This is a genomic window from Shinella yambaruensis (genome assembly GCF_022899355.1).
Lineage (GTDB): Bacteria > Pseudomonadota > Alphaproteobacteria > Rhizobiales > Rhizobiaceae > Shinella > Shinella yambaruensis.
Genome location: NZ_JALJCK010000005.1, coordinates 55,740 through 166,026, shown reverse-complemented (window position 1 = coordinate 166,026; position 110,287 = coordinate 55,740). Strand labels below are relative to the sequence as shown.

Below are 110,287 nucleotides of genomic sequence, written 5' to 3'. Positions count from 1 at the left end.
GTGGCAGTCACCGTGCCGCCCACCGCCCCGCCGAGTTTCATCGGCAGGCGCACCGGCGCGTCGTAGCCGATATAGTGGTTGGTATCATCGCCAAGCCGGCGCGGCGCCGGAAAGCCGATCGAGGTCAGCGTCGCACCGGAGACGGTGATCGACGGCGGAATGCCGCTGCCGCCGGGATCGCGCCAATAGGTCTTCCAGCCCTCGTGCAGGCGGATGTCCAGCATGGCGCGCGCCGCGCCGTCGGCGCCCGCCGGAAGCACCACGAGGCGCACGTCGCCGCCCGGCGTCTCCACCCAGGAGGAGGTTGCCGCCGTGGCGGCGGCGGGAAGGAAAAGCAGCGCGATTGCAGCGGTTTGCAGGCGTTTCATGCGTCAACATCTAGCGCCGGGGCCGTGTGCTTTCCAGCAACAAAAACGCACGGGCCGATCATAAAAGCTTGATCGTCCGGCGGCACACCATACCTTTCTATAGGCTGGCACGTCGCGCCGGCGAAAAGAACGCTTTTCATTTGGCGGCGAATTGATAGGCTACTTGCACTATGGCTATGTCGGTTCTGAAAAACAGGCGAGAACGCGGCTTCCTTGACGGTCAGTTCCTGATCGCCATGCCGGGCATGGCCGATGCCAATTTTGCCCGGACCGTCGTCTATATCTGCGCCCATTCGGAAGACGGGGCCATGGGCTTCGTCATCAACCGCCCGCAGCAGCTGAGCTTCTCCGACGTGCTGCTGCATCTCGATCTCGTCGGCGAGGACGAGGTGATCCGCCTGCCGGGCGCGACGCTGGATTTCCCCATCCGCTGCGGCGGGCCGGTGGAGAGCGGGCGCGGTTTCGTCCTGCATTCGGACGACTACATGTCCGAATCCTCCATTCCCGTCAGCGACGATATCTGCCTCACGGCGACGCTCGACATCGTGCGCGCCATTTCCCGCGGCCGCGGGCCGGAGAAGGGCCTGATGATGCTCGGCTATGCCGGCTGGGGAGCGGGGCAGATCGAGAACGAGATCGGCGCCAACGGCTGGCTGTCCTGCCCCGCGCAGGAGGAGCTGATCTTCGACACCGACCTCGACAGCAAGTACGAGCGTGCGCTCGGCCTGATGGGCATCACGCCCGCCATGCTCTCCGCCGAGGCCGGCCACGCCTGAGCGGCGCGGCAAATTTTCCCCGATGCCGCCGGAACTTGTTGCAGCGCACGCCGTTTATCTGCCGCAGTCAACAACTGCGCCTCTAACAAGGAGTACGATGGTGGGTAGCACGAGCGACAAGATCAAGGGCACGGCGAACGAACTGGCCGGCAAGGCCAAGCAGGCAGCGGGCAAGGCGGCCGACAGCCCGAAGCTGCGCGCCGAGGGCGCCGCCCAGGAAGCCAAGGGCAAGACCCAGAAGGCGGTCGGCAAGGCCAAGGATGCCGTCAAGGGCGCCGTCGATCGCCTCTGATCGATGATGCGGGGCGGCACGCCGTGTCATCCCGCCATTGCGAAGTCGAGATACCCGTATCGCCAATGCCGATGCGGGTATTTTATCGAAAGCACCATCGCCGATCGGGGGGCATCATGAAACTCTTCACCTGCGGCACATGCGGCCAGACCACCCATTTCGACAATCGCGTCTGTGTGCGTTGCGGCTCCACACTCGGTTTTCTTGCCGAAGACATGACGTTGCATGCCCTGGTGCCGGAAGGCGAGGGGCTGTGGAGGATCGCCCCGCGCGAGGGCGTCTATCGTTTCTGCGACAATGCCGCGCACGACGTCTGCAACTGGCTGCTGCCGGCCGACAGCCCGCACGCCTTCTGCGAGGCCTGCCGGCACAATCGCATCGTGCCCACCACGGATCCGAAGGGGCTGGAGCGCTGGCGGCGCATCGGCGCGGCCCAGCGCCATCTCTTCTATTCGATCCTGCGCTGGAAGCTGCCGCGCCCGACCCGCGAGGAGGACCCGGCCGGCGGCCTCGTCTTCGATTTCCTGGCCGACGAACTGGATGCGGACGGCAATGTCGTCCAGGCCGCCATGACCGGCCACGAGGACGGCCTCGTCAGCCTGCGCGCCGCCGAGGCGGACGACGAGGTGCGCGAGGGCGTGCGTGTCTCGATGGACGAACCCTACCGCACGCTGCTCGGCCATTTCCGCCACGAGATCGGCCATTTCTACTGGACCCAGCTCATCCGCGACGAGGCGACGCTGGAGGAGGCCCGCCGCCTCTTCGGCGACGAGCGCGCGGACTATGCCGCCGCCCTCCAGCACAATTACGAGCAAGGCCCGCCCGCCGACTGGCAGCAGCACTTCATCAGCACCTATGCCAGCTGCCATCCGGCCGAGGATTTCGCCGAGTGCTGGGCGCACTTCTTCCACATCGTCGACACGCTGGAAACCGCCCGCGCCTTCGGCCTCAATACCGATCCGAAGGGCCACGAGGAGCTGGAGGCCGAGGTCACCTTCGACCCCTACCGCGCCCCCGATGCCGGCCGCCTCGTCGAGGCTTGGATCCCGCTCAGCGTGGCGATGAACGCCATCCAGCGCTCGATGGGCCAGCCCGACAGCTACCCCTTCGTCCTGCCGCCGCCGGTCGTGGAGAAGCTGGATTTCATCAACGGACTGGTGCGCCGGTCAGCGGGATAGGCTTGCCAGTATAGCCCAATGGGTTATATTGAGGCATGCAGACGGTCGTTGAGCTTCCTACGTTCATCCGGCAGGCGGAAGCGATCTTTTCGCCCGAGGAACGCGCAGCGCTCATCGATTATCTTGCCGCCTATCCTCTGCTCGGTGATGAAATCCCGGGCACGGGCGGCGTGCGTAAGCTGCGCTTTGCGGCGGGCGGCAAGGGCAAGCGCGGTGGAGCGCGGGTGATCTACTACTGGTACAGTGAAGAGGCGCCAATCTACGCGCTGCTTGTCTACGCCAAGAATGTCCGCACCGATCTTTCGCCCGTCGAAAAGAAGACCGTTGCGGCCATCGCCAAGGCGATCAAGCAGCATCAGAGGAGCAAGTGAGATGGCGAAGAAAACTGCATTTGGCAGCGAACTGGCCGAGGCGATGGCCGAGGCACTCGCCCATGCGTCAGGTGCGCCTATCAAAGACACGCATGTCCATGTCGTCGATGCGGACCGCATCGATCCGAAAGCGATTCGTACCCATCTCAACCTGACTCAGGAACAGATGGCGCGTTTCCTCGGCACGAGCGTTTCCGGTTACAGGAAATGGGAGCAGGGGCAGCGGCAGCCGAGCGGCGCCGCCCGCACGCTGCTACGCGTCATGGAGCAGGAGCCCGAGGCCGTGCTTCGCGTTCTTCGCGCGGCGTAAGACCCTAGGCCCGCTTCATCAGCGGAAAGCGTTCCTTCAGCAGCCGCAGCACGGAATCGTAGCCGATCGGCGGGCCGAAGAGATAGCTCTGGCCGAACTCGCAGCCCATATTGCCGAGCTCGATCGCTTCCTCCTCCGACTCGATCCCTTCGGCGACCACCTGCATTTCGAGCTCCCGTGCCATGGAGATGACCGAGCGCAGGAGCACGGTGCGCTTGTCGGAGCCGTCGCGCACCAGCGCCTTGTCGATCTTGATCGTGTCGAAGGGAAAGCGGGTGAGGTAGGAGAGCGAGGAATGGCCCGTGCCGAAATCGTCGAGCGCCAGGCCAAGGCCGACATCCTTCAGCTTGGTGAGGATCAGGCGGGCCTGTTCGGGGTTCTCCATCACGACGGATTCGGTGAGCTCCAGTTTCAGCTTCTGCGGCTCGCAATGCGTCTTGGCGAGCGCGGCGCGCACATCGTTGTAGAGCTCGTTGTTGAGCAGCTGGGCGCTGGACAGGTTCACCGAGACGAAGACGGGCAGGTCGCCGGTCTGGAGCTGCCAGTCCATCAGGTCGCTCGCCGCCTTGTCGAGGGCGAAGAGGCCGAGCTGGTTGATGAGGTCGGAGCTTTCCGCGATCGGGATGAATTCCGTCGGCGAGATGTTGCCGCGCTTGGGGTGATCCCAGCGCATCAGCGCCTCGAAGCCGGCAATCTCGGCATCGGAAAGGCGCACGATCGGCTGGTAGACGAGCGAGAGCTCCTTGCGCTCGATGGCGCGGCGCAGGTCCGTCTCGATCTGCAGGCGGTCCGCGCCGAAGGTGCGGAAGGCGGGGCGGAAGGGCTCTACGCGGTTGCCGCCGCCCTTCTTGGCCCGGTACATGGCCAGTTCCGCATCGTTGAGCAGGCCCGGCGCGTCCTCCTGCTGGTCGACCCAGGAGACGAGGCCGATCGAGGCCGTCAGGATGATCTCGCGGCCGCCGAAATTGATCGGCACCATGATCGCCTTGCTGACGGCGTCGGCGAAATCCGCTACCTTGGCCGGATCGCGCTCGGACATCAGGATCAGGCCGAACTGGTCGCCGGCCAGCCGCGCCAGCGTGTCCTGCGGCTTCAGCAGGCGGCGCAGGCGCCGGGTCAGCGCGATGAGGATGTTGTCGCCGGCGGCAATGCCGAGCGCATCGTTGACCTGCTTGTAGCGGTCGATGTCGATGGTGAGCACCGTCGGGCGCACATTGTCGGAACTTGCCGTCAGCGCGAGGATCGACTGGAGACGGTCGAGGAAGACCTGGCGGTTCGGCAGGCCCGTCAGGTTGTCGTGCAGGGCGTCCTGCAGCAGCCGGTCGACGGAATTCCTCTGCTCGGTGATGTCGATGATCGTGCCGACGCAGCGGATGATCTCGCCATTGGCGCCGAGCACCGGTCGGGCGCGAATCGAGAGCCAATGGTAGTGGCCGTCCTCGGCGCGCACGCGGAACTGATGGTTGAGCCGGCCCTTGCGGTGTTCCAGCAAGACATCCAGCGTCGCGCGGAAACGGTCGCGGTCGTCCGGGTGGAGGCGCGGCAGCCAGTTGCGCGCCGGCCCGTGCATGACGCCGGGCGCAAGGCCGAGCTGGATGGAGATATCGGGAATGGTGACGACGCGGTCGCGGGCCACGTCCCAGTCCCAGACGGTATCGCCGGAGCCGGTCAGCGCGAGCGACTGGCGCTCGAGATCGGAGAACAGGCCCTGGCTATAGGCGCCGCCGGCAAAGGCGTGCTGCATCACCGTGAAGCCGATGAGGAGCACGATCAGCACGAGGCCGCCGCCGAGCGCCGGCTGGATGATGTCGTTGTTGAGCTGGCCCGTCACCGTCAGCCACGCGCCGAACAGCCAGACGAGGATCAGCGCCCAGGCGGGCACCAGAAGGATGGCACGGTCGTAGCGGTTGAAGCCGAGATAGGCGATGAGCACGATGCCGACCGTGCCGGTCAGGGCGAAGGAGAGGCGGGCGATGCCGGCGGCGATCGGCGGATCGTAGATCGCGACGCCGAAGAGCAGGCCGAGGCCGAGGATCCAGGCGAGCGTCGCATAGGAGAGATGCGCATGCCAGCGGTTGAGGTTGAGATAGGTGAAGAGGAAGACGACGAGGCCGGCGGCGAGGAACACCTCCGTGCCGGCGCGCCAGATGCGCTCGTCCCCCGCCGTGATGCTGATGAGCTTCGACAGGAAGCCGAAGTCGACGCAGATATAGCCGAGCACCGCCCAGGCGAGCGCTGCCGTCGCCGGCAGCATGGAGGTGCCCTTCACCACGAAGAGGATGGTGAGGAAGACGGCGAGCAGGCCCGCGATGCCGAGCACGATGCCACGATAGAGCGTGAAGGCGTTGACCGTGTCCTTGTAGGAATCCGGCGCCCAGAGATAGATCTGCGGCAGGTCGGGCGTCGCCAGTTCCGCGACGAAGGTGACGACCGTGCCGGGGTTGAGCGTGATGCGGAAGACGTCCGCCTCGTCGCTCGGCTGCCGGTCGAGCGCAAAGCCTTCGCTCGGGGTGATCGAGAGGATGCGTTTTGCCCCGAGGTCCGGCCAGAAGAGCTTCGATTGCACGAGGCGGAAATGCGGGGCGACGATCAGGCGGTCGATCTGCTCTTCCGAAACGTTGGCGAGCGCGAAGACGGCCCAGTCGCCCTGGTGGTCCTGCGAGGTGGCGCGCACCTCGATGCGGCGCACGATGCCGTCCGTGCCGGGCGCGGTGGAGACCTGGAAGGCCTCGCCCCGGCCCGTATAGATCTCCGTAGTGGCGGTGAGGTCGAGGGCGGTGTCGTCACGGGAGATCTTGACGGGTTCGACGGCGAAGGCACGCCCCGTCATCATGCCGGCGAAGAGCATCGTGGCGAGGAGAATGAGGGCGAGCAACCGGCTGGCATGCAGCGTTTGCGGCACGGATAAAGGCTTCATTGAAACTGCATGGTCCTTAGGTCTGCCCAGTCCTGTCGCGCCCGGGTGTCGCCTACGGCCGCCTGTCGGCCGCCAGAAGCGAGAACATCAGATGGTCGCGCCACTCCCCGTTTATCTTCAGATACTCCCGAAGGTAGCCTTCCTGCCGAAAGCCGGCCTTTTCAAGGAGACGGATGCTTCTCTGATTGTCTGGAATACAGGCTGCCTCGATACGGTGCAACTGAAGGCTCGAAAAGATATAGGGTATGACCAGTTTCAGGGCACCATGCATGTGGCCCTGGCCGGCATGGCGCTCGCCCATCCAGTAGCCGATCATGCAGCATTGCGCGGCCCCGCGCCTGATATAGCCGATGGTCAGCCCACCGAGCAGCGTCTTTTCCTCGCGTGCGAAGACGAAGAGCGGCACGGCCTGGCCGGAGGAAAATTCCTGTTCATTTCTGAGAACGCGGGCGCGGAAGGCGCTTTCCGTCAGTTCGTCGTTGCGCCAGGTCGGCTCCCAGGGCTCGAGGAAGCGGCGGCTTTCCGAGCGGAGCTGATACCATTGCCGGTAGTCCTGGAAGCGGGGCAGGCGCAGGAGGTGCCGATCGTCGGCAAGTTCCACGGTGTCGGACTGCCGGGACAGAAACCGAAAAACCGACCGTGCCATTCGCCCTCCGCGCGCGCCGATCCGTGGCGTGCCTTGTCGGGAAAGACTATGCCGAGAGGCTCGCCGGCGTCAAATGGTCCGGAGGAGGCGGGCCGCCGGAAAACCCTTCCAAAAACAAAACCCGCCTTGCGGCGGGTTGCGTCTTCAAAGCCATGGGCGCTTCACCATCGGTGAGGGCGGGACGACCGGTTCCAGCGCTTTGGTCAAGCGCGCCCTGTCGTCGGGCCCTGGCGCCATGCTCTCTTGCCGGATGGCTCAGCCGAAAACCGTAAGGCCCTTTACGGCGGACTGGATGTTCGAGCGCGAGATGCCGAGGTCCTGCAGGGCGCGGTCGTCGAGGGCGCTGAGTTCACGGACGGCACGGCGGTCGGCGGCGTTCTTCTTGAGCTTTGCGAAGATGTTCATTGGTCAACTCCTTTGTGTTGCCCATGATATAAACAATCCCTTGCCCGGAAAAAATGCATATGCTTGCAGCGTAGGCATGCGTTTATTGCATGGCGACGCAGGCGCCCGTTATTCGAGGTTCTCCTGGGCAAACGCCGGCGCCACATGCAGGTCGGTCGTCTCCAGCCGGCCGGGGCCGAGATTGACGAACGTGTGCGGCACGTTGGCCGGTCCGAAGACGATCTGCCCGGCGTTCGCCTCAATCTGCCGGTCGCCCACCGTGAAGAGCGCGCGGCCCTCGCGCACGATGAAGATCTCGTCATAGGGATGCCGGTGGAGCGGCGGCCCGTTGCCGATCTCGTCCGTCGTGTAGAACATGACGGAGACATCGGTGCCGAAGGCCCGGCCCTCGAACTCGCCCTGCCAGACATCCGGTTTTTCCGCCCATTGGGCGCGCTCGAGCATTGCAGCGACTTTCCGCATGGGGTCCTCCTTCAGTCCGCGGCGGCGAAATGCGCCATCTGGTCGGCATGGGCCTTGGCGAAGGCCGGGCGGGCGGTGGCGCGGGTCATGTAGGTGCGGCAGGCCGGGTGATCCGCCAGCCCGTCGAACCGGTCGACGAGGCGCAGCACGTCCGCCATGGCGATGTCTGCCACGGAGAAGGGCCCGGCCAGCCAGTCCCGCTGCGAAAGGACCGGCTCCATGCGCTGCAGCCGCAGCTTCAGGAAGTCGTCGAGCGGCTTGCGCGACGGCGTGTCGGCGGGAACGTTCGCGAACATCAGGAGGGCCCAGGGCAGGCTTGCCATCTCGACGGAGTTGAGCGCCGCGAACAGCCATGCGATGGTGTCGCTCCGTCCTCGCGGGTCGGCGGGCATCAGGGCCGCGCTCCGTTCGCCGAGATGGAGCAGGATCGCGCCGGTCTCGAAGATCGAGATGTTGCCGTCGACAAGCCACGGCACCTGGCCGAAGGGCTGGTGCGCGAGGTGTCCGGCCTTGCGGTCGCCGAAAGGCACGCTCTCGACGCGGTAGGGCAATCCGGCCTCCTCCAGCGCCCAGCGCACGCGCAGGTCGCGCACCAGGCCGCGTGGCGTCTTGGGCACCCAGTCGAAGGTCGTGACGACGAAGTCGGCCATGGTCCATCTCCCATTCCTGTTTCAGGACAAGGACGGGCGCGCCGCTTTCGTTCCGACAGCGTCGGCGGATTTTTTCCGGCAATGGTTGGAGGAGATGTCCCCTCAGCTCGCCGCGCGGTCGGGAAGGGCCTGCCGCGACAGCGAGCGCGTGATGTCCCCTGCCGGGACCAGGTGCTCCAGCGGGCCGATCGCGGAGATGGTCGGCACCGTGTCGAAGAACAGGCGGCCGGCAAGGTCCGTCAGGCGCTCGATGGTGATGCCAGCAAGGCGCTCCATCAGCTCCTCGTTGGGGATCGGACGGCCGTAGAGCATCATCTGGCGGGCGATCTGGCCGGCGCGGGCGGCCGGGCTTTCCTGGCCCATCAGGAGCTGGGCGCGGATCTGCGCGCGGGCGCGCTCGATTTCCTGCTGCTCGATCGTTTCGGAGGATTTCTTCAATTCGTCGAAGATGACGGGCATCAGCTCGGGCAGGTTCTCGCCGCCGGTCGCGGCGTGGATGCCGAAGATGCCGGTGTCCGAAAAGCCCCAGTGGAAGGCGTAGATCGAATAACACAGGCCCCGGTGCTCGCGCACTTCCTGGAAGAGGCGGGAGGACATGCCGCCGCCGAGGATGTTGGCGAGGATCTGCGAACAGTAGAAGTCGCGCGCGTGATAGGCCTTGCCCTCGAAGCCGAGCAGCACCTGCGCGTCCATCAGGTCACGCGTCTCCCGGATGTCGCCGCCGGTATAGCGGGCCGGCTCGAAGACCGGGGAGACCTTCGGGGCGGTCGGCAGGCTGGAGAAGCGATCCTCGACCTGGCGCACGAATTCCTGATGGTCGACGGCGCCGGCGGCCACGACGAACATGCGGTCCGTCGTATAGTTGCGGTCGAGATAGGAGCGGATCTCGCCGGGCGAGAAGGACAGCACCGATTCCGGCGTGCCGAGGATGGCGCGGCCGATGATCTGGTCGCGATAGGCGACCTCCGAGAACTTGTCGAAGACCACGTCGTCGGGCGTGTCGTTCGCCGCGCCGATCTCCTGCAGGATGACGTGCTGCTCGCGGCGAAGCTCGTCCTCGTCGAAGACGGATTGCGTCAGGATGTCGGCGAGGATGTCGACCGCGAGCGGGACATGGTCCTTCAGCACGCGGGCATAGTAGGAGGTGGTTTCCGTCGAGGTGGCGGCGTTCACCTCGCCGCCGACATTCTCGATCTCCTCGGCGATCTGGCGGGCGGAGCGGCGCTCGGTGCCCTTGAAGGCCATGTGTTCCAGAAGGTGGGCGATGCCGTGCTCGTCCGTGGTTTCGTTGCGTGACCCCGACTTGATCCATACGCCGAGAGCCACGCTCTCGAGATGGGGCATGTTTTCCGTCACCACGGTCAACCCGGACGCAAGCCGGGTGCACTCAACTTTCATCATGCGCACTTTCTGCGTTCCACATTTACGCGTCTCCTTCAAAACCCGCAAATGCTCTCCCTGTGTCCACACAATCCCGAACGCAAACCGCTCCCGGAACCGCTCAGCCCCGGATTCGCGAGTGGTCGCCGATGAAGGCTTCCACGACGTCGAGTTCCGCACTCAGCACGTCGAACCGCTCCTCCCGCTGCATGAGGTCAGCAAGCCACGTCGGAAGCGCCGGGTCAATACCGCATGCCGATTTTACTGCGGCGGGGAATTTCGCCGGATGGGCGGTGGCGAGCGTCACCATCGGCGCACCGGGCTTCTCGTGCTTGGCGGCGACGAAGACGCCGATCGCCGAATGCGGGTCGAGCAGGTAGCCGGTGTCGGCGAGCGTGTCCTTGATGGTCTTGGCGACCTGTTTTTCCGAGGCGCGGCCGGCACGGAACTTCTTGCGGATCACCTTCAGCGCGCTATCCTCGATCTCGAAGGCGTTCGACTGCTTCAGGCTTTCCATCGCGCGGCGCACGGCGCCGGCATCGCGGCCATAGGCCTCGAACAGCAGGCGTTCGAAGTTCGAGGAGATCTGGATGTCCATCGAGGGCGAGGTGGTGGCCTTGACGTCCTTCATCTCGTAGCGGCCGGTCTTCAGCGTGCGGGCGAGGATGTCGTTCTCGTTGGTGGCGATGACGAGCTTGTCGATCGGCAGGCCCATGCGCTTGGCGGCATAGCCGGCGAAGATGTCGCCGAAATTGCCGGTCGGCACGGTGAAGGAGATCTTGCGGTCCGGCCCGCCGAGCGCCACGGCACTGGTGAAGTAATAGACGATCTGGGCCATGATGCGCGCCCAGTTGATCGAGTTGACGCCCGAAAGCTTCATCCGGTCGCGGAACTTCGTGTCGTTGAACATCGCCTTCACGAGGTTCTGGCAGTCGTCGAAATTGCCCTTGACGGCAAGGGCGTGGACGTTCTTTTCCTTGGAGGTCGTCATCTGGCGCTGCTGCACCGGCGAGACCTTGCCTTCCGGGAAGAGGATGAAGATGTCGGTGCGCTCGCGGCCGGCAAAGGCGTCGATCGCCGCCCCGCCGGTATCGCCCGAGGTGGCGCCGACGATGGTGGCGCGCTCGCCGCGGGTCGCCAGCGCATGGTCCATCAGCCGGGCGAGCAGCTGCATCGCCACGTCCTTGAAGGCGAGCGTCGTGCCGTGGAAGAGCTCCAGGACGAAGGAATTCGGCCCGGTCTGCACCAGCGGCGCGATCGCCGGATGGCGGAAGGTCGCATAGGCCTCGTCGATCATCGCGCGGAACTTGTCCGCCGGGATGTCGCCCTCGACGAAGGGCGAGAGCACCGTGAAGGCGATCTCCTCGTAGGACTTGCCGCGCAGCGCCCGGATCTCCTTCTTGGAGAAGGTCGGCCATTCACGCGGCACATAGAGGCCGCCGTCGCGGGCAAGGCCCGCCAGAAGCGCATCGGAGAAGCCGAGGGAAGGGGCCTCGCCCCGCGTCGAAACATAGTCCACGTTCATACGTCCTTGGGAAGGTTGATGATTTCGAGCGACGAAAATCGCAGGAACCGGCTGTCGCTTCGTACCAATGCTCTGTCGCCCCGTCCAGCGAAAGGCCACGGGCCGCCTTGCGGCGGATCGCGGCAATGCCGTTGCGTTTTGCCCGTTCCGGCGCGAAACGGGCCCTGGTGAAATTCTGCGGGCGGGTTCAATCGACAATCGATTTTTAGCCACGTCGCTGCTATAGACCATCGCCTGGGGTCGTGAAAAGGCCCGCAAAAAGAGTTCCGAAAGGCTTGCGCGCCGGGGGCGGGGCCTGATCGCAGGGGTTACAGTATCGTGTTTGGAATGAATATCCGCCGCTTTCTCGGCATATCCCTTCTCGCCGTCGTCGCCGGCTGCAGCCAGACCGACAAGCCGGCCGATCTCGGCGTGACGAGCGACCCGTCCGGCGTGGAGACCGCCGCCCAGCAGCAGACGGGCACCGCCGTCGTGCAGGGCTCGTGCCCGCAGGTCTACCTGCGCGACGGCACGGCCGTGCTGCGCCGCTATGCCAAGGGCGCCAAGGACGATCCGCAGAAGCTGCTCTACCAGGTGACGCTGGCCGACACGACACGCCAATGCGTCCTGAACGAGAGCCAGCTCGTCATGACCGTGGTGGTGCAGGGCCGCGTGGTGACGGGACCGGCCAGCACCGGCGGAACGGTCAATGTGCCGATCCGCGTCGCCGCCACGGACGGCAAGACGACGCTCTATTCCGATCTCGTCCAGTATTCCGTGAACACGGAGGCCGGCCAGTTCATCTTCACCAAGGGCGACGTGGCGCTGCCGGGCGGCTCCGGCGGCTTCACGAGGGTCTATGTCGGCTTCGACGAAGGGCCGTACAACACGAAATGAGGAATTAGGGGGTAGGCAATAGGCCTTAGGGTTGACGGCGCCGTCCGACGCCGAGACCGCAGTCCTACTGCCTACTGCCTACTGCCTACTGCCTCAGACCGCCCCCTGCCATTCCGCCAGCGCCGAGATAACCCCCGGCAGCTCGCTCATGCGCGAGATCACGGTCTCCGCGCCGGCTTCCGTCAGCCGGTCGGCGTGGGAGGGGTAGGTGTGCGAGGCGCCGGTGAAGCCGACGACGCGCATGCCGGCGGCGCGGGCGCCGGCGATGCCGTGCACGGAATCCTCGATGACCAGCGTGTTGGCCGGGTTCGCGCTGAACTGCCCGGCGCCATGCAGGAAGATATCCGGCTTCGGCTTGACGCGATCGGGGCCGAGATCCTTGGCCGAATAGACATAGGGACCGAAGACCTCCCGCAGGCCGACCTTCGAGAGCATCATGTCGAGGCGGTGCGCGGTGGAGTTCGAGCAGATGCAATAGGGCTTGCGGATGCGCGAGAGCATCGGCTTGACGCCCTCGATGACCCGCACCTCCTGGGCAAGGCGGGCATCGAGCAGCTTCTCCGACTTGTCGAGCAGCGAGGCGGAGAGCGGGATGGCGGCCTCGCGCTCGATGGTCAGCAGGATGTTGTGCCAGGTCATGCCGGCAAAGCGCTCGCCCATCTCCTCGACGCCGATCGGATAGCCCGCCTCGGTGAGAAGCCGGGATTCCACCTCGGCCGCGATGATTTCCGAATCGACCAGGACCCCGTCGCAGTCGAAGATGATGAGATCGAAACCGTCCATGACAAACCGTCTTTCAATGGCGCAATTGCCCGCATGGGGCGGGACGCGGCGGGCGTCGGGAATTGCGATGGGATAAGGGGCGGGATCGCCCGTGAAGCCGCGGTCTCCCTACACGAAAGGGCACGCTGCGACAATTGCCGATTCCGGACGTGAGCTATGCGGCGGCTTGTGGGGCAGGGTGGTGTAAGGGCCGCTCATCCCGCTGCCGCGACCTTCTCCCCGCAAGCGGGGCGAAGGCATAAGCCGCTTCGCCTTCCCGCCAATCGGCTGTCTTTGTTTGAGGAAGCCGGCGCCCCAGCCCCTTCTCTCTGCTTGCGGGGAGAAGGTCGCGGCAGCGGGATGAGGGGCAGCGGTCACTCCGGAAAGAGCGCCAGGAACCGCCGCTCGCCCTCGGCGGTGAAGCGGATGGCGCGGCTGTCCTTCTCGCGCTTCGCCCAGCCATCGGCGATGAACCGGGCGAGCAGCGCCTCGCCGAGCGAGCCGGCGAGGTGCGAACGCCGCTCGCTCCAGTCGAGGCAGGTGCGGCAGACGGGGCGGCGCTGGGTCTTCAGTGCGGCAAGGTCGATGCCGATGGCGGCGATGCGCGCCTCGCCGGAAGGCGTCAGCGATGCCTCCCCGCCATCGAGCGCCACGTCGCCGTCGGCCACCAGCCGGTCGAGCATGCGCACGCCGAAATCGCCGGCGAGGTGGTTGTAGCAGACGCGCGCCTTGCGCAGCGCCGGATCCTTCGGGCCGGGACGGCTGCGCATCAGCCCGCGGTTCGCCGCAAAGCCCATGATGTTCTCGAGCAGCAGCCCCACCTCGTCGTCGGCGAGCGCGAAATAACGGTGCCGGCCCTGCTTGCGCTGGGCGATAAGCCCGCCGGCCTCCAGCCGGGAAAGATGGGTGCTGGCGGTCTGCAGCGTGACGCCCGCCGCGCCTGCAAGCTCGCTCGCCGTCAGCGCCTGCCCGCCCATCAGCGCGGTCAGCATGTTGGCGCGGGCGGGATCGCCGATCAGCGCGCCGATCTGGGAAATATCGGGACCTTCTTTCATACTTCGATGGTAGCCGAAGCATTCGCGTTCGGCAATGTGGGAAAAGGGGACATCGCAAGCACGGGCAATTCCGGCAAGGGATTGCGCCAGGACGAGGAGACGACGATGATCACCTGCTTCATCCGCTACCGGATCGACCCGTTCCGCAAGGACGCCTTCGCCGCCTATGCCCGCAACTGGGGCGAGGCGATCCCGCGCTGCGGCGCCGATCTCGTCGGCTATTTCGCCCCGCACGAGGGCGACGCCACCACCGCCTATGGCGTCTACAACATCGAGAGCCTCGCCGCCTATGAGACCTATCGCGCCCGCCTCGCCGCCGACCCGCTCGGCCGGGAGAACTATGACTTCGCCCGCAGCGAGCGCTTCATCCTCATGGAGGACCGGCTGTTCCTGAAGAACGTCTCGCTGCCGCATGCGCCGAAGGTGACGCCATGATCGCCGTCATTTTCGAGGTGGTCCCGGCGCCCGGCCGCATCGACCTCTATCTCGACACCGCCCGGGACCTGCGCCCGCTGCTCGACGATATCGACGGCTTCATCTCGATCGAGCGCTTCCGCAGCCTCACCGATCCGACGCGGCTCCTGTCGCTCTCCTTCTGGCGCGACGAGGCGGCGGTGAAGGCATGGCGGACCAGCGAACGGCACCGCGCCGCCCAGGCCCTCGGCCGCGCCGGCATCCTCGACAGCTACCGGCTGCGCATCGCCGGCGTCGTCAGGGACTACGGCCTCAACGACCGCAACGAGGCGCCGGACGACAGCCAGGCCTTTCATGCGGCGTAAGGCGAGTGGTGCGGACGCAAGCCCAAGACGCGAAACCCGCGCTGCTCGTGGAAAGGGGCAATCGCGTATGAACGATGGAGATTACCCCCCCTCTGCCCTGCCGGGCATCTCCCCCTCAAGGGGGGAGATCGGATGGATCACCGTTTCGCGCATCTCCGGCATTGCCGGTTGAGCAAGGTTTTCGCTTCTCGCCCGATCTCCCCCCTTGAGGGGGAGATGCCCGGCAGGGCAGAAGGGGGGGCTCCGCCATATGCAGGTGGGTGCCGCCGTTCGCCGAAAACGCCATTTCCCAGCCTACTGCACCGTCACTTCCGAGCGCTCCCCGGCCTTCACCGTCGCCTTGGCCTCCTTCGGCGCGACGTCGCCCTCGTATTTCACGTTGACGACATAGTCCCCCGGCGGCAGCGTGTCCTGCCATTCGGCGCCGTAATTGTAGGACATGGATTTGCGGTTGCCCTGGATGTCCTTCGTGGCGCTGAGGATCTCGATGAAGCTCGCCCCGGGCGCGGTGATCGCCAGGACGCCGGCATTGATGTTGACGGTGACTTCCTTCATCTCCCCCGCCTTGATGGTGAAGGGGATCTCGCCCGTCGCCGAGCCGAGTTTGGCCGTCAGCACATGCTCGCCCGGCGGCACGTCCAGCTTCGTGCCGGTGCCGTAATTGTAGGCGATGCTCTTGCGGGTGCCGTCGATGTTCTTGCTGGCGGCGACGACCTCGAAGAAGACGTTGCCGGAATCGACCGCCGTCCCGCCCTCCGCATAGACCGCCTTGTTGAGCACGACGCCCGAACCGATGACGAGGTCGCGCTCGATCGTCTCGCCCGCCTTGACGGCGACCGTCTCCGCGACGATGGACGGGCCGATCTTGCCGGTCAGCTTCAGTTCGCCGGCCGAGGCGTAGAACCTGGCCGTGCCGTAGTAGGTGGTGGAATAGCCGCCGAAGGCGATCTCGACGCCCGCATTGGCATCATCCTCGGCATCCTCGGGCGTGCGCTTGGGATGGATCGTCACATGGCCGGCATCGAAGTTGACGAAGGGTTTGGCGACGGCGCCGTCCTGCACCTCGAAGGGCACTTCCCGCCTGATCGCGCTTTGCAGCGTCGCGACCGCGACATATTGGCCCGGCGGGTAGTTGCCGGAGAACTTGCCCTTGTACTGGCTTTCCAGGGTGTCGCCGGCCGGCTTGCCGCCCGCATCCGCCTTGAAGACCTGCCAGAACACATTGTCGTTGTCGCCGAGCGAGGGGCCGCCTTCGGCAAGGACGCTGTCGAACTCGGTGTTGAACGCGACGGCGGGCTCCGGCTCGGGTTCCGCTTCCGCCACGGCCTCGGCCGGCTTCGACATCGGCGCTTCCGCCACCGTCTCCGTCAGCGCGGCGACGAGCTGGGAAGCATCGGAGGCCTGGAAATACTTGCCGCCGGTGTTTTCGGCAAGGCAGGCGACCTGCCGGCCTTCCTCCTCCGTCAGGCCGAAGCCGACGACATGGGTGGTGAAGTCGACGCCCTTGCTTTCGAGCGCCGAGGCGAGCGCGCAGGGATCGGCCTCGCAGGTCTCCAGCCCGTCCGTCACCAGCACGACGGTCGCCTTGTCCTCGGTATATTTGAGGATGTCGGCCGCCTGCTCGACGGATTGCGTCAGCGGCGTCTTGCCCTTGGGGCTCAGCCCCGAAACGAAGGAGGTGATCGCCTCCCCGGTGCCCGTGCCCGGCGCGACGGCCAGCTCGATGTCGCTGCACGAGCCCTTTTCGCGGTGGCCGTAGACCATCAGGCCGAGTTCGGTGCCTGCGGGCACGGATTTCAGCACCGTGCCCAGCGTCTCGCGGGCGATCTCGATCTTGCTGCGCCCGCCGATCTGGCCCCACATGGAGCCGGACGCGTCGAGCACGATCATCGTCTTGTCGGCGGCAATCGTCTCGGTGGCGGCAAGAAGCCCCGCCAGAAGCATGAAGGCGGCTCTCAAACGCACGTCTTTCCTCCTCGTTTCCCCGCAAACGCCGGCCGTCCACGCCGGCAAGGCTCAGCGATGCTGTTCCATGACGGGCGAGGCGGGGCGTCTATTCGATCTTGCTGACAAGCGTCTCGACCGCGACGCGCAGGGCCGGCAGGTCGCGCACGACGACGGTCCAGATCATGTCGTCGGCAATGCGATGGTATTCGTGGCGCAGGATGTTGCCGATGCCGCGGATGGCGCGCCACGGGATATCGGGCGTATGCTGCAGGAGTTCGTCGGGAATGTGCCGGCTGGCCTCGGAGATGATTTCGATGGCCCGCTGGATCGCCAGCCGCAAGATGGCATCCCTGCCGAGATCCTCTCGCGATTTTCCCGAGAGGGCCGTATCGACCAGGGCGATCGTGTCGAGCATGTCCTGGAGAACCGGTCCGACATCCCGCGTCATCAGAAGATGCGGATCGCCGATTGTTCGATCCCGTCCCTCAGCCGCGGATGCAGGCTGTCGCGCGTCGTGATGTCGACATCACCGCCGAATTCATCCTCCAGCAGCAGCTTGATACGGGCAAGATCGACCAGCGAGAAGGCTTTCCCGCTGTCGTGGTCGATGAACAGGTCGAGATCGCTTGCCGGGCCGGCTTCGTTCCGCGCCACGGAACCAAAGAGATAGAGCGAGGTGGCACCGAGCGCCCGGACGGCATCGGCCTGCTGTTTCAGCCTCGTTATGGTCTCGCTCTTCGTCATTCCGGCATTCTAGAGCAATTCCGGTAAAAGTGCGAAGCGGTTTTGCGTCCGGAATCGCGGCGAAACAAACGCTCCAGCGCAGCTGGCGGAACAACGCCATGTCCAGAAAATTTCCCGAAACCGTTCAACAGGTTCAGCCTTTGGTAACCATCTTCGGTAACCATAAGCGCCAGTTCAGTTCCGAGTCAGCGTATCAGCGAGTATCCCATGCCATCTGTTCTTTCGCTTGCAGACGTCTCCCGTTCGCCCCGCAAGAGCGGCTGGCTCGACACGATCATCCGGGGGGACTGCGTTGCCGCGCTCGAGGCGCTGCCGGACCAGTCCGTCGACGTCATCTTCGCCGATCCGCCCTACAATCTCCAGCTCGGCGGCGCGCTGCATCGTCCGGACCAGAGCCTGGTCGATGCCTGCGACGACGAATGGGACCAGTTCGCCTCCTTCGAGGCCTATGACGCCTTCACCCGTGCCTGGCTGCTCGCCTGCCGCCGCGTGCTGAAGCCGTCGGGGACCATCTGGGTCATCGGCTCCTACCACAACATCTTCCGCGTCGGTGCGACCCTGCAGGATCTCAATTTCTGGATCCTCAACGACATCGTCTGGCGCAAGACGAACCCGATGCCGAACTTCAAGGGCCGCCGCTTCCAGAACGCGCACGAGACGATGATCTGGGCGACGCGCGACCCCAAGGCCAAGGGCTATACCTTCAACTACGACGCCATGAAGGCCGCCAATGACGACGTGCAGATGCGCTCGGACTGGCTGTTCCCGATCTGCAGCGGCGGCGAGCGCCTGAAGGGCGAGGACGGCAAGAAGGTGCATCCGACGCAGAAGCCGGAAGCCTTGCTCGCCCGCATCCTGATGGCCTCCTCCAGGCCCGGCGACGTGGTGCTCGACCCGTTCTTCGGCTCCGGCACGACCGGCGCGGTGGCCAAGCGCCTCGGCCGCCATTTCGTCGGCATCGAGCGCGAGCAGGCCTATATCGATGCCGCACGCGCGCGCATCGAGGCGGTCGAACCGCTCGGCAGCGGAACCCTGTCCGTCATGAGCGGCAAGAAGGCCGAGCCGCGCGTCGCCTTCAACACGCTGATCGAAAGCGGGCTGATCGCCCCCGGCACGGTGCTGACCGATGCCCGCCGCCGCCACAGCGCCATCGTGCGCGCCGACGGCACGCTCGCCTCGGGCAACGACGCCGGCTCCATCCACCGCGTCGGCGCCAGGGTGCAGGGGCTCGATGCCTGCAACGGCTGGACCTTCTGGCACTATGCCGATGGCGCCGAGCTGAAGCCGATCGACGCGCTGCGCGCCGTGGTGCGCGCCGGCATGGCCGGCCTCGAATAAAGCGGCCACCGGTCTTCCGTTCGGAAAATGCGAAAATCGAAGACCGGCAAGCGCCATTACCCGTTTCTCCAGCTGCGGCCTCCGGTGTTCCCTGCACCGGGGGCTGTGGCTTTCGATGGGGAGGGTTTGCCGGCACCGCCTGTCCCGAATTTCCATCCATGCGATTCAGGTGATGTTAACCATCAATGGCTTAGTGTGACCTCGAAAGTACATCAGGCCAAGCAACGGAAATCGTTGCGGAAAGCCGGGGCCGATCAACCGGCCCGGCAGGCAGGATATCGCCTTTCCGGTTTTCGTACCTTCAGTCCCGGAAATGCGAAAACGCCCGGAGCCGCAAGGCTCCGGGCGTTTCGGTTTTCAGGCCCGTTCAGAGCGCGATGCCGTGCGCGGCAAGGTCGGCCTTCAGCTTTTCCGGATCGGTGAACTGCACCGCGTTCCAGCCGGCGAGCCGCGCGCCCTCGACATTGGCCGGGGCGTCGTCGATGAACAGCGTATGGGCCGGCGAGAGGCCGAAATCGCGCGTGTGCTTCTCGTAGATCGCACGGTCCGGCTTGATGAGGCCGATCTCGCCCGAAACCGTCACGCCGCGCGGCATGTCGAGGAAGGGGTAGAGTTTTCGCGCTTCCTTGAAGGTATCGGCGGCGAAGTTGGTCAGCATGGTCACGTCACGGCCGTCGGCGATCAGCGCCTCCATGATCGCGACGCTTTCCACATAGGCATGCGAGACCATCTCGTGCCAGTGCTTGCGGAAGGCGCGGATGTGCTCGGCGCGGTCGGGATGCACGTCGATCAGCAGCGCCTCGGCGTCCTCCCAGGCGCGGCCGCGGTCCTGTTCGAGGTTCCAGTCATGCGTGCAGACATTGGTGAAGAACCAGTTGCGCTCGGCATCGTCGGGAATGAGGCGGGCATAGGGAATGTGCGGATCGTAATGGATCAGCACCCTGCCGATGTCGAAGACGATGTGTCGGATGTCGATGCTGTTCATGCTTTCCTCGCTTGTATGGGCGAATAGCGAATAGGGAGTAGTGAAGAGGGTTTACAGAGAAAGCGCAGGCGATCGCATGCCGCTATTCGCTACTCCCTATTCGCTATTCGCCCAAACGCATCCGGTATGGCCTGCCTTATCGCCTTCTTCATGACGGTCGGCAGCGCCTCGCCGTCGAGCGTCTCCTTCGCCTGCCACCATCCCTCGCCGGCCTGCACATGGCGCGGCACCATGGAGCGGTAGATGGAGAGGCGCAACTCGAAATGCGTGAACACATGGGTGACGGTGCCGCAGGCCTGCCAGTCGGCGGCAAAGGGCGCGGCGGCAGGGCCGGTCTCGCCGTCGATGCGGGCCGTCCAGCCGCTGCCGGGCACCTCGGTCATGCCGCCGAGAAGGCCGGTTTCCCCGCGCTTGCGCAGGAAGATCGCGCCCGTCTCGTCCTCGGCGACGAAGGCGGCGCCGAGCCGCACGGGCTTTTCCTTCTTCGCGGCCTTGCGCGGATAGAGTTCCGGGTCCTCGCGCCCCAGCACGCGACAGGCGGCATTGAGCGGACAGAGCGCGCAGGCCGGCCGGCGCGGCGTGCAGATCGTCGCGCCGAGGTCCATCATCGCTTGGGCGAAATCGCCCGGCCGGTCCGCCGGCGTCATGGCGGCCACCAGCGCCCGCATCTCGGCCTTTGCCGCGGGCAGGGGCGTTTCGATGGCGTGGAGGCGGGAGATGACGCGCTCGACATTGCCGTCCAGCACCGCGCTCCTGCGGTTGAAGGCGATGGCGGCGATCGCCGCGGCGGTATAGTCGCCGATGCCGGGCAGGGCCTTCAGCCCGTCCTCGCTGTCGGGAAACACCCCGCCATGCTCGAAGGCGACGGCTTCGGCGCATTTCTTGAGGTTGCGCGCGCGGGCGTAGTATCCGAGGCCCGCCCAGGACTTCATCACGTCCTCCGTCTCGGCCTTCGCAAGGTCGGTGACCGTCGGCCAGCGGCCGGTGAAGAGGGCGAAATAGGCCTTGACCGCCTGCACCGTCGTCTGCTGCAGCATCACTTCGGAGAGCCAGACGCGGTAGGGATCGGGCCTTTCGCCACGGGCCGCCATCGGCGGGCTCACCCGCCAGGGCAGGTCGCGGTGGTGCCGGTCGTACCAGGCAAGAACGAGATCGGCGGGTGCCGCGATGCGGGGCGCTTGGGTCATGACGTGCCTGAAACGGGGTCGATGCGACCCATGATGCGAACACAGCTCCGGACGCAAAACGCTCGCACACTTTTGCTGGAATTGTTCTATAACTGGCGAAGCAGGCGGCGATCTTCAAGTCGGTTTTTCGCCGGAACAGGAATATTTTCCCGATCGGGAGCGGATACGTGAATACCAGCAAGGCGCCCCGGCGCGGCCAGAGGCGCGGCATCGTCCAGATCAGCGAAGTGGCCAACGACCTCATCGATCCGGTGCTGGCCAAGCGCGCCGGCATCAACACCATGCTGCTCGGCTCGTGGGACGAGATCGCGGGGGCGGAATTTGCCGAATGCACGCGGCCGGAGCGCATCACCTGGCCGCGCCGCGCCTCCGAGATGACGGGCGAGGGCGGCGGCCACCAGCCGGGCGTGCTGACGATCGCCTGCGAGGGTGCCCGCGCGCTCTTCCTCAGCCACCAGCAGGGCGAGATCATCCAGCGCATCAACGGCTTCTTCGGCTTTCCGGCCGTGAGCCAGATGAAGATCGTGCAGAAGCCGGTGAGCCCGCATTCCGGCCGTCGCGCCAAGCCGCGCCCGCTGACCGGCGAGGCCGCCCGCCATCTCGACGACCTCGTCGACGGCATCGAGGGAGACGCGCTGAAGGCGGCGCTGAAACGGCTCGGCACGGCGGTGCTCGGCCGGCGCCGGTAAGGGACGGAAAGCCCCGTCCCCGACCATCGAACGGTCACAATTCTTTGAAGTTACTTGCCTTAACGCCGCTTGTTCCCGCCCCAAAGCAGGTATAACGGGGGTGCCCGGAGCAATTCCGGAAAAAGCGCAAGGAAGCTTTTTCCGGAATTGCGTCAATGGACCCGAGAATTCCCATCCCTTCCGACAGGAGAGACCATGTCCCTTTCCGAAATGAGCCTGATGAAGCGCCTTGCGACCGGCGTTGCCGTTGCGGCGCTCGCCGTGACGCTGGCTGCCTGCTCCGACGAGAAGAAGGAGGAGACCGCCAAGGCTCCCGAAACCAGCCAGAAGACGACGGGCGAAAGCGCAAGCTCGACGCCGGCCACCTCCTCCGGAACGACGACCACCACGACGACCGAGACCGCCCAGGCGCCGGCCGCCGAGGCGAAGTCCGTCGAGGTGCCCACCGCCGACGGCGACGTCGACATGGCGGAGGTGATGAAGGAAGGCGCGCTGCCGGAAATGGCGCTCGGCGAGGCCAATGCCCCGGTCACCATCGTCGAATACATGTCGACGACCTGCCCGCATTGCGCAGCCTTCCACAACAACACCTTCGACGCGATCAAGACCAAGTATGTCGACAGCGGCAAGGTTCGCTTCGTCATGCGCGAGTTCCCGTTCGATCCGCGCGCGGCCGCCGCCTTCATGCTGGCGCGCTGCAAGCCGCAGAATCCGGCCGAGCTTTCGGACGCCTCGCAGTATTTCCCGATGATCTCCATGCTGATGAAGCAGCAGGAAACCTGGGCCGCCGCGCAGGACGGCCGCGAGGCGCTGCTGCAGATGTCGAAACTCGCCGGTTTTACACAGGAGAGCTTCCAGGCCTGCTTGACGAACCAGAAGCTTCTGGATGATGTGAACGCGGTGCGCGAGCGCGGCGCCAAGGAGTTCGGCGTCGCGGCGACGCCGACTTTCCTGATCAACGGCAAGCGCTATTCGGGAGACATGTCGGTTGACACCATGTCGGCCCTCATCGACAGCATGCTCTGATCCTTCGACCGGGTTTGCGGGCGACGGCGGAAGCCGTGTGCCCGCTTTCTGCTTTTTGGCTGATCGGGCTACACTGCCCCTCATCCCCCTGCCGGGACCTTCTCCCCGCAGGCGGGGAGAAGGAGGAAAACGGCGAGCCCATCGTTCCTCGCCCCGCTTGCGGGGAGAGGATGCCGGCAGGCAGGTGAGGGGCATCCTGCACCGCCATGAGTGGGCGTGTGTCGTCCGCAGGGGCGCCGCATGAAGTTCACCAAGCTCCGCCTCCTCGGCTTCAAGTCCTTCGTCGAGCCCACCGAGTTCATCATCGAGCGGGGCCTCACCGGCATTGTCGGGCCGAACGGTTGCGGCAAGTCGAACCTCGTCGAGGCGCTGCGCTGGGTGATGGGGGAGAACTCCTACAAGAACATGCGTGCGTCCGGCATGGACGACGTCATCTTCTCCGGCTCGGGCAACCGCCCGGCGCGCAACACCGCCGAAGTCGGCCTCTATCTCGACAATTCCGACCGCACGGCTCCCGCCGCCTTCAACGATCAGGACGAGATCCAGGTCTCGCGCCGCATCGAGCGCGAGAACGGCTCGATCTACCGCATCAACGGCAAGGAGGCGCGCGCCAAGGACGTGCAGCTCCTCTTTGCCGACGCCTCCACCGGCGCCCGCTCGCCCTCCATGGTCGGGCAGGGCCGCATCGGCGAACTCATCCAGGCAAAGCCGCAGGCCCGCCGCCAGCTGCTCGAAGAGGCGGCCGGCATTTCTGGCCTCCACTCCCGCCGCCACGAGGCGGAACTGCGCCTGCGCGCCGCCGAGACCAATCTCGAACGGCTCGACGACGTCACTTCGCAGCTCGAAAGCCAGATCGAGAGCCTGAAGCGCCAGTCCCGCCAGGCGAACCGCTTCAAGGCGCTCTCCGCGGATATCCGCCGCCACGAGGCGATGCTGCTGCATATTCGCTGGGCGCAGGCCAAGGAGGCCGAGGCCGAGGCCGAAAGCCAGCTCAACCAGGCGACCTCGCTCGTCGCCGAGCGGGCCAACGCCCAGATGCAGGCCGCCAAGGAACAGGCCGTCGCCAGCCTGAAGCTGCCGGAGCTGCGCGAGAACGAGGCGAAGCTCGCCGCCGTGCTGCAGCGCCTGCAGATCGCCCGCGCGCAGCTCGAAGAGGATTCCGCCCGGCTGCTGCGCCGCCGCGACGAGCTCACCCGCCGCCTCGCCCAGCTCGCCGAGGACATCGGTCGCGAAGAGCGGATGGTGGCCGACAATGCGGCCGTGCTGGAGCGCCTGATTGCCGAGGAGGAGGAGATCGGCGAGATTCTCGCCGAGGCGGACGCGCGCGCCGAGACCGCCCGCGAGGCGATGGAGGCCGCCGCCGCGACGCTGGTCCAAAGCGAAGCGGCCCTCGCCGCCGTCACCGCCGAGCGGGCGGAGGCGCAGGCGGTGCGCAACCAGCTCGAAAAGGCGATCCGCGACCTTGCCGAACGCCACCTGCGGCTTGGCCAGCAGCTTGACGCCCAGGCCCGCGAGCTTGCGGAAATGGATACCCGCATCGCCGCGCTGCCCGACCCCGAAGAGCGCCGCGCCGCCGTTTTGTCCGCCGAGGAGGCGCTGGAGGCGGCCGGCGAGATGCTGGTCGCCGTCGAGGAGGCGCTGGAGGAGGCCCGTTTTGCCGAATCCGAGCTGCGCGGCCCGGTCGATACCGCCCGCGCCCGCCTTGCCGGCATCGAGACGGAAGCCCGTACGATCCGGCGCATGCTGGAGGCTGGCGGCACCGGCGGCTCCTTCCCGCCCGTCGTGGAGGACGTCGATGTCGACCGAGGCTATGAGACGGCGCTCGGCGCTGCGCTCGGCGACGACCTCGATTCGCCGGCCGACAGCTCCGCCCCCGTGCACTGGCGCCTGTCCGGCGATGCGTCCGGCGACGCGCCCCTGCCGAAGGGCGTTCCGGCGCTGATCGACCATGTCCGCGCGCCCGCCGTGCTCGCCCGCCGCCTGGCGCAGATCGGCATTGCCGGCAGCGTCGAGGAAGGGTTGTCCCTGCTGCCGCAGCTCAAGGCCGGCCAGCGGCTCGTCACCCGCGAGGGCGCGGTCTTCCGCTGGGACGGCCATGTCACCGGTGCCGATGCGCCGAGCGCCGCCGCGCTCCGCCTCGAACAGAAGAACCGCCTCGCCGAACTCGAGATGGAGCTGGAGGACGCCCGCGCCGCGCTCGGTGATGCGGAAGCCGACCTCGCCCGCGCCGGTGAAGCCATCCGTGCCGAGACACAACGCCAGCAGCAGGCGCGAGAGGCCCAGCGCGCCGCCGCCCGGGCGCTCGCCGAGGCGCGCGAAGGGCTGGAAGCGGCCGAACGGGCCGCCGGCGATCTCATCCGCCGCCGGGCCGTGCTTTCCGAAACCGGCGCGCAGATCGAGGCGCAGGTGGAGGAGGCCGCCGTCTCGCTGGAGGATGCCCGCGCCGCGCTGGAAGAGGCGCCGGACCTTGCCGACCTCGACCTCAGCCTTCGCACCCGCACGATGGACGTCGCGACCGACCGCGCGACGCTGGCCGAGGCGCGCGCCGGCCATGACGGCCTTGCCCGCGAGATGGCCGATCGCCGCCGCCGCCTGATGACGATCCTAGCCGAGCGCGAGACGTGGCGAAGCCGTGCCGCCAATGCCGAGAACCACATCGCCACGCTGCGCGAGCGCGAAGCCGAAGCGCATGAGGAGATGGAGGAGCTGGCCGAGGCGCCGGACGAGATCGAGGACAAGCGCCGCGAGCTCCTGTCCGGCCTCAGCAATGCCGAGGCCGCCCGCCGCGAGGCGGCCGATGCGCTCCAGGAGGCGGAGAACCGCCAGCGCGAGGCCGACCACACCGCCGCGACCGCGCTCTCGCAGCTCGCCGAATCGCGCGAAACGCGGGGGCGGGCGGAAGAGCGCCTCGTCTCGGCGCGCGAACGCCGCATCGAGGGCGAGGCGCGCATCCGCGAGGCGCTGAACTGCGCGCCGCACGAGGCGCTGCGGCTGACCGGCCATCCCGCCGGCAGCCCGCTGCCCGATCCGCGCGAGCGCGAACGCGAGCTCGACCGGCTGAGGATGGAGCGCGAACGGCTCGGCGCCGTGAACCTGCGCGCCGAGGAGGAGCAGCGCGAGCTGACGGAAAAACGCGACGCGCTCGTCGCCGAACGCGAGGATATCATCGAGGCGGTCCGCAAGCTGCGCTCGGCGATCCAGAGCCTCAACCGCGAGGGCCGCGAGCGCCTGCTGGCCGCCTTCGACGTGGTCAACGTGCAGTTCCAGCGCCTGTTCACCCACCTTTTCGGCGGCGGCACGGCGGAGCTTCAGCTGATCGAGAGCGACGATCCGCTGGATGCCGGCCTCGAGATCCTCGCCCGCCCGCCGGGCAAGAAGCCGCAGACCATGACGCTGCTGTCCGGCGGCGAGCAGGCGCTGACGGCCATGGCCCTCATCTTCGCCGTCTTCCTCACCAATCCGGCGCCGATCTGCGTGCTCGACGAGGTGGACGCCCCGCTCGACGACCACAATGTCGAGCGCTACTGCAACCTGATGGACGAGATGGCGGCCTCCACCGAGACCCGCTTCGTCATCATCACGCACAATCCCATTACCATGGCCCGCATGAACCGCCTCTTCGGCGTCACCATGGCCGAACAGGGCGTCTCCCAGCTCGTCTCCGTCGACCTGCAGACCGCCGAGCAACTGCGCGAGGCGTCGTAGCCGTTCCTCTCTTCGCACGGTAGCGTACGGGAACAAATCCCCCTCTCGCGCATTCAACAGCGCCTGCTGTTCCCGCAGGCCTTCGTGCAATTGGGGATCAAACGTGAGCAGAGACGCACTTTACATGATCATCGGCGCCCTCATCGTCGTGGTGGCCGGGTTTTCCTACTATGCCTGGCAGCAGGAGAAGAAACCGGACGGTGTCGAGATCCGCGTGGACGAGCAGGGGCTTTCCATCGAGGGAAACTGAAGCCTGCCGGCGCGCCAGGCCGTGTTCCCGCCAGGGGCACGGCTTTTGTCCGGCTCTCGTAATGTTGCATTGCCGTTGCAAATTTGATGCGTTGCAGCAAAAAACCTGTCGCGCCGCGTTTTCAACAAGATGCAGTTCATGTAGATTGTGAGGACGCATATGGGGAGGCGTGCATGGACAAGTGGGTCTATACCTTTGGGGGAGGCCGCGCCGAAGGCAGCGCGGGCGATCGCAACACGCTCGGCGGCAAGGGCGCGAACCTTGCCGAAATGTGCAATCTCGGCCTGCCGGTGCCGCCCGGGCTCACCATCGTCACCGCCGCCTGCAACCATTACTACGACAACGGCCGCCGGCTGCCGGACGATCTGAAGGATCAGGTCCGCGCCGCGCTTCGCCAGATGGAGGCGATCACCGGCCGCCACTTCGGCGACACGACGAAGCCGCTGCTGCTCTCCGTGCGCTCCGGCGCACGCGCGTCCATGCCCGGCATGATGGACACGGTGCTCAATCTCGGCCTCAACGACCGCACGGTCGAGGCGCTCGGCCACGATGCGGGCGATGCGCGCTTTGCCTGGGACAGCTACCGTCGCTTCATCCAGATGTATGGCGACGTCGTCATGGGCCTCGACCACGAGGTCTTCGAGGAGATCCTGGAGGACGAGAAGGGGCGGCTCGGCCACGAGCAGGACACCGAGCTTTCCGCGGTGGAGTGGCAGCATGTCATCGCCCGCTACAAGCAGACCATCCAGGAAGAGCTGGGCGAGGCCTTCCCGCAGGATCCGGAGGTCCAGCTCTGGGGCGCGATCGGCGCCGTCTTCGCAAGCTGGATGAACGCCCGCGCCGTCACCTACCGCACGCTGCACAACATCCCCGCCGTCTGGGGCACGGCCGTCAACGTCCAGGCCATGGTCTTCGGCAATCTCGGCAATTCCTCCGCTACGGGCGTCGCCTTCACGCGTAATCCCTCGACGGGCGAGAACAAGCTCTACGGCGAGTTCCTCGTCAATGCGCAGGGCGAGGATGTCGTCGCCGGCATCCGCACGCCGCAGAACATCACCGAGGAGGCGCGCATCGCGTCGGGCTCCGACCGGCCGTCGCTGGAAAAGCTGATGCCCGAAGCCTTCGCGGAATTCCGCGGCATCTGCGACCGGCTGGAGCGGCATTACCGCGACATGCAGGACCTCGAATTCACCATCGAGCGCGGCAAGCTCTGGATGCTGCAGACCCGTTCGGGCAAGCGTACCGCCAAGGCCGCGCTGAAGATCGCGGTCGACATGGCGACGGAAGGCCTGATCAGCGAGGGCGAGGCCGTCGCGCGTATCGATCCCGCCTCGCTCGACCAGCTGTTGCACCCGACCATCGATCCGCGCGCGCGCCGCGACGTCATCGGCTCCGGCCTGCCGGCTTCGCCGGGCGCGGCGACGGGCGAGATCGTCTTTACCTCGGAAGACGCGGTGAGGGCGGAGGAGGAGGGGCGCAAGGTCATCCTCGTGCGCATCGAGACGAGCCCGGAGGACATTCACGGCATGCACGCCGCCGAGGGCATCCTCACCACCCGCGGCGGCATGACCAGCCATGCGGCGGTCGTCGCGCGCGGCATGGGCACGCCCTGCGTTTCCGGTGCCGGCACGCTGCGCGTCGACCTGCGCAACGAGCTCCTGGTCGCCCAGGGGCTGACGCTGAAGAAGGGCGACGTCATCACCATCGACGGCTCGTCCGGCCAGGTGCTGAAGGGCGAGATCCCCATGCTCCAGCCCGAGCTGTCGGGCGATTTCGGCCGGATCATGGAATGGGCCGACCGCACGCGGCGCATGAAGGTGCGCACCAATGCCGAGACGCCGGCGGATGCCCGCGCCGCACGCTCCTTCGGCGCGGAGGGCATCGGCCTTTGCCGCACCGAGCACATGTTCTTCGAGGGCAGCCGCATCAATGTGATGCGCGAGATGATCCTCGCCGAGGACGAGGCCGGCCGCCGCGCCTCGCTGGCAAAGCTCCTGCCGATGCAGCGCTCGGACTTCGCCGAACTCTTCGAGATCATGCACGGCCTGCCGGTGACGATTCGCCTGCTCGACCCGCCGCTGCACGAATTTCTGCCGAAGAGCGACGAGGAGATCGCCGAGGTGGCGGCCGCCCTGTTCATCGAGGAGGCCGCGCTGCGCCGGCGCGTCGATACGCTGCACGAGTTCAACCCGATGCTCGGCCACCGCGGCTGCCGCCTCGCCATCTCCTATCCGGAGATTGCCGAGATGCAGGCCCGCGCCATCTTCGAGGCGGCCGTGGAGGCGGCCAGGACGACCGGCGCGGCCGTGGAGCCGGAAATCATGGTGCCGCTCGTCGGCCTCAAGGCGGAGCTCGACTATGTGAAGGCCCGCATCGAGGCCGTCGCCAAGGCGGTGATCGCCGAAAGCGGCGTTGCCATCAACTATCTCGTCGGCACGATGATCGAGCTGCCGCGCGCGGCGCTCCGCGCCCATGTCATCGCCGAATCGGCCGAGTTCTTCTCCTTCGGCACCAACGACCTGACGCAGACGACCTTCGGCATCTCGCGCGACGACGCCTCGGCGTTCCTGTCGACCTATATCCAGAAGGGCATCGTCGAGCAGGACCCGTTCGTCCAGCTTGATTTCGACGGGGTGGGCGAGCTCATCCGCATCGCCGCCGAACGCGGCCGGCGCACGCGGGCCGACCTGAAGCTCGGCATCTGCGGCGAGCACGGCGGCGATCCGGCCTCCATCCGTTTCTGCGAGGAGGCCGGGCTCGACTACGTCTCCTGTTCGCCCTTCCGCGTGCCGATCGCGCGCCTTGCGGCCGCGCAGGCGGCGTTCAGCGGCAAGGCCTGAGACCGCTTAGCTTCAGCGCCGCCGGACGGGCACATAGACATAGGTCGGCCGGTCCCACATCGGCGATTGCAGCCGCGCGGCGCGGAAGTCCGCGCGCCGGTCGAGATCGATGCGCTGCAGGCATTCGGCAAAGGCGTCCGTCCCCATGCGAAAACCGTAGGACCGGCATCGGGCCTCGTCATTGGCGCGCACTTCGGCGGCCGTCTGGCAGCCGGCGAGGAAGAGGGCGGTGGCGGCGAGGGCGGCGAAACGAACAAGCATCTTGGACATGCGGGCTCCGGCGAACTGTTGCGTGCCATGGATAGGCCCGTCGGCGCGCCGCGGCAAGGGCTCCCGGCAATTCCAAACGCCGGAGTGATGCCGCTTCGGCTGGAATGCTCTAAAGCGCGTCGCGATCTTTCAGATTCGCTCCCTGCGCTTTAGCTCTTTGTTTTTCGCATGTCGTTGCCGCAAAACCGCTGCGCACTTTTGTGCGACATGCTCTAGATGCGCTGCAGCACGTCCACGAAGGCGTCGGCGAAGCGCTTGAGGTCCTTCGTCGTCTCGTCGGGATTTTCCACGCGGATGGCCGATCCCTCCGTATCGAGCAGCGCGAAGACCACGGTGAGCGCGCCGTCCTCGCCCTGCGGCACGCGCAGGGCCGCGATGCGCCGGCAATCGTCGGCAAGCCCCGAGGCCGGCAGCTCGAAGAGGAAATCGCCGCCGACACGGTCGGCCGCCATGCGCACGGCATCGGCAAAGCCGGCCTCCTCGCCGGAAAAGCCGTCGAGCGAGAGTTCGAGTTCCAGAAGCTCCAGGGGGAGGGCGGGTTCGCCCGCGGGTGCGGATATAGCGGTGTCGGCGGCCGTCTGCGTCGGCAACATCATCTTGCTCCTTGCTCTACCCCCGTTCGTAAACCGTCGTTAACGAGCGTGGCGAATTTGCGGCACGCAAGGATTTTTACCGCGTGCTGCCTGTTGTCCCCGGCAAGGATGTCGCATGGGCATGGAGGAAAGCCGTGCCGCCGAGGTTTCCGCGGAACCTGAAGCGTGCGCCGCAATGTCTTAAAACGATTCCGGTTTCGGCAAATTTGCAGTAGGAAAAGGACGCGGCAGCGAGCGCCGCGGCGCATCCGGTGAGGCCATGGCAATCACGATCCAGTACGAACGGCCCGTTTCGCATGCGGCGCACTGGGCGCGGCGCCTGGCGCTGTTTTCCTGCCTGCTGTTCCTCACCGCCGTGCTGTCGCATCGCTTCGGCCCGCTCACCACGCCGCATTTCCTGGCGCTGGCGGGTTTTGCCGCGGCCATGGCGGGCATGGCCGTGCTGCTGGCCGCCATCGGCCTTGCGCGGCTCTGGCATGTCGGCGCGCGGGGCGGCAAGGCGGCCTTGACGGCGCTCCTGCTCTGCCTTCTGCCGCTCGGCTTCACCGGTGCCGCCGCCTATGCCTATTTCTACAAGCCGGCGCTCTACGACGTGACGACGGATACGCTTGCCGCCCCGCCCTGGCTTGCCGCGCCGGCCGCCGAGCAGGACTGGCTGCCGCGCATCGGCCCGGTCGGGGCGCGTGACCGGGCGGTGCAGCTTGCGGCCTATCCGGGCCTGTCGGGCCGGCGCTACGACGGCGCGCTCGACCGTGTCTACCAGGGCGTGCGCAAGGTCGCCGCCGCCTACGGCATCACGATCACCGCCGAGGACGGGCTCGACAACATCCTCGCCGACCTCGAAGATCTCGTCGTCGATCCGGCCAAGGTGGCCGAAAGCCAGGAATCGCTCGGCGACGTGCCGGTTCCCGAGGCGCGCCCGCTCGAGACACCGCTCATTCCCCGCATCGGCGGCCCGGGCGACGTGCTCCTGCAGGGCGAATGGCGCTCGCCCGTCTTCGGCTTTCGCTTCGACGTGGTCATCCGCCTGCGCGAGGAGGCGGAGACGACGCTCGTCGACATGCGCGCCGCCTCGCGCTACGGCCCGCACGACCTCGGCTTCGGCGCGGCGCTGGTGGAAGGCTACCTGAAGGCGCTCGACGCGGAACTGCTGGGCATTGCCGGCGACTGACACGGCGCCGGCATCCAGCGTCAGGAATCTCAAAGGCCGGGGGCGGGGAAATAGAGCCCCTTCAGCGCCGGCGGACCGTCCGTCACCACCTCGCCGCGCGCGACGAGGTCCTCCAGATGCGCCAGCACCGAGAGCGCCGCCGCGCCATGCAGGCGCGGGTCCGTCTCGCGGTAGATCACCTTCACCATGTCGGCGATCAGCCGGTCGCCGGCGCGCACGCGCTCGCGCACCGCCCGCTCGCGCATGCGCCGGTGGGTCCTCAGTCCCCGCAGGAACGCCGCCGGCTCGGTCACCGGCCCGCCATGGCCAGGCAGGTAGAGCCGGTCGTCGCGTTCCAGCAGCCGGTCGAGCGAGGCCATGTAGTCCGCCATGGCGCCGTCCGGCGGCGCCACGATGGTGGTCGCCCAGGCCATGACATGGTCGGCGGAAAAGACGATGCCGTCCGGTCCGCCGAGCGCGAAGGCGGCGTGGTTGGCGGTGTGGCCCGGGGTGAGCAGCGCCGTCAGCGCCCAGCCGTCACCCGCCACGCTCTCGCCATGGCCGAGCGCGATGTCCGGCACGAAGTCCACGTCCGCGCTTTCCGCGAAGGGATTGCTTTCGCCGGCATGCAGCGGCCGCGCCGCGCGGTGCGGCCCCTCCGCGACGATGATCGCGCCCGTCTCCGCCTTCAGCCGGCGGGCGAGCGGCGAGTGGTCGCGGTGGGTGTGGCTGACGGCGATATGGGTGACCTCGCGCCCGGCGAGCGCCCGCATCAGCGCCGCAAAATGCGCCTCGTCCTCGGGGCCGGGGTCGATCACCGCCACCGACCGGTCGCCGACGATGTAGCTGTTCGTGCCGTGGAAGGTGAAGGGGCCTGGATTGTTGACGGTGATGCGCTGCACGCGCGGCGCCACCGGCACCGCCTCGCCATGCGCCGGCTTGAATTCGAGGTCGAACTGCGGGGCCTCCCGGCCGGTGTCGCTCCCGGCCGTCACTTGTATTCGATCTCGATGAAGCTCATCGGCGTGTCGCCGCCGTTGACGACATTGTGCGCCACGCCCGCCTCGCGCCGGTAGACGGCGCCCGCCTTGGTGTGCACCCGCCGCTCGCCGGTCTCCTCCTCGATCAGGAAGTCGCAGTCCGTCATCGGCACGACGACATAGCCGAGCCCGTGCACATGATGGCCCGTATCGGCGCCCGGCTCGAAATCCCAGCGCGTCACGCGCACGACGGCATCGTCGAGAAGGACGGTGGGCATTGCCGGCGGGCGGGCGCGGAATTGGGGCATGGCGGCTCCTCACAGGAAAAGGCAGGGCGGGCGAGCCGGCTGCGCCGGACGGCCGCCGAAAGGACGATCGATCGCCCGGACCCTATCGCCGCCATGCGCCCCTGCCAAGCACCAAGCCGCAGATCACGCCTCCTTCGGCAAGGCTGCCCGGAGAATAATCGCCCCGAACCGGAACTTAAGCATTGTCCACGCCGCCCGCCTTTGCTATCAGGCTCCCGCCGTGTTGGGGCGTCGCCAAGCGGTAAGGCACCGGTTTTTGGTACCGGCATTCCCAGGTTCGAATCCTGGCGCCCCAGCCACGGCTGTTTCGGAACCGTCCTTGCGATCTGCCAGCTTCGCTCAGCCAAGCCCGCCGAGCGGGATGATCTCCGCCGCGCCCGGTTGCCAGTCGCTTCCTTCCCAGTCCCCGAGCCAGCGCTCCGCGCGAAGGCCTGCCGCGGTGAGCAGCGCCTCCAGCTCCGCCTTGTCCGGGAAGGCGATGCGGGAGGCGGCGGAGAGGCGTTTGCCGGTGGCGCGGATCTCGTAATGGGTGCCGTAGGTGACGATGCCGGTCGCCGGATCGTGGGCGACGTCGTTCCAGGCGGCGACCGGGCCGAAGCGGGGATGGTCGACGAGGCGCATCGAAGCCTCCGGTCCCCATTCCTCCCATTCCCGGCAGGCGGGGTTGCGGCTGTCGAAGACGAAACGGCCGCCGGGCGCAAGATGCGCGGCAATGGTGGCGAGGGCGGCGGCGCGGTCCTCCCGCGTCAGGAAGACCTGGAAGGCGTGGCCGGTCAGCACGACCAGGTCGAAACGACGGCCGAGCCGCAGCGTGCGGGCATCGCCCTCGATGAAATCGATGCCGCCCGCGCCGGGCTTGCCGCGCGCGATGGCGAGCATGGCCGGGGCCGGATCGACGCCGACGACCGTGCGTCCGCCGGAAAGCGCCACGGCAAGCTCGCCCGTGCCGCAGCCGAGGTCGAGCACGCTCGCCGCCCCCTCGGCAAGCATCCGGCAATAGGCGAAATCCGGCGATCGCTCCCAGCCGTTTTCCAGGTCGTAGAAATCGGCGAGCTCCGGGTCGTGGTAGAGGCGGTCTTCTTCCATGTGTCCTCCCGGAGCAAATCCGGCAAACGTGCGCAGCGGTTCTGCCTGAAAAAGCGAAAATGTTCCAAGAAAAAGGCCGCGTCTTCGCGCGGCCTTGGAAAGGGCGGTCGGGCTGCCCTTTACGAGGCGGCGTCGAGAACCTTCTCGCAATGAGTCGGCCCGCCCTTCGGGTCGACGCGATCGCCGACGGCGCGGATGGTGTTGATCCGGTAGCTTTCGTTCACCGTCAGCTCCACCGTGCAGGACTTGCCCTTCACGAAGCCGCCGCGCCACTTGTAGAGCGTCGTGCCGCCCGCGCCGGCCGTGTCGGAGATCGGCGGGCCATAGGCCGCGAAGAAGCTGCCGGCGGTCTTGCCGTTCCAGCGGGCCTGCAGCGGGTTGGACGCGACGACGGCGGTGGTGCATCCGGCGAGGGCAAGCGCAACGCCTGCCAGAATTGCAATGCGGGAGTTCATGGGTGCCATTTCCTTGGGACTTCGGTGCGGCCGTGAATGTGAGCCTCGCACCGCCATAGCGCAGCACGCCGGAAAGGGGAATCGCCGCCACGCGAACTTTGCCGTCGTCCCCAGCGAAGAGGCGTCAAACGTGCGGATTTGCAACAGTGTGCGCGGCGGTTGAAGGACGGTGGGAGAGGCCGGGCCGCCGCAGCGCCAAGGCCTCTCCGCCTCGTGTCACAGGAGGAAGTCCGCCTTGTCGAGATTGTCGATGTTGAACTTCCGGATGATCAGGACGTCGTTGCCGCCCAGTTCGATATGCACGTCGCTGCCGACCTGCTCGGCCTTGTCCAGCACCTTGTTGACGCTGGAGAACTTGTAGGAGCGCAGGTCGATGTCGTCGACATTGTTCTTGAAGTCGGTGATCGTGTCGCGACCGTAGCCCTTCTTGAAGACGAAGATGTCGGTTCCCTTGCCGCCGGTCAGCGTGTCGTCGCCCTTGCCGCCGTCGAGCTTGTCCTTGCCCGCCGCGCCGTTGAGCTTGTCGTTGCCGCCATTGCCGAACAGGGTGTTCTTGCCTTCGTTGCCGAGGATGTTGTCGTCGCCCGAGCCGCCCTTGGCATTCTCGATGAGCGAGCGCAGGTCGCCGTTGAAGAGCAGCGCGTTGAAGATGTTGCCGCGGGCATAGCCGTCATTCGGCCCGCCGCCGAGAAAGGCAAGCTGGGTCTTGCTGAACATCGAATAGGCGCCCGGCCGCAGGTCGATGTCGAGCCCCGTCTTGTAGGCGCTGAGGTCGTAGGTATCGGTGCCCCCGCCGTCCCAGATCGTGCCGAAGATGCGGTTGCCGCCGGCATCGATGGCGACCTTGCCGTTGACGAAGGTATCGCCGTTGCCCGGCTTCCACTTGTAGACGGTGTTGCCCTTGTTGGTCGTATAGTCCGCGCCGTACATGTACTGCAGCGCGTAGATGTCGGCCATCATGAAGGTCTGCGGCGCGCCGAACTCCTCGTATTTGTAGCCGCTGGCATCGTCGCCGACGAAGGAGTTGTACGTCATGACCGAATATTCGGGACTGTTCCATTCACTCTGGATCGCGCCGAACGTGTCGTTTTCATGCGCGTGCTTGAGGCCGAGCGCATGGCCGAGCTCGTGGATGAGCGTGTGCCAGGCGTAGTTGCCGGCCTTCGGCGTGCGGTAGTCGTTGATCGTGCCGGCATTTTCCGTGCTGAACCAGATGTCGCCGCCGGTGGCGCCGGTGTCCGGATAATAGGCATGGGCGGTGGGGCTGGCGTCGTCCGACTGGGCGAAGCGTAAGGTGGCGGTGCCGTTCGAGCCGGCCGAGAAGTTCAGGTTGGTGAAGCCCTCGACGGAGAAGCCGTCGTTCGCTTTGCCGCCGAAGCTCTTTTCCATGGCGAAGAGCGCGGCGTTCTTCTGCATGGCCGAGACGGCGCCGAAATTGTTGTCGGGCTCGCCCGAATAGGAGTAGCTGCTCGTCGATGTGGGAAAGGCATAGGTGACGCCCGTGCCGTCCCAGGCAAAGCCGCTGAGCACGGAATCGATGAACTGCGATCCCGTCGCCGTGACCGTCTTTGTGGATTTACCCGTACCCGTCATTGCTGCCCCCCTTCGAACAGAGCTCGTACGTTGTTGTCGCCGGGCGGATAGTGTCCCCCGTCCGCACGCCGCCTTGCTGCGCCGGACCGTTTCCGCCGTGGATCGATGGCATCATATGGCAGCAAGACGTTCGCACAAGAAGCCTTATTCATGCGCGAAAGAACAAATTTGGTCGTACTTGTTGTTTTGCCGCCGTGTCGCCTGCGGGTTGCATGGGCGGCGGCGCATCGAGGCGCGTAGGGCATCGTGCGGATCGTCCGTCCGCCGTCGAACCGGCCGAACGACAGCCGCCCCGCAGCGAGGCTTACTTAACGACGGGCCGGTGGAATGCCGTCAATGCGTCGTCGGCACGTCGTCGTCCTCGAGGAACGACCGGATGCCGTCGCGCGCCACCGTCGCGAGGAACTCGTCGAAGGCCTCCCGGTCCGTGGCGAAGGGTTCGTCCCATTCGAAGAGCTCCTCCTTCTCCGTGACGACCTCCAGCTTCCAGTCCTGTTGCGTTCCCGCCGGCCGGAAGATGTCGACAAGGACCGTGATCCCGTCCTCGGTGAACTCGCCGGACAGTTCGGAATGCTCCAGCTTGGGTTTCTTGGCCATGGTGTTCCTCGACGGCGAAAGCAGGCGGCGTGCATGCAGCCGGACCGTTATCCTATCTTCGCGAGGAGCGCAAAGCCGCAACGCGAAGCTGGGGGAGCACGCCTGTCACGCACCATACCGTCGTCGTTTATTCTCGTGGCCGGGCTGCGGAATGCGGAACAGAAACCGGTTTCGGACCTTTCCCTGTGATCAGGGAGGCAAACGATGAAGCACAAACTTCTAGTAAGCGATGCCGGCGAGCGTACCTATATCCTGGTTCTCGACGAAGGCGACGAGGCCTTCCGGTGCATCACCGATTTCGCTGAAAGAGAAAGCCTGACCGCGGCATCGATTACCGCAATCGGCGCGTTTCGCGCCGCAACCATCGCCTTCTTCGAATTCGACACGAAGCACTACCGGAAGATACCCGTGGAGGTGCAGTCGGAGGTCCTCAGCATGCTGGGGGACATAGCGGTGGACGACGAGGGCAAGGCAAGCCTGCATCTCCACGTCGTGCTCGGCTTTCCGGATGGAAGCACGAAGGGCGGCCATCTGGTGGAAGGATACGTCCGGCCCACGCTGGAGGTCATGCTGCGCGAAACGTCGGCCGACCTGCGGCGGCGGACGCGCCCCGATCTCGGCATCGCGCTGATCGACGTCGGTTAGCCCTGGATGTCCTTGCGCCAAAGCGAGACGAGCGGTCCGTCCGAGCCGTAAACCGGGTCGCTTTTCGGGAGTGGCAGGCTCGCTATGATCTTCAGTTCGCCGGGCGTGGCTGCCGTCGTTTCGATATCGGCATGTTGGCCGGGCGGATAGCCGCCGACCACGCGGAAATCGTCACTTCCGGAATTTTGCTTGTGGCCGGTGCCGGCCGGCAGCACAAGGCAGTCGCCCGCGCGAACCTGAAGCGCCCTGCCGTCCGGCCCGCCGATCAGGAGCTCGGCGCTTCCTTTCGCGATGCCGAGCACCTCATGGGCGCCGACGTGGTAATGCTGGTAGGAGAAGACGCCGTTGCGCCAGAGGCCTTGCCAGCCCGCGTCGTAAAACAGCCGCTCGAAGGCACGGGCACGATCCTTCTCGCCTGCCGCCAGCACATCGCGATAGACGAGCACCGGCAGGAACGGATGGTTCGGCACCCATTCGCTGGCGGGGAAGAACAGCATTTCCGGTTGTTTCATCGCCGTCTCACTTGCCTTTCTTCGGTTCCCTGCCGAAATCCTTGCGCAACTCGTCCTTGGCCTTTTCCAGCGTGTCGCGCCGGCGTTTCGAAAGCTGGTCGCCGGCGCGGTTGATATAGAATGTCAGCATGGACATGGCCGAGCGGAAAGGGCTGGATTTGCGCCGGTCGCTTTCCTCCGCCGAATGCTTCAGGGACTGCGCGATCTTTTTTGCGCTGCCCTGCTTGAAGACGCCCTCCTTGAGGTCCATCGCGTCGCTGTTCTCGGTCACGTCCTGCGACCACTTCTTCTGTTTCTTCGCCATGCTCAGCCTCCTTCGCCGGGATAGGGATGGGCTTTGAACAGCCGGGCGGCATGCACCGTGTTGCGGGCGACGAGATCCAGCGTCGAGCGCACGACATCGGGGATGTCCTCCAGATCGACGAAATTGACCGAGCCCATCGCTTCGCCCACCCAGTAGGTCACGGCATTGGCGGGAATGGTGAAGCCGACGTCGTTCAGCGCCTGGAAAAGCTCGGCCGAGACATGATGCGCGCCGTCCTCGTTGCCGACAACGGCGACGGCGGCGACCCGGCCATAGGAAACCATGCGGCCCTTGTCGTCCTTCTCCTCCAGGAAGGCGTCCATCCGCTCCAACGCCCGCTTGCAGACGCTCGACGGCTGGCCCATCCAGATCGGCGTGCCCATGACGAGAATGTCGGCGTCGAGGATCTTGTGGCGGATGCCCGGCCAGTCGTCGCCGTGGCCTTCGTCGGAGGTGACGCCGGGCTTGATATCGAAATCGGCCAGCTGCAGGAAATCCGTGGTGACGCCAAGCGGTTCCATCGCGGCGGCCAGCAGCTTCAGCATGCGGTCGGTGGAGGAGGGGTCCTTGGCGGTCCTTGTCTTGAGCGTGCAGTTGAGCGCCAGCGCTGTCAGGGTCATATTCGCCTCGCTTCATAGGGGTCGAATGCCGAACCGATCCATCCGCCGATTGTTCCGGGAACCGATCCGGCAATCGTGCATTAGAACCTCCAGATACGCGGTTCCGGAGGTTCCCATGGACAACAAGGACAGATTGATCCTGGCGCTGGCGGCGCTGTTGCGCGCCGAGCGCGAGACCCGCGGTGCCCTGATGGACGCGCTGGAGGAAAACTCCATTTCGCGCGAAACGCTGCTCGCCATCCTTTCCGATCCCATCCCCGTCGTCACGCAGGAGGACATCGAGTTCGCCGAGCGCTTCGCCATGTCCAGGCATCTGCCCATCGAGAGGAAACGGTGATGGCGCCGCGCGCCTTCTGGAAGGGCTATCTCAAGCTCTCGCTCGTCACCTGCCCGGTGGCGATGTCGCCGGCGATCTCCCAGGAGGACAAGATCCGCTTCCGCACCCTGAACGGCAAGACCGGCAATCCCGTCGTCAGCCGCTATGTCGATGCGGTGACCGGAAAGGCCGTCGCCGAGGACGACGAGGTGAAAGGCTATCCGCGCGGCGAGGATGATTACGTCATGCTGGAGGATGACGAGATCGAGGCGGTGGCGCTGGAAAGCACGCGCACGATCGACATAGAGACCTTCGTCCCGCGCGAGACGATCGAATGGATCTGGTACGATGCGCCGCATTTCCTGGTGCCCAACGATACGGTGGGCGAGGAGGCGTTTTCCGTCATCCGCGAGGCGATGGCCTCGACCGGCACGGTGGGCATCTCCAGGCTGGTGCTGTATCGACGGGAGCGGGCGGTGATGCTGGAGCCGCGTGGCAGGGGTATCGTGCTCTGGACGCTGCGCTACGGCGACGAGGTGCGTGAGGAGAAGGACTATTTCGGCGGCCTCGGGCGCGCGAAGCCGGACTCCAAGGCCCTGTCTCTTGTAAAGACGCTGATCAAGGAGCGCACCAGGACCTGGAGCCCGAAGATGGCGGACGATCCCGTCCAGGACCGCTTGCTCGACATCATCGCTGCCAAGAAAAAAGGCCGCAAGCGTCCGGTGAAGCAGAAGGCGCCGCCGCCGACGTCGGGCAATGTCATCAACATCATGGATGCCCTGCGCAAGAGCATCAAGGCGGAGGGCAAGGGCAGGTAGTTCAGCCCTTCGCCTTGCCGGTCTTCAACGGTTCCGCAGCCTTCCTGAAATCCGCCCACGGGTCGGCCGCAAGCGCCTGGAGACGCGTCGGCGTGTTCTCCACCGTGAAATAGGCGGGGCCGATATCGGCGCTGAGCTCGCTCCAGGCGAGCGGCATGGAGACGGCGGCGCCGGGACGGGCGCGCGTGGAATAGGGGGCGACCGCCGTCATGCCGCGCTGGTTGCGCAGGTAGTCGATGAGGATCTTTCCCCGGCGCTTCGACTTGGTGATGGTCGAGACATATTTGTCCGGGCTGTCCTTCGCCATGGCGTCTGCGATGCCCTTGCAGAAGGCCTTGACCGCCGGCCAGCGGGCGGACGGCTTGAGCGGGGCGCAGACATGCAGGCCCTTGCCGCCGGAGGTCTTGACGAAGGCGTTGAGCCCGGCGGCTTCGAGGCGCTTGCGCGTTTCCTCGGCGGCATCGATGACCGCCTGCCATGCAACGCCCTCGCCGGGATCGAGGTCCATGATGATGCGGTCCGGACGCTCCCAGTCGGCGAGCGTCGAGCCCCAGGGGTGGATTTCCAGCACGGCGGACTGAACGAGGCCCATCAGTCCGTCGAGATCCTCGATCGCCACATAGGGTTCGTCGTCCTTTTCCGCCGGATCCTGCACTTCGACGATATGGGCGTTGATGCCCTTCCAGGCGTGCTTCTGGAAGAAGGTCTGCCCGTCGATGCCGCTCGGCGCGCGCAGAAGGGCGAGCGGGCGGCCGACGATATGCGGGGCGATATAGCGCCAGACCTCGGTATAGTAGTCCGCCAGCCCTTCCTTGGTGACGCCTTCGCCGGGCCAATAGACCCGGTCGGGATGGGTGAGGCGCACGGTGCGGCGCGGCGGCTTTTCCGCCTTCGGCGCGGCGGATGTCTTGGACTTCGGCATTTCGGCGACGACCTCCCTTGCCGGCTTGTCTTCCCTCAGGCCCCGGAACGAAGCATGACGCAGATGCCCATCGGCCGTCCAGGCGCGGAATTCCACTTCGGCCACCAGGTCCGGCCGCACATAGCGGGCCTGTCGCGCCTCCTCGGCCGTCAGTTTCCGGCCGAAGGGGCTTTCGTCCGTTCGCATGCGCGAGAGGCGTTTGAAGAGATCGGCGGCAACGGGCGTGCTGAAGCCGGTGCCGACCCGGCCGACCGGCTCCAGCTTGCCGTTCTTGTAGACGCCGAGCAGCAATGAGCCGATCGCCTGGCGCGAGACGGTGGAGGGGGCGTAGCCGCCGATGACGAATTCCTGCCGGGCCGAGCATTTCGACTTGATCCAGCCCTTGCTGCGGCCTTCGCGATAGGGGGCGTCGCGCAGCTTGGAGACGACGCCTTCGAGGCTGAGGCGGCAGGCATGGCGCAGCACCAGCGCGCCGTTCTCGTCGAAATGGCCGCTGTAACGCAGGATGCCCCCGGTTTCCGGCACGAGCTTTTCGAGGAGGGCCTTGCGCGCCTCGAGCGGCAGGCGCGTCAGGTCGTAACCGTCGAGATGGAGAAGGTCGAAGACGTAGATGGTGAAGCGGTCGTTCCGGCCCGCGCTGAGATCGGCCTGGAGGGCGGAGAAGTCGGACGCCCCGGCACCCGTCTCGACGACGAGCTCGCCGTCGATCAGCGCCTTGCCGACCGGCAGCGCGGCAAGCGCCGCGACCACCGGCTTGCCGAATTTCTTCGTCCAGTCCAGCCCGCTGCGGGTGAGGAGCTTGACCCGGCCCGCCTCGATGCGCGCCTGGAGCCTGTAGCCGTCGAACTTGATCTCGTGCAGCCAGCGCGCGCCGGGGGGCGGCGCGGCTGCGAGCGTCGCCAGCATCGGCGGCAGGAAATCCGGCAGGCTCGCCTTGCGCGCGCCCTTGAGGCCCGAGGGATCGGGCGCCTCCGTCTCCGGTTCCGCCTTCACGGGGTCGGCCTTCGCCTTCCTTCCGGAAGACTTGCGGATGCGTCCGGTCTTCGAGGACCAGCCCGGTTCCTCCCCCGCGACGTCGGTGATGTCCCGCCCCGTTTTCACCGATTCCGGCCGCTCATCAAGCAGGTCGTCATCGCCGTCGGGCATGGCGAATTCGTCGTCGCCCTTGATCAGCAGCCAGTTCTCGCGCTTCTCGCCGGGCTTGCCGTGCATGCGCACGAGATGCCAGCGGCCGTGCAGCTTCTCGCCGTCGAGGGTGAATTCCAGATGGCCCTTGGCATAGGCTTTCCGCGCGTCGCCGATCGGTGCCCAGGTGCCGCGATCCCAGACGATGACGGTGCCGCCGCCATATTCGCCCTTGGGGATCGTGCCTTCGAAATCGCCATAGGCGAGCGGGTGGTCCTCCACATGCACGGCCAGCCGCTTTTCGCTCGGCACCAGGCTGGGGCCGCGCGTCACCGCCCAGCTCTTGAGCACGCCGTCCATTTCGATGCGGAAATCGTAGTGCAGGCGCGTCGCGTCGTGCTTCTGGATGACGAAACTGTGGCCGCCCTTGCGGGCCTTCCTGCCGCGTGGTTCGGACGTGGTCTTGAAGTCCCGCTTTTGCCGGTAGACGTCCAGCGTCGCCATGATCACCCTGCCTTGCGTCGGCTTGCCGCCGTCTTGCCTGTGGCGGCCTTCTTCCTGCCGCCCTTTGCCGGTTTCTCGTTTTCGCCGGCGCTCCGCCGCAGGGCCTCCATGAGGTCGATGACCTTGCCCTCGGCCTTCGGCGTGACACGTTTGATCTTCCGGCCCTCGATCTTCGCCTTGACCACCTCGGCGAGCGCCGCGTCGTAACGGTCGTCGAAGGTCTTCGGATCGAAGCGGCCGCTCTTCGTCTTGATGATGTGCTCGGCCAGGTCCAGCATCTCGCCCTTGAGCTTGAAGGCGGGGATATCCGAAAAGGCCTCCTCGGCGGAGCGCACTTCGTAGTCGTAGCTCAGCGTCGTCGCGATGAGACCTTCCCCGTGGGGGCGGATGAGGAGGGTACGCACCCGGCGGAACAGCACGGTCTCGGCAAGCGCCGCCACCTTCTTCGTCTTCATGCCCTCGCGGATCAGCGCGAAGGCCTCCTCGCCGTGCCTGTCGGACGGCGCAAGATAATAGGGTTTGTCGAAATAGAGGTCGTCGATGTCGTCGCAGGCGATGAACGCCTCGATCTCCATCGTCTTGTCGCTCTCGGGCACCGCCGAGGCGACTTCCTCGGGATCGAGCGTGATATAGTCGTTCTCGCCCGCCTCGTAGCCCTTCACCTGATCCTCGCGCTCCACCACCTTGCCCGTCTCGCTGTCGACGAATTCCCGGTGCAGCCGGTGGCCGGTCTTGCGGTTCAGCATGTGGAAGGCGATGCGTTCGCTGGTCGAGGCGGCCGTGTAGAGCGCGACCGGGCACACCAGTTCACCCACCTTCAGGAAGCCTTTCCAGTTCGCTCTCGGCGCCACGCCCGTTCTCCCGCTTCAAAGCGGAAGCAATGCCGGCATGCCGCAAATGTTCCCGGCCTCGTGCCGGCGGCATCATGCGGCAATTCCGGCGCGGAACGAAAACGGGGCTTTTCGTGTTCCCGAGGCGTCCGAAACAACGCGAGGACGGTATGGGCAGGCGGCTGAGGATCATGACCTACAATGTGCACAGTTGCTTCGGCACGGACCGGAAGCTCGATCCCGGCCGCATCGCCGCGGTGATCGCCGAATGTGAAGCCGATATCGTCGCGCTGCAGGAGGTGGACGTCGCGCGGGCGCGCAGCGGCGGCATCGACCAGGCGCAGGCCATCGCCAATCACCTCAGCATGGCCTCGCACTTCCATCCGGCGCTGCACCTGGAAGAGGAACGGTACGGCGACGCGCTGCTGACGGCGCTGCCGACGCGCCTCGTCAAGGCCGGCGGGCTTCCCTCGCGCGGCGAGCCGCGGGGTGCGCTGTGGGTGGAGGTGCCTTTCGACGACGTGAAGCTGCAGGTCTTCGTCACCCATCTCGGCCTGTTCGGCGCCGAGCGCGTGCGGCAGACCGAAGCCCTGATCGGGCCAGCTTGGCTCGGTGCGCCGATGCCGGACGATGCGCGCGTCGTCCTTGCCGGCGATCTCAACGCGGTCTCCCGCTCGCCGTCCTATCGCCTGCTCGTCCGCCGCCTCAAGGATGCGCAGGTCGAAGCCGGCGGACGGCTTGCCGCGACCTTTCCCTCCCGCCTGCCGCTGCTGCGCATCGATCACATCTTCATCGGCGAGGGGATCGCCGCCCGCAGGGCCCTCGTGCACGATACGCCGCTCGCCCGCCGGGCGTCCGACCACCTGCCGCTCTGCGCCGACCTGGAGATCGCGTGATGCGGGAAAAGATGCCCTTTATCGCAACGGCGGCATGGTCGATCCCGAAGGCGGTTGCCGACCGGTTTCCCGAAACCGGAAGCGGCCTCGAAAGATATGCCGCCGTCTTCAACGGCGTGGAGGTCAACTCGACCTTCTATCGCCACCACCAGAAGACGACATTCGAACGCTGGGCGAGGTCGGTGCCGGATCATTTCCGTTTCGCGGTGAAGATACCGCGCGAAATCACGCATGGCGCACGCTTGCGGAACGTCGACCAGCTCTTCGAGACGTTCGTCGACGAGGTTTCGGCGCTGGGTGGCAAGCTCGGGCCGCTGCTGTGCCAGCTGCCGCCGAGCCTTCGGTTCGATGCCGGAGACACCGAAAACGCGTTCGCGGCCATGCGCCGCGTCTTTACCGGCACCCTCGTGCTCGAGCCGCGCCACAAAAGCTGGGCGTCGCCGCCGGCGCGCGCGCTCCTGCAACACCATGCGATCGATCGCGTTTTGGCCGATCCTGCGCCGGTCTGGCCGGCGTCCGATTTCCACGAGGCGCCTAGATATGTCCGGTTGCACGGCGTGCCCGAAATCTATTACTCCAGCTACGGCGATGCCGAGATCCGTGTCTTCGCGAAGCGCCTCGCCGCCGATAGCTGGTGCGTCTTCGACAACACGGCCTCCGGCGCCGCCATCGAGAATGCGCTGACGATGCGCGATCAAATGGTTTGACGGCGGGCCACGGGATGGATGAACGTTTCTTCGCGCGTGACGTGGTCGCCGTCGCCGCCGACCTTCTGGGGGCCTGCCTGCTGGTCGATGGTGTCGGAGGGCTCGTCGTGGAAACCGAGGCCTACCGCCAGGACGACGAGGCGTCGCACAGTTTTCGCGGGCAGACGGCTGGGAACGCCGCGATGTTCGGCGAACCGGGCCGGGTCTATGTCTATCGATCCTATGGCCTGCACTGGTGCCTCAACGTCGTCTGCGAGCGGGGCAGCGCGGTGCTGATCCGCGCGCTGGAGCCGACGCACGGGCTTGAGACGATGATGGCGCGCCGTGCGGTCACCGCTGCGCGCAAGCTGTGCAATGGGCCGGGCAATCTGTGCCGGGCGCTTGCCGTAACCGGCGAGATGAACGGACTTTCGGTCCTCGACGCGCCCTTTTCCCTGGAGCCGCCGTTCGAGGTGCCCGTTTCGGCAAGCGGTGTCCGCATCGGCATCAGCAAGGCCGCCGAACGCCCGTGGCGCTTCGCGGTAAAGGGATCGCCCTATCTCAGCAAGCCGATCTGACCAACGGCGCTCCTAAGGCTCCACGATGTCCAGCTCGGCGGTGAAGGTCGTTCCATTGCTCCCGTCGAAGGTGTGGGTGCCGTTGAGCTGGTTGACGACGCCCCGGATCAGCCGGCTTCCCATGCCCTGTTTCACGGCTTGCGGATCGAAGCCGATGCCGTCGTCGTGGACGGTGAGCCGGGCCCGCCGCCCCCCGATGGCCGTGAGCACGATGGAGATTCGGCCCGCGCGACCGTCCGGAAAGGCATATTTCAGGATGTTGGTCAGCAGCTCGTTCACCAGCAGGGCGAGCGGGGTCGCATTGTCGGTGGAGACGGCGAGGTCGTCGATCTCGTAGGTCACGGTGACGGGCGCGCCGTAGGCTGCCATCAGCTTCTCGACCACCGAGGTCAGCAGGTCCCGCGCGGACAGGCGGGAAAACTCGTCGTGCCTGTAGATCTTCTCGTGCACCGCGACCATGGAGGAGATGCGGTCGACCAGCGATTGCTGAACCTCGTCCGGCAGGCGCTGGAGCTGGATGATGCTCTGGACGGCCTGCAGGTTGTTCTTGACGCGGTGATGGACCTCGCGAAGGAGCAGCTGGTTGTCGGCAAGGGCGTTTCTGAGCAGCTGGGACTGTGCCGCATCGCGCTGCCGCAGATGGCGGATCCACTGGCCCGCGGCCAGAAGGCTGACGCTCGCGAGGATCAGCACCGCGATCGCCACCGTCACGTCCCGCCGGAAGCGCTGGATGCCGAAATCGTAGTCGGCCGAAGCGAGCGCGATGAACCTCGCGCCATCGACGGTCCGATAGGCGACGATGCGGTGGGCACCGTCGACGGGCGAGATGGCGTCGTAGGTGCCGGTCGGCGCCTTGGGCAGGTAATCCGTGAAAAGCACGTATTTGCTCATGTCGAGCGGCCCGTCGGCGAGCGGATAGCGGGCGACGAGCTGGCCGTCGGACCGGGCGAAGCTGACGGTGGAGTTCGGGCCGAGATCGACGGCCTCCCAGACATCGGCGAGGACCCTGACCTCGAAGGAAACCACGGCGGCGCCGGCGAACCGGCCGTTTCGCTCCAGCCTGCGGCTGAAGGCAAAGATCTGCTCGCCGTTCAGGCGGCTGATCAGTAGGCTTGAGACGTGCTGCTTCGCGCCCTTCGCCAGTTCCGAGAAATACGGCCGGTCGACGATGCTGATCGGCTTCACCATCGGATCGGTCGAATAGAGGGTCAGACCTTCGCCATCGACCACATAGGCCTTCACCTGGCCGGGAAGGTCCGCGACGGCCTCGTCGATGTTTCTGACGCTGGTGGATGCCGGCGGCGCGATGGTCTCGCCGAGCGCCTCGTCTATGCGCTGCAAGGCCTGCCGCGCCAGGGAATCGATGAGGGACACGTTGCTCGCGACGATCTTGGAGGCGGCGACGGCGCGCTCCTCGGTGCGGCGAACCGCGTCGTGATAGCTCGTGTTGAGCCACAGGCCGAGCATGAGCAGCAATGAGACGAACATCGCGACGATGATCATCGCGGCCGCCCTTGCCAGCGTGAAATGGATGTTCAGCCCGCGCGGCACCGCTATCCCCCAAGTGCGTCGGCCAACCTTAACCAGAAGGGTGAAACATGTCCCGGCTTTTCGTCAACCGGACACGGCCGGTCATCTACCGTACTATCGTCCCGGCCGGCGAGATGTTCGGAACAATCGTCCGGTCCTCCCGTTTGCCTGATATCCCGGGAGGCAAGCATGGCCATCGACAATTCGGTTCATCTGGAAGGCAGGATCAATGCGCACCGGCGTCTGCTGGTGGAGCTGGTCTCGGTTGTGGCCGCCATTCCCGAAGCGCGCGAGGCGCTGGTCGCCATGGCGCGCGACAATGAAACGGTCATCGACCACGAGGAGGACCCCGGCATCGAGCCCGATGCCGCCTTCGCCGCCCAGCAGATCGCCGACGACGAGATCAGGGGAATCCTGAAGGCCGCGATGGCCCGCCTCGAAACCAAGCCATGAGGATAGAACGATGGGAGTGATTGAAAAGATCTCCGGATACTTCAAGCAGTTGGCCGGCGAGGTCACGGGCAGCCAGGCGCTGCACGACGAAGGCCGCCGCCAGGCGGCGGATGGCGGCTATCGCGAGGAAGACGAGCAGGTGGTGCCCGTCGCGTCGCGCACGGTGCCGGGCGCGGGCAGCGTCGTCTCGGCGGAGACCGGCCGTGAAAAGGTCATCCATGCCGACGCCGTTCCGCAATTTACGGTCTCCCAGGCCGGCCGGACCAATGACGGCGTCTCCAGTGCGAAGCCGCGCGTCATCACCGGAAGCGACGATGCCACGGCGCACCGCACGCCTCCCGGCATGGAAACGCCGGGCCGCGACTGGTCCGCCGGCTTCGATGAAAACGCGCCGCGGCAGGATATGCCGGCCCCCGTTGCCGACTATTCCGATACCGAGCAGCTGAAACTCTACCGCCTGGTGCCGATTGCCTCCGCCGGCGACACGAACTGGGACATCGCGCCCAACCAGGGCGAGGTGGTGGTGCGCGCCCGTTCCAGCGGCGATGCCCGCGTCGTCGCCGCGGAAGCCGAGCTCGACTACATGGAAATCGACGCCCTGCCGGGCGATGGCAATTCCACGACCTCGTCGAGCGCCTTCCGCAACGAGAAGCTCTATACCGTGGTCGACGAGAGCGATCCCGCCTATCCGGCCGAAGGGCCGCGCGAGGTCGTCGCCGGCACGGTCCGCGTCGACAATATCCGTCCCACCGAACTTTGAGGAGGTTGTCATGACCCGGAGCCAGTCCGCCCGCACGGCCGCGAAACAGCGAGATATCCAGGAAGAGGTCGCCGAGGCCGACCGCAAGGGCAGGGACGAGGAGCCGAAGGCCATGCAGGCCGGCGCGCGCCTCTATCCCGTGCCGCCTTTCCCGAAGCAGCACCAGCCCAAGCCCGGCCACGAGGCGAAGCTCGATCCGCAACCGATGTACGACGCGCCCTTCTACAAGGGCTCGGAAAAGCTGGCGGGCAAGGTCGCGCTCATCACCGGCGGCGATTCCGGTATCGGCCGGGCGGTCGCCGTGCTCTTTGCCCGCGAGGGCGCGGACGTGGCGATCTGCCATCTCGCCGAGGGGCAGGATGCGAAGGACACTATCGCCGCCGTCGAGGCGGAGGGCCGGCGCTGCATCGCCTTTGCCGGCGACGTCAAGGACAAGGCCTTCTGCACGCGGACGGTGAAATGCGTGGTGAAGGATCTCGGCAGGCTCGACATCCTCGTGAACAATGCGGCCTTCCAGGTTCACACGAAGGATATTCTCGACCTGTCCGAGCAGCATTTCGACGAGACGCTGAAGACCAATCTCTACGGCTACTTTTTCATGGCACAGGCGGCGGTGCCGCACATGGAGCCGGGTTCGGCCATCATCAACACCGGCTCGGTCACCGGTCTTGAGGGGTCCAAGGACCTTCTCGATTATTCGATGACGAAGGGCGGCATCCACGCCTTCACGCGTTCGCTCGCCGGCCAGCTCGTGCCGCGCGGCATCCGGGTCAATGCGGTGGCGCCGGGGCCGGTCTGGACGCCGCTCAACACCTCCGACAAAGAGGCCGGGGACGTCGCGAAATTCGGCGCCAACACGCCCATGAAGCGCCCCGCCCAACCGGAGGAGCTGGCGCCCGCCTATGTCTTCCTCGCCTCGCCGCAATGCTCCAGCTACATTACCGGCGAGGTGCTGCCGATCATCGGCGGATACTGAGGGCATCCTCCCAAGGGATGCCACGCCGTGCGGCGCGTTGCGGCACTGGCGGCATGGCTGAAGCAGGGCTCGATGAAGGAGCCCTGCTACCGGTCCCGCTCCGGGTCGGACGAGAGAAAATCCTCGGTAAGGAGCAATTCCACCTGGGCGGAGAAGCGATGGCCGAGCAGCGTGAGCGAAGCGTCATGCGTCTCGTCGGCCCCGCTGCACACCGCGTCCTTGAGGATGATGACGCGATAGCCGAGATCGATGCCCCCGAGCGCCGTCGCCAGCACGCAGACATCCGTCTCGCCCCCCGTGATGACGAGCGTATCGACGGCCTGCATCGCCAGCCGGGCATGTAGCCGGCCATCGACCCAGGGCGAATAGGTCTGCTTGTCGAAGAGTGTCGCCGGCGGGCAGTAGCGCGCAAGCTCGGGAACGAGGGCGAGCATGTCGGGGGGAAGATGCTCGCCCGTCATCATCCGCCATTTTTCGTAATAGGTCCGCCACATGCCGTGCGCATCGGAGGGGCGGGCCGGCGGGCAGAACCGTGAGAATATCGTGCGGGCGCTGTGGCGCGACGCCACTTCGATGACCTGCGGCGACACCGCTTCCAGCCAGGCGACCCGCCACGGCGTGTCCTCGGCGAACATTCGCTGCATGTCGACGCAGATATGGCGCCAGTTTCCGAACATGGCGGCACTCGTTGCAAGGGGCTCGCCCGATGGCAGGGCGCGGGCAACGGGCCGGCGCGCGGCCGGCCCCCCGCGTGCTCAGGCTGCCTTCGACTTGCCTTCGCGGTTCACCTTCGCTTCGGCCAGCCGGGTCAGCGCCTGGTCGGTCTTGCTTTCCTCCGAAAGCGTCTGGTCGAGCAGCTGCGCCACGTCCTTGTGTCCGAGCTGCAGGGCCCAGGACTTCAGCGTGCCGTAGCGGGCGATCTCGTAGTGTTCGACGGCCTGGGCGGCGGCCAGCAGTCCGGCGTCGAGGGCCGGCGATTCCTTGAATTCCTCCAGGATCTCCTGGCCTTCCTCGAGAATGCCGTCGATGGCGGGGCAGGTCTTGCCGCGGGCGGGCTTGCCGAGGATCTCGAACACCTGGACGAGCCGTTCGACCTGACCTTCCGTTTCCTGCAGGTGCTTGTCGAATGCGGCTTTCAGGTCCTCGGCCTTGGCGCCGCGTCCCATCTTCTTCAGCGCCGCGATGATCTTGCGTTCGGCGTAATAGATGTCCTTGACCCCGTCGATGAAGAGGTCTTCCAGTGTCTTCGTGGGCATTGCAGTCTCCTCGTTGGGAATGAGCCGTTGATCGGCCTGGGATCGAACAAGGCAATCCGGCGATTGTTCCTGAAGATCGGGCTTCTATCGGAAGCGGGCCGGCCGGTTTGTCAGGTTCATCTGGATTTCGAGCCGGCTCGCGAAACGGCCCACCAGCCGCACGAGCTTTCTGGTTTCCCACTCGCTGATGCGCTGAGACCGGCAATAGGCCACGACGTCGAACACCTTGCGTGCCGGCACCGAGCGTTTCTTGTCGAGATGTTGCATGTTCTCTCCCCCGCTATCGTGCCAGTCAAATGTGCGCGGGGAGGGGATGTTCCCGTCGCGCCGGTGATCGTACGGAACCGTACGTTCCGTGGCGGGGCGGCCCTGCCTCATGCGCGGCCTCACACATAGCGAGGTGCCGCGAAACCGACGGCTCGTCGTCTCGGTACGATTCCGTACGGAGCCGGCATAAGCCGGCGCTCTGCTTCATCTTGCCCCCTTGCCGTGCCACAGTCCGCGCTCCCGGAAGGGAGGGCGCAATCGCCATCCGGCAGTTGGACGGAGCCTCAAGCTGCTCCGTTGCCAAGGCTCCCCCGAGCATTGGCCGCCCGTTCGCTTCAGCGACCGCGCACATCCAAGGAACGTTTGCTTCCCTTCGACATTGTCCAGCCAATCCAGGAGGTGGCAATGGGACGTTATTACTTCAAAATCCAGGATCAGGACGGCGTGCTCCAGCCCGATCGGGGTTTCGATTTTGAGAATCTGGCGCAGGCCAGGGAAGAGGCAAAAACGCTTCTGGCGGAAATGGCGATCGACGGGCTGCCCAACGAGCCGATCGACAGCATTTCCGTCGAGCTGCAGGACGCCAACCGCGTTCCCATCATCACGTTCCGGCTGATTCTGGAGGCGATACCGCACGGCGCCCAGCAGTTGTGACGCCGGGCCGCAACCGGGAAGGACACGATACGCTCCATCCCCTTTGTCCGCTTCCGTACCGACGCCCGGCGCCGGGTTGTCTCGCCGATTTTATGATCATAGATGGACGGCCATTGACTTTAGGAGAGACCGAAGCCTTTGGCAGATATGCGGTCGCTGAACCGCATAGGATCGTTGGATGGCAGACGTTTGGCAGGGCAGGTTCCGGAACAACCTGCTTCGGCGTTTACCGGAAACGAGCCTGGAGCGGTTTGCCGGGCGGCTGGAACGAATAGAGCTTCCCCGCTTGTACCAGCTTTCCTCTCCCCATCAGCCGATGGAGCACGCCTACTTCTTCGAGAACGGGATCGCGTCCGTCGTCGTCCGGTCGCCGGAGGGCCAGCATAGCGAGATCGGCATCATCGGAAGGGATGGCATGTGTCCGACCTCGGCTGTCCTCGATGTCGATGCCGATCCCTTTTCCATCCACATGCAGATGCAAGGGCAAGCATACCGGATTCCCGTTCCGGACCTGAAGGCGGTTCTCGCGGAGGATCGGGAGGTTCACAGGCTGCTTTCCCGCTACACCCAGGCGCTTGCCGTCCAGCAGGCCTATACGGCGCTGTCCAATGCCGTGCACCATATCGACGAGCGGCTCGCACGGTGGATCTTGATGTGCCACGACCGGGCGGACGGGTCGGATATCAGCCTGACGCACGAATTCATGTCGATCATGCTCGCCGTGCGGCGCCCCAGCGTGACGACGGCGCTCCATGTGCTGGAGGGCAAGAAGCTCATCTATTCCGAGCGCGGCGTCGTCAGCGTGCGCAACCGCGCCGGCCTCGAGGCCTTTGCGCGCGATGCCTATGGCGAATGCGAAAAGGAGTATGAACGGCTCATCGGGACCATCGTCTCGCGATCCGTTATCTGAGCGCCTCGCTGAAGGGGACGCGGGCCACCAGCCGCCCCCGTTCGTCGGCAATCTCGCAGAAGCGCGTCTCGTCGACCTGCCCCTTGCGGACGTCCTCGGCCAGTATCTCGCGGGCTGCAAGCCGCGCCTCGGCCAAGGCCGCCTGCACCGTGTCGAAATCCGCGCCTTCCCGATCCTCGATCCGTTCCGTTCGACTGCAGATGTGAAAGAAGTAGCGGGTCATGTTCGCCTCGGGACAGCTTTGGCTCTCCTACTGACTGGTGAAGCCGCGAAGTGTTCCATTCTCTTTTTGCCGGCGTCTGTACGCTATCGTACGGCAACCTCCGCGAGCCCGCTTCGTTTCTTTGGAAACGGAGGAATGAATGGACGCCCTGGTCTCCAAGCCCGCCGCGCAGACGGTTCACGCCGCGATCGAAGCACAGTTGCCCGCGCTGAGGCGGTTTTCCCAGCGGTTCACCCGTTCGGCGAGCGACCGGGAGGATCTCGTGCAGGAGACGGTCATGCGCGCGCTCCGGTCCTCTCACCAGTTTTGCCCGGACACGCGACTGCGCTCGTGGCTCTTCACGATCATGCGCAACACCTTCAACACGGAATATCGCCGCCGCTGCCGGGAACCCGTCGGGCTGGACGACGGGCTGTTCGAGCGTGCCAGCATTTCGGCGCCGCAGGAATGGGCGGTTCGCCGCAGCGAGCTGCGTTCCGCACTCAGCCGTATCCCGCCGCGCTCGCGCCGCACATTGCTGCTCGTCGCGATGGGGGTCAGCTACATCGACACGGCGCGGCTGTGCGCGTGCGAGATCGGCACGGTGAAAAGCCGGGTCAACCGCGCGCGAAAGATGCTGGAGGACGAGATCGGCCGTCCCGACGCGTTTTGACGGGAACGACGCAGCGGAGGATCGCCCCTTCCTTTCCGGATGAGCTCCGCCGAGCGGCACGCGCGGGAACAATGGCCGGCCTGATCGGTTGGACCTGTCCCCTCCCTGCAGCATTGAACGAATGGAGAAGACGATGACCGATCGCAAGCGAGCTTCCGGCGAAGAGGATTTCCGTGACCACGAGGAGCGCGACATCCGGGATGGTTGGCCCTATCCCGACGACGATGACGCACGCCGGGCCGGACAGAACGCGCCCTATGGAACACGCGGCGCCGATCCGGACCAAGCCGACAACGGGGGTATCGAGATCACCGCCGATCCCGAGGCGCGGGATGTCGACGGCGCACCGCTGCCGTTTGCGGAGGAGACGGACGACATCATCGCGGACGACGATCTCGAAGCGCGGATCCTGGAGGCGCTTGAAGAGGATGAACGGGTCGATCTGGCCATGCTGGATCTTGCGATCCGCGACGGCATCGCCATCCTCGACGGCGCCGTCGACAGCGAGGAGGACCGTCGCCATCTGATCGGCTTCCTGCGCCGGGTGAAGGGCGTGCGCGATGTGCGCGCGGACGGGCTTTTGACGCGGGGCGTCGACAGCCACGTTCCCCGCGACGTGACGGAATAGGCCGGGCTTCTTCGTACGATATCGTACCGCATTCCCGCTTTGAATCCCGCAAGGACGGTCCTAGAATCCACGGCTGTCACGGAGAGGAGGCGGGCGTGGGCAGCTACACTTCCAAGGGAACGTTCGAGCCGGAAGAATTGGGCGCGTTGAAGTCGGTCTTCGACGAATTGACCTCGCAGCCCTGGTTCGATGCCTCGCAGGAGGCCAGGGAGAGCTTCGCCAGATATCTCTTCGAGACGTTTCCCGCCGTCACCTTCGATCCCGTCAGGCACCGCTCGATCATCGAAGCGTCCGCCCGCATGTTCTACACCAGGGACGACATATAGCCCGCGGGCTGAAACCATCGCTCTCCTTCTGCGTTGCAAACCTGATCCCCGAAGAAGAGGAGAAGGTGCCATGTCCGATGACAGCACGAAGACCATGTGGGCGATATTCGCGACCCGGGAGACCGCCGACCGGGCCGTCGAACATCTCGTGCAGCAATGCGGGATTGACCGTGCCGATGTCTTCATCGAGCCGGACACGCACGCCAACACGGCCGGCGTGGAAGCCTCCGGTGGCGATACCGTGCGCGCCGATGCGCCGCTTCATGGTGAGATCCGCGTCTCGGTCGATATTGCGCGCACCGATCTGCTCAAGGCCGAGCAGGCCTTTCGCCAGGCCGGTGCACGCAGCGTGATGGCGCAATAGACCGGTCAAACCTGCAAGGAGGCCACGATGGCTATCATTCCGAACGAACCCAATCCCGGCCCCAACCCGGTGCCCGACCTTCCGCCGATCGGCGAGCCGACGCCGCCGATCAAGGAGCCGGAGCCCGACCGCCTGCCGGACGAGGAGCCCAATCCGAACCCGGACGAGAACGACGATCCGGCCAAGCAGGTCGGCCGGCGGTAGGCCTCAATCCGCCGGTTTCCGTCCGGCGAAATAGGCGGCGAGAGGGGCCATGTCCTCCGCTTCGAGGTTGGCGACGGCTTTCGCCATCACGTCCCTGAACGGACCGCCGCCGCGGCCCTTCCCGGTAAAGAGCTTCAGCTGGCTTTCGAGATAGGCCGCCGGCTGGCCCGAAAGGCGCGGAAAGGCGGGATTGGCCCCGGCCTTGTCGTGGCATGACAGGCAGGCGGGAATGCGCCGGGCCGGATCGCCGTTCAGGGCGATCGTCTCGCCGCGCGCCGCGTCCTCCCCGGATGTCGATTGGCGCAGGCGTGCGGGCTGGGCGGCAAAATGGCGGGCGAGCGTCCGGCGTTCCTCATCGTCCAATCTCTCCGTCGCGACGGCCATGATGCCGCTCGCCCGCTTTCCCTCCGCATAGGCGAGAAGAGCCTGTTCGAGATAGGTGGCGGACTGGCCGGAAAGGTCCGGAATGAGGCTTTGCGCATCGAGCCGTTCCGGTGCGTGGCAGCCGTTGCAGGTCCCGATGGCGTCCCCGGTTCCTGCCGGGCGCGTTTCGGCAAGGCCGGCAAGGCTGCGATAGGCCTCGGCATCGAGCGCCGGATAGCGGCGCAGGAAGGCGACCATGGCCCAGGCTTCGTCCTCGCGCCCCGCGGCCGGCCAGGCCGGCATGCCGGTGAAGCGCACGCCGTGCTGCACGATCTGGAAGAGTTCGGCATCGCTCCAGCCGGCGATCTTGTCCTTGAGATCCGGCGGGGCGGGCAGCATGTTGCGGACGCTGTCCGGCCGTGGCCGCGCCGGCGAGCCGTGACAGATGGCGCAGCCCCCCTCGAAATGGCCCGCCGCCATCGGCAGCATGCCCTCGGTGAAGGCTGGGACCGGCGTTCCTATCGCCGCAGTCCTGACCGAGGATCGCATCACCCAGTGCAGGAACCAGTCGGTCGCCTTCCAGTGGCCCGTGCTCGCGCCGACGCCGATGATGCCGGACCAGGCGATAAGGAACGCGCCGAGCGCGCCGGCCAGCACGAGGCCGAGGATATGCCTCCAGCCGATCAGCATGGCGGCCTGTTCGCCGGAAGCGCCTCGTCCTCCCGCAGGACGCCGGCAAGAAGCAGGATGCCGCCGAGGAGATAGGCGAGCGCCCCGACCATCAGCATGACGACCCCGCCGAGCTGCTGGTCGGCGGCGGCCGAGAGGGGGATGCCGAAACAGGTGACGTCGCCGCCGCCATAGAGCGGGCGCGGGGCGAGCGCCAGCAGCACGCCGAGCAGGGTCATGTGCATGGAGGTGAACAATAGCCCGGCCGCGCCGGCGAGACGGCCGTCCTTCGGCCGGAAGCAGGCGTGCCAGAGCAGGACGCCGGCAACCAGGAAGCTTGCCTGTTCGACAAGCGACAGGGCGAGGCTTCCATCCGCGATCCTCCGCAGGGCAGGCAGATGCCAGAACCAGACGACGACGAGCTCGACGAGCGAGGCGAGCATCGGGCTTGCGCGGATCACGCCCGGCAGCGGATCGAGCCGCGTGTCGCGCAAGCCATAGGCGACGAGCGGCGCGGCAACCGCGACGATGCCCATATGGATGATCATATGGGCCGTGAACGAGCCGCTGCCGAAGCTGGCGAGGAGCATTGCGCCGAGCGCGGCGAGAAGGGCGAGGCCGAGGAGGCGCGCGAGGCTCTTCATGGCTGGCACGCCCCGATGAAGACCAGCGGCATGGCGACGAAGAGCACAGCCACGAAGCTGAGGCCGGAGAGGAGCAGCGTCGCGAACCCCTGGAAGAGCAGGCGGTCCTTGCGGGTCGGTTCGTCGTGCGGCGGATCGCCGGACCCGAAACCCCACTGCCGCCAGGCGAGCACGGCGGAAAGCACGATGCCGGCAAGCGCGGCGAGGGTGATCAGGCCGAGGGCGAGACGCATCGTGTCGAAGGAGAAGGGAACGGCGCCCGCCTTCGCGCAGGTGACGGCGGCGGTGATGTAGCAGGCGAGGAAATGCAGCGCCCAGATGGTCGGCGCCGTGAAGAGGGTCCAGAGGCTTTCGATTTCCTTGGGGATCAGCCGCATGGATCACCTCAATCCCGGAAAGAGGCCGAGGACGCCGAAGGACGTGACCGCCGTGATGACGAGGAAGTGCCAGTAGAGCACGACATTGACGAGGTCCATGTCGTGGCGCGCGTCCATCCGGCCGGTAAGGCTGCGCGCCAGGCAATAGAGCTGCATGACGATGCCGACGCCGCCATGCACCACGGTCCACAGGGCGACGACCCAGACGATGGCCGGATAGACATGGGCGGTCGGGTCCATGCCGGTGAGATAGGGCCCGGCAAGGCCGGCGCCACCTGCGGCAAGCGTCAAAAGGAGGGCGGCGAGGAGCGAAAGGCGCGTGGCGGCCGGCCGGTCGCCGTCGTTGAACCTGCGCGCCAGCAGCATGGCGAGCCAGGCCAGCGTGAAGAGGCCGGCGGCAAGGAGCGGCCAGAGCATGCCGGGCCCGGCATGGCCGCCCGTGAAATCGTCGTGGATGGTCCAGTAGAAGAAGTAGCCGAACATCAGGCTGGCATAGGCGGTGCCGTCGCCCGCCATGGTGATGAACATGGCCCACCAGCCGACCGATTGCGGTCCGGACGTATAGAGCGGCAGGCTCTTGCCGAGGCCGACGTCGCGCATCTCCTGCCTGGGGATCACGGCGGTGCCCGTCCAGAGCCAGGCGATGATGGCGGCAAGGGTCACCAGCGCGCAGACGATCGTCACGATCCACCAATGGAAGGTGAGCGCGATGAAGACGCCGCCGAGCGAGAAGGCGGCGAGGATGGTGAGGATCGAGGTGCCGCCGACGCGCAGGCACTGGATCGGCTCGGCGTCCAGCACCGAGGTGACGAGCGTCTCGCGCGCGCCGTCCTTCACGTCGGGCAGGTAAAAGCGGCCGGCCTTGATGTCCTCGATGAGGCCGGGCTGGTCCCAGATCGGATAGCGGCTCCTGATGATGGGGATGGAGCGCACGCCCCACTTTTCCTCCGGCTCGCTGATCCATTCCAGCGTGCCGGCGTTCCAGGGGTTCTCTTCCACCTTCGGCTGGCGGTGCTTGGGCCTCACGACGTCGATCACCACGATGGCGACGCCGGCGGCGAAGATGAAGGCGCCGATCGTGGAGACCAGGTTGAACCAGTCCCAGCCGATATCGGCCGGATAGGTGAAGACCCGCCGCGGCATGCCGCGCAGGCCGGAAAGATGCATCGGGAAGAAGGCGATGTTGAAGCCGGAAAACATCAGCCAGAAGGCGATCTTGCCGAGCCGGTCGGAGAGTTTTCGCGCGTCGAGCAGCGGATAATAATAGTAGATGCCGGCGACGACCGGGAAGAGCATGCCGCCGATCAGCACGTAGTGCAGGTGGGCGACGATGAAATAGGTGTCGTGCGCCTGCCAGTCGAAGGGCACGAGCGCCACCATGACGCCCGTCAGCCCGCCGATGATGAAGATCGCAAGCCCCCCTGCGCCGAACAGCATCGGCACGGAGAAGATGACGCGGCCGGCGAGCATGGTGGCGATGAAGACGAAGATCTGCACGCCGGTCGGGATCGCGACCGCCTCCGAGGCGGCGGAGAAGAAGGCGAGCGAGATCTGCGGCAGGCCCGTCGTGAACATGTGGTGCACCCACAGGCCGAAGCTCAGGAAGCCGGTGCCGACCGCGGCGAGCACGATCCACGAATAGCCGACGATGGGGCGTTGCGAGAAGGTCGGCACGATCATCGCCATCAGCGCGATGGCCGGCAGGAAGATGATATAGACCTCCGGATGGCCGAAGATCCAGAACAGGTGCTGCCAGAGCAGGGGATCGCCGCCGCGCGCCGTGTCGAAGAACGGCCAGTCGAACATCCGCTCCATCTCGAACAGGATGTCGCCGGCGATCAGCGGCGGGAAGGCGAAGAGGATCATGCCGGCGACGATGAGGAGATACCAGGCGAAGAGCGGCATCATGTTGATGCGCATGCCGGGCGCGCGGCACTTCATGATGCCGACGATCAGCTCCACCGCGGCGGCGATCGAGGCGACCTCGATGAAGGAGAGCCCGAGCAGCCAGATATCGGCGCCGATGCCGGAATATTCCTTGTCCGTTGCCAGCGGCGGATACATGAACCAGCCGGCATTCGGCGCCGCGCCGAAGAAGATCGAGCCGCAGACGAAGACGCCGCCGAGCGCGAAGCTCCAGAAGCCGAAGGCGGAGAGGCGGGGGAAGGGCAGTTCCCGCGCGCCGAGCATCGAGGGCAGGAGGAAGATCGCCACCGCCTCGAAGATCGGCACGGCGAAGAGGAACATCATCACCGTGCCGTGCAGGGTGAAGGCCTGGTTGAACGTGTCGGCGGAAAGGAAGTCGTTGTCGGGCACGGCGAGCTGCACGCGCACCAGGAGGGCGAGCACGCCGGCAAACAGCATGAAGAGGAAGGCGGCCGCGCCATACCAGAGGCCGATTTCGGTGTTGTTGACGGAGGTCCAGTAGCGCCAGCCGGAGGGCGTGCGCCAGACCGCGCGCAGTTCCGCCTCCTGCGCTTTGCGCTCCTGCGTCGAGAGCTCTGGTTCGGCCGCACCGGTCATTTGAGCCCCACGAGATAATCGGCCATGGCGGCGATGTCCCCGTCCGGCAGCATGTCGAAGGCCGGCATTTTCGCGCCGGGCTTGACTTTGTCCGGGTTGCGGATGAAGCGCGCGACGTTTTCGGCCGTATTGGCAAGCGTGCCGGCGCCGACCGTCTGGCGCTGCCCGAAGAAGGTGAGGTCCGGTCCGAGGCTCGCGGTCTCCGTCAGGCCGCGGATGCCATGACAGCCGGCGCAGCCGTGACCGGCGAAAAGCCGCTCGCCTTCGCTGCCCGTTGCGGGGTTCCCTCCCGCCTGCGCCCGGCGCCAGGCCGCATAGTCCTCCGGTTCCATCACGACGACGGAAAAGGCCATCAGCGTGTGGGAGGCGCCGCAGAACTCCGCGCAGGGCGCGCGAAAGACGCCGGCCCGTGTCGGCAGCAGCGAGAGCGTGTTGGTGCGGCCGGGGATCATGTCCATCTTTCCGCCCAGCGCCGGTATCCAGAAGGAATGGATGACGTCCTGCGCCTTGAGCGCGAAGACGGCACGCGCGCCGACGGGAAGGCGCAGTTCGTTGGCGGTCTCGAAGGCCGGCATGCCTTCGGCGGCGGGATAGCGGATGCGCCACCAGAACTGCTCGCCCGTCACCTCGATCGGCCGGGCCGCCGGCGCGGAATGCGCCAGCCAAGGCCGGATCGCCGGCATCAGCCAGACCGCATAGGCAAGCAGCGCCAGGAGCACGGCGACGGGAAAGGCGACCCCGCCCCAGGCGATCAGCCGCCCGGCGGTCTTCTCGCTCCAGGGGGCCTCGCGCCGCCGCGCCGCGTGAAGGAGAAGCCCGACGACGGCGAGCCAGATGAGCGCACCGCCGGCGACCATGACGAGGAACAGCGTATAGATCGCCGCCGCCTCGTCGCCCGCGGGATCGAGCGCCGACTGTATGCCGGAACAGCCGCTCAGCGGGATCAGCAGGAGAGGCAGGGCGCGTCGATGAATGGCGGTGCTCCGGGCGGTGGTTCCTGAGGGGCGATATGGCCCGCAAGGCCGGGCCGGCAAGGGTCAGTGCACGGTAATGGCGATGTTCGCATCGTGCGCCGCCGCCAGAAACGCATCCCGCACGTCCTCGTCGGTCACCTCGCCATCGAGCGCGTCCGCGCAAAGGCGAATGGCCTTGTAGAAAGCGGGTCCGTGCTGCTTCGGCCAGAAATCCATCAGATAGGCGGCGGCCTCGAGGGAGTTGCGCACCACCACGAACGCTTCGGCCTCCCGATTGGCCAGGACGACGGGCATCTGCCAGTTGTGAGCGCTTTCCATTTCGAAACCCCGCGCTGTTGATGTCCTTCTACAATCAGGAATGGCGAGAATTGTTCCGTCCGCCTCCCGGAACCAACGGGGCCGAGCGAACTTCTAGACGATCGCGTGAACAAGGCGGGAGCGGGATCGTGCTGGATTATCTCACTGCGGATTTGCTGCTTTTCGTCGTCATCGGCTTCCTGGCCCAGATCGTCGACGGCGCCCTTGGCCTTGCCTTCGGCGTGCTGACGACCACGAGCCTGCTTGCCGTCGGCGTGCCGCCGGCAACGGCAAGCGCCATGACCCATGTGACGGAATGCTTCACCACCGCCGCTTCCGGGCTTTCGCATGCCTATCATCGCAATGTCGACTGGCGGCTGGTGGCGCGGCTTGCGCCGGCCGGCATGGCGGGCGGGGCGATCGGCGCCTATCTCCTGTCGAACATCGACGGAAAGGTGATCGAGCCCTTCGTTTCGGCCTATCTCGTCGCCGTCGGCCTCTTCATCCTCTACAAGGCCTTCAACCCGTCCTGGCCGCGGGATGTGCGCGACTGGATCGTGCCCTATGTCGGCGGGCTCGGCGGCGTGCTCGATGCCATGGGCGGCGGCGGATGGGGGCCGATCGTGACGAGCAGCCTGCTCGGGCGCGGCCATAACCTCAGGAAGGTCATCGGCTCCACCAACCTCACCGAATTCGCCGTCACCATGGTCATCTCGGTCACCTTCATCCTGGCGCTCGGCTGGTCGGAGCTCTCCTCGGCGGTGGGCCTCATCATCGGCGGGGTGCTCGCCGCGCCCTTCGGCGCCCTCATCGTCAGCCGGCTGCCGGTCAAGCCGCTGATGATCGCGGTCGCGCTGGTCATCACGGGGACGGCCGCGGTGCGGGTGTTCTAGCCGCCTCTGCCGGCAGATGCGGCATCAGGACGCGCTTATTTTACGCCTCCCGCAAAATTAGCGAGGAACCAAACGCCGCGATCTCGGTTTGCTTCTTGCCTTCAACGGCTGACAACGAGGAAACATCATGAAAAAGCTATTGCTCGCCGCCGCGTTCGTCGGCGCATCGACCCTTGGCGCCTTCGCCCAGACCTCCACGACGCCCACCACCGATGGCGATACGCCGGCGGTCGCGACGCCGGACGACAAGAACGCCACCGCGCCGGTCGAAGGCGCGAACAGCTTCACCGAGGACCAGGCCAAGGAGCGCATCGCGGAAGCGGGCTATGCCGACGTCACCGGGCTCGCGCTCGACGACAAGGGCGTCTGGCGGGGCACCGCGATGAAGGACGGCAAGTCCGTCAGTGTCGCGCTCGACTACCAGGGCAACATCGTCGCCAACTGACGCCAACTGAGAGGATACTCCCATGAAGAAAACCGCAACCGGACTTTTTGACGACTATTCCGACGCGCGTGCCGCGGTCAGCGCCCTCGAAGCGCGGGGCATCCCCTCGGACGACATCAGCATCGTGTCGAACAATGTGGACGAGCGCCGGACCGGCGATACGAACGCCGCGGAGGGCGCGGGAGCAGGGGCCGGCATCGGCGCGGCCGTGGGCGGCGTCGGCGGCCTCCTGACCGGCCTCGGCATCATGGCCATTCCGGGCGTCGGGCCCGTGGTCGCCGCCGGCTGGCTTGCCGCCACGGCGGCCGGTGCCGCCGCCGGCGCGGTGGCCGGCGGCGCGGCGGGCGGCCTCATCGGCGCGATGACGGAATCCGGCGTGCCGGAAGAGCATGCCCATGTCTATGCCGAAGGCGTGCGCCGCGGCGGCACGCTGGTTACCGCCCGCGTCGAGGAAAGCCTCTATCCGGAGGCCGAGGCGATCCTGCGCCAGTCGAACTGGGTCGATCCGGCCGAGCGGCGCGCGGCCTATGCCGAGCAGGGCTGGACGCGCTTCGACGAGACGCTCGATCCCTACGGTCCCGCCGAAATCGAGCAGGAGCGCCTGCGCTACCGGCGCTGATCGCTTGGCAGCCGTATTTTTCGGTTCGTGATGCAGCGGCCGGCCCGGACCTCCGGGCCGGCCGCTTTGCATCCGTCGCCGCGCGTGCGGCGCGCCGTCCCGCTCTTGCGACTTGGACAGGATGGCGTAAGCTCGACGGCGCACCGTCATCTCCCCGAATTGCCGGCGCCAGGCGCTGACAGGCGCGCCGGCCCGAAACAGGAGGCGTGGACATGGCCGCCCCGTTGCGCTCTGCACCCCCCAACAACCTCCTGCAGCTCCTGCCGGATGTCGACTTCCAGATGCTGGCGCCCGACCTGAAGCACGAGGTCCTTCCCAAGGGCACGTCCCTTGCGCATCGGGACCGGCCGATCGACGCGGTGTATTTCCTGACCGACGGCATCGGGTCCGTCGTGATCACGACGCCGCAGGGCCGGCGCGCGGAAGCAGGCATCTTCGGCTTCGACGGCTACATCCCGACCTCCGCGGTGACGGGCGCCCGGGTCAGCTCCTATGACGTGACGGTCCAGCTCGACGCCGAGGGTTACAGCATGGGCTTCGACGATTTTCGCCGCTGGATGGACCAGAGCAAGCCCTTCGTCCGGATCATGAACCGCTCGATGGAGAGCTTTGCCGTGCAACTGGCCCACACGGCCGTGTCCAATGCGGTCCACGAGGTCAACGAGCGGCTCGCCCGCTGGCTTCTCATGTGCCACGACCGCTCGCGCAGCGACGAGATGGCGCTGACGCACGAACTCCTGTCGGTGCTCCTGGGCGTCAGGCGGCCGAGCGTGACGACCGCGCTGCATGTCCTGGAAGGCGAGGGCTTCATCCGCTCGCTGCGCGGCAGCGTCGTCATCCGCGACCGTCCCGCCCTGGAGGAGTTCGCCCACGACGCCTATGGCAGGCCGGAAGCAGAATACCGGCGCCTGATGAGCGGCCTTTCCTGAGGCATCCTGAACGGGGCCATTTTCGGGCCGGCTGGCCGGTCGAAAAGCGGAGGTGGTTATCGACGGCTTCGAGCTGGTCACGCGGGGGGAGTTGGTCACGCGGGGCGCGCTCTCGCAGCACCTCAAGGCGCTGGAACAGCAGCTGAGCGTCCGGCTCATCAACCGCACGACGCGCAACATGTCGCTGACGGAGGAGGGGCAACGCCTGCTGGACGTCCTGCAGCCCGCGCTCGTGGCCATAGAGAGGGCGGTATCGGAACTGGGGGAGGCGCATAAGGAACCGTCGGGCTCGATCCGCATGACCGTCCCGCGCCCCGTCAACCGGCTCCTGATCGAGCCGTACATGAGCGAATTTCTGGCGCGCTATCCGAAGCTGCGGCTGGAGATCGTATCGGACGACGGCTTTTCGAACATCGTGGCCGACGGCATGGATGCCGGCATCCGGCTGGGCGAAAGCCTGGACGAGCATATGGTGGCGGTGCCCGTCACGCCGCCGATCGAGGAGGCCGTCGTCGGATCGCCGGCCTACTTTGAAAAGTACGGCGTGCCCGAAACCCCGAACGACCTCTTGCGGCACAATTGTCTCGCCTTCCGTTTCACCTCCAGCGGCACGATCGATCGCTGGTCGTTCACGTCACCGGATGCCGAGGAGCGGACGATAGAGTTCGAGCCGAAAGGCAACGCCGTGTTCAACGACGACGAGGCCATGCTGAACGCCGCCATGCAGGGCGTGGGACTGATCAAGCATCTGGACCTTTGCGTCCGGCAACATCTGGCCAACGGGCGGCTGGTGCGCGTGCTGGCGCCCTGGTGCCGGCCGTTTCCGGGCTTCTATCTCTATGTGCCGTCGCGCAACCAGATGCCGGCCAAGACCCGGGCGCTGATCGATTTCCTGGTCGAGCGGCGCAAACACCTGGTCGCGGAGTCCCGCAAAGCCATTCCGGCAATCGCCCCGGCCGGCGAGAGCACATAGAGGGACACGGATATCCGTCACCTGACGAAGGTCGTACTGCAACCGTATGATCCGGACGTATGGAGGGACTGCTTCCTTGCCTCACCCCCCAAGGAGCGGCCAGTCCCTTTCGGCCCAATCCCGGAACTGGTTGAACGGACGCTACGTCGTGGTTTGCACGCGTTCGGCCGTGGCCAATGCCCTATCGATGCACGGCTATCGAGGCTATGCCTTCTTTGTGTTGTATCGCAGTGCATCGATCAGCGCAGCCAGTGCCGGTGGATGCTGACGCCGATTGGGGTAGTAGAGGTGGTAGCCCTCGAAGGTCTTGCGCCAGTCGGCCAGCACCTCGACAAGCGCCCCGCCCGCGATGTGCCCGGCCACAAAATCGAGCGGCAGATAGGCGAGGCCGAAGCCGGCGAGGCAGGCCTGGCGCACCTGCACGACGCTGGTGAAGACCAGCCTGCCTTGCGTGGTGACGCGCAGGTCCTTGCCGCCCTTGCTGAAGGTCCAGGCGAAGAACTCGCCATGGGTGGGCAGGCGAAGGTTGATGCAATCGTGGTTGGACAGATCCTGCGGCCGTTTCGGTTTCTTCCGCTGCGAAAAGCAGGACGGTGCGCCCACGACGACCATCGGGATATCCGGCCCGATGCTGAGCGCGATCATGTCCTTCGACACGAGCTTTCCGCGGCGCACGCCCGCATCGAAGCGCTCGCGGACGACATCGGTGCGACCGTAGTCCGTCACCAGCTCGATGTTGACCTCCGGATAGAGGGCGAGGAACCGTTCCAGCGCCGGCCATAGCAGGCTGAGGATCGCATATTCGTCGGCCGACAGGCGGATCGTGCCGGAAGGGCGCTCGCGCAACGAGCCGAGCTGGGCGAAGCCGCGGTCGATCTGCTCCAGAGCGGGCGCCACCTCCGACAGGAGCCTCTCCCCCGCCTCCGTCGGCGAGACGTTGCGCGTCGTGCGATTGAGAAGGCGGATCCCCACCCGCTCCTCCAGATTGCGCACGGTCTGGCTGAGCGCGGACTGCGAAACGCCGAGCCGCGCCGCCGCGCGCGTAAAACTGCCTTCCTCCGCGACGGTGACGAAGGCGTTCAGATCACGAAGGTTCTCGTTCGACATTCATAAGCCTGGCTAATCACGGCATCCCGATTGCACTGTCTAATCGAAAACAGGAAGGCGCGCTATCTTCGGGGCATCGAATGGAAAGGAGACCGAACATGAAATCCGTGACCTTCAAGAACAAGACCTGGGACGTCGCCGCCAACCTGCACCTGCCGGCCGGCTTCGACGAGGCGAAAAAATATCCGGCCATCGTGGTCGCACACCCGATCAGCTCCTGCAAGGAGCAGACGGCCGCGATCTACGCCGCAAAGCTCGCCGAACTCGGCTATGTCTGCCTTGCCTTCGACGCCTCCACGCAGGGCGCCAGCGGCGGTCCCGGCCGCTATCTGGAAGACCCGGCGACCCGCGTCGAGGATTTCCGCTGCGCGGCCGATTACCTCGTGACGCTGCCCTATGTCGACGAGAACCGCATCGGCGTGCTCGGCATCTGCGGCGGCGGCGGTTATGCGGTGAACGCGGCGATGACCGAGCGCCGCTTCAAGGCGGTCGGCACCATCGTCGGGGCCAATTACGGCCGGCTGTGCCGGGAGGGGGACCTCTCCGCCGATGCGGCGATCAAGGCGCTGGAAGGCATCGGCGCGCAGCGCACGGCCGAGGCCCGCGGCGCGGAGACCGCGATCGCCACCTATATCCCGCAGTCGAAGGCCCAGCTCGACTCCTATGGCATCACGGATGTCGATGTGGTCGAGGCGGTGGACTACTACACGACGCCGCGCGGCCAGCAGCCGGGATCACCCAACAAGCTGAACGTCGCCAGCACCGGCGCCGGCTTCACCTTCGATGCCTTCCATCTGGCGGAGAAGCTGCTGACCCAGCCGCTGCAGATCGTCGTTGGTGGCGGGCAGGCGGGCGCCTTCGGCTCTTATCGCGACGGGTTCGAGCTGTTCAACAAGGCGGCCTCGAAGGTGAAGAACATCCACGTCGTGCCCGACGCCACGCACTACGACCTCTACGACAAGCCCGAATGCGTCGAGCAGGCCGTCGACAGGCTCAAGGCGTTCTACGCCGAGAACCTCTGACCGTCAGCCGCCGACAGGGAGGTTCGCCGTACTGCCAAGCGACAGGAACGTCCCCGCGCGAGTTCTTCAAGGCAGGCCGTTTGAACAAGAAAGGCCCTCTTCGGAGGGCCTTTTCGATTCAACCGCCACGCATCCCGCAAGGGGTTTCTGCCAGTTTTCGCGCGGGGAGATTTCTGCCAGCCCTCGGGATGGCTGTAAACCATTGTCTTAAAAGGATTTTCGCTGGTTGGAGTGGAGTGGTTCGAACACTCGACCCCCACGTCCTCGACGAGGCGACCTCGGCGCTCGATACGCAGACGGAGCGGGCGATCCAGCAGTCGCTCGCCGAGCTCTCGGCCGGCCGCACCACGCTGGTCATCGCCCATCGCCTGGCCACCATCGCGAACGCCGACCGCATCCTCGTCGTCGACGACGGCCGCATCGTCGAGAGCGGCAGCCATGCCGAGCTGATCGCCCGCAAGAACGGCCGGTATCGGAGTTTACACCTGGCGCAGGCGGCCGCTTAGGGCGGATTCTCCCTGCTTAGACTTTGATGAGGCTGGCCCGATTTGATCTCGGAAAAGCGAAACACCAGCAGATGAATTGGCGGAGAGCTTGGTTCGTATCCCATCAAGAGCGAATAGCGTGTCCGGTGATGAACGTCCCGCATGATCAGAGGGCAGGCCGCATTTCGCGAGTTTTACTGGAGATCAATGACGTCGTGAGCAACCGCCCGGACCAATCGTTTATCGTGGCTTGTAAGAACAAGGCTCATATCCTGCTCGTCAACCAGGGTTCGCAGAAGCTCTGTCACTTCGCGCTGCACCAGTGGATCAAGCCGCGATGTCGGTTCATCGGCGACCAGGCAATACGGTTTGAACAGGAGGATGCGAGCGATTGCGATGCGTTGCAGTTCTCCACCGGAAACCTCGTCCGGTCGCCGTTCGAGAAGCGATGGTTGAACCGCCAACCGATCGAGAAGGGGTGGCAGGTCGCGTGCCAGGCATCCGAACGGTAGCACAGGTTTGAGGTCCTCAAGCTGACGTCTCAACACACGCCCCGGCATGAACGCCGAAGCTGGATCCTGATGTAACTTCTGAAAACGCGCGCGTAAGGCAGGTCGACGGACACGGTGCGGATCAGTGCCGTCGCACCATCGCACCGTGCCTGCGTGCGGTCGCGCGAGGCCGAGGAGCACATTGCCCAACATCGTTTTGCCGCAACCGCTCGGACCCGTTATGGCTGTGATGCTCCCCCGGAGGAGCGTCAGACTTAAGTCCTGGAATAATCTGCGATCACCGACCGCATAGGTGAGCTTTTGGGCGTGGAGCACCGGCTCGGCGATGCGTTGCGCCGTGCGTCGGGGCCACCGATCGGGATCTGCATCAAGCCACGCCCGGGTATAGGCGTGGCGCGGTGCCAGTATCACCTCTTCCACAGGCCCCTGTTCCAACATCCGGCCGGCGCGCATCACACCTATATGGCCGCCAAGGCCACGCGCGACGCGTATGTCGTGTGTGATTGCCAACACCGCCCGGCCATGGTCGAGGAGTTGTCGGATGCGTGAGACAGTCTCTTCGACCCGATCATCATCCAGGCCTTTGGTCGGCTCGTCGGCGATGACGACAGGCGCCTGCGTCGTCAATGCCCCGGCAACCAGAACACGTTGAGCCATGCCGCCCGACAACATGAACGGATACTGCCGCCCAACCGAGGCACGGAGGCTCAGGCTCGTCATCGCCTGATGCGCATGTGCCTGTTTTGCCAAACCAGTGATCTGCGGCAGCACGCGCATTGTCGGATCGAGTGCTGCTCGCGGTTCTTGCGGCACAAGCGCCAGGTGGTTTGCCCAATACTGTCGCAAAGCCGCCCGATCCGATAGTTCGACGGTACGTCCATCGAACTCGATGCGTCCTTGCACGCTCAGTCCCTCCGGGACCAGGCCGAGCACCGCCTGCGCGACGAGGCTCTTGCCGCTACCTGTTTCGCCTATCAGAACAACGGCGCCTGCCTGCGGAATTGCGAAGCTGACGGCTTCGACCAGCAGCGTGCCTTTTTGATCCCGTACCGAGAGATCACAAACTCGTAATATCGCCCGCATCATATTGCCTCGGCCAGTCGTCGCCCGGCGATCATGCAGGTGAGCACGGTCACGAACAGCGCGACACAGGGGGCTGCGATCTGTACTGGCGCGACGTCCATATAGGGCAGGAGCTCCGTGATCATCGCGCCCCATTCCGGCGTGGGCGGTTGCAACCCAAGTCCCAGGAAGCCCAGTGAAGAGATCGTCAAGACCGCGCCACCGACGCCCAGCGCCGCAAGTGACGCTGTATGGATCAGAACCCGCGGCATGACCTGTCGCAAGAGGATCCGCCATCCTGCGAGACCAGCCAGACGCGACGCCTCGACATGCGCCTCGGTCATGGCGGCGGCTGCGACACTCCGCGTCATCCTGGCGAACTGGGGCCACTGCCCCAGCGCAATACCGACGAGAACCGGCAGCATTCCGCCACCCATCAGCCCTGCCAGTACCATTGCGAGAAGTAGTCCAGGGAACGCAAGCGCGAGGTCGGTGAGGCGCATCATCGCTGCATCGACAAGGCGGTTGGAGACCGCGGCGGCTAGCCCGACCAAGGTCCCGATGGTCACCGCCGCTGCCATCGCTGACGTCGCGATGCCGATAGAGCGGGGTAGTGCATGGAAGAGGCGAGCGAACACGTCGCGACCCAGATGGTCGGTTCCGAGCGGAAACAGCATGGATGGCGGCGCGAGGGCAACCGCGAGGTCCTGATGGAGAGGATCGCGGCCGATGATCACGGCGATCGTAACAATCGTCACCGCCGTAGCCGCCCCGATCGTCCAAAGAAGGCGCTGATCAACGGCTGCCATGGCCCTCATCCACAAGCCGGGGATCCATCCACATGCAAATGAGGTCAGCGGCAAGGCTGATTGCCGCGAAGGTGGTGCCGATCAGAAGCGCACAACCCATGACGACTGGGACATCGCGTGCAAGCAGCGCCGATACCATCGCGTTCCCGATCCCCGGAAAATTGAACAAGGTCTCCACGACAAAAAAGCCGTCCATGAGATAGGCAAACTGAAGCGCCGCGAAGGTGACGATCGGAACGCTCGCGTTTCGCAGGCCATGCCGTATGAAGGCTTTGGCTTTGCCAAACCCTCTCACATGAGCATAGGTCATGTAGGCTGAGGCCTGCACTTCAGCGACAGCATCGCGTATGACCCGCATAGACGGCGCCATCAGCCCCAGGGCCAGCGTGATGGCTGGAAGGACGAGATGCTCAGGTCGTCGATACCCTGCTGGCGGAAGCAGGTTGAGTGCGAGTACGAAGATCGAGATGAGTGCGATCCCGATCAGGAAGGTCGGCAACGATGAAAAGGCCGCCGCGGCGAATGCCGTTGCCCGATCGATCGCGCCATCGGGCTTGAGACCGGCCGCGATACCAAGCGGCAAAGCCAATGCATAGGAGAGCAGCCAGGCGATAACTGCGAGCCGCAGGGTGTATCCGCCAGCCTGCCGAAGTTCCTCGGCCACGGGCCGGCCGGAAACGAAGGAGCGCCCGATATCACCGGTGGCGACCGCCTTCAGCCAGTCGAAATACTGCACGAGGAGAGGGCGAGACAGCATCTCGGCGTCGCGGATCTGCTCGACCGCCGCTGGAGACATATTTTCCGTTCCCAACTGGCCGACGGCGATCCTCAGCGCCATGTCGCCGGGAATGGCGTGAAGAAGCGCAAAGCAGATCGTCGCGAGGATCAACGCGACCGAGAGAGCCTCAAGAACCCGGCGCAAAACAGCGCGCGGAACGGCGTGACGAACCGCGCGCTGCATGGATCAGTCCTTGAACGACAAATGATTGAGCGGTCGCGTCTGCATCACCGGGTCGGCAACAAAGCCTTCCAGCCGCTCCGAGACGGCGTATTTCTCATCGGTGAACGTGATCGGGATGACGGGAAGTTCGTTCTGCAGGATTTCAGCCATCTCGCGCTGAAGCGGCAGGCGAGCCTCCGGATCGGTCGTGAGATTGTATGCGGCAACGGCTGCCCGCATCTCCTCGCTCTTCCATCCGGTGGCTCCGGTCGCATCTGTGCTGGGTTCGTCGGTCGCAAAGTCGCTGGTGAGGCGCGCCACCGGATCCGGCACCTGGTAGATCATGGTGCGGATGCCTAGTCCCAACTCGAGCGTCCCATCGTTCTGTGCTTCCGGGATAAGGCTGGATTCCCCGACCTGGATGGAGAGGTCAAAGCCGATCGCCTTTAACTGGGCCTGGAGTGCCTCGGCAATCACGGGCAGGTATGCGCGTTGCGGGAATGTCCGCATCATGCCGGCGAAGCGCGTGCCATCCTTTTCACGGATCCCGTCTGCCCCCGGTTTCCAGCCGAGCTCGTCGAGGATACGGTTCGCCTCGGCGACGTTGAGCGTTTGCGGCTTGAAATCCTCAAAATGCCATCCCTTCATCGCGGGCGGGAAATACTGGTTCGCGGCAAGGTCCTCGTTGCCCATGATCGTCCGGGCGATTGCTTGTCTGTCGACGGCAAAGCTGAGCGCGCGGCGAATCTCGACATCGGCGAACTGCGGTTTTTTGACATTGACCAGCATCATGACGACCCGAGGCACCGGTGCACGGACGATGTGCGTCTCTCCGGAGCGGTCGATACGCGAGACGGCCGTCGTCGGGATTTCCAGCACCAGATCGCCTTCACCTGCCAGCGCGATGTTCACGCGGGTCTCAGGGTTCGGTATGCCATCCACGCGGACACGCTCGATTTTCGCGACGTCACCCCAATAGCTGTCATGCCGAACCAGATCGAGGCCCTGCGGGAGTTCCGCTTTTTCGATTCTGTACGGTCCTGTCGCCACGATAGCCGTGAGTTCTCCGCTTGAAGCGAACGACGAGGGCGCAAGAACCGGAACGGCGGGGTCCAGGAGGTAGGCAAGGAATGGCGCGAACGGTTGCTCAAGCGTGAATGTCACGGTCCCGTCACCGGCGCTGACATCCTTGACCTTGGCGTTCTTGATAAGGTTGCCGGTCGGAAGGAGCGCCTTGAAGGATGCCGCGACGGCCTCCGGCGTCATCGCGGTTCCGTCGTGGAAGGTGACGTTGGGGCGCAGGAAGAAAGTCCATTTCAGGCCATCGGCCGATGTCTCCCAGCGCTCGGCCAGCGCCGGCAGCACCGCCGCCTCCGGATTCGTCTGTACCAGCGTCTCCGTGACGCCGTTGGCGCGAAGCTGGAACCCCCCGGTCTGGGTATCGAGCCGTTGCAGCTGGAACGGCTCCACGACGCGAAGCTCCTCCTGCGCAAAGACGGAAAAGGGGGAGACGAGCATCGCCGTTACGAAAGCGGAAAACCAAAGATTGCGAGACATGAAAATCACTCCGGAGCGATTGCGGTGAGAACGAAGAAGGTGATCGGGGTATCCGGATCGTCATAAACGGAGCCGTAAGGGTCGCCGGGCATCAGGTGGCGCCAGCTTTCAACGGAGCGGAAGCCCGCGCCAGCGATCAGCGCACGCGCATCGGTCTCGGTCAGACCGTTATAGAAGGGCAGGTTTGTCCCGAAGATTTCGCGACTGTTGTTGACGCGTTGGCGATACCAAAGCCCATCCGACAGCAGAAGTTTGCCGCCTGGCCGGAGGATTTCGCGCGCCAGGGCCAGTGCGGCCGGCGGGTTTTCGAGCGTCCACAGGACATTGCGTATCGTGACGATATCGGTACTCGACGCCGGAAGCTTCGCTTCGTCCATGGTCGAGTGGATGAAGTCGATCTCAAGGCCGGCCTCGGCAGCAGCGGTTCTCCCATGAGAAAGCATTTCGAGAGAGCCATCGACGGCCGTGACACGATGGCCGAGGCTCGCCGCGAGGAGCGCGCACGCTCCGGTCCCGCACCCTAGATCGACGACGTCCTGAGGCCTGCTGCCGAGTGCGGCTTCAAACACTGCCCGCCATGACGAGGCGTCGCGCCGATGGGACGCCGCGGCGTCAAACTTCCATGCCCGAGCATTCCAATGCTCTGACATGGCGGTGGCAGTCGTCGGGGCAACACGTTCCATCGTGGGGTCCTTCGATAGCAGGGGCTGGTTGCTGCGTGGGTCATGACGTGGAATGCGCCGGGCGATAGATCATCGCCGGCAGGCGCGCCAGGATGTTGCTTGCGAGCTTGCCGGGTCGATCGACGGAGCGGCACCAGCCGTCATCGAGCTGGGCATAGATCTGCGCAAAGCGCACGATGTCGGCCACGTCCTCGATTGGATCGAGGTTGAAGAAGAGCCAGCTCGCCTTTTCGGGAGCACGAACGGCGACCGAGCACGGCTGGTCACAGCCGCCCATGCAGGCGGTTCCCGTAACCTCGAACTGGTCGGAGAGGCTCGTTTCGGCAATGGACGCGCGCAGGTTCGCGATCATGGTTCCGCCGGGCCGGCGGTAACGCTCCGTCCGTTTGCAGCCTTTGCAAACAAGGATCTGATGCGGCGCGGATTGAACCACGCAATAGGCAGGTGTCGCCACCGGCCGGGAAGATGCTTTCGCCATCACTGCTCCTGACCGGACTCCCCGCCCGGTTCGGTTTCATTCGTGATGGCAGGTCTCCTGACTTGCGGGTCGTCGCGTCCTCCACCTTCCCAGCGCCCCGAATGAGGTTCACCAGTGGTCTTTGGAGGTTGCTCGCCGCTCACAGTTGCGGGGGCAGTCACGGTCTCGGCCCCTGATGGGTAGTCCTCACCGTGTTCCCTTTTCACCTGACGTCGCTTGGCATGTCAGGAACCATCGAAGACACCGTAGCCAACAGTCAGCGCAAGTCAACGGCCTGATTTCGGCGCGTCACCCAATAACCTGTTGGAATAGAGTGGGCCGATCTTATTATTGGACGACCTGCTGCGCTCATCCCATAGTGCGCGTGTCGGACGAGGGAGACGTCGGTCCTCCCAAGCGTCACCCGGTCCGCCGCAAACAAGATGGGGAACAAAAATGATCAAGATCCTGACTCATGTTTCAATTGTCACCGCCTTCGCTTTGACTGCCTTGAGCGGTCAAAGCTTTGCTCAGAGTTTCGACACCTCGGCGATCAAGGTCGAGGAGGTCTTGGCCTCCCGTTTGCCCGAAAAAATCAAGGCGGCCGGCGTCCTGACCATAGGGTCGGACACCGCCTATGCACCCTGGGAATTCCTGAGCGAGAAGGATGGGCAGACGCCGGAAGGCATCGACGTCGATATTGCCAACGCGATCGGCAAGAAGCTCGGCGTCAAGATCGACTTTCAGACCTCGGCCTTCGAGGCCATTCTGCCCGCTCTCGGAACCAAGTTCGACATCGGCGTTTCTGCTTTTTCGATCACGAACGAGCGTATGAAAGCGGTCAATTTCGTCAGTTATGCCGACACGGGCAGCATGTGGGCCGTCAAGGCCGGCAACCCGACTAAGTTCGACCCAGCCGATATTTGCGGCCGCAAGATTGCCATCCAGTCCGGCAGCTACCACGAAAAGGCAGTCATCGCCGAAAATGATCTTTGCAAGCAGGCTGGCAAAGCCGAAATCGAGATTTTGCCATTCTCCAAGCAGCCTGAAGCGCTGACCCGCGTCGCTGCGGGCGGCGCGGACGCAACGGTCTCTGGTGAGGCCGGCATCGGTTATGCTGCCAAACAGTCGAGCGGAGCCTTTGAAACTCTCAAGCCGGCCGGCGGCGCGCTGAGCAAGCACGGTCCGAACGGGATCGCCGTTGCAAAGGCAGACATGGAACTGACGCAACTCATTGCAGACACCATCAATTCCCTGATTGCAGACGGCACCTACAAGGCCCTGCTCGACACCTGGGGCGTCGGCTCCGTTATCGTCGACAAGGCGCTCGTGAACCCTGAAGTCAAGATCTGAGCTCATGGCTTCCGATGTTGAAAACATTGCGACCGGCTTCAAGCCGGTCGCCGTAGAGAAGCCAGCGATCACGCGAAACATCGTGGTTCCGCGCCGTCATCCCGGCCGCTGGCTCGCGGTCGCGGTCTTTGCCATTCTCGCCCTGCAGATCGGCCAGGCGGTTTCGGTCAATCCCAACTTCCATTGGGATGTGTACTTGACGTACCTTTTTTCGCCGCAGGTCATTCGGGGCGTGGGATGGACACTTCTGCTGACGGTTGTTGCCATGACCGTAGCGATCGTTGTCGCTGGCCTGCTCGTTGTCATGCGAGACAGCGATAACCCTGTTCTTCGCGGCATCGCCTATGGTTGGGTGTGGTTCTTCCGGGGCACACCGATCTACACCCAGCTGCTATTCTGGGGCCTCTTTGCCGTTCTCTTCCCCAATCTCAGCCTTGCAATTCCGTTCGGGCCAGAGATCGTCAGTGTCGAGACGAAGTACATCCTCACGCCGGCCATGGCCGCGATCCTCGGCCTTGGTTTCAACGAGTCCGCCTATCTCACGGAAATCTTCCGCGCGGGCTTCAACTCCCTCGACAGAGGGCAGGCCGAGGCCGCCCAGGCACTCGGGATGAAACCCGGAAAAATCTGGATGCGGATCCTGATGCCGCAGGCGATGCGCGTGATCATCCCGCCGACAGGCAATGAAACGATCGGCATGCTGAAGATGACGTCGCTCGTGCTCGCGGTACCGTTCACGCTGGACCTGACCTTCGCGACCAACGCGATTTCCAACAGGCTGTACCTGCCGATCCCGCTCCTGCTGGTCGCGGGTACCTGGTATCTTGCGATCACCAGCCTGCTGATGGTCGGCCAGCATTTTCTCGAACGTCACTTTGGCAAGGGCGTTTCCGTTCATCCGACACGGGCGGAGTAGAGCCATGAACGCAAATATTTCCGAATTCTGCGTCGAGATGCAGAACATCCATAAGTTCTACGGCCCGGTCCATGCGCTCAAAGGCGTCGATCTTCGCGTGCGCCGGGGCGAAGTGTGCGTTGCGATCGGCCCTTCGGGCTCTGGCAAGTCGACGCTGCTCCGGTGCATCAACCAGCTTGAAAGCATCTCGGCCGGTCGTGTCCTCCTGAAGGGCGAGTTGCAGGGTTACGTCGAGAGGGACGGACGGTTTCATCCTCTTTCGTCCGGCCAAATCGCTGCCCAGCGGCGCATGACAGGGATGGTCTTTCAACGTTTTCATCTGTTCCCGCACATGACGGCACTCGAAAATGTCATGGAAGGGCCGGCCCATGTCAAAGGTTGGCCGAAAGAGCAGGCGCGCAAAAAGGCCAACGAGCTCCTGGACAGGGTGGGGCTGGATGGTTTCGGCGGCCGCTATCCGGGACAGCTTTCCGGTGGTCAGCAGCAGCGCGTGGCGATCGCGCGGGCGCTCGCCATGGAGCCGGAGGTTATGCTGTTCGACGAACCGACCTCTGCACTTGATCCGGAACTCGTCGGTGAGGTCCTCGACGTGATCAAGGATCTGGCGATGAGCGGCATCACAATGGTTGTCGTAACCCACGAGATCGGCTTTGCCCGCGAGGTCGGCAATCACCTCGTGTTCATGGACCAGGGACAGGTGGTCGAGGAAGGCCATCCACGAACCATGCTTGCCAGTCCGCAGAATCCGCGGACTGCCGCATTCCTATCCAAGGTTCTGTGAGCGGCCATGTCAGAGAGACGCGAAATGGGCTCAGATTGCACCGCGCAATTGTTTTATGAACTCCTCGAGGTTTCTGGAAGGAAGGCGATTGGGTGGCGTAATCAGCAGGGTGCGGAAATGCAGTGCCGGTTCGAACGGTCGCAGGACCAGCCCGTGGTCCACGTAGGGTTCCGCGGTGAGAGGATTGACGAGACCAATACCAATGCCTGCGGCAACCATCGCGCAGATCGTCGTCGAGTAGGGCGTCTCAATTACCGGGCGGACCGTGACGCCAGCACGCTCAAATACGGCTTCCGCCTCGCGCCGGGTCGTATCCTCCGGAGCAAGCGCTATGAATTTTTGTCCGTCGAGGTCGCTGGGATGTATGACATCCAGAGCTTCGAGCGGATGTCCCTGTGGCATGGCAAGCGCTACCCGGAACTGCGCGAACTCCTCGACCTCCACGCCCGTGCGATCGATCTCGTCGGCCACGATCCCGAGATCGAATTGCCCGGATGCGACAAGGTCCCGGACGTTCGAGGACATCCGTGCCTGGAAGGTGATGCCGACATTGGGATTGCTTTGCATGAAGGCGTGCAGGGCGCGGGGCAACACATTCGTCGACAAGGCCGAGAGGCAGGCAATTCTGAGCTCACCGGAGCCGTAATCCCGAATGCGTGCCGCCGCACCACGAAGATGGGTCAGACCAAGAAAAGCCTGCTCCACTTCGCGGAAGAACAACTGGCCTTCCTGCGTCGGCTGCAACCGCCCCTTGATCCGCTGGAAGAGATCGAACCCGAGCGACCGCTCCAGTTCCTGGATCATCTTGCTGACCGCGGGCTGCGAGACGTGCAACACATCCGCGGCCCGCGCGGTCGTGCCGTTCGTCATCACCATACGAAACACTTCGACCTGCCTCAGGTTCATCGTAGCCACCTCTACAGACCAGCAATAACTTCAGCGAATAGCAGTAGCGCAAAGCGTGTCGTTCCGGAATTGATTTCCGAGCGCGTTCCGAGCGACTTCAGAAAGGTTCATCCATGAACGATCTCACCCAATGCGTTCTTACGCCGAGCGTATCGATGGACGGTTTTGCGCCGCTTGGTGTGGGGGTGCACCGCGCCTCGACGATCGTGTTCGAGGATGCCGCCGCCTACGCCTCTCGCGGCGAGCGCGGGCATGAGGGGTATTCCTACGGCCTCTATGGCACGCCGACGACGCGCACCCTCGAGGCGAAGCTGACGAGCCTGGAAGGAGGCACCTGGACGTTTCTTGCGCCTTCCGGCCAGGCGGCAAACGCATTTGCCGTGCTGCCGTTCTTGTCGGCCGGTGACCATGTTTTGATTGCCGATACGGCCTATCCGCCCATGCGCGACTTCACCACTACAGATCTGCGCCGACTGGGTGTCGAAGTGGGCTTCTTCGATCCGAAATCCCCTGATGACGTTCGTGCGAAGATGCGCGCGATGACCAAGATCGTCTGGTGCGAAAGTCCGGGTTCCTCCACGATGGAAATTCTCGATTTGCCGGCGATCGCCCGGATCGCCCATGAACATGGTGCGCTTGTCGGCGTCGACAATACCTGGGCGACACCGCTCAATTTCAAGCCCCTGGAGCATGGCGCCGACATCGTGACGGAAGCGCTGACCAAGTTCGTCTCCGGCCATTCTGATGTCTTGATGGGATCGATCACGATCAAGGATACGGCGCTTCTCAAACCGATCCGGTCCCTGATCGGGCGAATGGGCATTGGTGTCTCGCCCGATGATGCGTCACTTGTCCTTCGCGGCTTTGAAACCTTCGGCGTTCGGCTACGCCATTCGGAGCGGGTGGCACTCGAATTCGCGCGCAAGATCGAGCTGCACCCGCTCGTGGAGCATGTTCTGCACCCCGCGCTCGAAACCTCGCCGGACCATGCCCTTTGGAAGCGCGACTTCCTCGGATCGAGCGGCGTTTTCAGCATCCTGTTCAAGAATGAGGCGATCGCGCATATCCCCGCGGCGCTCGACACGCTGAAGGTGTTTGCAATCGGTGCCTCCTGGGGCGGGACACGTAGTCTCGCCGCACCTATGTCGATCGATGGTTTTCGCAGCGTCACAAGCTGGTCCGGCCCGGACGTGATCTTGCGCCTGAGCATTGGACTGGAAGACGAATACGAGCTGTGGGCCGATATCGAGGGATTGCTCGCGAGCCTCGATCAGGCGGTGACGAACGCGGAAACCCGCGCGGAGCGGCACACCCTTCGCCACGGTTGACTTGAGCCGACCTGCATTTCGAGGTTTGGAAAGGAAAGATCCCATGTCAAGAATGGATGAAGTGCTGCGCGATATAGACGGCAATTTCGATACGGCGGTTCGAAAGCTGCTCGAACTGATCGCAATACCCTCGATCTCCAGCGAACCGGAAGGCCGAGATGGCATAGAGCGCGCCGCATCCTGGTTGAAGGACGAGTTGTCGTCGATCGGCCTGCCTGCGGAAATTGTTCCGACAAGTGGCCATCCTCTCGTGCTCGCGCGATCATCGGGGGCACCAAACGGGGCGCGGCCCAAATTGCTCTTCTATGGCCATTACGATGTCCAACCCGTTGGCGATCCCGGCCAGTGGACGCATGCTCCTTTCGAGCCGCGTGTCAGGGAGGAAGAAGGCCTTCATCGCTTCTACGGGCGAGGAGCCTCCGATAGCAAAAGCCAGCTCTGGACGTTTATCGAGGCTCTGCGCGCGTGGAAACATATACATGGCGCGTTTCCGGCCGATATCATCGTCCTTCTCGAGGGTGAGGAGGAATGTGGGTCTCCAAGCTTGCCGAAGTTCATCGAAAAGCATCGCGATCGGCTCGACTGTGACGTCGCGTTCATTTGCGATGCGGAGATGTGGTCCCCCGCCCAGCCGGCAATCACCACGCAGCTCAAGGGCCTGGTGCATGAACGTGTCAAGGTTTCGGCGCCAAATCCTGATCTACATTCCGGTCACTATGGGGCGGTTGCCGCAAATCCCATCCGAATCCTGAGCACGATCCTTGCCGGACTTCATGACGAAGAGGGTCGGGTGACGATCGATGGCTTTTACGACGGCGTAGAGGAGATTCCGAATGTCGTCCGGGAACAGTGGCGAGAACTGGCAAAGGAGCCGGATCTCTATGGCGGCGTAGACCTGACCGGTGGCATAACAGAGGCCGGATACTCCGCGCTCGAAGCCATGTGGGGGCGGCCGACGGTGGACATCAACGGCATCACCGGCGGAAACCAGGGACCAGGCGAACGTTCGGTCTTGCCCGGCTCCGCGACAGCTCGGCTTTCCTTCCGCCTCGTCGCCGGGCAATCTCCGGAGAAGATCAGGCAGCAGTTTCAGCGCCATGTTCGGTTCAGGCTTCCGCCGGGCTGCAGCGTGGAGTTCGAAGGCTCCGGCGGCAGTTCCGCCGTCGTTCTCTCGCAGCACAGTCCTTTTCTTGCTGCTGCGGCGCGCGGTCTGCAGGAGGAGTGGGGCAGGCCGGCGATCTTGCGCGGAACCGGTGGCGCGATCCCGCTCGTGCAACAGTTCAGCGACGTTCTTGGCGCGGAATGTGTGGTCATAGGCTTTATCCTGCCATCTGATGCCATCCATGCCCCTGATGAGCGATACGACACTGAACGGCTGCTGAAGGGCGCACGAAGCTGGGTCAGGATTTTTGGAGAGATCCAAAACCATGCCGCAGCAGGATAGCCAGTCCATGCCGGAGGAAGCGATCGCAACCCGTGATGCTGCGGTCCAGCCACCACTGCGGCTGGAAGAAGACGCCATCGGCACACGCCTGATCCAGGACAGCGTGGCCTATGGTATCCAGACCGTGCGCGCGACAGAGAACTTTTCCATTTCCGGTCGGACGATTGCCGATATCGAAGGATTCGTTCCTGCAATCCTCACCATCAAGCTGGCCGCGGCAAGGGCGAACCATAAGGCAGGCGATCTTGATGGTCGCCTCGCAGATGCGATCGAGGTCGCTGCGCTCGAACAGCTTCGCGGCATTCGTCGGGAGGATTACCCGGTCGACATCTATCATGGCGGGGGAGGGACGGCTGCCAATATGAATGTCAACGAGGTGCTGGCAAACCGTGCAAGCGAAATCCTGACCGGACGCAAAGGATTTGATCCGGTCCATCCCAACACGCATGTCAACATGAGCCAGTCGACCAATGACGTCATCCCGGCCGCGATGAAGATTTCCGTTGGAAACGAGTTGTCGAAGCTGAAGGATGTTCTCACCGGGCTTATCGGGGTGTTGGCCGACAAGGAGCGCGAGCTGGCCGACGCCGTAAAGCTGGCACGCACTTGCCTGCAAGATGCCTTGCCGATCACGTTCGCACAGCAGTTCTCGGGCTATCGCGCAGCCTTCGAGCGCCAGGCGCGGGAGCTTGAAGTCAGCGAGATGGCATGCTGCGGTCTTCCTCTCGGTGCAACCGCGGTCGGTACGGGATTTGGCGCTTCTGCTGACTACCGACGCTTGGTGTATGAGGAACTGCAGGCGCTGACTGACACGCATTACCATCAAGAGGAGAACCTGTTCGATGCACTGCAGAATGCAGATCATTGGATCCGTGTTTCCGCGGTCCTGAAGGCGATCGCCATCACGCTTTCGAAGCTTTCCGCCGATCTACGGTTGATGGCCTCGGGACCGCGGGCCGGGTTCGGCGAGATTTCGTTGCCGGCCGTCCAGCCCGGCTCTTCGATCATGCCGGGCAAGGTCAATCCGGTAATGCCGGAGATGATCATGCAGGTCGCATTTCGGGTGATCGGAAATGACGCGACGGTAACGCGTGCCGCGGAGGGTGAACTCGACCTCAATGTCTGGGAATCGATCATCCTTGAGGCAATCAGCGAATCCATTCGCCTTCTGAGGCAAGGCATATCGCTATTCGTCGATAGATGCCTCTCCGGCGTCCAGGTGAACGTTGATCGCACCCAGGACGACGCATCCAGGTCTTTAGCGCTATCGACAGCGCTTGCAGCGATCTACGGGTATCCGGCTGCTTCAGCGGTCGCGAAGCATGCGGCGTTGCAAGGGTTGTCTGTCCGTCACGCTGCAATCGCTTGCGGGCTTATGAACGAGAGAGAGGCCGACGACCTGTTTGCGGATATTTCGGTGTTTGCCGATCCGAACCGGTGCGCGAATCTTATCGCGAGCTTCAGACGCCTGGTTTCCGGTTCAACCATGCAGCGGCCCTCGGCTGGTGTCGGGCCATGACGGCATGAAGGCGCTCTTCTCGCCGCCCTTCGTGCGCGTCTGGCTGGGCAGCACCGCCTCCGGTCTTGCCACCTGGGCCCTGCCGTTCGTTCTCGGACTGGCCATGCTCGATGGCCGATTGTCCGCCGCTGACCTTGGCCTTGCTCTGGCGGCGCGCACGATGGGCTTTCTTGCCGCTGTCCCTATCGCAGGTGTCCTCTCCGATGAAAGAGGTCCAAGACAGATTATATTTGTATCGGGGGTGGTCGCCGCCGGCAGCATCCCGATCATGATCGCAGGCCTCTATGCGCATGGGGTCAGCGGTCTTCTGTTGCTTTTGGCAGGAGCGTCTGTGATCGGGGTCGGGCAAGGGGCGTGCCGACCCGCCTACCAGGCGATCATCCCGGAGATCGTCAAATCAGAGCGACTTCAGGTTGCCAACGCCGTCATGAGCATCGCGGTGCGTGTGACAAGCATTCTTGGTCCAGCGACCATCAGCTTCGTCGCGCTCTGGAGCGGAACGGTCGCTGCCTTTGGTGTTATCGCGCTTCTTTGGCTGGCAAGTGCGCTGATGCCCCCGAATGTGACAGGCAGGTCTACAGGATTGCCCCGCGGCGAGGGGCTCACCTTCGGGCGGTTGGTCCGGGATTTTTGTGAGGGCGCGCGGGAGGCGCGTGGTCATCCCTGGTTCATGGCCGGTCTTTTGTCGCTCACGGTAACCGTTGCGGCAGGGTACTCCGTCACCTCGGTGTTGCTGCCGGGCATAAGTCAGGAAGCGTTCGGCAGCGCGGCACTTATGACGAGCACGGCCACCGCCTACATGGTCGGCGCCCTCGCCGGCGCCCTGCTTATGGCACGATGGCACCCTCGCCGTCGAGGATGGGTGGCCTTGGCTGGACTCGCACTATACGGGCTCGTCCCCTTCAGCTTGCTGTTCGCTGACATCAGGATCATCCCGATCCTCGCCTATTTCGTGGCGGGTGTCGGTATCGAGATCTTCAACGTGCCATGGTTCACGTCCGTCCAGAACGAAATACCGCCGAACCGACTGTCGCGGGTATCGTCGATCGACTTCCTTTTTTCTTATGGCCTCGCGCCGCTAGGCTTGGCGCTGATCGCACCGCTCGCGACCGTCCTTGGCCGAGACGTGTTGCTCATCTGCGTCGGTCTGGCGTGCCTGTTCATCCCCGCAGCAGCAGCACTTGCGCCAACCGCACGTTCCTTTTCCAAGCGGCATTCTCCAGCGAGGGGCGCGTCGGGCGAACATGGTGGTCACGGGGATCATCTCTAGCCCAATTGCATCGTCCGTTGTTGTACGACACGGTGAGCAACTTCGGTCGCCTGCCCGAAAGCCGATGAACATCTCCGTCCATGATCTGTCGATGAACGCCGTCACGTAGCCGTCATCACTTCCGGCGACTTTGAGCTAGTCAAATTACAGGATGTTATTGACATCCCTCGATAACTGCCCGCGTTCTGGCGGGGCTCAGGCTCGTGCCCCTTCAAGAGCTTTGCTCGTCTCGTGGCTTACGACACGTCCTGTCTATTTCGGATCGACGACTACCTCCAGTGCCGCTCCTTGAGACAGCCCAGATAGAGTAGCGATCATCCCGTCTGCGTTCGTGTAGATGTCCGGCACGCTGTTTCAAGACGCAAGGGATGCCTGGCCTCCTTGTGTCGGCGGACAGGGGGGTCTCATAACACCAGATTATACCCGAACCCATTATATTTCATTTGAAGCCTTCCGGTGCCGACCTAGAATGAAACGATAAAAATAGCTGTCCTATAGCTATAAATAAAGGATAATTGTTTCGGGAGGGACATGTGGAGTTCTGTAGAAAAGAATTCTCCGGTAAGAGCTCGGGTATGCTTGAGGGAGTCAGGATAATTGACCTATCAAGACTTGTTGCCGGAAACTTCATAACTTTAAAAATGGCGGATTTTGGCGCAGATATAATAAAGATAGAGAATACGCGGGATGGAGATCCTTTCCGGAAGTGGCATGGAGCGGGTGTAGCGCTTCACTGGAAGGAATACAGCCGCAACAAGCGGAGTCTCACGCTCGATCTGCGCAGCGAATGCGGCAGGGAGATATTGTTCAAGCTTGTTGAGACGGCGGACGGCCTGGTCGAGAACTTCCGGCCAGGCACTCTGGAGAAGATGGGGCTGCACCCCGACCTGCTGCTGGAGCGCAATCCGCGCCTTGTTGTGCTGCGCATATCGGGCTTCGGCCAGACCGGCCCGTATCGCTCCTATGGCGGGTTTGGAACTCTCGTCGAGGCGATGTCCGGCTATGCCGAACGGTCCGGCTTCGAGGATCGCGAACCCGTGCTTCCGCCCTTGGCGCTTGCCGACAACGTGACGGGCCTGACCGGCGCCATGGCCATGATGATGGCTCTTTATCATCGGGACGTGAAAGGCGGCTCCGGCCAGGTGATCGACCTGTCCCTGCTCGAGCCGATGTATGCCATCCTCGGCCCGGAGGCTTCGCGCTACAGATTGACCGGGACCGTGAAGAAGCGGGTCGGGAGCGCGTCCAGCACGTCGTCCCCGCGCAACGTCTACAAGACCAGCGACGATCGGTGGGTGGCCATGTCCGCCTCCATGCCCACCATGGTCGCGCGTCTGTTCCGGGCGATCGGGCGCGAGGACATGCTGAGCGACCCTCGATACAGCACCAACACGGAGCGCTTCAAGCACCGCCATGAGGTCGATGCGATCGTCGGCGGATGGATCCGGGAGCGGACCCTCGACGAGAACCTTGCCTTTTTCCGCAAGCATGAAATCACCGTCGGGCCGGTCTACAACATCAGCCAGATCGTCGAGGATCCGCACTTCATCGAGCGCGAAATCCTGGTGGAGGTGCCGGACGAGGAGCTCGGCTCGCTTCCCATGCACAACATCTTCCCGCGCTTCTCCAAGACGCCGGGCGATTTCTATCGTCCCGCGCCCAAGCTTGGCGAACACAATTCGGAAATCCTGGAAGAACTGGGTTTTGACGAAACCGCGCGCAGCGCATTGCGCGAGGAAGGGATCACTTCATGACCACGCTCAACGCTCCCGCACCCTCCCGGCTGGGGTCCGTGCTTCGCTCGCTGCTGTTCGTGCCCGCCATCAACGACCGGTATATCGACAAGGCGCATATCCGGGGCGCCGACGGCATCGTCCTCGACCTCGAAGACAGCATCGCCGATTCCGAAAAGGCGGCGGCCCGGCGCAAAGCGCCGGCGGGGCTCGAAAGGCTTGCGGCCAACGGGGTGCGCAATCTCCTGGTGCGGATCAACAGTTCGCCGCGGCTTACCGTGCATGACCTCGAAGCGGTCGTCGTTCCGGCCCTCGCTGGGGTAATTCTGCCGAAATGCCGGTCTGCCGACCACGTCCGGGCAATCTCGGAGATCATGCTTTCGCTGGAGCTCGAGCGGGGATTTGCACCTGGCTCCATCGCGCTCGGCGTGCGGGTCGAGACGGCTGACGCCTTCTTTCACATGCACGAGATCGCCGCCGCCGATCCCCGCGTCGCGTTCTTCGGCCTCGGCGGGGAGGATTTCAGCCTCGCCATCGGCGTCGAGCCTTCGGTGGACACGCTGCTTTATCCCAAGCAGCAGGCTGTCATCGCGGCGAGGGCCGCCGGCGTCAGCCCGATCGGGCTGATCAGCTCCGGCGCCGACTTCACCAATCTCGATGCCATCAGGGACGTCGTCCGCCAGTCGCGGCGTTTCGGGTTCCAGGGCGCCTCCTGCATCCACCCGGCCATCGTGCCGATCCTCAACGAGGAGTTTTCGCCCTCGCCGGCGGATGTGGAGCGGGCCGAAAGGCTCGTCCAGGCCTTTCGCGACGGCATAGAGGCGGGAACCGCGTCCGTGAGCTTCGAGGGCAAGATGGTCGACTATCCCGTCGCCTTTCGCGCCGAGCGACTGCTTGCGGACCATGCCGCGATCGCGGCCCTTGCAAAGACCGCATGATGCCGCGGCTGCCTTGCGGGCAGCACGCCGGCTGCGGATTTCCGGCGAGTTAGAGAGTGGAGTGGACGATGGTCCAGCTGAAAATCGAGCGACTCACGAAGACCTTCGGGACCGTGCGCGCCGTCGATAATATCGATCTGACCGTCGAGGAGGGCGAGTTCCTGACCCTGCTGGGGCCGAGCGGTTGCGGGAAGTCGACCACGCTTGGGGCCATCGCTGGCCTCGACCGCCCTGACGGCGGAAGGATAACGCTTGGAGACCACGTCTTCTTCGACGGTGCGAGCGCGACTTTCGTGCCGCCGGAAGGGCGCGACATCGGGCTTGTCTTCCAGTCCTATGCGCTATGGCCGCACATGACCGTTCGCAAGAACCTGGAATTCCCGCTCTCCTTGCGCAAGGTGCCCGCCGCCGAGCGCAACCGGCGCATCGAGGAAGTGCTCGATCTCGTCGAGATGGGCGACTACGCCGACCGCTACCCGTTCGCCCTGTCCGGCGGGCAGCAACAGCGCGTCGCTCTCGCCCGCACCCTCGTCTACCGGCCACGCCTGCTGCTGCTGGACGAGCCGCTTTCGAATCTCGATGCGAAACTGCGCGAGCGGGCGCGCCTCTGGCTGCGTGACATCCAAAGCCGGATCAGCGTCACCACGGTCTACGTGACGCATGACCAGACCGAGGCGCTGGCGCTGAGCGACCGGATCGCCGTCATGAGCGGCGGCAGGATCGTCCAGCTCGCCAGCCCGGCGGCCATCTACCATGCGCCGGCAAGCCCCTTCGTCGCCGACTTCATCGGCAGCGCGAACATTTTCAGCGGCGAGATCCTGCATGTGGAGCAGGGGACGACGCGGCTGCAGCTCGATGGCGGGGGAACGCTTGTCACACCCTCGCCGCCGCCGGAGGGCACGTCCGGCAAGGTGATGATCGCGGTGCGGCCCGAGAAGATCCTGTTTGCCCGGGACGCCGCCCGGGCCGGGACGGAAAATGTCTTCGAGGTCGACATCGAGGCGCGCTCGTTCCTGGGCGCACGTCACATGGTGCTGGCGCGGCTGGGGGCTGTCGCGCTGAGGATCGAATGCGAGTGGGAGCCCGGCACGCAGGTCGCCAGCATCCACATTCCCGCCGAAGCCTGCGTCCTCTTCGACGCACCGGCGCCATCGGGCAAAGCGGCCGCGGTCGAGGAGGCGGCCTGACAGTATAAATGAAAACAAGGGAGGAACCACAATGTTTGAAAGAAGACAATTCCTGGCGCTGACCGGCGCCGGTGCACTGGCGGGCATGTTCCCGTCGATCCTGAGGGCCCAGGCGGCCCTGCCGAACGGTTATCCCGCGAGCTATCAGGAAATCGTCGAGGCGTCCCGTTCGGAGCCCAACCTGCTGATGTATGGCGGTGTCGCGCCGGCCCAGATGACGCGGCTCTTCGACGGGTTCAAGAAACTCTATCCCTGGCTCTCCGTCGATTACCTCGAAGGCGACAACTACGGCGTCATCGAGCGCTATCTCAACGAGGTCGGCACGGGCAGCCCGACGGCGAGCCTCATCTTCGCCGCCGCTCCGGATGCCTGGCTCAACCTGATTACGCGCAACGAGGTGCTCGACTACGCATCGCCGGAAACCCCGGCCTATGCGGACCACGCATCGTCGCCCCATCCGGGCCTTTACACCGGTGGCGGCGACCCGGTGGTCTTCATGTGGAACAGCCTGGTGGTGCCCGAAAACCTGCGCCCGACCCGCTTCGAGGACATGGTCGAGGTCGTGCGCAGCCATCCGGAGATCTTCAACGGAAAGCTGACCAGCTACGGCGCGCACCTCACCGGCTTCGGCTACAGCGTGCACTATACGCTGGCAAAGCACCACGGCGACAAGATCTGGGACTGGTATGGCGTCGTCGGACCGCAGACCCGCTATGAACGCTCGATGGGCACGATGATCGAGAAGACCCTGTCGGGGGAATATGCGCTCGCCTATCTCGCCGCCAACCAGAGTGCGCGCGTGGCCGTCCAGGACCCTTCCGTGGCGGATATCCTGGGCATTTCCTATACGCTCGACGGCTGCCCGATTTCGGTCCGCGGCCTTGGCATCACGAAGAGCGGCAAGAGCCCGAACGCCGCGCGGCTCATGCTGGACTACCTGCTCTCGCGCGACGGTCAGATCGCCTATGCGAGCGCGGGCAAGCTACCGGCGCGGATGGACATCCGGCAGGAGGAGCTCGACGGTGCGGACATCCGGTCCTCGTTCGTCGAGCATCTCGGCGAGGCGAACGTCCTGCCCATCGGCTACGATCCCGAGATGCCGAAGCAATACGAGACGTTCGTCGCGAAGTGGAAGGCGGCCAACGGCATCGCCTGACCGGCATTCCGTTGCCGGCCAGCTGCGAAAAGCGCGACGCTCCGGGCCTGACAGCCCGGAGCGTCCGCCTCGACGAGGACCTCCGGCGTGGCCGGTACTCCCCCTTTACCGACACTCTGTTTCCGCTGGGCTTCTTCGCAGTTCAGCGGCGGAAATTGAGGATTCCTGCACATGGCGCAGTTCGCAGACGGGACCACCGATCAGGCAAACGCATCGTTCCGGCCGCGCTCCTTCGGGATCGACCGGTCCACACTGATCCAATATGCACTTTACGCCTTCACGATCGTCCTGGTCCTGGGGCCGATTTCGCCGATCATCTACCAGTCCTTTGTCGACCGGCCCCTCTATGACACCGGCCAGCAATACACGCTCGACAACTATGTCCGGCTTCTTTCGTCCCCGGTGTTCCTGGAAGCCATCTGGAACACCCTCGTTTTCGCGCTCCTGTCCACCCTTATCGGCACGTCGATCGGCGTCATCGCCGCGATCCTGATCGGGCGGACGAACATGCCGGGGCGACGGTTCCTGAGCGGGCTGCTGCTCTGGCCGATCTTCATTTCGCATCTCGTCATGGCCTTCGGCTGGTTCATCGTCTACGGCCCGGCCGGATACATCACGCTGATGATAAAGTCCGTTCTCGGCGTCGAGCCGTGGAACCTCTATTCGCTCGGCGGGATGTCGCTCATCGCCGGCGTCTCGATCGCGCCGCTGACCTTCCTCTACTGCTCGGCGTCGACGGCGCTCTCCGAGGCGACGCTCGAGGATGCCGCGCGGACCTGCGGGTCCGGTCCGTTCCGCACGCTCTGGGCGGTCACCCTGCCGTTGCTGCTGCCGGCGATCTTCTACAGCATCATCCTGAACTTCACCGGCGCGCTGGAAATGTTGGCCATTCCGCTCGTCTTCGGCGAACCGGCCGGCATCAACCTCTTCGCGACGCTGCTCTATACCCAGGGCTTCGCCGCGGCGCGGCCGGACTACGGCATCGTTTCGACGGCGGCGCTGTTCCTCATCATCGTCATCTTCCTGCTTCTGACATTGCAGCGGCGGATGCTGCGCAATTCGCGCCGCTTCGTCACCGTAGGCGGCAAGGCCAGCCGGCCGCGCACCGTGGAACTCGGCCTGTTCCGCTGGCCGGCATTCCTGCTGCTTTTCGCCTATGCGGTGATTTTCATCGGCGTTCCGCTCGGCATCCTGTTCCTTCGGGCGAGCGTGTCCGTCCTCACGCCGCTCGCGCCTTTCTGGCATTATTTCACGTCGAGGCACATCGTCGCGGCCTTCTCGTACGAATCCAACATCCGGGCCATCGTCAACACGCTCGTCATCGCCGCACTCGGGGCGGCGATCGGGACGTTCTTCGTCGCCATGATTACCGTCGTGGTTCACCGTTCGCAGTTCCGCTTCCACCGGAGCTTCGAATATGTGGCGCTGTTGCCGCGCGCTATTCCGGGGCTCGTGGCCAGCATGGGGTTCTTCTATGCCATGGTGATCATCCCGCCGATGGGCTGGCTGCGCAGCACCATCTGGATCCTGATGCTGGCCTATATCATGCGCTTCATTCCGCTCGCCTTCGGGGCCCTGTCGCCAAGCCTCATGCAGATCGGCAAGGAGCTCGACAGCAGCGCCCGGGTGATCGGCGCGGACTGGTGGCGCACGACGAGGACGATCGTCCTGCCGCTGATGAAGCCGGCCATGTTCTCCAGCTTCGCCCTGATCTTCGTCTTCTGCCTGAAGGAATATACGACCGCCGTCTTTCTGTTCACGCCGGGCAACGAGGTGCTGGGGGCCTCGTTGCTGCTGTATTGGGCAAACGGCAACATGGGAATGGTCGCGATGCTCTCCACTGTGCAGATCATCCTCACGATGTTCTTCATATATGGCGCACGCTCGCTCTTCGGGGTGAAATTCGGTGGCTAAGGTCTTTCTCCAGAGCGGCGGCGGGCGATGACGGTGCGCTCCAGCCTTTCTGCGATCCTTTCCGCGCTCCGGCATCCCAACTACCGGCTCTATGCGACCGGCAACGCGATATCGCTCGTCGGAACCTGGATGCAGCGCCTGACCGTCGGATGGCTTGCCTGGGAGCTGACGGGATCGGGCGTCTGGCTGGGGCTGATAGCATTCTCGGACCTGTTTCCGACCGTCGTTGCGGCGCCCTTTGCCGGCACGCTGGCGGACAGAAGGGATCGCCTGCGCATTCTGAATGTCACGCAGAGGGCGGCCATGGCGCATGCATTGCTGCTCTTCGGTGCGACTGTGACGGGCGTCATCAATATCTGGCTGCTGTTCGCGCTGACGCTGTTCCTCGGAACGGTATCGGCCTTCGACCAGCCGGCGCGGCTTGCCCTTGTTCCCTCCCTTGTCCCGCGGGCCGATATTCCGGTTGCGGTCGCCATCAATTCCATCGTCTTCAATCTTGCCCGGTTCATCGGCCCGGCAGTCGCCGGCCTGCTGCTGTACTGGTCCGGCCCCTCGATCGTGTTCGCCTCCAATGCCGTGTCGTTCATCGCGTTCCTGGTCATCCTGTCGAAACTGGATATCGTGTCCGATAATCTGCCGGCCGCCCGGTCCGGCAATTTCATGCAGCGAATGGCGGAGGGGCTGCGGTATCTCGTCACCAATGCCGGTCTGCGGGTGCTGCTGGTGACACTGATCGCGGTCAGCGTCGGCGGCCGGCCGATCGTCGAGCTCCTGCCGGGTTTTGCTGCCGATGTCTTCCGATCGGGGTCGACGAGCCTGGCGATCCTGACCGCGTCCATGGGGGTGGGGGCGATGCTCGCCGGCCTCAGCATCAACGCCCAGGCCTCCCCGCGCGCGCTCGTCGGCATGATCGTCGCCAGCGCCGCGCTGCTTGCGGTTGCCATCCTCGTCTTCGTCTCGACGTCCTCGCTCTGGATCGCCGTGCCCGCACTGGTGGTGGCGGGCTTTGGCATGGCCCGCGCGTCGATCTCGGCCCAGACCGCGATACAGCTTTCCGTCAAAGCGGAAATGCGCGGTCGGGTGCTCGCCATCTATGGCCTGATTTTCCGTGGCGGTCCGGCGCTGGGAGCGCTCGGCATGGGCCTGGCGTCCGCGCAATTCGGATTGCGGTGGCCGGTCGTCGCCGGGGCCGCGCTGTTGCTGGGGGGCTGTTGCTGGGCGTTTCCCCAGCGCGAACACATCATTGCGTCGCTGGAAGAGGAAGGCGGAGCGTAGTCGCACGAGGAGAGCGAGACGGGGGTTCGTTTGCGGGCACAAGCGATTTGCGGGAATACAGCGGCTTCCATCCGTGCGAAAACGGGGCGGGCTCATGGAAAACGACGGCTCGACCCGTTCGGGAGGAACGATGAACATACGGCAGCTCGAGGTCTTCTGGGCAATCATGCGCACCGGCAGCGTCACCGGCGCCGCGCAGATGCTGGGCATATCGCAGCCGGCGGTGAGCCGCATCCTGCGCCACACGGAAGACCAGCTGCGCATGAAGCTGTTCATCAGGCGCAGCGGCAGAATCCATCCGACGGAAGAGGCCAACCATCTCTTTGTCATCGCCGAGACCATCTTCGACAACATCAGCAAGGTCAGGCAGGCGGCTCTCGATTTCCGCGACAGCCTGTCGGGCCGCATGCAGATCGCCGCGACGCCCAATCTGGCCGCCACGTTCCTGCCCTTGCCCGTCGCCCATTTCATGAAGGACCGGCCGCGCGTCGAACTGTCGGTGAAGGTTCTGACGACGACCCAGGTCACCACGCGCGTCTCCCTGCACCAGGCTGATGTCGGTATCCTCTACGGCCCGGTCAAGGATCCTTCGATCGTCGCCGAGGATCTGTGCGCCATGGATCTCATCTGCCTGATGAAAGCCGACAACCCGCTGGCGATGAAGTCAGAAATTCATGCCGCCGATCTGGAAGACGAAAGGATCATATCGTTTCACCGGACGACCCCTCCGGGCGGCGCGGTCCGCAGCTTGTTCCGGACCGTGCTTCCCGACAAGACCATCGATGTGGAATGCGATCATTCCATCGTCGCCCTGTCATTGGTGCATGCCGGAATGGGCACGGCGATCGTTCCGCCGCTGCTGCACCTTTCCCATGTTCTGCCGGACGTCGTCGTGCGCCCGTTCCGCCCGGCGGTCTCGATCACGCCGCTGGTGATCTATCGGAAGATGCCGTCGATTTCCCGGTTGACCGCGGCGCTCATCAAGGAGCTTCATGAGTTTGCCGACAGACAGGCCTTTGCCGGCCTGTCGTAGGCAAGCATAAGAAGGCTATCTCGACCGGGCGCCTTCGCGGAACTTTGCCAGCGTACCGCCCCGCATCACCTGTCCGGGCAGGGGATGGCCGACGATCCGTTCCGCCAGCAAGGCGCATTCGATCAGGGCGTCGAGGTCGATCCCGGTCTCGATCCCCATTTCGTGGCACATGAAGACCAGGTCCTCCGTGCTGATATTGCCGGCCGCGCCGCGATGGGCCGCGAAGGGGCAGCCGCCGAGCCCGCCGACGGCCGCGTCGAAATAGACGACACCCATTTGCAGCCCCGCAAAGGCATTGGCGATGGCCATGCCGCGCGTATCGTGCAGGTGGAGGCTGACATCGAACTCGGGAAAACGGTCCTGAACGGCGCCGACGACGCGCTTGATCGTGTTGGGCGTCGCCCAGGCCATGGTGTCGGCAAGCGAGACGACGTTGATCGGCAGATCGTGCTCGACGATCAGCGCCTTGAGGGCGCCGATTTCCGAAAGCACCCTTTCGACCGGAATCTCTCCGGCGAAGTTGCAGCCGAAGGCAGCGGTGACCGATGCCTCGCTGACCGGTATCCCCATGTTCTTGTAGCGGCCTATTTCATAGCGCGTATATTCCAGATGCTCTTCATGCGAGCGATTGAGGTTCTTTTTCAGGAAGGCATCGGAAGGATAGGCGCGGATCTTGCCTGCGATCGTCAGCCGGTCGCGCAGCGCCCAGGCGCGCAGCAGGCCGATCTCGTTGAACCAGATCGACGAATACTCGACGCCGGGGGTAAGGGTCATCCCGCCGACCACCTCCTCGGCATCGGCCATGCCGGGCACGCGCTTCGGATTGACGAAGGAAACGGCCTGTATGTATTTCAGCCCCGTCCGGCCGAGGGCATCGATCAGCGCGATCTTGTCGGCGGCCGCGATGGGGCCGGGCTCGATCTGGAAGCCCTCGCGCGGGCCTTCTTCCGAAATCACCACCGAGCTGGGAAGCGTCATGGGTCTCTCCATCTTCACGGGCTGGCCCGGCCGGCCGTGTACGGTTTTATAAAATCCGCGTCCGGACAGGGCGCCCGGCGCGATGATCCTCGATATTGGCCACCACGAATGCCGCCTTGGCCCGGATCACATCGAGGCCGCCGCCGCCCACATGGGGCGTCACAATCACGTTGGGCAGCGACAGGAGGGGCAGGGACGCCGGCGGCGGCTCGGCGGCAAGGACATCGAGCGCGGCAAAGCCGAGCCGCCCTTCGGCAAGGGCGCGCGTCAGCGCGTCCTCGTCGACGACGGCGCCGCGCGCGGTGTTGATGAGAATCCCCTCCGGACCGAGCCGGTTCAGGAGGTCTTCCGTCACCATGCCCCGGGTCTGGGGGGTGAGCGGGCAGTGAAGGCTCACGATCGAGGCCTCGTCGAACAGCCTCTCGACATGCGGCGTATGGCGCAGCGATCCGAATTCGCAGGCGGAACTGTCGAATGCGTCCGCGGCAAGGTCGACCTCGCGCCGCGTGTGCACCAGGACATGGGCGCCGAGCGTTCTCAGCCGCCATGCTGTCGCCCGGCCTATGCCGCCGTAGCCGACGACGCCCACGGTGCTTCCCGCCAGCTGGCGGATCCGGCCTCGATATTTCCAGCGCGGCCATGCCCGTTCGTGGCGCACGCCGTGATCGAGATCGGGAATGCGCTTGAGGGCCGCGAGGATCAGCGCGATGGCGTGTTCGGCGACGGCGCTGTCGCTTCCGACCGTGCATACGGCCAGTGCGATGCCCCGCGCGGCGCAGGCCGCCGTATCGATGTCATCGGAACCGACGCCGAACTTCTGGATCATCCGCAGGCGGGTGGCGCGCTCGAAAAGCGCCTTGTCGAGCTTCTCGCCATAGACGATCAGGTAATCGAAGAGGGGAGCGCTTTCATGGAAGCGGCCGCTTCCGGCCGCCCCGTCGCTCGAAACCAGCGTCCATGTTTGCGGCGTCGCCGCGGCGATGATGGCCTGGACCTCCGGATTGTGCGGCATCAACAGGCCGACTGTGATCCCGCTCATCGTGCACGGCTCCGGAACGGCGGCATCCTTGCGTCACGCGGCGTCATACCAAGCCTCCGCGTCCGAGGGACGGATATTGGTGAGCTTGCCGGAAAAATGGCGCAGCGCATGCGGCTGGTAAGGGAACTTTCTCGCCTCGTCGAGATCGAGGTTCAGACCGAGCCCGGGCCGGTCCGACAGTTCGAGGCAGCCGTCCCGGAACGTGCAGCCCTCGTCGGCGATGCGGCGGCGCCAGGGCACGTCCGTCACCATGATCTCCAGGGAGCCCATCGCGTCCCAGGCCATCGCCATGTGCATGGATGCGGCATGGCAGACGGGGCCGTTGGGATTGTGCGGGACCATCGGCAGGCTGAGGCTGTCGGCCAGTCCGTTGACGAGCACCATCTCGCTGAACCCGCCGATATGGACGATATCGGGCTGCAGGACGTCGACGGCCCGCGCCTGCACGAGACTGGCGACGTCGAACCGTGAGTAGCATCGTTCGCCGGCGGCAATCGGAACATTGACCGCTCGGCGCACCTCGGCCATCTCGAACGGCCGGCCGGGCGGTATCGGCTCCTCGAACCAGCTGACCCTGAAGTCCTCCAGCGCGCGGCCGATCTCGATCGCGGTATTGACGTTGAAACGGCCATGCCCCTCGATCATCAGGTCGATATCCGGCCCGACGGCGGCGCGAACCGCAGCGACATATTCCATCGAGGCGTTGATATCCCCACGGTTCATCGTCTGGTAGGCCTTGCCGAAAGGGTCCCACTTGAGGGCGCGGAAGCCGCGATCGACGATCGAGACGGCCTTTGCGGCAAACTCGGCCGGTGTTTTCGCGCCGACATACCAGCCGTTCGCATAGACGGGGATGCGGTTTCTGACGCGCCCGCCGAGAAGGGCATAGAGCGGGACGTCGAGCGCTCGCGCCTTCGCATCCCATATGGCGATATCGAGTGCGCTAAGGGCAGCCGACATGACCGGTCCCGTCAGCCAGTAGCTTTCCCGTTGCAGGTTTGCCTGGATGACCGCGGCGTCGAGGACCGAGTGTCCGATGAGCCGTTCGCTCCACAGGGCGATGATGGCGGCGACAGCCGTTTCCGTGCCGATCAGCGTCGATTCTCCATAGCCGCGCGTGCCATCCTCCAGCGTCACGACGACGAAAACCCAGTTGGTGCGGAAATTATCGACGGTGATCGAAGATATGTCTTTGATTTTCATGTTTTCTCTTCCCTGAAAAACGCAGCGCCGACGTTTGATACGCTATGACCAGGGGTCAACCTGGAAGTGCGACACGGCATCCTCGTCGAAATCGAAGCCGAGACCCGGCTGCTGTGGCAGGTCGACGTTTCCGCCGTGCAGATGCAGGCGCCTGTCGAAAAGCTTTCCGACCGGCACGATGGAATCGTCCGGGAAATATTCGAGGAACAGGGCGTTTTGTGTGGAGGCGACAAGATGCGCGTGAATGTCCTGAAGCGAATGCGGGGCGATCGCGACGCCCGAACTTGCCGCCGTCGCGGCGATCCTGCGGAACTCGGTGACGCCGCCGCAAACCGCCACGTCGGGCTGGAGAACGGTGATGCGCGCGCGCTCCATCAGTTCCCGGTGCCCCCAGCGTCCGGCGACCAGCTCTCCGGTCGCGATAGATACGGGCAAGGCCGCAGCCAGCCGGGCGTGATTGTCGTTGTCGTCCGGACCGAACGGCTCCTCGATGAGAAACGGACGATAGTCGAGCATGGGCCTCAACGCCTCGAGCGCCGATGCGAGGTTGTTCCATGCATTGTTGGCGTCGAGCAGCAGCAGCCCGTCGTCGCCGAGGGCGGCGCGTGCCGCGGCGACCCGCGCGAGGTCGACCGAGGGGGAAGCCGCGCCGATCTTGATCTTTATGGCCTTGAACCCCGCCGCCACATAGCCTGCGACCTCGTCGCCAAGATCCTGGGGGGTCTTGCCTTCCGCATAATAGCCGCCGCTCGCATAGGTCGGGATCGTGCCCTTCGACACTGCGCCGAGATAACGCCAGAGTGGGAGGCCGCTTTTCCTCGCGTTCCGGTCCCAAAGGGCGATGTCCACCGCGCTCAGCGCCCGCATCACCGCGCCGGTCCGCCCGTTGAGAAGGGAGTCCTGGTACATGGCCTGCCACAGGCCTTCCGTGCGGTGCGGATCCTCGCCGGCCAGGAGGGGGCTGAACAGTTCCCTGACCGCCGTCGTGGCCAGCCCTCCATAGCGCGTGCCGCCATGGCAGATGCCGATGCCGATGCTGCCATCCGTGCACCGCACCCGCACGAGAGTATACCAGCGCTTCTCGATGCGGCGTGTCGACAACTGGACCGGCTTGGCAAGCGGCAGATTGACGGTACAGGCTTCGATCGCCGCTATCACGCTCATGTCAGTCTCTCCTCCTCCTTGTCACGAGCCCGGCCGCTGGGGCCTGCAAGCGGATCGTGAGGTGATGGGACCTAACAAGACGCGTGATTGTGCTTCAAATTAAATATTTATGGCGCGGTCATAACGCCAGGGTATGGCCGCGCCTGTCCCGGCTCCGCTCCCTCGATCCTGCGGCGGGCGGCGCTATCCTGCGAGAGGTCATAACGCCTAGCTATGACCGCGCCGCGATTATCGCATTTGCTGCCTATTTGCTCATCCCATACGGTCATCCGGTGGCGAAGCGACCGTGCCGGATTGCCCGTCTGTGTTTGTGTCTTCTGCGAACTGAAGGCACGATGCGCGCAGAAGACGGACGTATGCGGAGGGACGCCGTTCAAAGCACAGGCAGGTCGCTCGGTCCGGCACATAGAACATTTTCTGGGAGGAATATATGAAGTGGTATTCGGCAATGATCGCGACGGGTCTGGCTCTCATGCCGGCCTCCGCGTTTTCGGCATTTCCCGACTATTATCCGCCGGACTATCAGGCCATCGTCGATGCGGCGACCGCCGAGGGCAAGGTCGTCCTCTACGCGCCGCTGAGCACGACGACGCTGCGTCCGCTCATCGAGGGCTTCCAGGCGGAGTATCCGGGTATTACGGTGGAGCTCAACGACCTCAACACCGTGGTCATTTACAATCGCTTCATCAGCGAGGCCGCCGGCGGGGCGCAATCGGCGGATGTGCTCTGGAGCTCGGCGCTGGATCTCCAGGCCAAGCTCGTCACGGACGGCCACTCGCTGGATTATGCGTCTCCCGAAAGCGCGCATCTTCCCGACTGGGCCGTCTGGCAGGGCAAGGGCGCATACGGGACGACATTCGAACCGATGATCTTCGCCTACAACAAGGATGCGCTGAAGCCTGAGCAGGTGCCGCAGACGCATGCCGACATCGCCCGGCTGATCACCGAGAACCTCGATACGTTCAGCGGGCGCATCGCCTCCTACAATATCGAGACGGCCGGCCTCGGCTTTTTCGCCATCACGCAGGACAGCAAGATCTTTCCCGAATTCTGGACGCTCGCAAGGGCGCTCGGCGCGGCGTCCTCCCGGTTCTATTCCAGCACCGGCGAAATGATCGAGAGCATCGCGTCGGGCGAGAACGTGTTCGGCTACAATCAGCCGAGCCATGCGTCATCCTACGGCCGCGATAATCCGAGCCTCGGCATCGTCTTCCCGCAGGATTATCTCGTCATCGCGTCCCGAATGGCCTTCGTCACCGCCAAGGCGCAGAATCCCAATGCCGGAAAGCTCTTCCTCGACTACATGCTCTCGCAGCGCGGTCAGCAGATCATCGACGGGATGGGATTCCACTCGCTCCGCGACGACGTGACCGGACCGATGACCCGGGAAGACCTGACCAAGACCTATGGCGACCGGCTGAAGCCGCCGGTCATGGGTCCGGGATTGCTGGAATTTCTCGACCAGGACAAGCGGCTCGAATTCCTCAACACCTGGAAGAGCTCGCTGAGCGCGGGCCAGTGAGGATTCGGCGCGCCGCATGAGACCTCACATTCATGCGGATGGAACCAGTCCCGTCCCGGTATCGCCGGAACGGGACCTCGGCGATGTGCCGACCGCTGGCGTTCGGAACGCCGCTTTCAAGACGCGCGCAGGGCAAAAGGTCTTCGGTGCAATACAAACAGGAAAATTTTTCATGGTAATGAACCCATCGCGGGCGGTGGTCATCCTGGTGACGGCAGGCGCTGTCTGTCTGCCCCTTGGAATTCTCTTCTACCAGAGTGTTCTGTCCGGCCCGTTCTTCCATGCGGATTCGCATTTCACGCTCGACGCCTTCGGCTTCGTCCTGAGGGATCCGGAGTTCTGGGTTGCCTTGCGGAACTCGCTGCTCGTGGCGACGGGCATGCTGGTGGTGGCCCTGCCGCTGGGCGCCTTGCTGGCGCTCCTCGTCGCTCGCACCGACATACCGGGACGCGGCGTTCTGGAGCCGCTCATCCTCGTGCCTATTCTCGTGTCCCCCGTGGTTCTCGCGCTCGGCTACGTCGTCGCGGCCGGCCCGGTGGGCTTTTACACCGTCTGGTCGAAGCAGCTCTTCGGCGTCGCGCCCTGGAACATCTATTCGCCGGTCGCCATTGCCGTGATCGGCGGGCTGAGCCATGTTCCCTACGTCTTCCTGTATGTCTCGACCGCCCTCAAGGGCGTGGGCTCGGATGTCGAGGAGGCCGCGCGGACCACCGGCGCCGGCCCGTTGCGGGTCGCCCTCGACGTCAACCTGCCTCTCGTGGCGCCGGCCCTGATGTTCAGCGCGGTGCTGGTCTTCTTTGCCGGCGTGGAGATGTTCGGCCTCGCCCTCGTTCTGGGCAACTCGAACAATTTCAGCATGCTCGCGGTCTATCTCTATAAGCTGACCACCCGCCTCGGCGTCCCCGCCTATCACCTCATGGCGACGGTCGCCGTGCTGATCGTCCTCCTGACCTTCCCGCTGGTGATGCTGCAGCGGCATTATCTTAAGGTGGCGGACAAGTTCGTGACGGTGCGGGGCAAGGCGGCGCGCCAGAGGCCGCTCACGCTTGGCGCCTGGCGTTATCCCGCCCTGATGCTGGCGCTCGCCTGGCTTGCCGTGACCGTCATCGTGCCGATCTCCGGCATCACGCTGCGCGCATTCGTCACGTATTGGGGGCCGAACGTCAATCTCTTCGACGTGCTGACGCTGGACCAGTTCCGCTTCGTCTTCAGCGAGCCCGTGCTGGTTCGCGGCATTCGCAACAGCGTGCTCATTGGCGTGGTCGGCGGCGGCCTTGCCGTCGCTTGTTATGCAGCGATCGCCTTTGCCGCGCACCGGCGCAATGACGAGTGGACCCATCTAATGGATTATCTGATCCTGGTTCCGCGCGCCATTCCGGGGCTTCTGGCCGGCCTCGCCTTCCTGTGGGTGTTCCTATTCATCAGCCCCCTGGCACCGCTTCGCGCGACGCTTTTCAGCATCTGGCTGGCCTATACGGTGGTCTGGCTTCCCTATGGTGCGCGTCTGGTTTCGAGTTCGCTGGTCCAGGTCGGCAAGGAGTTGGAGGAGGCGGCGGTCAGCATCGGCGCGACCCGCCGGCGGGCGATGTTCGACGTGACCCTGCCCCTCATCCGTGTGGGGCTGCTGACGAGCTGGCTTCTCGTGTTCCTGATGTTCGAACGGGAATACTCGACCGGCGTCTATCTGCTCACATCCGGCACCGAGGTGATCGGCGCTCTTCTTGTCACGCTTTCGGAGACGGGCTCGATGAACCAGGTGGCGGCGCTCGCCGTCATCAATCTCGTCCTGATCGGCATCGGCGTGATTACTGCATTCCGTTTTGGAGTTCGCTTGCATGGGTAATCTGGTTATCACAGATCTTCACGTCAGCTTCGGCGCATTCAAGATATTGAAGGGCGTCTCGCTTGAGGTGGGGCGCGGCGAGGTCGTGGTCCTGCTCGGTCCTTCGGGAAGCGGCAAGACTACGCTGCTGCGGGCGATCGCCGGCCTTGAAGCCCCGCAGCTCGGCTCCATCCGGATCGACGAGAAAGTCCTGTTCCAGGGCGATCGCCGGCTCGATGTTCCCGCGGAGAAACGCGACCTCGGCCTGGTTTTCCAGTCTTATGCCCTCTGGCCGCATCGCAGTGTGTTCGACAATGTCGCCTACGGTCTGAAGCTGCGCGGGGTGGACAAGCTGGAGATAGCGACGCGCACTCATGACGCGCTCAAGGAACTCGGCCTTTCCGGCCTTGCCGAACGTTTCCCGCACCAGCTTTCCGGCGGCCAGCAGCAGCGGGTCGCGATCGCGCGCGCGCTCGTTTACAAGCCGCCGGTTCTCCTCCTCGACGAGCCGCTGTCCAACCTCGACGCCAAGCTCAGGGACGAAGCCAAGGCGTGGCTGCGCAGCCTGATCGTCGATCTGCAGCTGTCGGCGGTCATGGTGACCCACGACCAGGCGGAGGCCATGGCGCTCGCCGACCGGATCATCCTGCTGTCCGACGGGAACGTGGTGCAGGAGGATACGCCGGTCGGCATATACAACAATCCCGCCAACATCTTTTCCGCGGAGTTCTTCGGCACGAACAACCGGATCCTCGGTACGGTCGTCGAAATCCTGGAAGGCGGGCGCACCCGTATTCGCTGCGAGGCCTCCGATATCGAGCTGGTCGGCGAGACGCGCGGAAATTACCGTGTCGGAAGTGCCGTCGTGGCGGTCGTCCGCGCCGAACGCATTCAGGTCGCCGGCGCCGGTAGCGGCCCCAACCGGTTCCCGCTTCCCCTCGCTCATTCCATGTTCGGCGGCAGCCGGTGGGAGCATTTCTTCCGGTTCGGACCCTCGCTGCTGCGTGTCTACGGCGAACGGCAGATTTCCGGCGACGATCACTGGCTGGAAATACAGCCGGAACACCTCTGGATCTTTGATGCCCCCGAGGCCGCTAGCTAGGCGGGTGCGGTCGCCCGGACCAACGAAGAGACCATGACGCAAGACATACTGCGCAGACAGAAGGAAATGAAAATGTCGGACCAATCTCAGTCCCCGACAGACGCCGATGCGACGACGGTGGATTTGCCACTCTCGGGCATCAGGGTTCTGGAGTTTTGTCATACGATCATGGGGCCGTCCTGCGGACTGGTCCTGGCTGACCTCGGGGCCGAAGTCATCAAGGTCGAGCCTGCGCCCCTGGGAGACCGGACGCGAAACCTGAAAGGGTTCGTCGCGGGCACCTTCGCCTATTTCAACAGGAACAAGAAATCCATCGGCATCGATCTCAAGTCGGAAGAGGGGCGTGCTTTCGCGCACGCGATGATCCGCGATGCCGATGTCCTTGTCGAGAACTATGCTCCGGGCACGGCCGAGCGCATCGGACTGGGCTATGAGGAGGTCTCGAAACTGAATCCCCGCCTGATCTACTGCACGCTCAAGGGCTTCCTGCCCGGCCCCTACGAGACCCGCCCCGCTCTCGACGAGGTTGTCCAGTACATGGCCGGCCTGGCCTATATGACCGGCGAGCCCGGAAAACCCATGCGTGCGGGCGCTTCGATCGTCGATATCCTCGGTGGCGTCTTCGGCGCAATGGCCATTCTCACCGCCCTCAGGCAACGCGACAGGACCGGTCTCGGCGCGAAGGTCGGAAGCGCCCTGTTCGAAACCGCCGCGTTCCTGGTGGGCCAGCATATGGCGGGCGAGGCGGCGACCGGCATACCGGCCAAGCCCATGCCCGTGCGCGGCCGATCGTGGGCCATCTACGAGACGTTTCGCACTGGAGACGATGAAATCGTCTTTGTCGGCATAACAAGCGACCGGCATTGGGCGGCATTCTGCAAGGCGTTCGGCCAGGAGGCGCTTCTCACCGATCCCCGTTATACGACAAATGAAAAGCGCCTTACCGAGCACGGGGCGTTGCAGGCCATCATCGCGGGGATCGCCGCCGGATACAGCCGGCAGGCCTTCATGGACATTCTGGTCGCCAATGCCATTCCCGCCGCACCGGTTGCCACGCCCGGCGACCTCTTCGAAGATCCGCACCTGAACGCCAACAACTGGCTGGTGGAGACTAGCCTGGTGCGCGGCGGCACTGCGAAGCTTCCTAGATTGCCGATGTTCATCGATGAGCTGGCGTTGGGCATACGCATGCAGCCGCCGGCTCTCGGAGAGCACACGCATGAACTTGCAACGCGTCATGGTCTCAGTGACGAGGATGTCAAGAGGCTGCTTGGGGCGCAAATACTCGCATAGCCGAGGGACGGAAGGGCGGTCGATCCTCGGAAAGCATGCTTTGTCACCGTCCACAGCAGGAGTTCTGAAGATCGAGGACTCTGAACTGGTAGCGCTCATCGAGGACATCCAATACGAATTGCCCCGTTAACTTGTGGAGTACCGCCTGAGCAGGCGATATCCCTATCCGTCCTTACTGTGGGCGCTCACTGACCTGCTGATCGCCGTGATGCTGAAATGGCACCGTCCCGTGCGGTTCCTGATGGCGGAACGCCACGGCTCTGTGCCGCGGGCGACCCTCGTTACGCGGGCCGTCTGCCTCGCCATGGACGAAGGGGCAGGAGCGGCCATTGAAAAATTGCTCGAGGAAGATGCCATGCCGGCTTCGGCGCACGGCATCGTCTCCCGCCGGGAGTGTGACGCGGCTCTTCGAGCGGCCCTACGAAACGTCTTTTTGTCGGTGGCTGGCAGCACCAAAGCCGACCGGTCTATGCCTATATCATCAGAGCGTCGCAGGATCCGATGCGCGGCCCGGCGACGGGCTGTCCGACTTCGGGGCCATGGTGCTGATGACCGTCGCCTATTTCCAGCCGACCACCCGCGGCGACACGTCGAAGAATTTCGGGAAGGAGGTCAGCCGTGACACGATCGCTAGCCTTTGCAACGCCAACGTTCTCGTCTCCGGCCCGCGCAGCCCGACGCCGGGCGCTCCCGACGAAGCATCTTCCTGTTGGCCTTCTCCCTGCAGACGCTGGGCAGCCTGCCCGACATTGAGACGCTGGAAGACGCGGGCTTGCTGAGCCGCAAGGGTGTGGAGGAAGCCTTGGCGGTGGCCGAGAGCGAGGAAGAATGGACCGTGATCAGGGGTGCAGCAGGCTTTCACATCGCGCGCCTTTAGGAGCGCATCGGTTCAGGGAGCCTGTCGATGTTTTAACGAAGCAGTGCCGGAAATGTCTTCAGAACGCATAATCACCTCTTCATTCCGCTGTCGTGAGAATGATGGGTTTGCCCATCTCTACCGCATCAGAGAAACATCAGAATGGTCCGATTGCCTCTTTGGGAAATTCGTTGGCCTTGCGGGTGCTCGGTAGATGGAGCGGTTGCGCGCCAAGTCAAGGAGCGCGGAAAGCATAGAGCATCATATGATGTTGATCGATTTAAAACAGAAACATCATATGATGTTGACTTGAGGTAATATTGTATGTAGTGATGTCGATAGATCGCATCAGAAGATGCCATCATGCGACGGGAGGAGGTCGGGATGAAGAAAGTCGGCGTGATCGGTCTTGGCGACATGGGAAGTGGTCTTGCGCGCAACCTTGTCAAAGCCGGCTTTGAAACCGCAGGGTTCGACCTTAGGGAAGATCGGCTGGCAGCACTGTCGGAGATGGGCGGCAGGCCTGCGGCCAGTCCCGCGACGGTGGCGAAGACATCGGACGCCGTCTTCGTAATGGTCCTCAACGGTCAGCAGGCGAAGGACGTGGTGTTCGGCGCGGATGGCCTCGTCAGCGGTTTCAAACCGGGATCGACCGTAATCCTCACCGCGACCATCAAGCCGTCCGAGGCGCGGGAGATCGCCGACGGTCTCAAGAAGCACGACATCCACCTCATCGATGCACCGGTCAGCGGCGGCTATCCGGGCGCGCAGGCCGGCACGTTGACGATGATGGCCGCGGGCGCGCCGGAGGTGCTGGACGTGCATCAGCCCATTCTGGAAGCGGTGGGCGAAAAGATCTTCCGGGTCGGCGCGAACGCGGGCGATGGGCAGACGGTCAAGGCATGCCTGCAGGCGCTGATCGGTTCGATCTTCACGGCGACCTTCGAGGCCGCGGTGCTCGGCGCGAAATCCGGCATTTCCGGCCAGGTCCTCTACGACGTATTCAGCGCTTCGGGGGCGGGCAACAACATCACCCGCAACGCCTACGGCAAGATCCTCGACCGGGCTTTCGTCGGCACGGGCAGCCATATCGGCACGATGTACAAGGACCTGACGATCACCATGGATCATGCCCGGGAGTTCGGCGTGCCGATGTTCACCACGGCCGCCGCCATGCAGCTCTTCCAGTCGGGCATCACCCGCTTTCCCGGCGAAGACAACTGGGCCGTGACGAAGATCCTCGAGGAGATCGTCGGCGCGACGGTAACCCGCTAGCCAACAGACGAAAGACACCGGAGCAAACATCACCATGGCCAAACTGGGCGTTATCACCGACGGCATCAGCCGGGATCCCGAATATGCGTTGCGGGTCGCTGCGGAGGCGGGGCTCGACTATGCGGAGTTCCAATATGTCTGGGACAAGGAGATCGGCGATCTCGACGCCGGCGAAATCCGGCGGCTGAAGGAACTGGTGGAGCGGAACGGCCTCAAGGTGTCGTGCATCTCGCGGCACATCTTTTCCGGCAACGTGACCATGGCGACCAAGACCAGCGATCCGGTCTATCAGCAGAATCTCGACGCGCTGAAGCGCTGCATCGCAACGGCGAAGGAGCTTGGCTCGCCGCTGGTGCGCATCTTCAGCGGCCGCAAGGAGACGATCCTGTTCGGGCGCAACGGCGCCGACCATTGGAACGTCGCCAAAGGCGCCTGGGACGCCTTGCGCCCGCTGATCGAGCCGGCCGTGCGCCTGGCGGAGGAGGAACGTGTGATGCTGGTCGTCGAGACCGGCAACGGCACGATGATCAACTCCTGCTGGACGGCGCGAAAACTGCTCGACGAGATCAACAGCGATTATCTCAAGGTGCTGTGGGATCCGGCCAACAATTGCTGGGCGCATGAGCGCGCCTATCCGGACGGCTACGAGCTTATCCGCGGCAAGTATCTCGGCCATATCCATATCAAGGATATTTTTGTGGATACGCCCAAGGCCACGCTCGAAGTGCGTAACATCGGCGAAGGCCTTCTGGCCGACCAGTTCTGGCCGATGGCCAAGGCGCTGAAGGCGGACGGCTATGACGGCGTGATCTCCTACGAAAGCGTCTACCGCCCGGACGGCGGCACGTTCGAGGATGGTTTTCACGCGGCCATCGGGCGGTTCAAGACGATTTTCGGCTGATGGCGCGCTACGCTGAAAAGCTGTCGCAGGATGCAAATACTGTCCGGGGCTCCGCAGGAGGGGGCCGCGGACGGCGACCGGGTTTCGGGGAGGAGGCTCGATGAGAACAGCATGCGCCCATCTTTGCGGCGGCCTCGGCGAGGAGGTCGCGTCATGATGCGTATCGCCCTTTTCGGCGCGGGACGGATCGGCGAGGTTCACGCGCGCAACATCGCGGCGAACCTGCGGTGCAGGCTCGCCTTCGTCGTCGATCCCGATGCGGATGCGGCGGCGCGGCTCGCCGATCGTTATGGCGGACGGCCTGTGGCGGCCGACACTGCGATGGCCGCCGGCCAGGCCGATGCTTTCATCGTCGCGAGCAGCACGAACACCCACGCCGCGCTCCTCAATGCGCTCGCGCCGCTGGGAAAGCCGATCCTCTGCGAAAAACCCGTCAGCCTCGATTTCGCCGAGGCGGAGGCCTGCGCGCAAAGGCTGGACGCCGCGGACGCGCGCTGCATGATGGGATTTCACCGGCGCTACGATCCGGGTTTTGCGGAGGTCCGCAGGAGGGTGCAGTCGGGAGAGGCCGGCAGGATCTTCCAGCTGTGCATCGCCTCGCGCTCCTGGGCGCCGCCGCCGCCCGACTATATCCGGCAGTCCGGCGGCCTGTTCCGGGATCAGACAATCCATGATTTCGACGTGGCCCGGTTCCTTCTCGGCGAGCCGATCGCCAGCGTCTACGCCGTCGGCGGCTGCATGATCGACGAGCGGATCGGGGCGCTTGGCGATATCGATTCGGCCATGGTGACGCTTACCGCGGCGTCCGGCGCGCTGGTGTGCATCTGCAACGGGCGCTTCGCCGCCTTCGGCTACGACCAGCGGGTGGAGGTGTTCGGGACGAAGGCGACCTATCTCGTGGGGAACGTTTCCGCCGACACTGTCGCTTGCGGTACGGCGGACGGCTGGCTTTCGGCCCGGCCCAAGGCGACCTTCGCCGAGCGTTACCGCGAGGCGTACGAGCGCGAACTCGACCGCTTCGTCGACTTCGCCGAGGGCGACGAAGCGGACATCGCCACGCACCATGACGGACTGGCGGCGCAGGCGCTTGCCGAAGCCGCCCTGAATTCATTGCAGACGCGCACGCCCGTGGAGGTTTTCGCCAGAGCGGGGTGACGCTTGGCAGGCAGAGCTGCATCACGAGGGAGGACCAGTTGATGCTGAATGCGACGGTGGAAATGATCGGCCGACGGCTGCGGGTAGGGCTCGTCGGGGGAGGCGAAGGTTCGCTCATCGGGGCGACGCACCGCATCGCGATGCGCCTCGACGACCGCTACGAGATCATCGCGGGCGTGCTCTCCAGCAACGGCGAGAAGGCCGTGGAACTGGGCCGCAAGCTCGGGATCGCCAGACCCTATGCCAGTCTTTCGGATATGCTGAATGCCGAGCGCGAGCGGCAGGACCCGATCGACGTCGTCGCGATCATGACGCCGAACGACAGCCATGTCTCATCGGCGATCGCCGCGCTGGACGCCGGCTTTCACGTCATCTGCGACAAGCCGGTGGCCAACACGCTGGACGACGCGCTGGCGCTGGCGCAGAAGGTGCGCGAGAGCGGCCGCCGCTTCATGGTGACCTACAACTACACCGGTTATCCGATGGTGCGCCAGGCGCGGGCGATGATCGCCGCCGGCGTGATCGGCGCGCCGCATCTCGTCGAGGTCAGATACGCCCAGGGCAATCTCAGCAGTCTGGTCGAGCACCAGCCCGACCTTCCCGTGCAGTTGCAATGGCGGCTGGATCCGGCTCGCGGCGGGGCGGAGAACCTTCTGCTCGACATCGGCACCCATGCGCATCACCTGGCGACCTATGTCACCGGCCGGCCGTTCGAGACGGTGTTCGCCGATATGGGGCCTGCGCTCAAGGGCCGCCGGTTCGACGATACCGCCGTCATCCTCGGCCGGCTCGCCGGGGACCTCCGCGTCTCGCTCTCCCTCACCAAGGCCGCGACCGGCGCGCCGCAGGTCTTCGGGATCGAGGTCTATGGCGAGAAGGGCGGCCTGCAATGGGAGCAGGGCCTGCCCAATGTGCTGCGCCACACCCGGCAGGGCAAGCCGCTGGAGGTTTATGGGCGCGCCACGGAGGGTCTCCTGCCGCTCGCCAGCCACTCCATCCATTCGCCCCCGCATCATCCCGAGGGATTCCGCGAGGCCTTTTCGAGCATTTACAGCGATTTTGCTGATGTGCTCGCCGCCGAGATCGCCGGTGTCGCGCCGCCGGCGGTCAGCCTGCATTATCCCGGCATTCAGGACGGCGTCGACGGCCTCGCCTGGGTCGAGGCCTGCGCCCGGTCTCGAAAGGAAGGCGGCTGGGCGCCGCTTGCGAAGAACCCGATCGCGGAGGCCGGGCCGTGACCTATCAGTTCGATTTCGGCGTCGTCCTCCGCAACTACCCGATCCTCCTGGAAGGGACCTGGCTCACCATCCGCCTCTCCATCACGGCGATGGTGCTCGGCCTCCTCATCGCGCTCGCGATGGTTCTGGCGCGGCGCTCACGCTTCTGGGGAGTTTCGGCGATCTCGCTCGCCTATGTCGAAATCGTCCGCAACACGCCCTTCCTCGTGCAGATCTTCCTGCTGTATTTCGGTCTGCCGACGCTCGGCATCCGCATGTCGCCCAATACGGCGGCGGTGATCGCGCTCTCCATCAATGTCGGGGCATATGCGACGGAAATCATCCGGGGCGGTGTTGAATCGATCAGCAAGGGCCAGATCGAGGCGGGGCTCGCCATCGGCCTGCGTCCGTTACAGGTATTCCGCTATGTGATCTTCAAGCCGGCGATGCGGGCGATCTATCCGGCCCTCACGAGCCAGTTCATCCTCATCATGCTCACGTCGAGCGTCGTCGCCTCCATTTCGGCGAATGAGCTGACCTATGTCGCGCAGTCATTGGAAACGATGACCTTCAGAAGTTTCGAAATCTATTTCGTCGTCACGATCGTCTATCTCATCCTGACATTTCTCTTATCGCGAATATTCGACTTTCTGTACGGCTATTTGTTTTCTTATCCGACGAGGTAGGGACAATGCTTACTGTTCGTGACTTTGGTTTCAATGAATTCTTTTTCCTGCTGACCGGCCTGTGGTGGACGATCGGCCTCTCGCTGGTGGCCTTCGCCGGGGGGGTGCCGGGCGGCCTCGCCATCGCGCTGGCGCGGGTGGCGAACGGGCCGCTCCGCCGATACTTCGCCAAGGGCGTCATCGAGCTATTCCAGGGCACCCCGCTCCTGATGCAGCTCTTTCTCGTTTATTTCGGCCTCGGCCTGCTCGGCTTCGAGCTCAGCCCCTGGACGGCTGCCGCCATCGCCTTCACGCTGCATGCGAGCGCTTTTCTCGGCGAAATCTGGCGCGGCTGCATCGAGGCCGTGCCGAAGGGCCAGACGGAGGCGGCGACCGCGCTGGCGCTCTCCTACTGGACGCGCATGCGCTACGTCATCCTGCCCCAGGCATTCCGCATTTCGCTTCCTGCGACGGTCGGCTTCTTCGTGCAGCTCATCAAGGGTACGTCGCTGGCGGCAATCATCGGCTTTACGGAACTCGCCCGCGCCGGGCAGATCATCTCGAACGCCACCTGGCAGCCGCTGCTGGTCTACACGGTCGTCGGGGCGATCTACTTTGCCCTGTGCTGGCCCCTGTCCCGTTACAGCAAGCATCTGGAAAGCAAATATGCGCTCGCAGACCGGTGATGCGTTCATGAAGGAAATAAACCTATTCGAACGTCAAAAATAACCAAGTGGAGGAGTGAAAATGTTTTGCAATCTCTTGAAGTACCTGCAGCGTCCCCTCGTGAAACTGGGCATAGCGGCCATCGCGCTTGCCTGCCTCATGCCGGGCCTTTCGCCGACCGAAGCCTCGGCCGGCACGCTTGAGGACATCGCAGCCCGGGGAAAGCTGATCGTCGGCATCCAGGCGGAAAACCCGCCATGGGGCTTCATTGACGAGAAGGGCGAGAACGCCGGCTATGACGCCGACGTCGCGCGGCTGATGGGCGAGGCGCTCAAGGTGCCGGTCGAGTTCGTGCGCGTCACGACGCCGAACCGGATCGCGCAGCTTCAGACCGGGCGCGTCGATGTGTTGATCGCCGTTCTCGGCATGTATCCCGACCGCGCGGAGGTCGTGCAGTTCTCTAAGCCCTATTCGACACTGCGCAACATCGTGATCGCGCCGAAATCCACGGAGATCAAGGACTTTCCCGATCTTGCGGGCATGAATGTCGGCGTCTGCCGCGGCTGCAACCAGGACAAGATCCTGACGGAGAACGTACCGTCCGACACAACGATGCAGCGCTTCGACGACGATGCGGCGACCGCACAGGCGCTGCTCTCCGGACAGGTCACGGTGATAGGTGGGAACAACACCTATATTGCCAACATCAACAAGGTGAAGCCGGACAACGACTATGAACAGAAGTTCGTGCTCACCACCCAATGGACCGGCATGGGCCTACGCAAGGGCGATCCGGAATTCCTCGCCTGGACCAATGATTTCATCGACGGGATCATCAAGGACGGCCGACTGAACGAGGTCAGCCAGCGCTGGCTGCAGGAGGACCTGCCGGAATTCCCGGCCAAGCTCGACGGCATTCCGTTCTGATCCGAGCCGCATGGAAGAAGGAAGCCGCCGGAGGACGCCCGCGGAATGCGGGGCCGGTCCGGCGGCTCCAACCCGAACGTAACGCCCGCGACATGTCGCATATGCGGCGCGGCGGAGGGAGTGCTGCCTCAATGCGCGTCTTGATCACAGGAGCCGGAGGGTTCATCGGGGCATGGGCGATCCGCCGTTTCATCGCGGCCGACGTCGCTGTGCGCGCCTTCGACATCCGCTCGGACCGGCGCATCCCCGACGAGGTCGACGTGGCCGCCGCCGACGCAGTGGAATGGTCGCGCGGCGACATCACGGACGCCGCGGCGGTCGAAAAGGCCGCCAGGGGATGCGCGGCGATCGTCCATCTCGCCGGTCTTCAGACGCCGGCCTGCATGGCCGACCCGGTCGCCGGTGCCATGGTTAACGTCATCGGCACGCTGAACGTCTTCAGGGCCGCCCTTTCGACGGAAGCCGGCTTCGTCGTCTACGCCAGCAGCGCGGCGGTGTTCGGGCCCGACAACGGCCACACGCCATTTCCCGTGACCCACTACGGCACCTACAAACTGGCCAACGAGGGAAATGCCCGCGCCTTCTTCCGGGAAGAGGGGCTTTCCAGCATCGGGCTGCGGCCCTTCACGGTCTACGGCCCCGGCCGGGACACGGGCCTTTCCGCCGGCTTCACGCTTGCCTGCCGGGCGGCGGCGGAGCGGCGTCCCTACGTGATCGGGCTGACGGGCGCATCCGACATGCTCTTCGTCGACGACGTCGCGGCGGCGATCGAGACGGCCGTGGCGACGCGGCCGAAGGGCGCTTCCGCCTTCAGCCTCATCGGCGAGACGGCCAGCGTGGAGGATTTCATCCGCGAGATCGGGCGACATGTTCCGGATGCGCAGATCCGCGCCGAGGGACCGCCCATCTCGACCTATTTCGAACTCACCCCCGACCGGATCGAGACGGTCCTTCC

115 protein-coding genes, 1 tRNA gene, 1 pseudogene and 1 riboswitch (2 of these 118 only partly in view) are annotated in these 110,287 nt (G+C 64.8%); of the genes and pseudogenes, 66 read left to right on the top strand and 51 right to left on the bottom strand.

Annotation, left to right across the window (positions count from 1 at the left end; all coding sequences use genetic code 11):
* Nucleotides 1–368 carry the start of a protein-disulfide reductase DsbD domain-containing protein gene (locus tag MUU56_RS13385; RefSeq protein WP_244767790.1) on the bottom strand. Its footprint begins 421 nt before the window's first position, so the window shows 368 of its 789 coding nt (coding positions 1–368); its start codon is at nt 366–368; its stop codon lies off the left edge, out of view.
* Between the two features lie 170 nt (nt 369–538).
* Here MUU56_RS13385 and MUU56_RS13380 point away from each other — a divergent pair, with 170 nt between their 5' ends.
* From MUU56_RS13380 to MUU56_RS13360, 5 genes are all read left to right on the top strand, one after another.
* Nucleotides 539–1,144 carry a YqgE/AlgH family protein gene (locus tag MUU56_RS13380; protein ID WP_244767789.1) on the top strand — a complete coding sequence of 202 codons (606 nt, stop codon included), beginning with the start codon at nt 539–541 and terminating at the stop codon, nt 1,142–1,144.
* A 100-nt stretch (nt 1,145–1,244) separates the two neighbouring features.
* Nucleotides 1,245–1,436, top strand: coding sequence for a CsbD family protein (locus MUU56_RS13375; protein WP_244767788.1), 192 nt, complete (start codon nt 1,245–1,247; stop codon nt 1,434–1,436).
* 116 nt (nt 1,437–1,552) lie between these two features.
* Nucleotides 1,553–2,614 carry a zinc-binding metallopeptidase family protein gene (locus MUU56_RS13370; protein WP_244767787.1) on the top strand — a complete coding sequence of 354 codons (1,062 nt, stop codon included), beginning with the start codon at nt 1,553–1,555 and terminating at the stop codon, nt 2,612–2,614.
* 35 nt (nt 2,615–2,649) lie between these two features.
* Entirely contained in the window at nt 2,650–2,985 is a 336-nt protein-coding gene (locus MUU56_RS13365; protein ID WP_244767786.1) for a type II toxin-antitoxin system RelE/ParE family toxin, read from the top strand.
* Nucleotide 2,986: 1 nt separating this feature from the next.
* Nucleotides 2,987–3,295, top strand: coding sequence for a helix-turn-helix domain-containing protein (locus tag MUU56_RS13360; RefSeq protein WP_244767785.1), 309 nt, complete (start codon nt 2,987–2,989; stop codon nt 3,293–3,295).
* A gap of 4 nt (nt 3,296–3,299) precedes the next feature.
* Here the strand turns inward: MUU56_RS13360 and MUU56_RS13355 are convergent, their stop codons facing one another.
* From MUU56_RS13355 to thrC, 7 genes are all read right to left on the bottom strand, one after another.
* Nucleotides 3,300–6,143 (bottom strand): EAL domain-containing protein, encoded by a 2,844-nt coding sequence (locus tag MUU56_RS13355; RefSeq protein WP_244768107.1) that lies wholly within the window; start codon nt 6,141–6,143, stop codon nt 3,300–3,302.
* A gap of 121 nt (nt 6,144–6,264) precedes the next feature.
* Nucleotides 6,265–6,858 (bottom strand): GNAT family N-acetyltransferase, encoded by a 594-nt coding sequence (locus MUU56_RS13350; RefSeq protein ID WP_244767784.1) that lies wholly within the window; start codon nt 6,856–6,858, stop codon nt 6,265–6,267.
* Nucleotides 6,859–7,113: 255 nt separating this feature from the next.
* Complete coding sequence (locus MUU56_RS13345; protein ID WP_064496052.1) at nt 7,114–7,263, bottom strand: DUF1127 domain-containing protein; 150 nt, start codon at nt 7,261–7,263, stop codon at nt 7,114–7,116.
* A 108-nt stretch (nt 7,264–7,371) separates the two neighbouring features.
* A complete protein-coding gene (locus MUU56_RS13340; RefSeq protein ID WP_244767783.1) occupies nt 7,372–7,725 on the bottom strand; it encodes a cupin domain-containing protein in 354 nt (117 codons plus the stop codon).
* 11 nt (nt 7,726–7,736) lie between these two features.
* Nucleotides 7,737–8,375 (bottom strand): glutathione S-transferase family protein, encoded by a 639-nt coding sequence (locus MUU56_RS13335; RefSeq protein WP_244767782.1) that lies wholly within the window; start codon nt 8,373–8,375, stop codon nt 7,737–7,739.
* A 102-nt stretch (nt 8,376–8,477) separates the two neighbouring features.
* The gene (locus MUU56_RS13330; protein ID WP_244767781.1) at nt 8,478–9,776 is read right to left on the bottom strand and encodes a M16 family metallopeptidase; all 1,299 of its coding nucleotides are present in this window, start codon (nt 9,774–9,776) and stop codon (nt 8,478–8,480) included.
* Between the two features lie 100 nt (nt 9,777–9,876).
* Nucleotides 9,877–11,280 (bottom strand): threonine synthase, encoded by a 1,404-nt coding sequence (gene thrC, locus MUU56_RS13325; protein ID WP_244767780.1) that lies wholly within the window; start codon nt 11,278–11,280, stop codon nt 9,877–9,879.
* 318 nt (nt 11,281–11,598) lie between these two features.
* On the opposite strand from thrC, the gene MUU56_RS13320 reads away from it, so the two are divergent.
* Nucleotides 11,599–12,156, top strand: a complete 558-nt coding sequence (locus MUU56_RS13320) for a hypothetical protein (RefSeq protein ID WP_398432116.1) — start codon at nt 11,599–11,601, stop codon at nt 12,154–12,156.
* Between the two features lie 93 nt (nt 12,157–12,249).
* Here MUU56_RS13320 and MUU56_RS13315 read toward each other — a convergent pair whose 3' ends face one another.
* Nucleotides 12,250–12,939, bottom strand: coding sequence for an HAD family hydrolase (locus MUU56_RS13315; protein WP_244767779.1), 690 nt, complete (start codon nt 12,937–12,939; stop codon nt 12,250–12,252).
* 353 nt (nt 12,940–13,292) lie between these two features.
* A complete protein-coding gene (locus MUU56_RS13310) occupies nt 13,293–13,973 on the bottom strand; it encodes an ArsR/SmtB family transcription factor (protein ID WP_244767778.1) in 681 nt (226 codons plus the stop codon).
* 105 nt (nt 13,974–14,078) lie between these two features.
* Between MUU56_RS13310 and MUU56_RS13305 the strand changes: the two genes are divergently transcribed.
* Complete coding sequence (locus MUU56_RS13305; protein ID WP_244768105.1) at nt 14,079–14,408, top strand: NIPSNAP family protein; 330 nt, start codon at nt 14,079–14,081, stop codon at nt 14,406–14,408.
* Complete coding sequence (locus tag MUU56_RS13300) at nt 14,405–14,752, top strand: antibiotic biosynthesis monooxygenase family protein (RefSeq protein WP_244767777.1); 348 nt, start codon at nt 14,405–14,407, stop codon at nt 14,750–14,752. The genes MUU56_RS13305 and MUU56_RS13300 overlap by 4 nt, the downstream gene beginning before the upstream one ends.
* Before the next feature lie 294 nt (nt 14,753–15,046).
* Here the strand turns inward: MUU56_RS13300 and MUU56_RS13295 are convergent, their stop codons facing one another.
* The 3 genes from MUU56_RS13295 to MUU56_RS13285 all read right to left on the bottom strand — a co-directional run bounded on the left by MUU56_RS13295 (nt 15,047) and on the right by MUU56_RS13285 (nt 17,443).
* Nucleotides 15,047–16,717 carry a vWA domain-containing protein gene (locus MUU56_RS13295; RefSeq protein ID WP_244767776.1) on the bottom strand — a complete coding sequence of 557 codons (1,671 nt, stop codon included), beginning with the start codon at nt 16,715–16,717 and terminating at the stop codon, nt 15,047–15,049.
* A gap of 88 nt (nt 16,718–16,805) precedes the next feature.
* Complete coding sequence (locus tag MUU56_RS13290) at nt 16,806–17,147, bottom strand: HepT-like ribonuclease domain-containing protein (protein ID WP_317633313.1); 342 nt, start codon at nt 17,145–17,147, stop codon at nt 16,806–16,808.
* The gene (locus MUU56_RS13285; protein WP_244767775.1) at nt 17,147–17,443 is read right to left on the bottom strand and encodes a nucleotidyltransferase family protein; all 297 of its coding nucleotides are present in this window, start codon (nt 17,441–17,443) and stop codon (nt 17,147–17,149) included. The genes MUU56_RS13290 and MUU56_RS13285 overlap by 1 nt, the downstream gene beginning before the upstream one ends.
* Nucleotides 17,444–17,650: 207 nt before the next feature.
* On the opposite strand from MUU56_RS13285, the gene MUU56_RS13280 reads away from it, so the two are divergent.
* Nucleotides 17,651–18,781, top strand: coding sequence for a site-specific DNA-methyltransferase (locus MUU56_RS13280; RefSeq protein ID WP_244767774.1), 1,131 nt, complete (start codon nt 17,651–17,653; stop codon nt 18,779–18,781).
* Nucleotides 18,782–19,148: 367 nt separating this feature from the next.
* On the opposite strand, the gene MUU56_RS13275 is transcribed toward MUU56_RS13280, so the two are convergent.
* Together MUU56_RS13275 and mutY are read right to left on the bottom strand one after the other, a co-directional pair.
* Nucleotides 19,149–19,766, bottom strand: a complete 618-nt coding sequence (locus tag MUU56_RS13275; RefSeq protein WP_244767773.1) for an HAD family hydrolase — start codon at nt 19,764–19,766, stop codon at nt 19,149–19,151.
* 89 nt (nt 19,767–19,855) lie between these two features.
* A complete protein-coding gene (gene mutY, locus MUU56_RS13270) occupies nt 19,856–20,953 on the bottom strand; it encodes an A/G-specific adenine glycosylase (protein WP_244767772.1) in 1,098 nt (365 codons plus the stop codon).
* 167 nt (nt 20,954–21,120) lie between these two features.
* On the opposite strand from mutY, the gene MUU56_RS13265 reads away from it, so the two are divergent.
* The 5 genes from MUU56_RS13265 to ppdK all read left to right on the top strand — a co-directional run bounded on the left by MUU56_RS13265 (nt 21,121) and on the right by ppdK (nt 29,463).
* Nucleotides 21,121–21,642, top strand: coding sequence for a DUF721 domain-containing protein (locus tag MUU56_RS13265; protein WP_244767771.1), 522 nt, complete (start codon nt 21,121–21,123; stop codon nt 21,640–21,642).
* A gap of 195 nt (nt 21,643–21,837) precedes the next feature.
* Entirely contained in the window at nt 21,838–22,668 is an 831-nt protein-coding gene (locus tag MUU56_RS13260) for a DsbA family protein (RefSeq protein ID WP_244767770.1), read from the top strand.
* A gap of 240 nt (nt 22,669–22,908) precedes the next feature.
* Entirely contained in the window at nt 22,909–26,373 is a 3,465-nt protein-coding gene (locus MUU56_RS13255; protein ID WP_244767769.1) for a chromosome segregation SMC family protein, read from the top strand.
* Between the two features lie 103 nt (nt 26,374–26,476).
* Nucleotides 26,477–26,623, top strand: coding sequence for a hypothetical protein (locus tag MUU56_RS13250; RefSeq protein WP_244767768.1), 147 nt, complete (start codon nt 26,477–26,479; stop codon nt 26,621–26,623).
* Between the two features lie 173 nt (nt 26,624–26,796).
* Nucleotides 26,797–29,463, top strand: coding sequence for a pyruvate, phosphate dikinase (gene ppdK, locus MUU56_RS13245; protein WP_244767767.1), 2,667 nt, complete (start codon nt 26,797–26,799; stop codon nt 29,461–29,463).
* A gap of 12 nt (nt 29,464–29,475) precedes the next feature.
* On the opposite strand, the gene MUU56_RS13240 is transcribed toward ppdK, so the two are convergent.
* Together MUU56_RS13240 and MUU56_RS13235 are read right to left on the bottom strand one after the other, a co-directional pair.
* Entirely contained in the window at nt 29,476–29,733 is a 258-nt protein-coding gene (locus MUU56_RS13240) for a hypothetical protein (RefSeq protein WP_244767766.1), read from the bottom strand.
* Nucleotides 29,734–29,945: 212 nt separating this feature from the next.
* Nucleotides 29,946–30,326 carry a hypothetical protein gene (locus MUU56_RS13235; RefSeq protein WP_244767765.1) on the bottom strand — a complete coding sequence of 127 codons (381 nt, stop codon included), beginning with the start codon at nt 30,324–30,326 and terminating at the stop codon, nt 29,946–29,948.
* A 265-nt stretch (nt 30,327–30,591) separates the two neighbouring features.
* On the opposite strand from MUU56_RS13235, the gene MUU56_RS13230 reads away from it, so the two are divergent.
* Entirely contained in the window at nt 30,592–31,497 is a 906-nt protein-coding gene (locus tag MUU56_RS13230; protein WP_244768103.1) for a DUF1499 domain-containing protein, read from the top strand.
* Nucleotides 31,498–31,526: 29 nt separating this feature from the next.
* Here MUU56_RS13230 and MUU56_RS13225 read toward each other — a convergent pair whose 3' ends face one another.
* Together MUU56_RS13225 and MUU56_RS13220 are read right to left on the bottom strand one after the other, a co-directional pair.
* Nucleotides 31,527–32,471 carry an MBL fold metallo-hydrolase gene (locus MUU56_RS13225; protein WP_244767764.1) on the bottom strand — a complete coding sequence of 315 codons (945 nt, stop codon included), beginning with the start codon at nt 32,469–32,471 and terminating at the stop codon, nt 31,527–31,529.
* Entirely contained in the window at nt 32,468–32,764 is a 297-nt protein-coding gene (locus MUU56_RS13220) for a cupin domain-containing protein (protein WP_244767763.1), read from the bottom strand. The genes MUU56_RS13225 and MUU56_RS13220 overlap by 4 nt, the downstream gene beginning before the upstream one ends.
* A gap of 224 nt (nt 32,765–32,988) precedes the next feature.
* Here MUU56_RS13220 and MUU56_RS13215 point away from each other — a divergent pair.
* Nucleotides 32,989–33,063, top strand: a tRNA-Gln gene (locus MUU56_RS13215).
* 40 nt (nt 33,064–33,103) lie between these two features.
* Here MUU56_RS13215 and MUU56_RS13210 read toward each other — a convergent pair.
* The 4 genes from MUU56_RS13210 to MUU56_RS13195 all read right to left on the bottom strand — a co-directional run bounded on the left by MUU56_RS13210 (nt 33,104) and on the right by MUU56_RS13195 (nt 36,495).
* Nucleotides 33,104–33,850, bottom strand: a complete 747-nt coding sequence (locus tag MUU56_RS13210; RefSeq protein WP_244767762.1) for a class I SAM-dependent methyltransferase — start codon at nt 33,848–33,850, stop codon at nt 33,104–33,106.
* A gap of 119 nt (nt 33,851–33,969) precedes the next feature.
* Nucleotides 33,970–34,305, bottom strand: a complete 336-nt coding sequence (locus tag MUU56_RS13205; protein ID WP_244767761.1) for a hypothetical protein — start codon at nt 34,303–34,305, stop codon at nt 33,970–33,972.
* Nucleotides 34,306–34,521: 216 nt separating this feature from the next.
* Nucleotides 34,522–35,898, bottom strand: a complete 1,377-nt coding sequence (locus tag MUU56_RS13200; protein WP_244767760.1) for a M10 family metallopeptidase — start codon at nt 35,896–35,898, stop codon at nt 34,522–34,524.
* A 333-nt stretch (nt 35,899–36,231) separates the two neighbouring features.
* Nucleotides 36,232–36,495, bottom strand: coding sequence for a hypothetical protein (locus tag MUU56_RS13195; protein ID WP_244767759.1), 264 nt, complete (start codon nt 36,493–36,495; stop codon nt 36,232–36,234).
* Nucleotides 36,496–36,699: 204 nt separating this feature from the next.
* Between MUU56_RS13195 and MUU56_RS13190 the strand changes: the two genes are divergently transcribed.
* Nucleotides 36,700–37,140 carry a PPC domain-containing DNA-binding protein gene (locus MUU56_RS13190; protein ID WP_244767758.1) on the top strand — a complete coding sequence of 147 codons (441 nt, stop codon included), beginning with the start codon at nt 36,700–36,702 and terminating at the stop codon, nt 37,138–37,140.
* Here the strand turns inward: MUU56_RS13190 and MUU56_RS13185 are convergent.
* The 3 genes from MUU56_RS13185 to MUU56_RS13175 are packed head-to-tail and all read right to left on the bottom strand — an operon-like array spanning nt 37,137 to nt 38,576.
* Nucleotides 37,137–37,652 (bottom strand): cupin domain-containing protein, encoded by a 516-nt coding sequence (locus MUU56_RS13185; RefSeq protein WP_244767757.1) that lies wholly within the window; start codon nt 37,650–37,652, stop codon nt 37,137–37,139. The two genes, MUU56_RS13190 and MUU56_RS13185, sit on opposite strands and share 4 nt — an antisense overlap.
* A gap of 7 nt (nt 37,653–37,659) precedes the next feature.
* Entirely contained in the window at nt 37,660–37,956 is a 297-nt protein-coding gene (locus tag MUU56_RS13180) for a DUF3175 domain-containing protein (protein WP_244767756.1), read from the bottom strand.
* Between the two features lie 2 nt (nt 37,957–37,958).
* Nucleotides 37,959–38,576: a flavodoxin family protein gene (locus tag MUU56_RS13175; RefSeq protein ID WP_244767755.1), complete on the bottom strand. Its 618-nt coding sequence runs from the start codon at nt 38,574–38,576 to the stop codon at nt 37,959–37,961.
* A gap of 115 nt (nt 38,577–38,691) precedes the next feature.
* Here MUU56_RS13175 and MUU56_RS13170 point away from each other — a divergent pair, with 115 nt between their 5' ends.
* Nucleotides 38,692–38,913 carry a hypothetical protein gene (locus MUU56_RS13170; protein ID WP_244767754.1) on the top strand — a complete coding sequence of 74 codons (222 nt, stop codon included), beginning with the start codon at nt 38,692–38,694 and terminating at the stop codon, nt 38,911–38,913.
* Nucleotides 38,913–39,710 carry a non-homologous end joining protein Ku gene (gene ku, locus MUU56_RS13165; RefSeq protein ID WP_244767753.1) on the top strand — a complete coding sequence of 266 codons (798 nt, stop codon included), beginning with the start codon at nt 38,913–38,915 and terminating at the stop codon, nt 39,708–39,710. Before MUU56_RS13170 ends, ku (MUU56_RS13165) begins: the two co-directional genes overlap by 1 nt.
* Before the next feature lies 1 nt (nt 39,711).
* On the opposite strand, the gene ligD is transcribed toward ku (MUU56_RS13165), so the two are convergent.
* Both ligD and ku (MUU56_RS13155) read right to left on the bottom strand, forming a co-directional pair.
* Nucleotides 39,712–42,261, bottom strand: a complete 2,550-nt coding sequence (gene ligD, locus MUU56_RS13160; protein WP_244767752.1) for a DNA ligase D — start codon at nt 42,259–42,261, stop codon at nt 39,712–39,714.
* 2 nt (nt 42,262–42,263) lie between these two features.
* A complete protein-coding gene (ku, locus tag MUU56_RS13155; RefSeq protein ID WP_244767751.1) occupies nt 42,264–43,112 on the bottom strand; it encodes a non-homologous end joining protein Ku in 849 nt (282 codons plus the stop codon).
* 149 nt (nt 43,113–43,261) lie between these two features.
* Here ku (MUU56_RS13155) and MUU56_RS13150 point away from each other — a divergent pair, with 149 nt between their 5' ends.
* The 3 genes from MUU56_RS13150 to MUU56_RS13140 are packed head-to-tail and all read left to right on the top strand — an operon-like array spanning nt 43,262 to nt 45,251.
* A complete protein-coding gene (locus tag MUU56_RS13150) occupies nt 43,262–43,987 on the top strand; it encodes an endonuclease/exonuclease/phosphatase family protein (protein ID WP_244767750.1) in 726 nt (241 codons plus the stop codon).
* Nucleotides 43,988–43,998: 11 nt separating this feature from the next.
* The gene (locus MUU56_RS13145; RefSeq protein ID WP_244768102.1) at nt 43,999–44,694 is read left to right on the top strand and encodes a DUF72 domain-containing protein; all 696 of its coding nucleotides are present in this window, start codon (nt 43,999–44,001) and stop codon (nt 44,692–44,694) included.
* A gap of 14 nt (nt 44,695–44,708) precedes the next feature.
* On the top strand, nt 44,709–45,251 hold the full coding sequence (locus MUU56_RS13140) for a DNA-3-methyladenine glycosylase (RefSeq protein ID WP_244767749.1): 543 nt from the start codon (nt 44,709–44,711) through the stop codon (nt 45,249–45,251).
* Nucleotides 45,252–45,263: 12 nt separating this feature from the next.
* Here the strand turns inward: MUU56_RS13140 and MUU56_RS32835 are convergent, their stop codons facing one another.
* On the bottom strand, nt 45,264–46,802 hold the full coding sequence (locus tag MUU56_RS32835) for a sensor histidine kinase (RefSeq protein WP_244767748.1): 1,539 nt from the start codon (nt 46,800–46,802) through the stop codon (nt 45,264–45,266).
* A gap of 168 nt (nt 46,803–46,970) precedes the next feature.
* Here MUU56_RS32835 and MUU56_RS13130 point away from each other — a divergent pair, with 168 nt between their 5' ends.
* The 3 genes from MUU56_RS13130 to MUU56_RS13120 all read left to right on the top strand — a co-directional run bounded on the left by MUU56_RS13130 (nt 46,971) and on the right by MUU56_RS13120 (nt 48,970).
* Nucleotides 46,971–47,234 (top strand): hypothetical protein, encoded by a 264-nt coding sequence (locus tag MUU56_RS13130; protein WP_244767747.1) that lies wholly within the window; start codon nt 46,971–46,973, stop codon nt 47,232–47,234.
* A 403-nt stretch (nt 47,235–47,637) separates the two neighbouring features.
* Nucleotides 47,638–47,994: a hypothetical protein gene (locus tag MUU56_RS13125; RefSeq protein ID WP_244768101.1), complete on the top strand. Its 357-nt coding sequence runs from the start codon at nt 47,638–47,640 to the stop codon at nt 47,992–47,994.
* 10 nt (nt 47,995–48,004) lie between these two features.
* Entirely contained in the window at nt 48,005–48,970 is a 966-nt protein-coding gene (locus MUU56_RS13120) for an SDR family oxidoreductase (RefSeq protein WP_244767746.1), read from the top strand.
* 86 nt (nt 48,971–49,056) lie between these two features.
* Here MUU56_RS13120 and MUU56_RS13115 read toward each other — a convergent pair whose 3' ends face one another.
* From MUU56_RS13115 to MUU56_RS13105, 3 genes are all read right to left on the bottom strand, one after another.
* On the bottom strand, nt 49,057–49,647 hold the full coding sequence (locus tag MUU56_RS13115; RefSeq protein ID WP_244767745.1) for a cysteine hydrolase family protein: 591 nt from the start codon (nt 49,645–49,647) through the stop codon (nt 49,057–49,059).
* A gap of 78 nt (nt 49,648–49,725) precedes the next feature.
* Complete coding sequence (locus tag MUU56_RS13110; RefSeq protein ID WP_244767744.1) at nt 49,726–50,226, bottom strand: YciE/YciF ferroxidase family protein; 501 nt, start codon at nt 50,224–50,226, stop codon at nt 49,726–49,728.
* An 84-nt stretch (nt 50,227–50,310) separates the two neighbouring features.
* Complete coding sequence (locus MUU56_RS13105; RefSeq protein WP_244767743.1) at nt 50,311–50,493, bottom strand: hypothetical protein; 183 nt, start codon at nt 50,491–50,493, stop codon at nt 50,311–50,313.
* Between the two features lie 405 nt (nt 50,494–50,898).
* Between MUU56_RS13105 and MUU56_RS13100 the strand changes: the two genes are divergently transcribed.
* Complete coding sequence (locus MUU56_RS13100) at nt 50,899–51,147, top strand: DUF6894 family protein (RefSeq protein WP_244767742.1); 249 nt, start codon at nt 50,899–50,901, stop codon at nt 51,145–51,147.
* A gap of 178 nt (nt 51,148–51,325) precedes the next feature.
* A complete protein-coding gene (locus tag MUU56_RS13095; protein ID WP_244767741.1) occupies nt 51,326–52,057 on the top strand; it encodes a Crp/Fnr family transcriptional regulator in 732 nt (243 codons plus the stop codon).
* Here the strand turns inward: MUU56_RS13095 and MUU56_RS13090 are convergent.
* Nucleotides 52,050–52,280, bottom strand: coding sequence for a DUF6894 family protein (locus tag MUU56_RS13090; RefSeq protein ID WP_244767740.1), 231 nt, complete (start codon nt 52,278–52,280; stop codon nt 52,050–52,052). The genes MUU56_RS13095 and MUU56_RS13090 overlap by 8 nt on opposite strands.
* Before the next feature lie 139 nt (nt 52,281–52,419).
* Here MUU56_RS13090 and MUU56_RS13085 point away from each other — a divergent pair, with 139 nt between their 5' ends.
* The 5 genes from MUU56_RS13085 (at nt 52,420) to MUU56_RS13065 (ending at nt 54,454) form a co-directional block, all read left to right on the top strand.
* A complete protein-coding gene (locus MUU56_RS13085) occupies nt 52,420–52,932 on the top strand; it encodes a sigma-70 family RNA polymerase sigma factor (RefSeq protein ID WP_244767739.1) in 513 nt (170 codons plus the stop codon).
* 133 nt (nt 52,933–53,065) lie between these two features.
* A complete protein-coding gene (locus tag MUU56_RS13080; protein ID WP_244767738.1) occupies nt 53,066–53,560 on the top strand; it encodes a BON domain-containing protein in 495 nt (164 codons plus the stop codon).
* 95 nt (nt 53,561–53,655) lie between these two features.
* Nucleotides 53,656–53,886: a hypothetical protein gene (locus tag MUU56_RS13075; protein ID WP_244767737.1), complete on the top strand. Its 231-nt coding sequence runs from the start codon at nt 53,656–53,658 to the stop codon at nt 53,884–53,886.
* Between the two features lie 70 nt (nt 53,887–53,956).
* Entirely contained in the window at nt 53,957–54,250 is a 294-nt protein-coding gene (locus MUU56_RS13070; RefSeq protein WP_244767736.1) for a hypothetical protein, read from the top strand.
* Nucleotides 54,251–54,277: 27 nt separating this feature from the next.
* The gene (locus tag MUU56_RS13065) at nt 54,278–54,454 is read left to right on the top strand and encodes a hypothetical protein (protein WP_244767735.1); all 177 of its coding nucleotides are present in this window, start codon (nt 54,278–54,280) and stop codon (nt 54,452–54,454) included.
* 3 nt (nt 54,455–54,457) lie between these two features.
* Here the strand turns inward: MUU56_RS13065 and MUU56_RS13060 are convergent, their stop codons facing one another.
* The 6 genes from MUU56_RS13060 to MUU56_RS13035 are packed head-to-tail and all read right to left on the bottom strand — an operon-like array spanning nt 54,458 to nt 60,322.
* Nucleotides 54,458–55,507, bottom strand: a complete 1,050-nt coding sequence (locus tag MUU56_RS13060; RefSeq protein WP_244767734.1) for a c-type cytochrome — start codon at nt 55,505–55,507, stop codon at nt 54,458–54,460.
* Complete coding sequence (locus MUU56_RS13055; RefSeq protein WP_244767733.1) at nt 55,501–56,130, bottom strand: cytochrome c oxidase assembly protein; 630 nt, start codon at nt 56,128–56,130, stop codon at nt 55,501–55,503. The genes MUU56_RS13060 and MUU56_RS13055 overlap by 7 nt, the downstream gene beginning before the upstream one ends.
* Nucleotides 56,127–56,507 carry a hypothetical protein gene (locus tag MUU56_RS13050; RefSeq protein WP_244767732.1) on the bottom strand — a complete coding sequence of 127 codons (381 nt, stop codon included), beginning with the start codon at nt 56,505–56,507 and terminating at the stop codon, nt 56,127–56,129. The genes MUU56_RS13055 and MUU56_RS13050 overlap by 4 nt, the downstream gene beginning before the upstream one ends.
* 3 nt (nt 56,508–56,510) lie before the next feature.
* Nucleotides 56,511–59,030 carry a cytochrome c oxidase subunit I gene (gene ctaD, locus MUU56_RS13045; protein WP_244767731.1) on the bottom strand — a complete coding sequence of 840 codons (2,520 nt, stop codon included), beginning with the start codon at nt 59,028–59,030 and terminating at the stop codon, nt 56,511–56,513.
* Nucleotides 59,027–60,064: a cytochrome c oxidase subunit II gene (gene coxB, locus MUU56_RS13040; protein ID WP_244767730.1), complete on the bottom strand. Its 1,038-nt coding sequence runs from the start codon at nt 60,062–60,064 to the stop codon at nt 59,027–59,029. The genes ctaD and coxB overlap by 4 nt, the downstream gene beginning before the upstream one ends.
* Before the next feature lie 3 nt (nt 60,065–60,067).
* Nucleotides 60,068–60,322 (bottom strand): DUF982 domain-containing protein, encoded by a 255-nt coding sequence (locus tag MUU56_RS13035; RefSeq protein ID WP_244767729.1) that lies wholly within the window; start codon nt 60,320–60,322, stop codon nt 60,068–60,070.
* Between the two features lie 131 nt (nt 60,323–60,453).
* Here MUU56_RS13035 and MUU56_RS13030 point away from each other — a divergent pair, with 131 nt between their 5' ends.
* The 5 genes from MUU56_RS13030 (at nt 60,454) to MUU56_RS13010 (ending at nt 64,160) form a co-directional block, all read left to right on the top strand.
* Complete coding sequence (locus MUU56_RS13030; RefSeq protein ID WP_244768100.1) at nt 60,454–61,194, top strand: sulfite exporter TauE/SafE family protein; 741 nt, start codon at nt 60,454–60,456, stop codon at nt 61,192–61,194.
* Between the two features lie 127 nt (nt 61,195–61,321).
* Nucleotides 61,322–61,639, top strand: coding sequence for a PepSY domain-containing protein (locus MUU56_RS13025; RefSeq protein WP_244767728.1), 318 nt, complete (start codon nt 61,322–61,324; stop codon nt 61,637–61,639).
* Nucleotides 61,640–61,661: 22 nt separating this feature from the next.
* Nucleotides 61,662–62,258 (top strand): general stress protein, encoded by a 597-nt coding sequence (locus tag MUU56_RS13020; protein ID WP_244767727.1) that lies wholly within the window; start codon nt 61,662–61,664, stop codon nt 62,256–62,258.
* A gap of 212 nt (nt 62,259–62,470) precedes the next feature.
* The gene (locus tag MUU56_RS13015; protein ID WP_244767726.1) at nt 62,471–63,187 is read left to right on the top strand and encodes a Crp/Fnr family transcriptional regulator; all 717 of its coding nucleotides are present in this window, start codon (nt 62,471–62,473) and stop codon (nt 63,185–63,187) included.
* Nucleotides 63,188–63,239: 52 nt separating this feature from the next.
* On the top strand, nt 63,240–64,160 hold the full coding sequence (locus tag MUU56_RS13010; RefSeq protein WP_244767725.1) for a LysR family transcriptional regulator: 921 nt from the start codon (nt 63,240–63,242) through the stop codon (nt 64,158–64,160).
* Nucleotides 64,161–64,364: 204 nt separating this feature from the next.
* Here MUU56_RS13010 and MUU56_RS13005 read toward each other — a convergent pair whose 3' ends face one another.
* A complete protein-coding gene (locus MUU56_RS13005; RefSeq protein ID WP_244767724.1) occupies nt 64,365–65,267 on the bottom strand; it encodes a LysR family transcriptional regulator in 903 nt (300 codons plus the stop codon).
* Nucleotides 65,268–65,365: 98 nt separating this feature from the next.
* Here MUU56_RS13005 and MUU56_RS13000 point away from each other — a divergent pair, with 98 nt between their 5' ends.
* Together MUU56_RS13000 and MUU56_RS12995 are read left to right on the top strand one after the other, a co-directional pair.
* A complete protein-coding gene (locus tag MUU56_RS13000; RefSeq protein WP_244767723.1) occupies nt 65,366–66,289 on the top strand; it encodes an alpha/beta hydrolase in 924 nt (307 codons plus the stop codon).
* 260 nt (nt 66,290–66,549) lie between these two features.
* Nucleotides 66,550–66,795, top strand: a pseudogene (locus MUU56_RS12995) (multidrug ABC transporter ATP-binding protein); the annotation flags it as partial.
* Nucleotides 66,796–66,968: 173 nt separating this feature from the next.
* On the opposite strand, the gene MUU56_RS12990 reads toward MUU56_RS12995, so the two are convergent.
* From MUU56_RS12990 to MUU56_RS12965, 6 genes are read right to left on the bottom strand one after another with little or no spacing between them, the layout of a single operon-like run.
* Nucleotides 66,969–68,372: an ABC transporter ATP-binding protein gene (locus MUU56_RS12990; protein WP_244767722.1), complete on the bottom strand. Its 1,404-nt coding sequence runs from the start codon at nt 68,370–68,372 to the stop codon at nt 66,969–66,971.
* The gene (locus tag MUU56_RS12985) at nt 68,369–69,157 is read right to left on the bottom strand and encodes an ABC transporter permease (protein ID WP_244767721.1); all 789 of its coding nucleotides are present in this window, start codon (nt 69,155–69,157) and stop codon (nt 68,369–68,371) included. The genes MUU56_RS12990 and MUU56_RS12985 overlap by 4 nt, the downstream gene beginning before the upstream one ends.
* A complete protein-coding gene (locus MUU56_RS12980) occupies nt 69,144–70,118 on the bottom strand; it encodes an ABC transporter permease (RefSeq protein WP_244767720.1) in 975 nt (324 codons plus the stop codon). Before MUU56_RS12980 ends, MUU56_RS12985 begins: the two co-directional genes overlap by 14 nt.
* A gap of 3 nt (nt 70,119–70,121) precedes the next feature.
* Entirely contained in the window at nt 70,122–71,654 is a 1,533-nt protein-coding gene (locus tag MUU56_RS12975; RefSeq protein WP_244767719.1) for an ABC transporter substrate-binding protein, read from the bottom strand.
* Nucleotides 71,655–71,659: 5 nt separating this feature from the next.
* Nucleotides 71,660–72,337, bottom strand: a complete 678-nt coding sequence (locus MUU56_RS12970) for a class I SAM-dependent methyltransferase (RefSeq protein WP_244767718.1) — start codon at nt 72,335–72,337, stop codon at nt 71,660–71,662.
* 40 nt (nt 72,338–72,377) lie between these two features.
* A complete protein-coding gene (locus MUU56_RS12965) occupies nt 72,378–72,815 on the bottom strand; it encodes a DUF1636 family protein (RefSeq protein WP_263194297.1) in 438 nt (145 codons plus the stop codon).
* 30 nt (nt 72,816–72,845) lie between these two features.
* Nucleotides 72,846–73,066, bottom strand: a riboswitch (cobalamin riboswitch).
* 184 nt (nt 73,067–73,250) lie between these two features.
* Here MUU56_RS12965 and MUU56_RS12960 point away from each other — a divergent pair.
* From MUU56_RS12960 to MUU56_RS12950, 3 genes are read left to right on the top strand one after another with little or no spacing between them, the layout of a single operon-like run.
* Nucleotides 73,251–74,147 (top strand): ABC transporter substrate-binding protein, encoded by an 897-nt coding sequence (locus tag MUU56_RS12960; RefSeq protein WP_244767716.1) that lies wholly within the window; start codon nt 73,251–73,253, stop codon nt 74,145–74,147.
* A gap of 4 nt (nt 74,148–74,151) precedes the next feature.
* The gene (locus MUU56_RS12955; protein WP_244767715.1) at nt 74,152–75,063 is read left to right on the top strand and encodes an amino acid ABC transporter permease; all 912 of its coding nucleotides are present in this window, start codon (nt 74,152–74,154) and stop codon (nt 75,061–75,063) included.
* 4 nt (nt 75,064–75,067) lie between these two features.
* Nucleotides 75,068–75,844, top strand: coding sequence for an amino acid ABC transporter ATP-binding protein (locus tag MUU56_RS12950; protein ID WP_244767714.1), 777 nt, complete (start codon nt 75,068–75,070; stop codon nt 75,842–75,844).
* A 30-nt stretch (nt 75,845–75,874) separates the two neighbouring features.
* On the opposite strand, the gene MUU56_RS12945 is transcribed toward MUU56_RS12950, so the two are convergent.
* Complete coding sequence (locus MUU56_RS12945) at nt 75,875–76,750, bottom strand: LysR substrate-binding domain-containing protein (RefSeq protein WP_244767713.1); 876 nt, start codon at nt 76,748–76,750, stop codon at nt 75,875–75,877.
* Between the two features lie 113 nt (nt 76,751–76,863).
* On the opposite strand from MUU56_RS12945, the gene MUU56_RS12940 reads away from it, so the two are divergent.
* The 11 genes from MUU56_RS12940 (at nt 76,864) to MUU56_RS12890 (ending at nt 91,547) form a co-directional block, all read left to right on the top strand.
* Nucleotides 76,864–78,078: a trans-sulfuration enzyme family protein gene (locus MUU56_RS12940; protein ID WP_244767712.1), complete on the top strand. Its 1,215-nt coding sequence runs from the start codon at nt 76,864–76,866 to the stop codon at nt 78,076–78,078.
* Nucleotides 78,079–78,121: 43 nt separating this feature from the next.
* Nucleotides 78,122–79,522 carry a M20/M25/M40 family metallo-hydrolase gene (locus MUU56_RS12935; protein WP_244767711.1) on the top strand — a complete coding sequence of 467 codons (1,401 nt, stop codon included), beginning with the start codon at nt 78,122–78,124 and terminating at the stop codon, nt 79,520–79,522.
* Nucleotides 79,506–81,041, top strand: coding sequence for an aspartate ammonia-lyase (locus MUU56_RS12930; RefSeq protein WP_244767710.1), 1,536 nt, complete (start codon nt 79,506–79,508; stop codon nt 81,039–81,041). The genes MUU56_RS12935 and MUU56_RS12930 overlap by 17 nt, the downstream gene beginning before the upstream one ends.
* 4 nt (nt 81,042–81,045) lie before the next feature.
* Nucleotides 81,046–82,311, top strand: coding sequence for an MFS transporter (locus MUU56_RS12925; protein WP_244767709.1), 1,266 nt, complete (start codon nt 81,046–81,048; stop codon nt 82,309–82,311).
* A gap of 575 nt (nt 82,312–82,886) precedes the next feature.
* Entirely contained in the window at nt 82,887–84,065 is a 1,179-nt protein-coding gene (locus tag MUU56_RS12920; RefSeq protein WP_244767708.1) for a CaiB/BaiF CoA transferase family protein, read from the top strand.
* On the top strand, nt 84,062–84,982 hold the full coding sequence (locus MUU56_RS12915; RefSeq protein ID WP_244767707.1) for an HpcH/HpaI aldolase/citrate lyase family protein: 921 nt from the start codon (nt 84,062–84,064) through the stop codon (nt 84,980–84,982). The genes MUU56_RS12920 and MUU56_RS12915 overlap by 4 nt, the downstream gene beginning before the upstream one ends.
* A gap of 68 nt (nt 84,983–85,050) precedes the next feature.
* On the top strand, nt 85,051–86,169 hold the full coding sequence (locus tag MUU56_RS12910; RefSeq protein ID WP_244767706.1) for an ABC transporter ATP-binding protein: 1,119 nt from the start codon (nt 85,051–85,053) through the stop codon (nt 86,167–86,169).
* A 31-nt stretch (nt 86,170–86,200) separates the two neighbouring features.
* Nucleotides 86,201–87,325 carry an ABC transporter substrate-binding protein gene (locus tag MUU56_RS12905; protein ID WP_244767705.1) on the top strand — a complete coding sequence of 375 codons (1,125 nt, stop codon included), beginning with the start codon at nt 86,201–86,203 and terminating at the stop codon, nt 87,323–87,325.
* Between the two features lie 171 nt (nt 87,326–87,496).
* A complete protein-coding gene (locus tag MUU56_RS12900) occupies nt 87,497–89,239 on the top strand; it encodes an ABC transporter permease (protein ID WP_244767704.1) in 1,743 nt (580 codons plus the stop codon).
* A gap of 27 nt (nt 89,240–89,266) precedes the next feature.
* Nucleotides 89,267–90,514 carry an MFS transporter gene (locus tag MUU56_RS12895; RefSeq protein WP_244767703.1) on the top strand — a complete coding sequence of 416 codons (1,248 nt, stop codon included), beginning with the start codon at nt 89,267–89,269 and terminating at the stop codon, nt 90,512–90,514.
* A 130-nt stretch (nt 90,515–90,644) separates the two neighbouring features.
* Entirely contained in the window at nt 90,645–91,547 is a 903-nt protein-coding gene (locus tag MUU56_RS12890) for a LysR family transcriptional regulator (RefSeq protein WP_244767702.1), read from the top strand.
* 15 nt (nt 91,548–91,562) lie between these two features.
* On the opposite strand, the gene MUU56_RS12885 is transcribed toward MUU56_RS12890, so the two are convergent.
* Genes MUU56_RS12885 through MUU56_RS12870 form a run of 4 tightly spaced genes read right to left on the bottom strand, consistent with a single transcriptional unit; the run spans nt 91,563 to nt 95,931 of the window.
* A complete protein-coding gene (locus MUU56_RS12885) occupies nt 91,563–92,525 on the bottom strand; it encodes a hydroxymethylglutaryl-CoA lyase (RefSeq protein WP_244767701.1) in 963 nt (320 codons plus the stop codon).
* Between the two features lie 46 nt (nt 92,526–92,571).
* Complete coding sequence (locus tag MUU56_RS12880) at nt 92,572–93,564, bottom strand: NAD(P)-dependent oxidoreductase (RefSeq protein WP_244767700.1); 993 nt, start codon at nt 93,562–93,564, stop codon at nt 92,572–92,574.
* Nucleotides 93,565–93,597: 33 nt separating this feature from the next.
* Nucleotides 93,598–94,767 carry a mandelate racemase/muconate lactonizing enzyme family protein gene (locus tag MUU56_RS12875; RefSeq protein ID WP_244767699.1) on the bottom strand — a complete coding sequence of 390 codons (1,170 nt, stop codon included), beginning with the start codon at nt 94,765–94,767 and terminating at the stop codon, nt 93,598–93,600.
* A 42-nt stretch (nt 94,768–94,809) separates the two neighbouring features.
* A complete protein-coding gene (locus MUU56_RS12870) occupies nt 94,810–95,931 on the bottom strand; it encodes a mandelate racemase/muconate lactonizing enzyme family protein (RefSeq protein WP_244767698.1) in 1,122 nt (373 codons plus the stop codon).
* A gap of 430 nt (nt 95,932–96,361) precedes the next feature.
* On the opposite strand from MUU56_RS12870, the gene MUU56_RS12865 reads away from it, so the two are divergent.
* The 13 genes from MUU56_RS12865 to MUU56_RS12805 all read left to right on the top strand — a co-directional run.
* The gene (locus tag MUU56_RS12865) at nt 96,362–97,453 is read left to right on the top strand and encodes an ABC transporter substrate-binding protein (RefSeq protein ID WP_244767697.1); all 1,092 of its coding nucleotides are present in this window, start codon (nt 96,362–96,364) and stop codon (nt 97,451–97,453) included.
* Between the two features lie 172 nt (nt 97,454–97,625).
* The gene (locus tag MUU56_RS12860) at nt 97,626–99,296 is read left to right on the top strand and encodes an ABC transporter permease (RefSeq protein ID WP_244767696.1); all 1,671 of its coding nucleotides are present in this window, start codon (nt 97,626–97,628) and stop codon (nt 99,294–99,296) included.
* Complete coding sequence (locus MUU56_RS12855) at nt 99,289–100,377, top strand: ABC transporter ATP-binding protein (RefSeq protein WP_244767695.1); 1,089 nt, start codon at nt 99,289–99,291, stop codon at nt 100,375–100,377. The genes MUU56_RS12860 and MUU56_RS12855 overlap by 8 nt, the downstream gene beginning before the upstream one ends.
* A gap of 33 nt (nt 100,378–100,410) precedes the next feature.
* Nucleotides 100,411–101,670, top strand: a complete 1,260-nt coding sequence (locus MUU56_RS12850) for a CaiB/BaiF CoA transferase family protein (RefSeq protein ID WP_244767694.1) — start codon at nt 100,411–100,413, stop codon at nt 101,668–101,670.
* A 709-nt stretch (nt 101,671–102,379) separates the two neighbouring features.
* The gene (locus MUU56_RS32830) at nt 102,380–102,547 is read left to right on the top strand and encodes a hypothetical protein (protein WP_317633312.1); all 168 of its coding nucleotides are present in this window, start codon (nt 102,380–102,382) and stop codon (nt 102,545–102,547) included.
* Between the two features lie 342 nt (nt 102,548–102,889).
* A complete protein-coding gene (locus tag MUU56_RS12840) occupies nt 102,890–103,801 on the top strand; it encodes an NAD(P)-dependent oxidoreductase (RefSeq protein ID WP_263194237.1) in 912 nt (303 codons plus the stop codon).
* Nucleotides 103,802–103,835: 34 nt separating this feature from the next.
* A complete protein-coding gene (locus MUU56_RS12835) occupies nt 103,836–104,702 on the top strand; it encodes a sugar phosphate isomerase/epimerase family protein (RefSeq protein ID WP_244767692.1) in 867 nt (288 codons plus the stop codon).
* Between the two features lie 153 nt (nt 104,703–104,855).
* Complete coding sequence (locus tag MUU56_RS12830) at nt 104,856–105,857, top strand: Gfo/Idh/MocA family protein (RefSeq protein ID WP_244767691.1); 1,002 nt, start codon at nt 104,856–104,858, stop codon at nt 105,855–105,857.
* A 41-nt stretch (nt 105,858–105,898) separates the two neighbouring features.
* The gene (locus MUU56_RS12825) at nt 105,899–107,095 is read left to right on the top strand and encodes a Gfo/Idh/MocA family protein (RefSeq protein WP_244767690.1); all 1,197 of its coding nucleotides are present in this window, start codon (nt 105,899–105,901) and stop codon (nt 107,093–107,095) included.
* Complete coding sequence (locus MUU56_RS12820) at nt 107,092–107,760, top strand: amino acid ABC transporter permease (RefSeq protein ID WP_244767689.1); 669 nt, start codon at nt 107,092–107,094, stop codon at nt 107,758–107,760. Before MUU56_RS12825 ends, MUU56_RS12820 begins: the two co-directional genes overlap by 4 nt.
* Nucleotides 107,761–107,765: 5 nt before the next feature.
* Nucleotides 107,766–108,425, top strand: a complete 660-nt coding sequence (locus tag MUU56_RS12815; RefSeq protein ID WP_244767688.1) for an amino acid ABC transporter permease — start codon at nt 107,766–107,768, stop codon at nt 108,423–108,425.
* A gap of 61 nt (nt 108,426–108,486) precedes the next feature.
* Nucleotides 108,487–109,332 (top strand): transporter substrate-binding domain-containing protein, encoded by an 846-nt coding sequence (locus MUU56_RS12810; protein WP_244767687.1) that lies wholly within the window; start codon nt 108,487–108,489, stop codon nt 109,330–109,332.
* A gap of 131 nt (nt 109,333–109,463) precedes the next feature.
* Nucleotides 109,464–110,287, top strand: partial view of an NAD-dependent epimerase/dehydratase family protein gene (locus MUU56_RS12805; RefSeq protein ID WP_244767686.1) — the 5' portion only. The gene runs 76 nt beyond the window's last position; 824 of the gene's 900 nt are visible here — the first part of the coding sequence; its start codon is at nt 109,464–109,466; the stop codon falls past the right edge of the window.

Excerpts from the sequence above, each read along its gene's own strand:
- MUU56_RS13190 (WP_244767758.1), top strand. The coding sequence starts at position 36,700 with ATGAAGCACAAACTTCTAGTAAGCGATGCCGGCGAGCGTACCTATATC.
- MUU56_RS13260 (WP_244767770.1), top strand. The coding sequence starts at position 21,838 with ATGTCCCTTTCCGAAATGAGCCTGATGAAGCGCCTTGCGACCGGCGTT.
- MUU56_RS12875 (WP_244767699.1), bottom strand. The coding sequence starts at position 94,767 with ATGAAAATCAAAGACATATCTTCGATCACCGTCGATAATTTCCGCACC.
- MUU56_RS12810 (WP_244767687.1), top strand. The coding sequence starts at position 108,487 with ATGTTTTGCAATCTCTTGAAGTACCTGCAGCGTCCCCTCGTGAAACTG.
- MUU56_RS13025 (WP_244767728.1), top strand. The coding sequence starts at position 61,322 with ATGAAAAAGCTATTGCTCGCCGCCGCGTTCGTCGGCGCATCGACCCTT.
- MUU56_RS13120 (WP_244767746.1), top strand. The coding sequence starts at position 48,005 with ATGACCCGGAGCCAGTCCGCCCGCACGGCCGCGAAACAGCGAGATATC.
- MUU56_RS13050 (WP_244767732.1), bottom strand. The coding sequence starts at position 56,507 with ATGCGGCTGATCCCCAAGGAAATCGAAAGCCTCTGGACCCTCTTCACG.
- MUU56_RS13110 (WP_244767744.1), bottom strand. The coding sequence starts at position 50,226 with ATGCCCACGAAGACACTGGAAGACCTCTTCATCGACGGGGTCAAGGAC.
- MUU56_RS12865 (WP_244767697.1), top strand. The coding sequence starts at position 96,362 with ATGAAGTGGTATTCGGCAATGATCGCGACGGGTCTGGCTCTCATGCCG.
- MUU56_RS13240 (WP_244767766.1), bottom strand. The coding sequence starts at position 29,733 with ATGTCCAAGATGCTTGTTCGTTTCGCCGCCCTCGCCGCCACCGCCCTC.
- MUU56_RS12815 (WP_244767688.1), top strand. The coding sequence starts at position 107,766 with ATGCTTACTGTTCGTGACTTTGGTTTCAATGAATTCTTTTTCCTGCTG.
- MUU56_RS12940 (WP_244767712.1), top strand. The coding sequence starts at position 76,864 with ATGAACGATCTCACCCAATGCGTTCTTACGCCGAGCGTATCGATGGAC.
- MUU56_RS13170 (WP_244767754.1), top strand. The coding sequence starts at position 38,692 with ATGGACAACAAGGACAGATTGATCCTGGCGCTGGCGGCGCTGTTGCGC.
- MUU56_RS12990 (WP_244767722.1), bottom strand. The coding sequence starts at position 68,372 with ATGATGCGGGCGATATTACGAGTTTGTGATCTCTCGGTACGGGATCAA.
- MUU56_RS13035 (WP_244767729.1), bottom strand. The coding sequence starts at position 60,322 with ATGGAAAGCGCTCACAACTGGCAGATGCCCGTCGTCCTGGCCAATCGG.
- MUU56_RS13335 (WP_244767782.1), bottom strand. The coding sequence starts at position 8,375 with ATGGCCGACTTCGTCGTCACGACCTTCGACTGGGTGCCCAAGACGCCA.
- MUU56_RS13180 (WP_244767756.1), bottom strand. The coding sequence starts at position 37,956 with ATGGCGAAGAAACAGAAGAAGTGGTCGCAGGACGTGACCGAGAACAGC.
- MUU56_RS13345 (WP_064496052.1), bottom strand. The coding sequence starts at position 7,263 with ATGAACATCTTCGCAAAGCTCAAGAAGAACGCCGCCGACCGCCGTGCC.
- MUU56_RS13140 (WP_244767749.1), top strand. The coding sequence starts at position 44,709 with ATGGATGAACGTTTCTTCGCGCGTGACGTGGTCGCCGTCGCCGCCGAC.
- MUU56_RS13100 (WP_244767742.1), top strand. The coding sequence starts at position 50,899 with ATGGGACGTTATTACTTCAAAATCCAGGATCAGGACGGCGTGCTCCAG.
- thrC (WP_244767780.1), bottom strand. The coding sequence starts at position 11,280 with ATGAACGTGGACTATGTTTCGACGCGGGGCGAGGCCCCTTCCCTCGGC.
- MUU56_RS13085 (WP_244767739.1), top strand. The coding sequence starts at position 52,420 with ATGGACGCCCTGGTCTCCAAGCCCGCCGCGCAGACGGTTCACGCCGCG.
- ctaD (WP_244767731.1), bottom strand. The coding sequence starts at position 59,030 with ATGACCGGTGCGGCCGAACCAGAGCTCTCGACGCAGGAGCGCAAAGCG.
- MUU56_RS12870 (WP_244767698.1), bottom strand. The coding sequence starts at position 95,931 with ATGAGCGTGATAGCGGCGATCGAAGCCTGTACCGTCAATCTGCCGCTT.
- MUU56_RS13055 (WP_244767733.1), bottom strand. The coding sequence starts at position 56,130 with ATGAAGAGCCTCGCGCGCCTCCTCGGCCTCGCCCTTCTCGCCGCGCTC.
- MUU56_RS13005 (WP_244767724.1), bottom strand. The coding sequence starts at position 65,267 with ATGTCGAACGAGAACCTTCGTGATCTGAACGCCTTCGTCACCGTCGCG.
- MUU56_RS13105 (WP_244767743.1), bottom strand. The coding sequence starts at position 50,493 with ATGCAACATCTCGACAAGAAACGCTCGGTGCCGGCACGCAAGGTGTTC.
- MUU56_RS12975 (WP_244767719.1), bottom strand. The coding sequence starts at position 71,654 with ATGTCTCGCAATCTTTGGTTTTCCGCTTTCGTAACGGCGATGCTCGTC.
- MUU56_RS13080 (WP_244767738.1), top strand. The coding sequence starts at position 53,066 with ATGACCGATCGCAAGCGAGCTTCCGGCGAAGAGGATTTCCGTGACCAC.
- MUU56_RS13350 (WP_244767784.1), bottom strand. The coding sequence starts at position 6,858 with ATGGCACGGTCGGTTTTTCGGTTTCTGTCCCGGCAGTCCGACACCGTG.
- MUU56_RS12915 (WP_244767707.1), top strand. The coding sequence starts at position 84,062 with ATGACCACGCTCAACGCTCCCGCACCCTCCCGGCTGGGGTCCGTGCTT.
- MUU56_RS13255 (WP_244767769.1), top strand. The coding sequence starts at position 22,909 with ATGAAGTTCACCAAGCTCCGCCTCCTCGGCTTCAAGTCCTTCGTCGAG.
- MUU56_RS12890 (WP_244767702.1), top strand. The coding sequence starts at position 90,645 with ATGAACATACGGCAGCTCGAGGTCTTCTGGGCAATCATGCGCACCGGC.
- MUU56_RS13340 (WP_244767783.1), bottom strand. The coding sequence starts at position 7,725 with ATGCGGAAAGTCGCTGCAATGCTCGAGCGCGCCCAATGGGCGGAAAAA.
- MUU56_RS13305 (WP_244768105.1), top strand. The coding sequence starts at position 14,079 with ATGATCACCTGCTTCATCCGCTACCGGATCGACCCGTTCCGCAAGGAC.
- MUU56_RS12920 (WP_244767708.1), top strand. The coding sequence starts at position 82,887 with ATGCTTGAGGGAGTCAGGATAATTGACCTATCAAGACTTGTTGCCGGA.
- MUU56_RS13360 (WP_244767785.1), top strand. The coding sequence starts at position 2,987 with ATGGCGAAGAAAACTGCATTTGGCAGCGAACTGGCCGAGGCGATGGCC.
- MUU56_RS13205 (WP_244767761.1), bottom strand. The coding sequence starts at position 34,305 with ATGAACTCCCGCATTGCAATTCTGGCAGGCGTTGCGCTTGCCCTCGCC.
- MUU56_RS13095 (WP_244767741.1), top strand. The coding sequence starts at position 51,326 with ATGGCAGACGTTTGGCAGGGCAGGTTCCGGAACAACCTGCTTCGGCGT.
- MUU56_RS13280 (WP_244767774.1), top strand. The coding sequence starts at position 17,651 with ATGCCATCTGTTCTTTCGCTTGCAGACGTCTCCCGTTCGCCCCGCAAG.
- MUU56_RS13285 (WP_244767775.1), bottom strand. The coding sequence starts at position 17,443 with ATGACGAAGAGCGAGACCATAACGAGGCTGAAACAGCAGGCCGATGCC.
- MUU56_RS12855 (WP_244767695.1), top strand. The coding sequence starts at position 99,289 with ATGGGTAATCTGGTTATCACAGATCTTCACGTCAGCTTCGGCGCATTC.
- MUU56_RS12955 (WP_244767715.1), top strand. The coding sequence starts at position 74,152 with ATGGCTTCCGATGTTGAAAACATTGCGACCGGCTTCAAGCCGGTCGCC.
- MUU56_RS13300 (WP_244767777.1), top strand. The coding sequence starts at position 14,405 with ATGATCGCCGTCATTTTCGAGGTGGTCCCGGCGCCCGGCCGCATCGAC.
- MUU56_RS13000 (WP_244767723.1), top strand. The coding sequence starts at position 65,366 with ATGAAATCCGTGACCTTCAAGAACAAGACCTGGGACGTCGCCGCCAAC.
- MUU56_RS13235 (WP_244767765.1), bottom strand. The coding sequence starts at position 30,326 with ATGTTGCCGACGCAGACGGCCGCCGACACCGCTATATCCGCACCCGCG.
- mutY (WP_244767772.1), bottom strand. The coding sequence starts at position 20,953 with ATGACCCAAGCGCCCCGCATCGCGGCACCCGCCGATCTCGTTCTTGCC.
- MUU56_RS13330 (WP_244767781.1), bottom strand. The coding sequence starts at position 9,776 with ATGATGAAAGTTGAGTGCACCCGGCTTGCGTCCGGGTTGACCGTGGTG.
- MUU56_RS12880 (WP_244767700.1), bottom strand. The coding sequence starts at position 93,564 with ATGAGCGGGATCACAGTCGGCCTGTTGATGCCGCACAATCCGGAGGTC.
- MUU56_RS13220 (WP_244767763.1), bottom strand. The coding sequence starts at position 32,764 with ATGCCCCAATTCCGCGCCCGCCCGCCGGCAATGCCCACCGTCCTTCTC.
- ligD (WP_244767752.1), bottom strand. The coding sequence starts at position 42,261 with ATGGCGACGCTGGACGTCTACCGGCAAAAGCGGGACTTCAAGACCACG.
- MUU56_RS12930 (WP_244767710.1), top strand. The coding sequence starts at position 79,506 with ATGCCGCAGCAGGATAGCCAGTCCATGCCGGAGGAAGCGATCGCAACC.
- MUU56_RS13185 (WP_244767757.1), bottom strand. The coding sequence starts at position 37,652 with ATGAAACAACCGGAAATGCTGTTCTTCCCCGCCAGCGAATGGGTGCCG.
- MUU56_RS13060 (WP_244767734.1), bottom strand. The coding sequence starts at position 55,507 with ATGCTGATCGGCTGGAGGCATATCCTCGGCCTCGTGCTGGCCGGCGCG.
- MUU56_RS12905 (WP_244767705.1), top strand. The coding sequence starts at position 86,201 with ATGTTTGAAAGAAGACAATTCCTGGCGCTGACCGGCGCCGGTGCACTG.
- MUU56_RS13275 (WP_244767773.1), bottom strand. The coding sequence starts at position 19,766 with ATGAACAGCATCGACATCCGACACATCGTCTTCGACATCGGCAGGGTG.
- ppdK (WP_244767767.1), top strand. The coding sequence starts at position 26,797 with ATGGACAAGTGGGTCTATACCTTTGGGGGAGGCCGCGCCGAAGGCAGC.
- MUU56_RS13355 (WP_244768107.1), bottom strand. The coding sequence starts at position 6,143 with ATGCTCTTCGCCGGCATGATGACGGGGCGTGCCTTCGCCGTCGAACCC.
- MUU56_RS12945 (WP_244767713.1), bottom strand. The coding sequence starts at position 76,750 with ATGAACCTGAGGCAGGTCGAAGTGTTTCGTATGGTGATGACGAACGGC.
- MUU56_RS13370 (WP_244767787.1), top strand. The coding sequence starts at position 1,553 with ATGAAACTCTTCACCTGCGGCACATGCGGCCAGACCACCCATTTCGAC.
- MUU56_RS12925 (WP_244767709.1), top strand. The coding sequence starts at position 81,046 with ATGAAGGCGCTCTTCTCGCCGCCCTTCGTGCGCGTCTGGCTGGGCAGC.
- MUU56_RS12935 (WP_244767711.1), top strand. The coding sequence starts at position 78,122 with ATGTCAAGAATGGATGAAGTGCTGCGCGATATAGACGGCAATTTCGAT.
- MUU56_RS13195 (WP_244767759.1), bottom strand. The coding sequence starts at position 36,495 with ATGGCCAAGAAACCCAAGCTGGAGCATTCCGAACTGTCCGGCGAGTTC.
- MUU56_RS12885 (WP_244767701.1), bottom strand. The coding sequence starts at position 92,525 with ATGACGCTTCCCAGCTCGGTGGTGATTTCGGAAGAAGGCCCGCGCGAG.
- MUU56_RS13015 (WP_244767726.1), top strand. The coding sequence starts at position 62,471 with ATGGCCGCCCCGTTGCGCTCTGCACCCCCCAACAACCTCCTGCAGCTC.
- MUU56_RS13365 (WP_244767786.1), top strand. The coding sequence starts at position 2,650 with ATGCAGACGGTCGTTGAGCTTCCTACGTTCATCCGGCAGGCGGAAGCG.
- MUU56_RS12830 (WP_244767691.1), top strand. The coding sequence starts at position 104,856 with ATGATGCGTATCGCCCTTTTCGGCGCGGGACGGATCGGCGAGGTTCAC.
- ku (WP_244767753.1), top strand. The coding sequence starts at position 38,913 with ATGGCGCCGCGCGCCTTCTGGAAGGGCTATCTCAAGCTCTCGCTCGTC.
- MUU56_RS13145 (WP_244768102.1), top strand. The coding sequence starts at position 43,999 with ATGCCCTTTATCGCAACGGCGGCATGGTCGATCCCGAAGGCGGTTGCC.
- MUU56_RS13210 (WP_244767762.1), bottom strand. The coding sequence starts at position 33,850 with ATGGAAGAAGACCGCCTCTACCACGACCCGGAGCTCGCCGATTTCTAC.
- MUU56_RS12960 (WP_244767716.1), top strand. The coding sequence starts at position 73,251 with ATGATCAAGATCCTGACTCATGTTTCAATTGTCACCGCCTTCGCTTTG.
- MUU56_RS13175 (WP_244767755.1), bottom strand. The coding sequence starts at position 38,576 with ATGACCCTGACAGCGCTGGCGCTCAACTGCACGCTCAAGACAAGGACC.
- MUU56_RS12850 (WP_244767694.1), top strand. The coding sequence starts at position 100,411 with ATGACGCAAGACATACTGCGCAGACAGAAGGAAATGAAAATGTCGGAC.
- MUU56_RS13115 (WP_244767745.1), bottom strand. The coding sequence starts at position 49,647 with ATGTTCGGAAACTGGCGCCATATCTGCGTCGACATGCAGCGAATGTTC.
- MUU56_RS12825 (WP_244767690.1), top strand. The coding sequence starts at position 105,899 with ATGCTGAATGCGACGGTGGAAATGATCGGCCGACGGCTGCGGGTAGGG.
- MUU56_RS12900 (WP_244767704.1), top strand. The coding sequence starts at position 87,497 with ATGGCGCAGTTCGCAGACGGGACCACCGATCAGGCAAACGCATCGTTC.
- MUU56_RS12965 (WP_263194297.1), bottom strand. The coding sequence starts at position 72,815 with ATGGCGAAAGCATCTTCCCGGCCGGTGGCGACACCTGCCTATTGCGTG.
- MUU56_RS12970 (WP_244767718.1), bottom strand. The coding sequence starts at position 72,337 with ATGGAACGTGTTGCCCCGACGACTGCCACCGCCATGTCAGAGCATTGG.
- MUU56_RS13065 (WP_244767735.1), top strand. The coding sequence starts at position 54,278 with ATGGCTATCATTCCGAACGAACCCAATCCCGGCCCCAACCCGGTGCCC.
- MUU56_RS13310 (WP_244767778.1), bottom strand. The coding sequence starts at position 13,973 with ATGAAAGAAGGTCCCGATATTTCCCAGATCGGCGCGCTGATCGGCGAT.
- MUU56_RS13150 (WP_244767750.1), top strand. The coding sequence starts at position 43,262 with ATGGGCAGGCGGCTGAGGATCATGACCTACAATGTGCACAGTTGCTTC.
- MUU56_RS12985 (WP_244767721.1), bottom strand. The coding sequence starts at position 69,157 with ATGGCAGCCGTTGATCAGCGCCTTCTTTGGACGATCGGGGCGGCTACG.
- MUU56_RS12835 (WP_244767692.1), top strand. The coding sequence starts at position 103,836 with ATGGCCAAACTGGGCGTTATCACCGACGGCATCAGCCGGGATCCCGAA.
- MUU56_RS13090 (WP_244767740.1), bottom strand. The coding sequence starts at position 52,280 with ATGACCCGCTACTTCTTTCACATCTGCAGTCGAACGGAACGGATCGAG.
- MUU56_RS13125 (WP_244768101.1), top strand. The coding sequence starts at position 47,638 with ATGCCGGCCCCCGTTGCCGACTATTCCGATACCGAGCAGCTGAAACTC.
- MUU56_RS13020 (WP_244767727.1), top strand. The coding sequence starts at position 61,662 with ATGAAGAAAACCGCAACCGGACTTTTTGACGACTATTCCGACGCGCGT.
- MUU56_RS13070 (WP_244767736.1), top strand. The coding sequence starts at position 53,957 with ATGTCCGATGACAGCACGAAGACCATGTGGGCGATATTCGCGACCCGG.
- MUU56_RS13200 (WP_244767760.1), bottom strand. The coding sequence starts at position 35,898 with ATGACGGGTACGGGTAAATCCACAAAGACGGTCACGGCGACGGGATCG.
- MUU56_RS13130 (WP_244767747.1), top strand. The coding sequence starts at position 46,971 with ATGGCCATCGACAATTCGGTTCATCTGGAAGGCAGGATCAATGCGCAC.
- MUU56_RS12840 (WP_263194237.1), top strand. The coding sequence starts at position 102,890 with ATGCGACGGGAGGAGGTCGGGATGAAGAAAGTCGGCGTGATCGGTCTT.
- MUU56_RS13380 (WP_244767789.1), top strand. The coding sequence starts at position 539 with ATGGCTATGTCGGTTCTGAAAAACAGGCGAGAACGCGGCTTCCTTGAC.
- MUU56_RS12980 (WP_244767720.1), bottom strand. The coding sequence starts at position 70,118 with ATGCAGCGCGCGGTTCGTCACGCCGTTCCGCGCGCTGTTTTGCGCCGG.
- MUU56_RS13315 (WP_244767779.1), bottom strand. The coding sequence starts at position 12,939 with ATGGACGGTTTCGATCTCATCATCTTCGACTGCGACGGGGTCCTGGTC.
- MUU56_RS12895 (WP_244767703.1), top strand. The coding sequence starts at position 89,267 with ATGACGGTGCGCTCCAGCCTTTCTGCGATCCTTTCCGCGCTCCGGCAT.
- MUU56_RS12950 (WP_244767714.1), top strand. The coding sequence starts at position 75,068 with ATGAACGCAAATATTTCCGAATTCTGCGTCGAGATGCAGAACATCCAT.
- MUU56_RS12910 (WP_244767706.1), top strand. The coding sequence starts at position 85,051 with ATGGTCCAGCTGAAAATCGAGCGACTCACGAAGACCTTCGGGACCGTG.
- MUU56_RS12860 (WP_244767696.1), top strand. The coding sequence starts at position 97,626 with ATGGTAATGAACCCATCGCGGGCGGTGGTCATCCTGGTGACGGCAGGC.
- MUU56_RS13290 (WP_317633313.1), bottom strand. The coding sequence starts at position 17,147 with ATGACGCGGGATGTCGGACCGGTTCTCCAGGACATGCTCGACACGATC.